The organism is Streptomyces sp. AgN23 (assembly GCF_001598115.1).
Taxonomy (GTDB): domain Bacteria; phylum Actinomycetota; class Actinomycetes; order Streptomycetales; family Streptomycetaceae; genus Streptomyces; species Streptomyces antimycoticus.
In genome coordinates, this window is sequence record NZ_CP007153.1 from 9401139 (window position 1) to 9516481 (window position 115343).

The 115343-nt window shown below is 72.1% G+C and carries 76 protein-coding genes and 3 pseudogenes (2 of these 79 cut by a window edge); 33 read left to right on the top strand and 46 right to left on the bottom strand.

What is annotated here, in order from left to right; genetic code table 11:
- Positions 1–2125, top strand: partial view of an exo-beta-D-glucosaminidase gene (locus AS97_RS40715; RefSeq protein WP_210566650.1) — the 3' portion only. It extends 641 nt beyond the left edge of the window; 2125 of the gene's 2766 nt are visible here — the last part of the coding sequence; the start codon falls outside the window, past its left edge; it ends in the stop codon at positions 2123–2125.
- Between the two features lie 391 nt (positions 2126–2516).
- Here AS97_RS40715 and AS97_RS40720 read toward each other — a convergent pair whose 3' ends face one another.
- Positions 2517–3230 (bottom strand): HdeD family acid-resistance protein, encoded by a 714-nt coding sequence (locus AS97_RS40720; protein WP_086709845.1) that lies wholly within the window; start codon positions 3228–3230, stop codon positions 2517–2519.
- Positions 3231–3397: 167 nt separating this feature from the next.
- On the opposite strand from AS97_RS40720, the gene AS97_RS40725 reads away from it, so the two are divergent.
- On the top strand, positions 3398–3775 hold the full coding sequence (locus AS97_RS40725) for a DUF2267 domain-containing protein (RefSeq protein ID WP_059144606.1): 378 nt from the start codon (positions 3398–3400) through the stop codon (positions 3773–3775).
- A gap of 21 nt (positions 3776–3796) precedes the next feature.
- Here AS97_RS40725 and AS97_RS40730 read toward each other — a convergent pair whose 3' ends face one another.
- The 7 genes from AS97_RS40730 to AS97_RS40760 all read right to left on the bottom strand — a co-directional run bounded on the left by AS97_RS40730 (position 3797) and on the right by AS97_RS40760 (position 11370).
- A complete protein-coding gene (locus tag AS97_RS40730) occupies positions 3797–4228 on the bottom strand; it encodes a TIGR03668 family PPOX class F420-dependent oxidoreductase (RefSeq protein WP_086709839.1) in 432 nt (143 codons plus the stop codon).
- Between the two features lie 16 nt (positions 4229–4244).
- The gene (locus AS97_RS40735) at positions 4245–5072 is read right to left on the bottom strand and encodes an LLM class F420-dependent oxidoreductase (protein ID WP_059144608.1); all 828 of its coding nucleotides are present in this window, start codon (positions 5070–5072) and stop codon (positions 4245–4247) included.
- Positions 5073–5205: 133 nt separating this feature from the next.
- Positions 5206–5847 (bottom strand): C39 family peptidase, encoded by a 642-nt coding sequence (locus AS97_RS40740; protein WP_059144609.1) that lies wholly within the window; start codon positions 5845–5847, stop codon positions 5206–5208.
- A gap of 46 nt (positions 5848–5893) precedes the next feature.
- Positions 5894–6733 (bottom strand): SDR family oxidoreductase, encoded by an 840-nt coding sequence (locus AS97_RS40745; RefSeq protein WP_059144610.1) that lies wholly within the window; start codon positions 6731–6733, stop codon positions 5894–5896.
- 156 nt (positions 6734–6889) lie between these two features.
- The gene (locus AS97_RS40750) at positions 6890–7687 is read right to left on the bottom strand and encodes a SigB/SigF/SigG family RNA polymerase sigma factor (protein ID WP_059144677.1); all 798 of its coding nucleotides are present in this window, start codon (positions 7685–7687) and stop codon (positions 6890–6892) included.
- 282 nt (positions 7688–7969) lie between these two features.
- On the bottom strand, positions 7970–8890 hold the full coding sequence (locus tag AS97_RS40755) for an AEC family transporter (protein WP_086709838.1): 921 nt from the start codon (positions 8888–8890) through the stop codon (positions 7970–7972).
- Between the two features lie 194 nt (positions 8891–9084).
- The gene (locus tag AS97_RS40760; RefSeq protein ID WP_210566651.1) at positions 9085–11370 is read right to left on the bottom strand and encodes a glycoside hydrolase family 3 N-terminal domain-containing protein; all 2286 of its coding nucleotides are present in this window, start codon (positions 11368–11370) and stop codon (positions 9085–9087) included.
- A 274-nt stretch (positions 11371–11644) separates the two neighbouring features.
- On the opposite strand from AS97_RS40760, the gene AS97_RS40765 reads away from it, so the two are divergent.
- Positions 11645–12322, top strand: a complete 678-nt coding sequence (locus tag AS97_RS40765) for a GntR family transcriptional regulator (protein ID WP_210566652.1) — start codon at positions 11645–11647, stop codon at positions 12320–12322.
- Positions 12323–12403: 81 nt separating this feature from the next.
- Here AS97_RS40765 and AS97_RS40770 read toward each other — a convergent pair whose 3' ends face one another.
- From AS97_RS40770 to AS97_RS40795, 6 genes are all read right to left on the bottom strand, one after another.
- Positions 12404–13084, bottom strand: a complete 681-nt coding sequence (locus AS97_RS40770) for a GntR family transcriptional regulator (RefSeq protein ID WP_059144613.1) — start codon at positions 13082–13084, stop codon at positions 12404–12406.
- A gap of 173 nt (positions 13085–13257) precedes the next feature.
- A complete protein-coding gene (locus AS97_RS40775; protein WP_210566653.1) occupies positions 13258–14745 on the bottom strand; it encodes an aldehyde dehydrogenase in 1488 nt (495 codons plus the stop codon).
- Positions 14742–15683 carry an alpha/beta fold hydrolase gene (locus tag AS97_RS40780; RefSeq protein WP_247204649.1) on the bottom strand — a complete coding sequence of 314 codons (942 nt, stop codon included), beginning with the start codon at positions 15681–15683 and terminating at the stop codon, positions 14742–14744. The genes AS97_RS40775 and AS97_RS40780 overlap by 4 nt, the downstream gene beginning before the upstream one ends.
- A gap of 5 nt (positions 15684–15688) precedes the next feature.
- Positions 15689–16240 (bottom strand): amino acid synthesis family protein, encoded by a 552-nt coding sequence (locus AS97_RS40785; RefSeq protein WP_059144615.1) that lies wholly within the window; start codon positions 16238–16240, stop codon positions 15689–15691.
- The gene (locus AS97_RS40790; protein ID WP_086708295.1) at positions 16237–16845 is read right to left on the bottom strand and encodes an amino acid synthesis family protein; all 609 of its coding nucleotides are present in this window, start codon (positions 16843–16845) and stop codon (positions 16237–16239) included. Before AS97_RS40790 ends, AS97_RS40785 begins: the two co-directional genes overlap by 4 nt.
- Positions 16838–17977, bottom strand: a complete 1140-nt coding sequence (locus AS97_RS40795; protein WP_210566654.1) for an LLM class flavin-dependent oxidoreductase — start codon at positions 17975–17977, stop codon at positions 16838–16840. The genes AS97_RS40790 and AS97_RS40795 overlap by 8 nt, the downstream gene beginning before the upstream one ends.
- A gap of 233 nt (positions 17978–18210) precedes the next feature.
- Here AS97_RS40795 and AS97_RS40800 point away from each other — a divergent pair, with 233 nt between their 5' ends.
- The 3 genes from AS97_RS40800 to AS97_RS40810 all read left to right on the top strand — a co-directional run bounded on the left by AS97_RS40800 (position 18211) and on the right by AS97_RS40810 (position 21374).
- Positions 18211–19128 (top strand): flavin reductase, encoded by a 918-nt coding sequence (locus AS97_RS40800; protein ID WP_086711111.1) that lies wholly within the window; start codon positions 18211–18213, stop codon positions 19126–19128.
- Positions 19129–19201: 73 nt separating this feature from the next.
- Complete coding sequence (locus AS97_RS40805; RefSeq protein WP_059144619.1) at positions 19202–20629, top strand: cytosine permease; 1428 nt, start codon at positions 19202–19204, stop codon at positions 20627–20629.
- Between the two features lie 142 nt (positions 20630–20771).
- The gene (locus tag AS97_RS40810) at positions 20772–21374 is read left to right on the top strand and encodes an XRE family transcriptional regulator (protein WP_059144680.1); all 603 of its coding nucleotides are present in this window, start codon (positions 20772–20774) and stop codon (positions 21372–21374) included.
- Between the two features lie 28 nt (positions 21375–21402).
- Here AS97_RS40810 and AS97_RS40815 read toward each other — a convergent pair whose 3' ends face one another.
- Entirely contained in the window at positions 21403–21897 is a 495-nt protein-coding gene (locus AS97_RS40815) for an Lrp/AsnC family transcriptional regulator (RefSeq protein WP_059144620.1), read from the bottom strand.
- 108 nt (positions 21898–22005) lie between these two features.
- Between AS97_RS40815 and AS97_RS40820 the strand changes: the two genes are divergently transcribed.
- Positions 22006–22470: a DUF2000 domain-containing protein gene (locus AS97_RS40820; RefSeq protein WP_059144621.1), complete on the top strand. Its 465-nt coding sequence runs from the start codon at positions 22006–22008 to the stop codon at positions 22468–22470.
- On the opposite strand, the gene AS97_RS40825 is transcribed toward AS97_RS40820, so the two are convergent.
- Entirely contained in the window at positions 22442–23410 is a 969-nt protein-coding gene (locus AS97_RS40825; RefSeq protein ID WP_125759076.1) for a ketopantoate reductase family protein, read from the bottom strand. The two genes, AS97_RS40820 and AS97_RS40825, sit on opposite strands and share 29 nt — an antisense overlap.
- Before the next feature lie 55 nt (positions 23411–23465).
- Here AS97_RS40825 and AS97_RS40830 point away from each other — a divergent pair, with 55 nt between their 5' ends.
- The 4 genes from AS97_RS40830 (at position 23466) to dnaK (ending at position 28382) form a co-directional block, all read left to right on the top strand.
- Positions 23466–24095 carry a CGNR zinc finger domain-containing protein gene (locus AS97_RS40830; RefSeq protein ID WP_210566655.1) on the top strand — a complete coding sequence of 210 codons (630 nt, stop codon included), beginning with the start codon at positions 23466–23468 and terminating at the stop codon, positions 24093–24095.
- Positions 24096–24166: 71 nt separating this feature from the next.
- Positions 24167–24895 (top strand): YoaK family protein, encoded by a 729-nt coding sequence (locus AS97_RS40835; protein ID WP_125759080.1) that lies wholly within the window; start codon positions 24167–24169, stop codon positions 24893–24895.
- Positions 24896–24979: 84 nt separating this feature from the next.
- Positions 24980–26383, top strand: coding sequence for a Si-specific NAD(P)(+) transhydrogenase (sthA, locus tag AS97_RS40840; protein ID WP_059144625.1), 1404 nt, complete (start codon positions 24980–24982; stop codon positions 26381–26383).
- Positions 26384–26459: 76 nt separating this feature from the next.
- Positions 26460–28382, top strand: a complete 1923-nt coding sequence (gene dnaK / locus AS97_RS40845) for a molecular chaperone DnaK (protein WP_210566656.1) — start codon at positions 26460–26462, stop codon at positions 28380–28382.
- A gap of 60 nt (positions 28383–28442) precedes the next feature.
- Here dnaK and AS97_RS40850 read toward each other — a convergent pair whose 3' ends face one another.
- From AS97_RS40850 to AS97_RS40915, 14 genes and pseudogenes are all read right to left on the bottom strand, one after another.
- Positions 28443–29924 carry a branched-chain amino acid ABC transporter substrate-binding protein gene (locus tag AS97_RS40850; protein WP_210566657.1) on the bottom strand — a complete coding sequence of 494 codons (1482 nt, stop codon included), beginning with the start codon at positions 29922–29924 and terminating at the stop codon, positions 28443–28445.
- Positions 29925–29929: 5 nt separating this feature from the next.
- Positions 29930–31807 carry a hypothetical protein gene (locus AS97_RS40855; RefSeq protein WP_236669909.1) on the bottom strand — a complete coding sequence of 626 codons (1878 nt, stop codon included), beginning with the start codon at positions 31805–31807 and terminating at the stop codon, positions 29930–29932.
- A 250-nt stretch (positions 31808–32057) separates the two neighbouring features.
- The gene (locus AS97_RS40860; protein ID WP_210566658.1) at positions 32058–33230 is read right to left on the bottom strand and encodes an anhydro-N-acetylmuramic acid kinase; all 1173 of its coding nucleotides are present in this window, start codon (positions 33228–33230) and stop codon (positions 32058–32060) included.
- Positions 33221–34617, bottom strand: a pseudogene (locus AS97_RS40865) (MFS transporter). The gene AS97_RS40860 and the pseudogene AS97_RS40865 overlap by 10 nt, the downstream one beginning before the upstream one ends.
- Positions 34618–34783: 166 nt before the next feature.
- Positions 34784–36040, bottom strand: coding sequence for a cellulase-like family protein (locus AS97_RS40870; protein WP_059144631.1), 1257 nt, complete (start codon positions 36038–36040; stop codon positions 34784–34786).
- 257 nt (positions 36041–36297) lie between these two features.
- Positions 36298–36588 (bottom strand): DUF1876 domain-containing protein, encoded by a 291-nt coding sequence (locus tag AS97_RS40875; RefSeq protein WP_059144632.1) that lies wholly within the window; start codon positions 36586–36588, stop codon positions 36298–36300.
- Positions 36589–36676: 88 nt separating this feature from the next.
- Complete coding sequence (locus tag AS97_RS40880) at positions 36677–37288, bottom strand: hypothetical protein (RefSeq protein WP_210566659.1); 612 nt, start codon at positions 37286–37288, stop codon at positions 36677–36679.
- 54 nt (positions 37289–37342) lie between these two features.
- Positions 37343–37840, bottom strand: a complete 498-nt coding sequence (locus AS97_RS40885) for a carboxymuconolactone decarboxylase family protein (protein WP_210566660.1) — start codon at positions 37838–37840, stop codon at positions 37343–37345.
- Entirely contained in the window at positions 37837–38679 is an 843-nt protein-coding gene (locus AS97_RS40890; RefSeq protein ID WP_210566661.1) for an aminotransferase class IV, read from the bottom strand. The genes AS97_RS40885 and AS97_RS40890 overlap by 4 nt, the downstream gene beginning before the upstream one ends.
- A gap of 223 nt (positions 38680–38902) precedes the next feature.
- Positions 38903–41215, bottom strand: a complete 2313-nt coding sequence (gene pabB, locus AS97_RS40895; RefSeq protein WP_210566662.1) for an aminodeoxychorismate synthase component I — start codon at positions 41213–41215, stop codon at positions 38903–38905.
- Between the two features lie 88 nt (positions 41216–41303).
- Positions 41304–41707: pseudogene (locus AS97_RS40900) on the bottom strand (hypothetical protein); the annotation flags it as partial.
- Positions 41708–42033: 326 nt separating this feature from the next.
- On the bottom strand, positions 42034–43296 hold the full coding sequence (rocD, locus tag AS97_RS40905; RefSeq protein ID WP_247204650.1) for an ornithine--oxo-acid transaminase: 1263 nt from the start codon (positions 43294–43296) through the stop codon (positions 42034–42036).
- A complete protein-coding gene (ddaH, locus tag AS97_RS40910) occupies positions 43296–44105 on the bottom strand; it encodes a dimethylargininase (RefSeq protein ID WP_059144636.1) in 810 nt (269 codons plus the stop codon). The genes rocD and ddaH overlap by 1 nt, the downstream gene beginning before the upstream one ends.
- 132 nt (positions 44106–44237) lie before the next feature.
- Positions 44238–44729: an Lrp/AsnC family transcriptional regulator gene (locus AS97_RS40915; protein WP_059144637.1), complete on the bottom strand. Its 492-nt coding sequence runs from the start codon at positions 44727–44729 to the stop codon at positions 44238–44240.
- Positions 44730–45374: 645 nt separating this feature from the next.
- On the opposite strand from AS97_RS40915, the pseudogene AS97_RS48025 reads away from it, so the two are divergent.
- A pseudogene (locus AS97_RS48025) lies at positions 45375–46661 on the top strand (polyketide synthase); the annotation flags it as partial.
- A 221-nt stretch (positions 46662–46882) separates the two neighbouring features.
- Positions 46883–50509 carry an SDR family NAD(P)-dependent oxidoreductase gene (locus AS97_RS40920; protein WP_247204651.1) on the top strand — a complete coding sequence of 1209 codons (3627 nt, stop codon included), beginning with the start codon at positions 46883–46885 and terminating at the stop codon, positions 50507–50509.
- Between the two features lie 35 nt (positions 50510–50544).
- Here AS97_RS40920 and AS97_RS40925 read toward each other — a convergent pair whose 3' ends face one another.
- Complete coding sequence (locus tag AS97_RS40925) at positions 50545–51249, bottom strand: DUF4232 domain-containing protein (RefSeq protein ID WP_059144639.1); 705 nt, start codon at positions 51247–51249, stop codon at positions 50545–50547.
- Positions 51250–51306: 57 nt separating this feature from the next.
- The gene (locus AS97_RS40930) at positions 51307–52665 is read right to left on the bottom strand and encodes a Gfo/Idh/MocA family oxidoreductase (protein ID WP_210566663.1); all 1359 of its coding nucleotides are present in this window, start codon (positions 52663–52665) and stop codon (positions 51307–51309) included.
- 195 nt (positions 52666–52860) lie between these two features.
- Here AS97_RS40930 and AS97_RS40935 point away from each other — a divergent pair, with 195 nt between their 5' ends.
- The 3 genes from AS97_RS40935 (at position 52861) to AS97_RS40945 (ending at position 58228) form a co-directional block, all read left to right on the top strand.
- Positions 52861–53235, top strand: coding sequence for a hypothetical protein (locus tag AS97_RS40935; RefSeq protein WP_059144641.1), 375 nt, complete (start codon positions 52861–52863; stop codon positions 53233–53235).
- A gap of 247 nt (positions 53236–53482) precedes the next feature.
- A complete protein-coding gene (locus AS97_RS40940; RefSeq protein ID WP_125758018.1) occupies positions 53483–56173 on the top strand; it encodes a SpoIIE family protein phosphatase/ATP-binding protein in 2691 nt (896 codons plus the stop codon).
- Between the two features lie 183 nt (positions 56174–56356).
- Positions 56357–58228, top strand: a complete 1872-nt coding sequence (locus AS97_RS40945) for a potassium transporter TrkA (RefSeq protein WP_059144643.1) — start codon at positions 56357–56359, stop codon at positions 58226–58228.
- Positions 58229–58242: 14 nt separating this feature from the next.
- On the opposite strand, the gene AS97_RS40950 is transcribed toward AS97_RS40945, so the two are convergent.
- Together AS97_RS40950 and AS97_RS40955 are read right to left on the bottom strand one after the other, a co-directional pair.
- Complete coding sequence (locus tag AS97_RS40950) at positions 58243–58986, bottom strand: helix-turn-helix transcriptional regulator (protein WP_059144644.1); 744 nt, start codon at positions 58984–58986, stop codon at positions 58243–58245.
- Positions 58987–59025: 39 nt separating this feature from the next.
- Positions 59026–59802, bottom strand: a complete 777-nt coding sequence (locus AS97_RS40955; protein ID WP_059144645.1) for an SDR family oxidoreductase — start codon at positions 59800–59802, stop codon at positions 59026–59028.
- A gap of 175 nt (positions 59803–59977) precedes the next feature.
- On the opposite strand from AS97_RS40955, the gene AS97_RS40960 reads away from it, so the two are divergent.
- Together AS97_RS40960 and AS97_RS40965 are read left to right on the top strand one after the other, a co-directional pair.
- On the top strand, positions 59978–60589 hold the full coding sequence (locus tag AS97_RS40960) for a TetR/AcrR family transcriptional regulator (protein ID WP_086710627.1): 612 nt from the start codon (positions 59978–59980) through the stop codon (positions 60587–60589).
- A 30-nt stretch (positions 60590–60619) separates the two neighbouring features.
- Positions 60620–61834, top strand: a complete 1215-nt coding sequence (locus AS97_RS40965; RefSeq protein WP_059144647.1) for a DUF4032 domain-containing protein — start codon at positions 60620–60622, stop codon at positions 61832–61834.
- Positions 61835–61857: 23 nt separating this feature from the next.
- Here the strand turns inward: AS97_RS40965 and AS97_RS40970 are convergent, their stop codons facing one another.
- The 3 genes from AS97_RS40970 to AS97_RS40980 all read right to left on the bottom strand — a co-directional run bounded on the left by AS97_RS40970 (position 61858) and on the right by AS97_RS40980 (position 64551).
- Positions 61858–62613 (bottom strand): alpha/beta fold hydrolase, encoded by a 756-nt coding sequence (locus tag AS97_RS40970; RefSeq protein WP_059144648.1) that lies wholly within the window; start codon positions 62611–62613, stop codon positions 61858–61860.
- Between the two features lie 161 nt (positions 62614–62774).
- Entirely contained in the window at positions 62775–63626 is an 852-nt protein-coding gene (locus AS97_RS40975) for an alpha-L-glutamate ligase (protein ID WP_210566664.1), read from the bottom strand.
- 22 nt (positions 63627–63648) lie between these two features.
- Positions 63649–64551: an ATP-grasp domain-containing protein gene (locus AS97_RS40980; protein ID WP_086710624.1), complete on the bottom strand. Its 903-nt coding sequence runs from the start codon at positions 64549–64551 to the stop codon at positions 63649–63651.
- Between the two features lie 165 nt (positions 64552–64716).
- On the opposite strand from AS97_RS40980, the gene AS97_RS40985 reads away from it, so the two are divergent.
- Both AS97_RS40985 and AS97_RS40990 read left to right on the top strand, forming a co-directional pair.
- On the top strand, positions 64717–65853 hold the full coding sequence (locus tag AS97_RS40985) for a PfkB family carbohydrate kinase (protein WP_210566665.1): 1137 nt from the start codon (positions 64717–64719) through the stop codon (positions 65851–65853).
- Positions 65850–66773 (top strand): pseudouridine-5'-phosphate glycosidase, encoded by a 924-nt coding sequence (locus AS97_RS40990; protein ID WP_210566666.1) that lies wholly within the window; start codon positions 65850–65852, stop codon positions 66771–66773. The genes AS97_RS40985 and AS97_RS40990 overlap by 4 nt, the downstream gene beginning before the upstream one ends.
- 45 nt (positions 66774–66818) lie before the next feature.
- On the opposite strand, the gene AS97_RS40995 is transcribed toward AS97_RS40990, so the two are convergent.
- Positions 66819–67478, bottom strand: a complete 660-nt coding sequence (locus AS97_RS40995; RefSeq protein ID WP_059144653.1) for a PhzF family phenazine biosynthesis protein — start codon at positions 67476–67478, stop codon at positions 66819–66821.
- A gap of 53 nt (positions 67479–67531) precedes the next feature.
- On the opposite strand from AS97_RS40995, the gene AS97_RS41000 reads away from it, so the two are divergent.
- The 3 genes from AS97_RS41000 (at position 67532) to AS97_RS41010 (ending at position 69012) form a co-directional block, all read left to right on the top strand.
- Positions 67532–67858 (top strand): MmcQ/YjbR family DNA-binding protein, encoded by a 327-nt coding sequence (locus AS97_RS41000; RefSeq protein WP_059144654.1) that lies wholly within the window; start codon positions 67532–67534, stop codon positions 67856–67858.
- Between the two features lie 155 nt (positions 67859–68013).
- Positions 68014–68577 carry a hypothetical protein gene (locus AS97_RS41005; RefSeq protein ID WP_059144655.1) on the top strand — a complete coding sequence of 188 codons (564 nt, stop codon included), beginning with the start codon at positions 68014–68016 and terminating at the stop codon, positions 68575–68577.
- A 111-nt stretch (positions 68578–68688) separates the two neighbouring features.
- Positions 68689–69012, top strand: a complete 324-nt coding sequence (locus tag AS97_RS41010; RefSeq protein WP_059144656.1) for a hypothetical protein — start codon at positions 68689–68691, stop codon at positions 69010–69012.
- A 44-nt stretch (positions 69013–69056) separates the two neighbouring features.
- Here the strand turns inward: AS97_RS41010 and AS97_RS41015 are convergent, their stop codons facing one another.
- Positions 69057–71471, bottom strand: a complete 2415-nt coding sequence (locus AS97_RS41015; RefSeq protein ID WP_260613175.1) for a tetratricopeptide repeat protein — start codon at positions 71469–71471, stop codon at positions 69057–69059.
- Positions 71472–71544: 73 nt separating this feature from the next.
- Here AS97_RS41015 and AS97_RS41020 point away from each other — a divergent pair, with 73 nt between their 5' ends.
- The 4 genes from AS97_RS41020 to AS97_RS41035 all read left to right on the top strand — a co-directional run bounded on the left by AS97_RS41020 (position 71545) and on the right by AS97_RS41035 (position 77215).
- On the top strand, positions 71545–72090 hold the full coding sequence (locus AS97_RS41020) for a GNAT family N-acetyltransferase (protein WP_059144658.1): 546 nt from the start codon (positions 71545–71547) through the stop codon (positions 72088–72090).
- Positions 72091–72164: 74 nt separating this feature from the next.
- Positions 72165–73751 (top strand): ABC transporter substrate-binding protein, encoded by a 1587-nt coding sequence (locus AS97_RS41025; protein WP_210566667.1) that lies wholly within the window; start codon positions 72165–72167, stop codon positions 73749–73751.
- Between the two features lie 155 nt (positions 73752–73906).
- The gene (locus AS97_RS41030; RefSeq protein ID WP_125758022.1) at positions 73907–75679 is read left to right on the top strand and encodes an ABC transporter permease subunit; all 1773 of its coding nucleotides are present in this window, start codon (positions 73907–73909) and stop codon (positions 75677–75679) included.
- Positions 75680–75754: 75 nt separating this feature from the next.
- Positions 75755–77215: an aldehyde dehydrogenase family protein gene (locus AS97_RS41035; RefSeq protein ID WP_210566668.1), complete on the top strand. Its 1461-nt coding sequence runs from the start codon at positions 75755–75757 to the stop codon at positions 77213–77215.
- Positions 77216–77303: 88 nt separating this feature from the next.
- Here the strand turns inward: AS97_RS41035 and AS97_RS41040 are convergent, their stop codons facing one another.
- Together AS97_RS41040 and sigJ are read right to left on the bottom strand one after the other, a co-directional pair.
- On the bottom strand, positions 77304–78386 hold the full coding sequence (locus tag AS97_RS41040) for an FAD-dependent oxidoreductase (protein ID WP_086710618.1): 1083 nt from the start codon (positions 78384–78386) through the stop codon (positions 77304–77306).
- A gap of 74 nt (positions 78387–78460) precedes the next feature.
- Positions 78461–79333 (bottom strand): RNA polymerase sigma factor SigJ, encoded by an 873-nt coding sequence (gene sigJ / locus AS97_RS41045; RefSeq protein WP_059144661.1) that lies wholly within the window; start codon positions 79331–79333, stop codon positions 78461–78463.
- A gap of 260 nt (positions 79334–79593) precedes the next feature.
- Here sigJ and AS97_RS41050 point away from each other — a divergent pair, with 260 nt between their 5' ends.
- On the top strand, positions 79594–80646 hold the full coding sequence (locus tag AS97_RS41050; protein ID WP_346159777.1) for a PP2C family protein-serine/threonine phosphatase: 1053 nt from the start codon (positions 79594–79596) through the stop codon (positions 80644–80646).
- Between the two features lie 127 nt (positions 80647–80773).
- On the top strand, positions 80774–83425 hold the full coding sequence (locus tag AS97_RS41055) for an ATP-dependent Clp protease ATP-binding subunit (protein ID WP_210566669.1): 2652 nt from the start codon (positions 80774–80776) through the stop codon (positions 83423–83425).
- Between the two features lie 21 nt (positions 83426–83446).
- Here AS97_RS41055 and AS97_RS41060 read toward each other — a convergent pair whose 3' ends face one another.
- Complete coding sequence (locus AS97_RS41060; RefSeq protein ID WP_086708843.1) at positions 83447–84640, bottom strand: CapA family protein; 1194 nt, start codon at positions 84638–84640, stop codon at positions 83447–83449.
- 309 nt (positions 84641–84949) lie between these two features.
- Between AS97_RS41060 and AS97_RS41065 the strand changes: the two genes are divergently transcribed.
- On the top strand, positions 84950–85801 hold the full coding sequence (locus AS97_RS41065; protein WP_059144664.1) for a class I SAM-dependent methyltransferase: 852 nt from the start codon (positions 84950–84952) through the stop codon (positions 85799–85801).
- Between the two features lie 41 nt (positions 85802–85842).
- On the opposite strand, the gene AS97_RS41070 is transcribed toward AS97_RS41065, so the two are convergent.
- The 4 genes from AS97_RS41070 to AS97_RS41085 form a co-directional block, all read right to left on the bottom strand.
- Positions 85843–87753 carry a Xaa-Pro dipeptidyl-peptidase gene (locus AS97_RS41070; protein ID WP_210566670.1) on the bottom strand — a complete coding sequence of 637 codons (1911 nt, stop codon included), beginning with the start codon at positions 87751–87753 and terminating at the stop codon, positions 85843–85845.
- Between the two features lie 86 nt (positions 87754–87839).
- Positions 87840–88070 (bottom strand): DUF5988 family protein, encoded by a 231-nt coding sequence (locus AS97_RS41075; RefSeq protein WP_059144666.1) that lies wholly within the window; start codon positions 88068–88070, stop codon positions 87840–87842.
- A gap of 26 nt (positions 88071–88096) precedes the next feature.
- Positions 88097–88867, bottom strand: coding sequence for an AfsR/SARP family transcriptional regulator (locus tag AS97_RS41080; protein ID WP_059144684.1), 771 nt, complete (start codon positions 88865–88867; stop codon positions 88097–88099).
- Positions 88868–89602: 735 nt separating this feature from the next.
- A complete protein-coding gene (locus AS97_RS41085; RefSeq protein WP_125760231.1) occupies positions 89603–90415 on the bottom strand; it encodes a methyltransferase domain-containing protein in 813 nt (270 codons plus the stop codon).
- 243 nt (positions 90416–90658) lie between these two features.
- Here AS97_RS41085 and AS97_RS41090 point away from each other — a divergent pair, with 243 nt between their 5' ends.
- The 3 genes in view from AS97_RS41090 to AS97_RS41100 are tightly spaced (at most 41 nt apart) and all read left to right on the top strand, a layout consistent with a single transcriptional unit that may run on beyond the window.
- On the top strand, positions 90659–97990 hold the full coding sequence (locus AS97_RS41090) for a type I polyketide synthase (protein WP_247204652.1): 7332 nt from the start codon (positions 90659–90661) through the stop codon (positions 97988–97990).
- Positions 97991–98031: 41 nt separating this feature from the next.
- Complete coding sequence (locus AS97_RS41095) at positions 98032–104739, top strand: type I polyketide synthase (RefSeq protein ID WP_247204653.1); 6708 nt, start codon at positions 98032–98034, stop codon at positions 104737–104739.
- A gap of 41 nt (positions 104740–104780) precedes the next feature.
- Positions 104781–115343, top strand: partial view of a type I polyketide synthase gene (locus AS97_RS41100; protein WP_210566672.1) — the 5' portion only. Its footprint extends 1581 nt past the window's final position; only the first 10563 of its 12144 coding nucleotides appear in the window; the start codon lies at positions 104781–104783; its stop codon lies off the right edge, out of view.

Below are 115343 nucleotides of genomic sequence, written 5' to 3' on the forward strand. Positions count from 1 at the left end.
CTGGATCGACTGGCTGCAGCCCCCGCCCGACGAGAACATGGGCATCGTCCGCGATGTGCTGGTCCGCCGCAGTGGCCCGGTGGCCCTGCGCGACGCGCATGTCACGACCCGGCTGGACACCGACTCCCTCGCCTCCGCCGAACTCACCGTCAAGGCCCAGGTCCGCAACGACTCCGACGCCACGGTCACCGCCACGGTCTCCGGTACGGCCGGCCCCGCGGCCATCAGCCGCACGGTGTCGCTCGCCCCGCACCAGACCAAGACCGTCATCTTCACCCCCGACGATGTTCCGGGGCTGCGGCTGGACCGGCCCAAGGTGTGGTGGCCCGCCGGGATGGGCGATCAGCCGTTGTACGACCTCGTCCTGACCGCCACCGTCTCGGGCACCCCCTCCGACACCGCTCACCACAGCTTCGGCATCCGCGATGTCAAGGCGCCGCTGAACGCCGACGGCGCCCGCCAGTACCGCATCAACGGACGCCCGCTGCTGATCAAGGCGGGCGGCTGGTCGCCCGATGTGTTTCTGCGCTGGGACGCCCGCTCGGTGGCGGACCGGCTGAAGTACACCCTCGACCTGGGGCTGAACACCGTCCGCCTCGAAGGCCATATCGAACCGGACGAGTTCTTCGACCTCACCGACCGCTACGGCATCCTGACCCTCCCCGGCTGGGAGTGCTGCGACAAGTGGGAGGGCCAGGTCAACGGCGATGAGACGGGGGATCAGTGGACCGCCGCCGACTACCCGGTGGCCAAGGACTCGATGGCCGCCGAGGCCGCGCGGCTGCGCGACCACCCCAGCGTCATCTCCTTCCTCATCGGCAGTGACTTCGCCCCCGACGCCACCATCGAGAAGAACTATCTCGACGCGCTCGACGCGGCGGACTGGCCGAACCCGGTGATCCCCGCCGCCTCCGCCAAGTCCTCCCCGAAGCTCGGCAAGTCCGGCATGAAGATGACGGGCCCCTACGACTGGGTCCCGCCGGACTACTGGTACGCCAAGCGGGAGGGCGGGGCCACCGGCTTCAACTCCGAGACCAGCGCCGGACCCGACATCCCCACCCTGGACACGCTCCGGCGCATGATGTCCCCCAGCGAACTGGAGACCCTGTGGCGGGATCCGTCGGCCAAGCAGTACCACCGGTCACCGTCGGACACCTTCGGTGACCTCAAGCTGTTCGACAACGCGCTGATCGGCCGCTATGGCCCGCCGACCGGGCTGACGGACTATGTGCGCAAGGCGCGCCTCGCGCGGTACGAGGCGGTGCGCGCCCAGTTCGAGGCGTACGCGCGCAACTTCTCCGACGCCTCCCGGCCCGCCACCGGTGTCGTCCACTGGATGCTGAACAGCGGCTGGACCTCGCTCCACTGGCAGCTCTTCGACCGCTATCTGGACCAGGGCGGGGCCTACTACGGCGCCAAGAAGGCCAATGAGCCGCTGCACATCCAGTATTCGTACGACTCCGGCTCGGTGGTCGTGGTCAACAGCCGGCACACCGCCGCCACCGGTCTCACCGCCCGGGCCAGCCTCTACACCCCCGACGGCACCCGGAAGTTCGACAAGAGCGCCACCGGCCTTCGGGTGCCGGGCGACGGCGGCAAGACCACCGCGCTCACCGTCCCGGCCCACGTGAGTGGCGTGTCCGGCACCTATCTGGCCAAGCTCCAGCTCACCGATGACGCGGGCAAGGAGATCGGCCGCAATGTGTACTGGCTCTCCACAAAGCAGGACGTGCTCGACTGGGACAACACCGACTGGTATTACACCCCCACCACCTCCTACGCGGATCTGACCGGGCTGGACGACATGGCCGAGGCGCCCGTGTCCGCCACCGCCACCACGACCGGCGGGCCGGACTCCACCGCCACCACGACCGTCACCCTGCGCAACACCGCGAGCCGTGGCGCACCGGCGCTGCTTGTGGACGCCCATCTGGTGAACGGCTCGGACACGCCCGTCCTGCCCGTGCGCTGGTCGGACAACCAGGTGAGCCTGTGGCCGGGGGAGTCGGTGACGCTCACTGCCACCTATCGCACGGCGGACCTGGGCGGTTCGGCCCCCTCGGTCCGGATCTCGGGCTGGAACACCGCCACCCGTACCATCCCCGCGGCCGCCAAATCCCGCTGATCGGCCCCGTCCTGAAATCGTGTCGAAAGGAATTTTTTCGGCGAGTCCGATGCATGGAGCAAGTTCACACTTTTGTATGCTTTCTCCAGCGCGTCGTTCCCCCGTGTCGGACAGTCACTGTCCGTACGTTCACGAAAGGGGCTCCATATGCACACCATGGAGGTTCGCCCACCGGTACCCAGCCGTTCCACCAGCAGATGGCGTCGATACGGCCGACTCGCGGCCGCCAACTTCGTCCGCGGCGCGTCATACGCCTGCGGCACCGCGGCCATCGGCCTGATGGCGTGGTGGGTGCAGACCCGCTGACCCGCCCCGCCACCCCGTCCCGAGCCGGAGCCCCTGACCGTCCCGCACCGTCGCGGCGGCCGTTGAGGCCATCGCGACGGCCCGGCTATGCCTGCGGATGCGGCTGTGAGCGGAAGCGGGGGAAGTGCAGCCCCCGGTGCTCCGCGCGCGGAGCACCGCCGCCGAGATGGGCGCGCAACTGGATGCCGTGCATGATCTCGATGATGCCCAGGGCGAGCAGCCAGATGCCGGCCACCACGGTCAGCGCCGTGATCGAGCCGAACGGGGCCACGATCAGGATGATCCCGCCCAGGATGGTGAGCACACCGAGGAACAGATGCCAGCCACGGGCGGGCATGCCCTCACCGGAGATCGCCGTGGCGGTCTGCATCACGCCCCGGAGCAGCCAGGCGAAGCCGATCCACAGCGCGAGCAGCAGAATCGACTGGGCCGGACCCCGGAAGCAGAGCAGTCCCAGCAGCACGCTCAGCGCCCCGGTGACGAAACTCAGCACCCGCAGATGCCTCGGTATATGCGCCCCGAAGGCCCCGACCAACTGGAAGATCCCGCTGATCAGCAGATAGGCGCCGAACAGGGCGCCGATCACCACCAGCGTGGCCCCCGGCCACGCCAGCACCATGATGCCCAGCGCGATCGCCACCACACCCGCGGCCACCAGGACCTGCCAGGCGGTGTCGGACAGCATGTTCTGCACCGTGGCATAGGGGGCGCCCTCGCCGAAGGGCCGCTCTCCCGGTCGGCCGGAGGGTTCCCCTCTCGGCTGCTCGGCGCCGTGCGGACTGTCGGAGGAGTAAGTCATGTCGTCCACCTCCTGGGGGAACAGGATGGCCGTGGGCCCCCACATCCATCGTCCCCCCGCGCCCGTCCCCGCGCCTGATGACATGGGGGAGTGCCTCGCGGGCGGCGGTCACGCATGGCAAGGTGGTGCATGAGGCCGTGTCCTGGGCGCGTCATAGGGAGGCTCGCATGGACGACAGGGAGTTCTTCCGGACAGTGGCGGACCGCACCCAGCTCTCACGGCAGGAAGCGGCCGATGTCACCCGCGCCACGCTCGAGACCGTGGCGGCCCGCCTCAGTGCGGGCGAGGCCCGCGATCTCGCCCAGGAACTGCCCGAACACCTCCGGGAGTCCCTCCAGCGCGGGGAGGGGGACATGGAGATCTTCGACCCAGACGAGTCGGTCCGCAGGGTGCATGAGCGCACCGGGCTGTCCGAGCCGGAGGCCGACCGAGGTGTCCGGGCGGTCCTCGCCACGCTCCGGGAGGCCGTCTCCGCCGAGGAGTACGACCACGCCATGTCCCAGTTGGGCAGCGAGTTCGCGAGGATGGCGGAGTCCGCGCGCTGACCCGGCCATGGGCGATGCCGCTCATCCGGCCCGCCAGCCGCTCCACCGCCCGACGGTGATCTCCACGACCGGCCCGCGCGGCGGCCGGTCCCGGTACTGGACTGGGTAGGTGTCCACGAGCAGCCGGACATAATCCGAGGACAGCGCCGATTCGTCCGCCGGCGGCAGGACGCGGGCCGTGCCATCGCCCCGCGCCCACCACAGGTGGTCCCAGTTCTCGTCGTAGTCGTCCACCAGGAGGCATACGGCGGGGTGGGCGCGGATGTTGTCCAGGCGCTTGAGCCGCGTCGTCCGCTTCGGCTTGTGGTCGACGGCCGTCACCACCGTGTCGCCGGTCAGCGCGAAGACCACCGGCACCAGATGCGGGCGGTCCTCGGCGCCGACGGTCGCCAGCCGGGCCAGCCTGGCCCGCGCGAAACGCTCGCGCGCCTGCGCGCTCGTCAGCTCCGGCATCGCGGCCCCCGCCGGCTCACCGGAACCGGGCGGCGATCTGGGACATCGCGTCCAGCCGTGCGAGCGTCTCCGCCTCCGGCAGGGTCGGCAGATAGAACAGCACCCGCTCCACACCGACGCGCTGATACCCCTCGATCGCCTTGGCGTCCTCCGGCACCGCGTACACCGTCACCGGCACCTCACGGCCGGCCACCTCGCGCATCCGCTTGATCTGCGGGCCCAGCTCCTCGGGGGATCCGCTGTTGGCCAGCCAGGCGTCGCCGAGGTCCGCGATCCGCCGGAACGTGGCATCGCCACCACCACCGACATAGATCGGCGGATGCGGCCGCTGGACGGGCTTGGGCCACTGGAACACGGGGTCGAAGTTCACGAACTCCCCGTGGAATTCGGCCTTCTCCTTCGTCCACAGCTCGCGCATGGCGCGCAGCCGCTCGTTCATCAGCCGACCCCGGGTGGAGGGATCCGTCCCGTGGTTCTCCATCTCCTCACGGTTCCAGCCGGCGCCGACCCCGAAGACGGCTCTTCCGTTGGAGACCAGGTCGAGGGAGGCCACCTCGTTGGCGGTGGTGATCGGATCCCGTTGCACGACCAGGAGGATCCCGGTCCCCAGCAGCAGTCGCTCGGTGACCGCGCCGATCGCGGCCAGTGTCACGAAGGGGTCGAGGGTGCGGTAGTACACCTCCGGCAGGTCTCCGCCACCCGGATAGGGGGTGCGGCGCTCGACCGGGATATGGCTGTGCTCCGCGATGAAGAGCGATTCGAAACCGCGCTCCTCCAGGGCGCGCCCCAGCGGGGCGGGCCGGATGCCCTGGTCGGTGACGAACGTGGATACGCCGATTTTCACTGCGGCTCCCTGGGAAGAGGTGCGTCGATGGTCTACGGGAACCACATGGGTACCCGGCCCGGCGGAAACCGCAACGGTGCGCACGAGTGACACGGCGTGCCCGCCACGAGGATCTCGGGGACGACGCGAGGCCCTACGACCGGCGCTCACCCGGGCCGAGCAGGACACCCCGCTCCGCGTAGAACCGCCCGAGGTCGGCCCAGGGGACCTCGGCGAAGCGCTGCGAAGCGTCCGGGAAACCCGACGGGTTGTGCACGAGGAGATGGTCCGGGGTGGCGCCGACGGCCAGCACCAGATGGCCGCCCCGGTGCGGCGGCCGCGGATCCAGGGTGCGCAGTGAGGGGTGGACGGACAGCATCGCGAGCCGCCCGGCCGCGAGATGTTCCGGCAGCTCCTCGGCCGGCAGCCGCGGCCGGGACTCGGCGAACAGCCCCCAGCGCCGCCGCGCGTAGGCGGCGAACGGAGCGTAGATGAGCCCGTCCACGCGGTCCGGATGGCGCACATAAGCCCCCGCCTCGACACACTCCTCGGCGAGCGTCACCGCGGGCGGCGCGGTGCCACACCAGTGCTCCAGGGCCATCCGCAGACACGCCATCCCGCACAGTCGCCATGACCAGAACGCGTACTCCTCCCGGCTCGCGGCCCCGGACCTCTGCCACAGCGGGTCGTCGGCCGCCGACAGGGTGCCCCCGATGATGTCGGGCACCAGGGCGGCCGACTCCCACTGGGCGTAGTAGGGGACGGGACGGGTGAGGAAAACAGGGGCGTCGGACATGTGCCCCAGTCTTCCCGACATCCGCCCGCCGCGCCGTGGCTCCCGGTCAGCCGCCGGTGGCGAAACCCGGGAAGAGGGTCATCCCGCCGTCGACGTAGATGGTGGTGCCCACCACGTAGTCGCACAGGTCGGAGGCCAGGACCACGGCGGCGTTGGCGATGTCCAGGGGGTCGCCGATCCGGCGGTACGGGATGAGCTCCAGGAGGGCGGTCCGCGCCTCGGGGGTCTGCCAGGCACTGCGGTTGATCGGGGTCTTGATGGCGCCCGGCGCGATCGCGTTCACCCTGATCTTCTGGGGCGCGAACTCCTGGGCCAGGGTCTGTGTCAGCATCGCCACGCCGCCCTTGGACGACGCGTAGTTCACATGGCCCGCCCATGGGATGATCTGGTGGACCGAGCTCATACAGATGACTTTCCCGGCCGCCCGCGACACCTCCGGGACCACACCACGCCGCAGGAACTCCTTGATCGCCTCCCTGGCGCACAGGAACTGGCCGGTGAGGTTCACGGAGATGACCTTCTCCCACTGCTCCCGTGTCATCTCCACCGTGGGGGCATCCCGCTGGAGCCCCGCGTTGGCGACGAGGATGTCGATCGTGCCCAGGCGGTCGACCATCGTGGACACCAGGTCGATGACCTGGTCCTCCTGGGACACATCCGCCTGATGGGCGTAGGAGTGCACACCGTGGCTCTGGATCTCGGTGACGACGGCCTCGGCGGCCGGCCGGTCACTGGCGTAGTTGACCACCACATCCGCGCCGGCCTGTCCCAGGGCGATTGCGGTTGCCTTTCCGATCCCCGAGTTCGCCCCGGTCACCAGCGCCTTCTGCCCCTTGAGGAGTTCCGGGACAGGGACCGGAGGAGGACGCTCGGGATTGGTGTTCACTGGCTTTCGTCTCCTTCGCTTGGGCGTCCGTCATCCGCCGCACCGACCCTCGCAGTCCGCGGGGGGAGCCGCCGCTCCCCACGGCGCCACGGTCACCCGCTAAGGCGATGCACATCGTTCCAGCGGCGCAACGCGGCCCGGCGCGGTCGGCCCCGCTCAGCGGGCCTCGGCCAGCGCCTGGTCGCGCAGTGTCGAGCAGGTGCGGTTGATCAGCCGCGAGACGTGCATCTGCGATATGCCCAGCTGCTCGGCGATCCGGCTCTGTGTCATATCGCAGAAGAAGCGCATGTAGAGGATCTGCCGCTCCCGGTCGGGGAGCCGGCTCAGACCGGGGCGCACGGCCTCGCGGTCCACCACCCGGTCGTACGCGGTCTCCTGGGCGCCGAGCGTGTCGGCCAGGGAGTAGCCGTCGTCGGAGCCGGTGAGCTGGGCGTCCAGGGAGAGCGGGGTGAAGCTGCCCATGGCCTCCATACCGGCCCGCACTTCCTTCTCGGTCAGTCCGGTGCGCTCGGCGATGTCCTGGGTCCGCGGCGGCCGGTCGTCCGCCGAATGGGACAGCTCCCGGTGGGCGGCCCGCACCCGGTTGCGCAGGTCCTGGACCCGGCGGGGGACGTGCAGCACCCACAGATGGTCCCTGAAGTGGCGCTTGATCTCGCCGACGATGGTGGGTACCGCGAACCCGGCGAAGGCGGTGCCGTGTTCCGGGTCGTAGCGCTTGACGGCCTTCACCAGACCGAGCGCGGCCACCTGCTGCAGGTCCTCCAGGGATTCGCCGCGGTTGCGGTACTGCCGGGCCAGCCGTTCGGCCATCGGCATCCACGCCTCCACTACCCGACGGCGCAACGCCTCCTTCTCCGGCCCGTCGGGAAGACGGGCCATTTCCGCGAACTCGGCGCTGGTGTCGGGCGCGTCGTCATGCGGGTGCTTCGTGGGGCCGGTCTGGGGCCGTGCCATGTCCTGAGTCGCGGTCGTCACGGAACACACCTCCTGCGATGGGCTGACGGGTCACCTGGGACCGGGGGTGCATCGCGGGAGGTTCACGGAGACGTGCTGACCGGCGCGCCGCCGCGGTGTGGAGCAATACAGACTGCTCCCGCGGTGCGTGCCTACGGTCCGAAGCACGAATATCCGCTTGCCCTGGGCCCTGGGGGGCAAACAAAGTTCTTCCGGACGGGTCCGCGCGGCGGCACACCGCGGCGAACACCCTGCCCCGAGCGGTCGCCGTGGGGCCCGGGCTCAGCCCAGCAGCGCGGCGACCGTCATCAGCACCGGTGCCGCGAGCAGCGTGGACAGCAGGATCGACTCACGGGCCAGGATGGTGGCGGTCTCATACCGTGAGGCGTAGGTGAACAGGTTCTGAGCTGCCGGTAGCGCGGAGGTGACGACGGCGGCGAAGAGCGCCGGGCCGCCCAGCCCGAACACCCCCGCCGCGATGGCCCAGGCCACCACCGGCTGGGCGAAGGACTTCAGCGCCACCGACAGCAGCACCGGCCCGCGTTCCTCGCCGCGCCCGGGGAGTTGACTGCCCGGCAGCGAGATCCCGAACGCCAGCAGCACGGCGGGCACGGCCATGCCGCCCAGCAGCGAGAGCGGTTCGGTGACGGGCCCGGGGATACGCCAGCCCGTGGCGGACACGAGGACGCCGGACAGCGAGCCGATCACGATGGGGTTGCGGAACGGCGTGGTCAGCCTGCGGATCGGCGAGGGCCGCCGGTCGGGGCGGCTGAGGTCGATGACCGTCAGGGCGATCGGGGTCATGACGAGTTGCTGGAAGAGCAGCACCGGCGCGATCAGGCTCGCGTCGCCCAGGACATACATCGCGATGGGGATGCCGAGGTTGCCCGCGTTCACATAGCTCGCGCACAGCGCGCCGATCGTCGTCCGGCCCACGCTCCACCGCCGTACGGCGCCGACGGCGACGAATGTGCCCGCCACCACGAAGGTGCTCAGGGCGGTCACCAGCAGCGGGGTGGAGATGACGGCGGAGAGGTCGGCCTTGGAGAGCGTGGTGAACAGCAGCGCGGGGGAGGCGACATCGAAGGAGAGCTTGGTGAGCACCTCCCGGCCGTGCTCGCCGAGGGAGCGGCGGCGCCCGATGACATAGCCGGCGACGATGATGGACGCGATGACGCCGAAGCCGGTGATCACACCGCCCACTGGGCCTCCACCCCACCGTGGCCGGAGCGTCCGGCGCGGTGTGCCGCGAGGTCTCGTTCGCTCGTCGTGGTGGTCGAGGGCCAGGGCGCGGCGGTCATCAAGGGCGTCTTCCGGGTGCGTAACGGTCAGCATGCACCCTACAAGTAATTCCGCCGTGGCGCTGGTGAAATCGGTTACAGACCGCTGGTCAGGGGTCAGGTGATGGTGAGGGTGCGTCCCCCCTTCGCCAGGGAGCTGTTGCCCGCGAAGACCCGGATCTCGCCCTTCTGCAGCAGGAATCTGCCGTGCGGGTCCTGGGTCCAGAAGCCCAGCTCCTCGGCGCTCAGCCGGAAGCGCACGGTGGTGGCCTTCCCGGCGCCGAGGCTCACCCGGCGGAAACCGCTGAGCCTGCGCACCGGTTGCACGATGCTCGCCACCGGATCGCGGATGTACAGCTGCACCACCTCATCGCCCTTGCGGCGCCCGGTGTTGCGCACCGCGACCGCGACCTCGACGGTGTCGCCCTTGCGCAGCGCCTCGGCCCGGACACGGCTGACGCTGAGCCGGGGTTCGCCGATGTCGAAGGTGGTGTAGCTGAGGCCGTGGCCGAAGGGGAACTGGGGCCCGTAGGCGAGGTCCAGGTACTTCGAGGTGTAGTGGTTGGCGCGGTCGTAGGGGCGTCCGGTGTTCTCGTGGTTGTAGTAGAGGGGAATCTGCCCGACCGTGCGCGGGAAGGTCACCGGGAGCTTGCCACCGGGGTTCACGGTGCCGAAAAGGACATCCGCGATGGCGTTGCCGCCCTCGAGCCCCGGATGCCATGCCTGCAGCACGGCGGGGGTGCGGTCCAGCCAGCCGCCCATCGTCAGCGGACGTCCGCTGAGCAGCACCACCACGAATGGCGCGCCGGTGTCCGCTATCGCGGTGATCAGCCGCTCCTGCCGGCCGGGCAGACCGAGGTCGCTGCGTACGGACGCCTCCCCGCTGAGCGTCGCCGCCTCCCCGACCACCACCACGGTCACATCGGTCGCCCTGGCCGCCGAGGCCGCCCGGGCGATGCCCCGGGTGCTCCGGCCGGACGCGTCCACGCCCTCGACATGGCTGACACTGGCCTTCGGCGCCGCGTCCTTGACCGCGTCCAGGACGGTGACCGGGCGGAACGCGTCGGCCCAGGTCCCGGCCCAGGAGCCGCGCAGGTCGGTGGAGTCGGCGAAGGGCCCGACGACGGCGATGGAGCCCGATCGGTCCAGGGGGAGCGTGGACTTCTCGTTCTTGAGCAGCACCATGGTGCGTCCGGCCGCCTCGCGTGCCGCCGCACGGGATGCCTTCGTGGGCCCGGCGATCGCCGTGTCCTCGTCCGCGTAGGGGTGCTCGAAGAGCCCGAGCCGGAACTTCAGGCGCAGGATGCGGGCCACCGCGTCGTCCAGCCGCTCCACGGTGATCTGCCCGCTGCGCAGCAGCCGCTTGCCGTACTCGTTGATGGTGGTGCTGGCCATCTCCATGTCGATCCCGGCGTCGAAGGCCAGCCGGGCCGCGTCGGAGCGGTCGGCGGCATAGCCGTGGACGATCATTTCCTGAACGCCGTTGTAGTCGCTGACGACAAAGCCGCGGAAGCCCCACTCCTCCTTGAGGATGTCGGTCAGCGCATGCCGGTAGCCGTGCGCGGGGACTCCGCTGACGGTGTTGAAGCTCGCCATGACGGTGGCCACCCCGGCGTCCAGGGCCGCCCTGAACGGGGGCAGGTAGAAGTTGCGCAGCCGGGCCTCGGAGACGTCCACCGTGTTGTAGTCGCGGCCGCCCTCGACGCCCCCGTAGGCGATCATGTGCTTGGCGCAGGCCGCGAGGCGGCGCCGGGAGCGGAGGTCGTCGCCCTGGTAGCCGCGGGTCTTGGCGGCCGCGAGTGCCGCCGCCAGGTAGGGATCCTCGCCGTCGCCCTCGGCGATCCGCCCCCAGCGCGGTTCATGGGTGACGTCCATCATCGGGGAGAACGCCCAGTGCACACCGTTGGAGCGGGCCTCCACCGCCGACACCTCCGCGTCCCACTCGGCCACCGCGGGGTCGAAGGCGGCGGCCTGGCCGAGGGGGATGGGGAAGGTGGTCCACATGCCGTGGATGACATCGAGGCCGAAGATCAGCGGAATGCCCAGCCGGGACTTCTCGACGGCCATCCGCTGCAGGGTGTTGGTGGTGCGGGCCCCGTAGATGTTGAGCACGGAGCCGAGCCTGCCCCTGCGGGCCGCCTTCTCCGCGGCGGTGGTCTGCCCGCCGCCGGGTCCGGTGTCGCCGGTCCAGGCGAACTGCTGCAGCTGGCCGAGCTTCTCGTCGATGGTCATCCGCGCCATCAGGGCCCGGATCCTGGTCTCGTACGGGCCGGACTCCGTCCCCGGCCGGGGCGCGTCGGAGGAGGGGGCGGGTGGGGCCTGGGCACGGGCGGTCGCGGCCTTGCCCGCGATGGCCGTCCCTCCGGCCGCGGCGAGCACCGTACGTCTGCGCACATCATTCATGGTCTTCGTCCTGGCCTTCGGCGATCTGTTGTCCCCGAGCCCGAGTTCCTCAAGACCATGCTGGTCACGACCCTGTGCGGGATGCGGGCCGCCTGCCGCGGGCGCGCGGCCCGGGCCGCCACCTTTGCCGTAGGTCTTCTGCCAACGTACGACAGGATCGGCGTCCGGGCTCCCGGTACCTCCGGTGTTCCGGGCGGGGGGCCGGAGGGCGATAATGACGTCAACGGTTAACCGTCGACCAGCGACCGGTCCATCCGCCGGAAGGAGCCCGTCGGTGCCCATCACCTCGCTGCAGCAGCAGTCCCTCGGCGATCTGGTCGCGCATGAGCTGCGTGTGCTCATCGTGTCGGGACGGCTGCGCCCCGGCACCCATCTTGTCGAAGGCGCCCTCGCCGAGCAGTACGACGTCAGCCGTGGCCCGGTCCGGGACGCGCTGCGGCGGCTGGAGGCCGAGGGGCTGGTCGAGGCGCGCCGCCGCGGGGTCTTTGTCACCGGGCTCACCGAGGAGGACGTCGGCGAGCTCTACACCCTCCGGGAGTCCCTGGAGACGCTCGCCCTCACGCTCGCCATCGGCAGGGCGGGGCCCGGCGGCTGGGAGCCCGCCGAACGCTTCGTACGGGACATGCGCGACGCCGCGGACCGCGCCGCGGGCGGTGACTTCGCCCTCGCCGACCTGGAGTTCCACTCCCAGTTCTATGTGCTCTCCGGGCATCGCAGGCTGCTGGCGGTCTGGGAGCAGTACCGTCCCACCTTCGGTGTCATGCTCGACGTCACCAACACCCAGGACGTCGATCTGCGCCCCTCCGCCGAGGCCCATGCCGACCTGCTGGCGACCGTGCGCGCCGGCGATGTCGAGCACGCCGCCACCACCCTGCGCGAACACCTCCTCGGCGCCGGGAACCGGCTCCGCTCCGCGCTGCGCTCCGCACGCGCGGCGGCCGACCAGGGGTGAACCGCCCGTCCCTGGAGGGGCATCGGAAAGGGCATCGAAGGGGCATCGCCACCGCGGCGGCCAAGGGTGCCGCGGCCCGCGTCAGGCCCGGCGCTCGTCCATGCCCGCCATCAGGGCCTGGTGGCTCATCCGCACATGCTCCCGCATCACCCGCTCCGCGCCGTCCCCGTCCTTGGCCTGGATCAGGTTGAGGACGCGATGGTGCTCACCGTCGGACTCGTCCAGCCGGCCGGGCCGGGACAGCGAGGTGCGCACCAGCCGGGCGTAGGCCAACTGGTTCATCAGGGTGCGGTAGTGCGCCTCCAGCTTGCTGTTGTCCGCGCCCACCACGATCAGATCGTGGAACTCGTGGACCAGCGACGCGTATTGCTCGGCGTCGCCGTCCTGGACCGCCGCGTCGGCCGCTTTCATATTGGCCTCCAGACGCTCCACTTCCGGTACGTTCCCGCGGAAGGCGAGCAGCCGGGCGGCGGCGCCCTCCAGCAGCTCCTTCATCTGGAACAGCTCCGTCAGCTCGCGCCGGGACGGTACGGCGACGAACGTTCCGACCCGTGGCCGCACCTCGACCAGCCCCTCGATCTGGAGCTGCTTGAGGGCCTCGCGGATGGGCGTCCGGCTGACGCCGAAGGTCTCGGACAGCGCCATCTCGGAGAGGCTGGAGCGGGGCGGCAGTTCACCACTGATGATCATCTGCCGCAGCTCTTCGGCGACCCTCGCCTGCATGCTGGTCTGCTGAAGCCGCTTTCCGGTGGGTTGTTGCATGGCACGGGACCCTAGAGGTGGCCGCCGCTCCCCGTCAACCGAGGGATCAGCGGAGAAACCAACCGGAGGCGCGCTCGGGTGTTGTGCCATACAAGAACCCTTCCTTCGGCCTGAGACCGGCCGAGACCCGCTCCAGACCGGCCGAGACCGGCCGAGACCCGCTCCAGACCCGCTCAGGACCTCAGGATGAAAGGATCCCCGGCGGGCTCCTCACTGGTGTTGATCCAGACGCTCTTCAGCCGGGTGTACTCCCGGATCACCTCCGTGCCGTGCTCGGTCCCCATCCCACTGGTCTTGAACCCGGCCCGGGGCGACATCGGCGACATCGAGCGATAGGTGTTGGTCCACACCGTCCCGGCCTCCAGCCGGGCGGCCATCCGGTGCACCCGGTTCACATCCCGGGTCCACACACCCGCCGCCAGGCCGTACGCGGAGTCGTTGGCGATGGCCAGGGCCTCCTCCTCGGAGCCGAAGGGCATGACGGTCGCGACCGGCCCGAAGATCTCCTCCTGGCAGATCCGCATCCCGTTGTCGGTCCCGGTGAAGACGGTGGGGGAGTAGAAGTACCCGTCGAGGCCGGTGTCCGGACGCCTGCCGCCGCAGACCACCTTTCCGCCCTCGGCCTGCCCCAGCTCGACATACGACTCGACCTTCTCCAGCTGCTCGGCGAGGGCCAGCGGGCCGAGCTCGGTGGTCTCCTCCAGCGGATCGCCGACGCGGATCGTGGCCGCCCGCGTCGTCACCCGCTCCAGGACCTCGTCGTACGCCTCCCGGTGCACCAGCACCCGGCTTCCCGCCACACAGGTCTGGCCCGCGGCCGCGAAGATGCCCGCGATCACCCCCATGGCGGCCGACCCCAGATCGGCGTCCGGGAAGATGATGTTGGGCGACTTCCCGCCCAGCTCCAGCGTGCAGCCGATCAACCGGTCGGCACAGGTACGGGCGATCCGGCGGCCGGTCCCACTGGAGCCGGTGAAGGTCACCTTGGCCACGGCCTCGTGCTCGGTCAGCGGCGCGCCCGCCTCCGTGCCGTACCCGGTGACCACATTGACCACTCCCGGCGGGAACCCCGCCTCCTCGAAGAGCGGTGCGAGCGCCAGCAGCGAGGCCGAGGTGTGTTCCGAGGGCTTGACCACCACCGTGTTCCCCGCGGCCAGGGCCGGGGCCAGCTTGGTGGCGGTGAGCAGCAGCGGGGAGTTCCAGGGGGTGATGGCACCGACCACGCCCACCGGTTCGCGCAGGGTGTAGTTGAGCAGCTCGCGGCTCGCCCCGGGGATCACCTCGCCCTGGATCTTGTCGGCGAGTCCGGCGTAGTAGTAGAAGTACTCGGGCAGCCCGGCGAGTTGGGCCCGCATCTCCCGCAGCAGCTTGCCGTTGTCGAGGGTCTCGGTACGCGCCAGCCGCTCCGCGTGCTCGCCGATCAGATCGCCCAGGTTCCGCAGCAGCCGCCCGCGCCGGGTCTGGCTCAGATCGCGCCAGCGCGGATCCTCGAAGGCGGTGCGGGCGGCGCGCACCGCACGGTCCACATCGGGGGCCGTGCCGCGCGCCGCCTCGTACCAGGGCTCGGCGGTGGCCGGGTTGACGCTGGTGAAGTAGCCGCCGTCGACGGGGGCGGTCCACTCGCCCGCGATGTAGTGGTCATGGCGCGGCAGAGGGTTCATGAGCGGTGGGACTCCTGTCCGGTATGGGCTCCGGTGTCGGCTCCGGTGTCGGTTCCGGTATGGGCTCCGGTGCCGGTTCCGGTGTCGGTTCCGGTAGGGCTTCCGGGGTGGGCTCCGGTGTGGGTGAGGATCACGTCGGTGAGTTCCGGGGGGCATTCCAGCGGCAGCAGATGGCGGGCGCCGGGCACGATCACCGCCCGGCCGCCGGGGATCCGCCCGGCCAGCCGGTGCGACATGGCCGGGGTCGAGCCGGGGTCCCGCTCGCCGGTCACCGCCACGGTGGGGGCGGCGATCCGGGGGAGCCACCGCCACAGCCCGGTGTCGGCCGTCGCGAAGACCCGGTAACACGCGAGGTAGGAGGCCCGGTCGTTGGCCAGCAGGGTGTCGAGCACCCGCTGCGCCAGCGCGGGGTCCTGGGCCCGCCAGGCGGGCGAGAACCAGCGGTCGACCGCCGCCCACGCGGACGCCCCGAAGTCCTCGGCGGCCAGCTTCTGGCGGCGGGCAACCGCCGCCCGCTCCTCCTCCGACCGGCCCGCGACCGAGCTGACCAGGGTGAGCGAGGCGGTGAGGTCCGGCCGGTCCAGCCCCAGCCGCTGGGCGACCAAGGCCCCGAGCGAGAAGCCGACGACATGCGTGGGGCCGCTCAGCAGCGCTCCGACGTCCGCGGCCAGCTCGGCGAGGGACACCCCGGCCGCCGCGGCCGGGGAGGCGCCATGGCCGCGCAGGTCGATCAGCGTCACGCGGTGCCGGGCGGCCAGCGCGGGCAGACAGCGGTCCCACATGCGGCGGTCGAGCCCCACGCCGTGCAGCAGCACCATGGGCGCTCCCGTGCCATGGGACTCATGGGCGAGCGCCACCGGCGGCCGGGCCCCCGCCGGAGCCGGCCCGCCGGGAGCGCCCGCCCCCAGCGCCCCGCCGGGAGCCCGCACCGCGTCCATGCCGCTCACCGCTCTGTCGACAGCGGGGCCAGCCGGGCCTGTGGGCGGCCCTGGGCGGCCGCCGCGAGCCCGATGACGATCTCGTCGGCGCGCGGTCCGTCCGCCACCCGGACCTCGATGCTCTGGTGGTGCGAGCGGATGGTGGCGTCGGTGATGTGCTTGAGCGGAATGTCGAAGACCGTCCCCGCGGCGGCCCGCTTCTCCACGGCCGGCAGCAGGGTGGTCGCGTTCGCCGCCCGGCGGAAGTGGTCGCCGAACTTGAGGGTGTGGATCAGCGCGGAGCCGTGCTCGACCTCCCCGTCGAGCCCCACGATCGCGGCCTTCCCGTACGCCTCCACCGGCGCGTCCAGCGCCTCGACCACGCGGGGCGCCAGCAACGCGCCCAGCTTCGGCGCCACCTCGTCGATCCCGGGCAGCAGATCCGCCACAAAGCCCTGACCGGCCCACGGGTTCTCGATGACGGCGAGCACCACCGCCGTACGCGCCGGCGGGTCCACCGGGCGGCCGCCCTCGCTGTGGATGTCCTCGGTGAAGGTGATGATCTTGCGGATGTTCACGTCACGGTCTCCAGATCGTCCAGATCGGCGAGGCGGATGAGGGGGTCGGTGGCGCGGTCCCCGATCCGGGCGTTCGGGCGGGGGCCGGAGGCCCCGGCCGCGATGACGACGATCTCGTCCGGGCGGGGCGCGTCGGGGATGCGGATCTGGCAGGTCTGGTAGTGCGAGCGGGTCGCGGCCGCGGTCTTGTGCCACAGCGGCACGGTCAGCGGCTCACCGGCCGGAAGCCGGTCGTCGCTGAAGACGATGATCGAGGTGCCCTCGGTCAGCTCGCGGAAGACATTGCCGAAGAAGGGGGTGTGGATCAGCGCGCCGCCGTGCTCGATCTCCCCGTCAAGGCCCACGATCGCGGCCTTCCCGAAGGACTCGATCCGGTCGACCCCGCCCAGCGCCTCGCTGATCCGGCCGGTGAGCAGCCGGGCCAGCCCCGGTGCGATCCGCTCCACCTCGGGCCCCAGATCGGCGACGAGGCCGCCACCGGCCCAGGGGTTGTGGATCACCGCGGCCGCCGCGACCCGGCGCACCGGCACCGCGACCGGGCGGCCGAGCTCCAGCAGCAGCTCATCGGCGACGGTGACGACCTTGCGCAGCAGCGCCTCAGCCATGACCGCCGCCGGTGGTGAACTGCGGCATGACCTTCTCGGCGAACAGCTCCAGGCTGCGCATCGCGTTGCGGTGCGGCAGACCGGGGTGGGTGGTCCACAGCAGCAGATGCTCCAGGCCCACCTCGTCGCGCAGCTCGGCGATCTTCTCCGAGACGTACTCGGGGGTGCCGACCAGCAGATTGCGCCGCTGGAGGAAGTCGAAGGACAGCTCATGGGCGTCGGTGAGCTCCTCGCCCGCCTCCATGAGGTTGCCCAGTCCCCGCCAGTGCATGATCCACCGGTAGGTGGTCATCAGCGCCTCTTCGAATTCGGCGCGCGCCTGCTCCATGGTGTCCGCGACATACACATCGCGCACCAGACCGATGCCCTCGCCCAGCGCGTACTCGCGCCCCGCCGCCCGGCTCGCGGTGTCCCGGTAGAGCTCGAACCGCTCCTTGAGCGCGGAGACCGGTGGCAGCCAGAAGAGTCCCTGGACGCCGTCCGCCGCGGCGGCCCTGATCGAACGGGGGCTGTCGATGACCTGCCACAGCGGAGGATGCGGCCGCTGCAGCGGAAACGGCGTGACCTGCATCTTCGTGATGACCCCGGCCTCGGTGTACTCCGGGGTGGCGGGGGAGAGGGGGTGGTTCCACTTCACCCCGGGGGCGGGGAACTCGTAGAAACGGCCCTGGTGCGAGAAGAACTCGCCGCTCCACGCCTTGCGCAGGACCTCTACCGTCTCGTCGTACAGCGCGCGGTTCTGCTCCTGGTCGCGCGGATCGGCCAGGGCGTTGAGGTTGAGCGCCTCGCGGCCGTACAGCCCCCGGCCGAGACCGACCTCGACCCGGCCCCCGGAGAGCTGGTCGAGCATCGCGATGTCCTCGGCGAGCCGCAGCGGATGCCAGAAGGTGGCGATCGAGGCCGCCTGGCCGATCCGGATATCTGTCGTGCGGGCGGCGATGTCCGCCCCCATCAGCACCGGGTTCGGGGTGATCTCGATCGCCTCGTGCCCGAAGTGGTGCTCGGTGTACCAGGTGGACCAGAAGCCCGCCCGGTCCGCGGTGACCGCGAACTCCCGGGCCTCTGCCATGACGTCGGCGTACTCGCCGAGACGGCCCGGGGCACCGAGGTTGTGGAATATCGAAAAGCGCATGCAGCGTCCGTCCTGTTCTTCTGGCTCACGCTGTGCCATGGCAGGGAGGCTAGGAGTCCGATTCCAGCCCCGTCAAGGGCCACGGCCGAGACAACAACTATTGACCTGTGTCTTTGCTGTTCGGACGGGCCTTGCCGGCTCATTTTCGCTTCATTCATCCCTAGGTGTTGACAGCGGCTGATGGCCCTTTCTACGGTCCTCTGCCATACAAGAGCTGAGTGAGGGAAGACGTCATGACGCATACTCTTGACCGCACCGCCCGCATCCGCTCCACCTGGCAGGCCGTCTGGGACCAGGGCCAGGTCGACGCGCTCGACCAGTTGCTCAGCCCCGCCTATGTGCGCCGCCGCGGCCCCGCCGCGGCACCCCAGGACCGGGAGCAGTTCAAGGAGTCCGTCCGCGCCATCCGCCGGGCCTTTCCCGATCTCCGTACCGAGATCGAGGAGATCGTCGAGGAGGGCGAATCGCTGGCCATCCGCTGGCGCAGCACCGGCAGTCACACCGGCGACTTCCTCGGAGTGCCCGCCACCGGCAGGCCGGTCGAGGTCTCCGGCGCCACCTTCACCCGCTTCGACCACGGCGTGGTCAGCGAGGAGTGGGTGACCTGGGATCCCCGCCAGCTACTGGAGGCGCTCGGGATCATCACCACCACCCAGCGAGCGGCCGTCGACGCCGATCTGGTCCGTGGGGTGCACCGTAAGTTCATCACCGGTGTCACCGTCGTGACCTGCCAGGACGACGGCAGGCCCCGGGGGCTGGCGGTGAACGCGTTCGCCAGCATCTCCCTGGATCCGCCGATGGTGCTGGTCTGCGTGCAGCGCACCTCCACGACCCACCCCGCGCTGCACCGGGCAAGCCATCTGGGGATCAACATCCTCGCCGCCGGCCAGCTCGATGTGGCCAAGACCTTCGCCTCCAAGGCGGACGACAAGTTCGCCGATCTGGCCTGGACCGCCGGTGAGTTCGGCGCCCCGCTGATCGACGGATCCTGCGCCCAGCTGGAGGTGGAGATCGGCGAGCGGCTGGAGGCCGGCAGCCACACCGTCTTCACCGGCCGGGTGGTCTCCGCCCGCCATGCGGAGCTGGCCCCGCTGGTCTACAGCGGCGGCGGTTTCTTCGACATCTCGCAGACCGCGCCGCTGCCGTGGTGAGACGCCGCCGCCCGGATCCGTACGCCCACCGGTCCCCCCTGACGTCCACTCCTCCCGTCCCAGGAGCACACCCATGACCCACGACGACACGGCGCCGGTGTACGGCAGCGCGGTCACCAAGGTGGAGCCCTTCGGGGTCGACCACATCCCCGACAACGAGCGGCACGGCAAGCCCAGTTCGCAGTTCTTCGTCTGGTTCGCCGCCGGTCTCAACTTCCCCATCATCCTGCTCGGGTTCAGCGCGGTCGGGCTCGGTCTCAGCTTCGGCGCCGCCGTCGCCGCGATCGTGGCCGGCGCGGGTCTCGGCTCGCTGCTGATGGCCGTGATGTCCCGGATGGGCGTACGGCTGGGGGTGCCCCAGCAGATCCAGGCGCGTGGCCCGCTCGGCTTCCTCGGCAATTTCCTGCCGGTGGCGTACATCAATGTGTTCGCCGGGGTCGGCTGGGCCGCCGTCACCGTGATCCTCGGCGGCAAGGCCATCGCCGAGCTGACCCATCTGCCCTTCTGGGTCTGTGGGTTGGCGCTCACCCTGGTCGAGCTGGTGGTGTCCATCTACGGCTACAACATGATCAATTTCCTGCAGCGGGTGCTGACCTATGTGCTCACCCCGCTGTTCGTCATGATCACGGTGGTGGCCCTGGTACGGGGCGCGGGCACCTTCGACGCCGATCCGAAGGCACCGGACTACGTGGGCTCCACCGGCGGCTGGATCACCTTCGGCGGCTGGTTCCTCTCCTTCCTCGTCGCCTGGGCGCCGTTCGCCTCGGACTACTCGCGCTATCTGCCCGACTCGCCCCGCGTGGTGAGCCGCACCGCCTGGTACACCGGGCTCGGCAACTTCGTCACCATCTGCTGGCTCGGCATCCTCGGCGTGCTTCTGGGCTCCAACGCCACCAGCACCGACTCCATCACCGCCCTGCACCAGCTGACCGGGCCGTTCGCCATCCCCGCCCTCGTCGCCATCGGGCTCTCGGCGCTCGCGCAGAACTTCCTCAACGTCTACGGCGGCGCGATCTCCATCCAGACGCTGAAGGTGCCGGTCACCCGGACCCAGGCCGTCACCCTCATCTGCGCGCTGGCGTACGGGATCAGCCTGTGGGGACACTCGGGGATCGAGGACAAGTTCTCGGTGTTCCTCAACCTCACCGCGTACTTCATCGCGCCGTTCGCCACCGTGCTGCTGCTCGACTACCACCTGGGCGGCCGCTCCGACCCCGGCCGGATCGCCGAGCTGTACGACCGCGGACGGGTGCTCTCCTGGGGCTTCGTCGCCTGGGCCGGCGGGGTGGTGGCCTCGGTGCCGTTCTGGCAATCCAACCTCTACACCGGGGCGTTCGCGGCGGCGTATCCGCACGCGGGCGATCTGAGCATGTTCGTCGCGGCGGCCGTCGCCGCGGTGCTCTATCTGCTGACCTACCGGCTGCGGCCGCTGTGGACGCGGGATGTCCCCGCCACGCCCGAACCGCGGCCGGAGGAGACGGCGGCGGTGGCGGGCTCCTGACCGCCCGGCAGCGAACGGCCCGGGGCGGGCGGCGTCGTGACGGCGCCGCCCGCCGCCGAGGTGGCGCCCTCATCCGGCACCAAGGTCTGTCGTCAAAGGGAGCAGGGAGTCCCCTTTGGTGACAGGCCCTAGGATGCGGTGGATGGCGGCAGACGCGGGGGACGACGACAAGGCGCTGGAGCGGATCATCGCGGTCCGGGCACGGGAGTACCGGCAGGCGGCCGGGGCGTCGCTGGGTGGGATGGCCCAGCGGGTGGGCATCTCCAAGGCCATGCTGTCCAAGATCGAGAACGCCCAGACCGCCTGCAGCCTCACCACCCTCTCCCGGCTCGCGCGCGGCCTGGGCGTGCCCGTCACCGCGCTCTTCCGCGGGATGGACGACGAGCGCGAGGCGGTCTTCGTCCCGGCCGGCCACGGCGCCCGGATCGTGCGCCGCGGCACCCGGATCGGCCATGAGTACGCCCTGCTCGGCGCCCTGCGCGGCAGCAACAAGCGGATGGAGGCGCTGGAGGTCACCCTCACCGAGTCCAGCGAGGTGTTCCCGCTCTTCCAGCACGGTGGCACCGAGCTGATCTACATGCTCGACGGCGTCATGGTCTACGGCCACGGCAAGTCCAGCTACACACTGAGGGCCGGTGACGCCCTCCAGTTCGACGGCGAGGCGCCGCACGGCCCGGAGAAGCTGATCACCCTGCCCGTACGGTTGCTGACGGTGACGGCCTTCGGCGACACCCCGCACCACTGACCCATCCCATCCCGCCCTCCCCGGCCCGCTATCGCCTCCTGCGGGAGGGCGCGGGGCGCTCGGCGGGGGCGGGGTCGATACAGCGCGACTGGGCGTGTTCGTAGACCATCGTGCTCTGTACATCCGCCACCTCACGGCGCTCGGTGAGGCGGTCGATGACGAACGCGTACAGCCCATTGGTGTCCGGCACCGCCACATGGATGAGGAAGTCATGGGCGCCGGAGGTGACGAACAGGCCGATGGTCTCCGGCAGCTGGGCGGCCCATTCCCGGAAACCCTCGATGACCGGCCGGGACGGCGGGCGGATCCGCACCGAGATCAGCGCCTGGACGGGACGGCCGACCGCCTCCAGGTCGACGGCGGCGTGATAGCCGCTGATGATGCCGCGCTCGCGCAGCGCCCGGACCCGCTCCAGGGAGGTCGACGGCGAGACCCCCGTCCGCAGGGCCAGCTCGCGATTGGTCTGGCGTGCATCGTTCTGCAACTCCCGCAGAAGAGCGCGGTCCAGTGCATCAAGTTCCACGAAAGCGCTTCCTTGCCTGACGAAATTCGGCGGGCCGTGCCGTGTCACGGATGGATGGGTACCGTCCACCTCATCCACCACATTAGCCGTCGACAAGGAGTGCCGCTCGTGTCCGTCCCCCAGCTCACCGACGAGGATGTCCGCACTGATCAGTCCACCCGGCAGGCGAAGCTGAAGTGGGTGATCGTCGTGGACGAGGAACTGCCGGCGGGCCGGGCGGTGAACGCCGCCGCCTGCATGGCCGCCGCCGTCGGCCGGGCCATGCCGGAACTGCTGGGGCCGGACGGCACGGACGGGTCCGGCGCCGGCCACCCGGGGCTGCCGTGGGCCGGCTGCTCGATCCTGGCCGCCGGCCCGGAGGCGCTGCGCGAGCTGCGCGCGAAGGCCGCCGGGAAGGACGACCTGTACCTCGTCGACATGCCCGGGCAGGCCCAGACGTCACGGGTCTACGACGAGTACCTCGACAGCCTGGCCGGCACCAAGACCGAGGACCTCGACTATCTCGCGCTCAGCATCGTCGGCCCGCGGAACAAGGTGAGCAAGCTCATCGGGAAGCTGCCCCTGCTGCGCTGACCCCCGCGCCGCCGGTCGCGGCCGGATCGCCCAGGGCGTACGGGGAGAGGATGTCGGCGATGGCCCGGTTGCGCGGGGTGGCGACGCCCAGCTCGGCGCCGAGTCCGGCCACCGCCCCGCTGAGCCAGCCGAGTTCGAGACGGTTGCCGTGCAGCAGATCGTTGTGCATGGAGGACGTCATCGCGGCGGGCAGCGTGTCGCAGAAGGCGAGCCGGTCGTCGGCGAAACCGGGGTCCAGGGCCACCCCCTTGGCCCGTCCCACGGCGACCACCTCGTGCATCACCTCACGCAGCAGGGCCCGCGACCCGGGATCCCCGCGGACCACCCCGATCGGCTGCCGCACCGCCGACGTCGTCCCGGAAAGGCCCACCAGGAAGACGAACTTCTCCCAGATGGCGCGCTCGATGTCGGCGCTGATCTCCGCGTCGATACCGGCCGCCACAGCGCGGTCGAGGAAATCGCGGGCGCGCGGCGACTCCGTATGGTCGTACTCCCCGAACACCAGCCGCTGCAGTGTGCCGTTGTGCACCACCACCCCGGGCTCCTCGATGAACGCCGAGATGTAGCCGACCCCGCCGAGGACGGACCCGGCCGGCAGATGGCGGCGCAGCACCGTGTCCTTCTGGACCCCGTTCTGGAACGACACCACGGCGGCGCCGCCTTCGGCGAGGGGCGCGAGCTGCCGGGCGACGTCCTCGGTGTCCCACAGCTTCACCGCCACCATGACGAGGTCCGGGGACTCGAGGTCGGAGATGGCCGGCACCACCGCCTCGGACGGCACCCGCAGCTCGCCCAGCGGGCTGCGAACCGTCAGCCCCTTCTCCCGGATCGCCGTGAGATGGCGGCCCCGCGCCACCAAGGTGACATCCTCACCCGCGGCGGCGAGCCGCGCGCCGAAGTATCCGCCGACGCCACCCGCGCCGATGACCGCGATCCGCATGATGTGCCCTCATCCTCAGCCGCTTGGTAACCCTTCAGGCGGTTACTATATGCGGATGGATTCCTCGACGGAGCCGGTCCCGCGGACGCGGGTGACCGCCCGGCTGCGGGCCCTGCGCTTCGACGCCGGCAGCCTCGCCCTGAATCTCGTCGCGACCCTCGGGCGGCGCAGCAGCACCCCGATCGAGCGCCTCGGCACCCTCGACCGGCTGCGGGAGTGGTGCGACGGCGTCGGGCTGCGGCTCCACGACGAGGCCGTCACCCAGGAACTCCTCACCGAGCTGTGGACGCTGCGCGAGGCGGCCTACGACGTGGTGGCGGCGGTGGTCGACGGCCGGCCCCCGCCGGATGTGTCCGTGGCGCTGCTCAACGACCGGGCGCGCCCTGCCCCGCCGCAGCCGCTGCTGATAGCCACCGGCACCGGCGTCGGGGTCGACGGCGCCGATCGCCCCCTGTCCGGGCGGGAGCTGCAGTCGGTCGTCGTCCGCGACCTCATAGCGGTGCTCGGGGACCCGGAGCGGTGCGGGGCGCTGCGGGTGTGCGACGCCTCGCTGTGCACGATGGTCTACCTCGACCACACGCCGGGCGGCAGGCGCCGGTGGTGTTCCATGCGGCTGTGCGGCAACAGCGCCAAGGCCGCGAAACACCGCGAGCGGCGGGCAGCCGCCGCCCCGGCCGGCTCCTGACGCCCGGCGCTCCCAGGACCGTTGTTTCCGGTGCGCCGCCCGGGGCACCCGAGGTGGCCGGAGGAGTGGTGATGGCCGATGAGAGCGACACCGGCCCCGCGCCGAAGCGACGGCGCCCGGGCCGGGCCGCCGGTTCCGGGGGAGTGGCGGCCGCCGTCGTGCTGACCGTGGTGACCGGGGCGATGGACGCGATCAGCTTTCTGGCGCTGGGCGGGGTCTTCACCAGCGTCATGACCGCCAACCTCTCCCTGCTCGGCATGTCGACCGCGTCCATGGACGCGACGCTGGCCCGGGACACCGCGGTCGCCATGGCCGGATACGTCGTGGGTGCGCTGCTCAGCGGCCGGATCGTCCGCGGCCCCCGGCCCGCCTGGCGCGCCCGCTGCGCGCTCACGGTGGAACTGCTCGCGCTCGGCGGGCTCTGGGCGGCGTGGGCGGCCACCGGCGGCCACCCCTCCGGCGGCCGGCAGCTGGGGCTGCTGGCGGTGGCCGCGCTCGCGATGGGCGGGCAGAGCGGCCTGGTGCGGGCCGTCGGGCCGCCCGGATTCTCCACCACCTATCTCACCGGCGTCCTGACCGGGCTGCTGGTCGACGCGGCGCGCAGCGGCACGGTGGGCCGGCTCAGCATGGCGCTGCTGGGGGCCCTGGTGGTGGGTGCCGCGGCGGGTGGGCTGCTGGTGGCCCATGCCGCCCGGGCCGCGCCCGCCCTGCCGACCGGGCTGGTCGCCCTCGTACTGCTGGCCTCCCTGACCTCGCTGGCCCGGGACGCCGAGGGCCGTCTGTGGCCGCACGCCGAGTAGGGCGCCTCAAGTCTGTTGCCGCCCGGGGCGGTTGACCGGCGATTCCTCTTCCGGCGGGGCGTCATCCGATGCCAGACTCGGTCCGTGACCGACTTTGACATGCTTGTGATTGGGTCCGGACCGGGCGGCCAGAAAGCTGCCATCGCAGCCGCCAAACTCGGTCGCCGGGTGGCCGTCGTCGACCGGAAGGAGATGGTGGGCGGGGTCTCCCTGCACACCGGAACCGTTCCGTCGAAGACCCTGCGCGAGGCGGTGCTCTATCTCACCGGACTGACCCAGCGGGATCTGTACGGCCAGAGCTACCGGCTCAAGGAGGACATCACCGTCGCCGACCTGACGGCCCGGACCCAGCATGTGGTCGGCCGCGAGATGGACGTCGTCCGCAATCAGCTCTCGCGCAACCGGGTCGCGATGTTCCCGGGCACCGGGCGGTTCGTGGACGACCACACCGTGGCCGTCACGGACGCGACCGGCCAGGAAGAGCTGCTGACCGCGCGGCATATCGTGATCGCCACCGGCACCCGCCCGGCCCGCCCCGCGAGCGTGGAGTTCGACGAGCGGACGATCATGGACTCCGACGGTGTCCTCAACATGGAGCGGGTGCCGCGCTCCATGGTCATCGTGGGCGCCGGGGTGATCGGCATCGAGTACGCCTCGATGTTCGCCGCCCTGGGCAGCAAGGTCACCGTGGTCGAGCAGCGCGAGGGGATGCTGGACTTCTGCGATGTCGAGATCGTCGAGGCGCTGAAGTACCGGCTGCGCGACCTGGCCGTCACCTTCCGCTTCGGCGAGACCGTGGCGGCCGTCGAGCGCCACGCGCGGGGCGCCCTGGCCGTTCTGGAGAGCGGTAAGAAGATCCCCGCCGACGCGGTGATGTACTCCGCGGGGCGCCAGGGGCTCACCGACGGGCTGGACCTCGGCAAGGCGGGGCTCACCGCCGACCGGCGGGGCCGGATAGCGGTGGACGAGCACTACCGCACCGCCGTATCGCACATCTACGCCGTCGGCGATGTGATCGGCTTCCCGGCGCTGGCCGCGACCTCGATGGAACAGGGGCGCAGCGCGGCGTACCACGCCTGCGAGGAGCCGGTGAACCCGATCCACCATCTGCAGCCGATCGGGATCTACAGCATCCCGGAGATCAGCTTCATAGGCCGCACCGAGGACCAGCTCACGGACGAGAAGGTGCCCTTCGAGGTCGGGGTGTCACGCTATCGCGAGCTGGCCCGGGGCCAGATCGTCGGCGATGCGCACGGCATGCTGAAGCTGCTGGTCTCCTCGGAGGACCGGCGGCTGCTCGGGGTGCACTGCTTCGGGACCGGCGCCACCGAGCTGATCCATATAGGCCAGGCCGTGATGGGCTGCGGCGGCACCGTCGACTATCTGGTGGACGCGGTGTTCAACTATCCGACCTTCGCCGAGTCGTACAAGGTCGCCGCACTCGACGCCACGAACAAGATGCGCGAGATCGACCACCTGCGGGACTGAGCCCCGTCCCGCCTCCGCACCCGCCCCGAATGTCCCTTTTTGGGATACTGGGAGGCAGATCGGGAGGAGGGCTCAGATGACCCGCGCAGTCGGTATTGACCTGGGTACGACGAACTCGGTCGTATCCGTCCTGGAGGGCGGCGAGCCGACCGTCATCACCAACACCGAGGGGACCCGGACCACCCCCTCGGTGGTGGCCTTCGCCAAGAACGGCGAAGTGCTGGTGGGCGAGGTCGCCAAGCGCCAGGCGGTGACGAACGTCGAGCGCACCGCGCGATCGGTCAAGCGCCACGTGGGCGAGGACCGCTGGCGGTTCCCGGCCACCGGCGACGTCGACGGCAAGCGCTACACCGCGCAGGAGATCTCCGCGCGGGTGCTGCAGAAGCTCAAGCGCGACGCCGAGGCGTATCTCGGTGAGGACGTCACGGACGCCGTGATCACCGTCCCCGCGTACTTCAACGACTCCCAGCGCACCGCCACCAAGGAGGCGGGCGAGATCGCCGGGCTGACAGTGCTGCGGATCATCAACGAGCCGACGGCCGCCGCCCTGGCGTACGGGCTGGACAAGGAGAACGACCAGACCATCCTGGTCTTCGACCTCGGCGGCGGCACCTTCGATGTCTCGCTGCTGGAGATCGGCGAGGGGGTGGTGGAGGTCAAGGCCACCAACGGCGACACCCACCTCGGCGGCGACGACTGGGACCAGCGGATCGTGGACCATCTGGTCTCCCGCTTCAAGGGCGGCTACGGCGTCGATCTGGCCAACGACAAGATGGCGGTCCAGCGGCTGCGCGAGGCGTCCGAGAAGGCCAAGATCGAGCTCTCCGCGGCCAGCGAGACCACGATCAACCTGCCGTACATCACCGCGTCCGACGCGGGCCCGCTGCATCTGGACGAGAAGCTCACCCGCTCGCAGTTCCAGCAGCTGACCGAGGACCTCCTGGAGCGCTGCAAGGCCCCCTTCCATCAGGCGATCAAGGATGCCGGGATCAAGACCGCCGGTATCGACCATGTGATCCTGGTCGGCGGCTCCACCCGGATGCCCGCTGTGACCACCCTGGTCAAGGAGCTGACCGGCAAGGAGCCGCACAAGGGCGTCAACCCGGACGAGGTCGTGGCCGTCGGCGCCTCGCTGCAGGCCGGTGTCCTCAAGGGGGAGGTCAAGGACGTCCTGCTGCTGGACGTCACCCCGCTGTCCCTCGGCATCGAGACCAAGGGCGGCATCATGACCAAGCTGATCGAGCGGAACACCACGATCCCGACGAAGCGCTCGGAGGTCTTCACCACGGCCGAGGACAACCAGCCGTCGGTGCAGATCCAGGTCTTCCAGGGCGAGCGCGAGATGGCCGCGTACAACAAGAAGCTCGGGATGTTCGAGCTGACCGGCCTTCCGCCGGCCCCGCGCGGGGTGCCGCAGATCGAGGTCGCCTTCGACATCGACGCCAACGGCATCATGCATGTCTCCGCCAAGGACCTCGGCACCGGCCGGGAGCAGCGGATGACCGTCACCGGCGGCTCCGCGCTGCCGAAGGACGACATCGACCGCATGATGCGGGAGGCCGAGAGCTACGCGGAGGAGGACCACAAGCGCCGCGAGGCCGCCGAGACCCGCAACCAGGCCGAGGCGCTCGTCTACCAGACCGAGAGGCTGCTGCGGGACCAGGCCGACAAGGTGCCGCGGGACGTCCGGCAGGAGGCCGAGGCGGCGGTCGCGGAGCTGAAGGGGACCCTGGAAGGCGAGGACACCAACGCGATCCGCGAGGCCACCGAGCGGACGGCCACCGTCGGGCAGAAGATCGGCACCGCCATCTACGCCCAGGCCCAGCAGTCCGCCTCGTCCGACGGCGGAGCGAGCGGCTCGGCGGCCGGCTCCTCCGGTGACGGCGGGGGCCAGGCCCACGCGTCCGACGAGGAGGTCGTGGACGCGGAGATCGTCGACGACGAGAAGACCGGGGACGAGAAGGCCGGAGGTGAGCGGCCCCAGGGAGGCGCCGGCTGACCGCCACCGCTCCTGGGGCCTGACGCTCACTGCGGCCCGAGCGTCACCGCCCCCTGACCCTCACTGCTTCCTGGGCGGCTCGCCCCGTGGCGCCGAGACCTCCACCAGCTCCGAGCGCCCCCTGGCGTTCAGGTGCAGGATGGGGATGGCCTTGTTGCGCGGATTGCCGTCGTTCTGGAACGAGATGAAGCCGCTCGCCCCCGCCACCTGCTGACGCCCGTCCATCTGGTGGAACATCCGCGCCACCGCGTCCCCCGACACCTCGCCCTGCCAGCCCGCCGCCATCTGGATGCCATGGGCGGCGGCCAGCACCGCGTCATGCCCCATGATGGCCTGGCCGTCATAGCGCGGATCGCCCGGGAACCACTTGTCCATCGACCCGCCCGGCTGGAAGTGGCCGGCCGAGGGACCGGAGACATGGAGGGGGTCCTGCCGCCACATGTCCGGGTGCGCCAGGCCCGTGTAGAGCACCCGCACCCCGCTGTCGGCGGCGTGCGCGAGCTCCTTGGCGGTGAGGTTGGAGGTGTCGTCACCGGTGATGACGGTGAACTTCCGCTCCTGGCACGGCCGGTTGGCGAGCGAGTCCAGGAACCGGGTGAGGTGTTTGCCGCGGCCGGCGAAGTAGACCACCTCCGGCTTTTGGTCGCACAGCTGCCCCGGCATGTAGCGCAGCTCGTTCTCCCAGGCACTGCGCACCGAGGAGTCATAGGTCATCCGGTCCGCCACCAGCCGATGGCCCTTGGTGTCCTGGAAGACCTCGGTGAAGGCGTCACCCAGCGTCTTGGCGTAGTAGTTGCTCCGCGCGGCGTCCTGGACCACCACGGCCGTACGGACCTTCTGCTTCTTCAGGTAGGCGGAGGCGGCGTACGCCTCGTCCACATTGGTCGGCGAGACCCGGACGAACCCCTTTATGCCCTCGATGTTGGTGGCCGTCATGGTGCTGGCCACCAGGGCGAGCCCGCGGTCCGACAGCCGCCTGAGCGCGCTCAGGCTCCGATCGGTGCTGGGGCCGAGCCCGGTGACGGCGACCAGCTTGTCGCGGTCGGAGGTCATCCGGTCGATCAGCTCGTCGACGGTGTACTCCCAGTGGGCCGCGTTGCTCCCCACATTGGCGATCAGCAGCTTGATCTTGGGGGAGGAGGAGAGATCGCCGCGGTTGTGCCGGTACTGCGCCAGATACGCGCCTTCGAGCTCATGGCGCACCGACTCCTCGGAGTTGCTGTCGTCGTCGGTCAGGGTGAAGGAGGTCATATAGGCGACGCTGACGTACGGATCCTTGCCGGTGTTCTCCTCCACCCGGTCGTTCTCCGCCTTGATCTTCTTCTCCACGGACCTCAGATGGTCCGCGAAGACGTACGAGCCGTCGGTGACACCGACGCACTCGTGGTCGTCGCCCTTCTTGACGACGCCCTCGCCGCACCGCGCCCGCTTCTCCTCGATCCAGTTCCAGGTGAGGGGGACCGCCACCGCGAGCAGCGCGACGACGATCACGCCGATCACCACCCGGCGCACGATGTGCAGCGGCCATTCCAGTCTCGGCACCGGCCTCACCCCTCGCCCGCGCGCGTCAGCGGATGGCGCCAGTGGCGGTACCGCTCCGCCTCGTTGAACAGGGCCACGATGTCGTTCCTCCGCAGTCGTGAGAGCTGGTTGAACCCGTCGGCGATCATGTCGTTCAGCCGCATCCCGGGGTCGGCCAGCGGATCGCTCCACACCCAGCGCACCGTGATCAGCTCCCGGATCACCGAGGCGGTGGTGACCGCCTCCGGGGGCTCCTCCGGGGCGAGGCCGGCGAGCAGCTCCAGCGGTCCGCCCGCCTGGCCCAGCCGGTTGGGCGCGGCCGTGATCGTGTTGAACTCGCTGATCCACTGCGCCGAGGGCACCGCCGGGAAGCGTGCCACCAGATACCCGGTCACCTCGTCGATCCGCTCCGCCGCCAGCCGGTGGTACATCTCCTGAACGGTGCGGCCCTCGGACCTGAAGTGCTCGGCCAGCAGCTCGTGCACCGCGTCCCAGTCGTCCGGACGCGCGGCCAGCCGCCACAGCAGCAGCCGCCGCGGCCAGGGGTGGAGGGCCGGGGTCACCGTGCCCGGGCTGTGCAGCAGCCAGCGGCCGCGGACCTCGCCGAACAGCGAGTCGCCCGAGCCCAGCAGCCGAGTGCCGATGGACAGATCGCGCGCCGCCGCGCACTCCTCCAGCGCCGACCGCTCCATGGGGTCGAAACCGCGCAGCAGATGGTCCAGGGCGGCCTCCACCAGGGTCCGGGTGTCCTCGCCCTCCCGCGGCGTACGGTCCGGCAGGGTGCGCAGCCAGCGGTCCTGCTCGGCGCCGTCCTCGATGGGCACGGTCGAATGCCGGAACAGCTCCAGGACCTGGCTGACCGCCCGGGGGAGCCCCGCGGTCAGCCGGTGGATGAAGGGCGCGAGCCGGGCGAACGGCGCGAGGTCGGGATGCTGGCGCAGCTCCAGCTCGATCCGGATGCGGACCTCGTCCAGATTGAGATCGCGCAGCCGCAGCGGATACCACCAGGTGTCATCGCTGTCCCGGCCCGGCCGGTGCTCCGTCCAGTCCGTGAGGGAGGCCCGGTCCGGGCCGCGCAGCCGCCAGGGCCACTGATCGCCGGTGGCCGGCCCCCAGCGGGGCAGCCACCGGTTGGAGCTGGCCACGACGGTGAGCGGATCGCAGTCGGTGCCCGCCACCACGGCGTCGTCATGGCGGGCCCGGATCAGCAGATCGAGGAAGCGACGGCCGTACTCGGTATGGGAGTTGTCGAGCAGCAGCAGATAGGAGCGGGGCATGAACGAGTGGCGCACATTGCCGCGCATGTCCTCCAGCAGGGCCGAGAACAGCACCCGGTCCAGCCGCTCCTGATCGTCCTCGTCCCCGTCGTGGCGCCACAGGTTGAGCTCGACCAGCGCCTCCCACGGATCCCGGCTCTGCAGCAGCGGATGGCCGCCGTACCAGGCGGCGCTGCTGGTGAACTTGCGGCCCGGCAGCCGCCTCCGGCCGCGCCGCAGCGCGTCCCGCAGCAGCGCGAGCGCGGCGGTGGAGGCGCCGTCGGGGGCGCCCACCGCGCCTCCGGCCACCTCGAAGAAGGCGGCGAGATAGTCGCCGTAGCGCGCCTCCGCCTGCTCCTGGAACGCGTCCAGCTCCCGCCGGATGTTGCGCCGCCCCTCCGCCAGGCTCGTCATCCGCAGCTGGTGGTCCGAGGCGAGCAGACCGAGGGTCAGCCGCGGGAAGTGGGAGCGGCGGTAGCGCGGAAGCTTGCGCTCCAGCTGGCGGGCGAGCAGCGCCAGCGCGTACCGCGGCAGCAGGGACTGCTCACCGCCGAGATTGATATACGCGAACGGCGTCTCGGGCCCGAACTTCTCCATCAGCGCGCCATGGGCCTCGCTGGCCCCGCTGCCGCGCGGCCCCAGCAGCATGATCACCGGCCGCTCGTCCGTGGGCCCCAGTCTGAGACACTCTCCGACCAGACTGATGATCCCGCTGCGGCCTCTGAAGCCCACACCCATTCCGGATTCCGCCACGTGCCCCGTCCCCCCGTCGGCCCCCCGTCGGCAACTCGGGGGGTCTTTACCCACGTTCGCCCCTTCTATGGCCGACCGTTCCCAACGTACCCCGAGTACGGCCCATGCCGACATCCCCTTTACCGGTCACGCGCCGCCGGTCCGCTCAGCGGCGGAAGATCTCCAGCCGGGTGGGCGCTGGCCGGCCCGGTGCGGGGAGGGCGAGGCCGCGGCTCCCCGGGGTGATCGACCCGAGCACGCTGGCATGGCGGGCGCCGGTGCAGCTCGGTGCCGTACCGGCCAGCCCATGGGCGGTCAGAAAGGCGAGCACGGCGAAGGCGTACGCCTCCTTCGCCGGCGCCGGAAGGCCGAGGTCATCGGAGGTCCGCAGCGCGATGGTGCCCAGCGCCCGGCGCAACGCCCCCATCAGGGTGGGGTTGCGGGTGCCGCCGCCCGAGGCGATCACCTCGGTGGCGTGCACCGACCGCACCGCGTCGGCGACGGTACGGGCCGTCAGCTCGGTGACGGTGGCGACCACGTCATCGTCCGGCACCGGGCCCGCGGCGGCCAGCGCCGCCCGCAGATAGGGCCCGTGGAACAGCTCCTTGCCGGTGGTCTTGGGCGCGGGCAGCGCATAGTACGGCTCGGCCAGCAGCCGCTCCAGCAGCGGCTCGTGGACGGTGCCGCGCGCCGCCATGGCGCCGTCCGCGTCATGGTCAAGGCGGCCGCCCGTCAGATCGCCGACCGCCGCGTCGATGAGCGCGTTCGCCGGGCCGGTGTCGAAGGCCAGCGGATCGCCGGCGCTCGATATCACCGTGATGTTGGCGATCCCGCCCAGGTTCAGGGCGGCGCACACACCGGGCCGCCCGCGCAGCCACAGGGCGTCCACCAGGCTGACCAGGGGAGCGCCCTGGCCGCCCGCGGCCACATCGCGGGTGCGCAGATCGGAGACCACCGGGCAGCCGGTGGCCTCGGCGATCCAGGCGGGCTGGCCGAGCTGCAGCGTTCCGTGCACCCGCCCGCCCTCGGCCCAGTGGTACACCGTCTGACCGTGGGAGCCGATGAGGTCCGCGCGCCCCTCACACAGCTCCCGGTCGGCGCGGGCCGCGAGCGCGGCGAACACCTGGCCGATACGGGTGTCGAGCGCGCACACCTCCTTCATGGTGGTGGCCGCCGGGGGCAGCGCGGCGCTCAGCGCCGACCGCAGCGCCTCCGGATACGCCTCGCTGACCAGCCCCAGTGGGGCCAGCACCACGGTGTCGCCGTCGAGCACCAGATCGGCTGCCGCGGCGTCGACCGCGTCATGGGACGTGCCCGACATCAGGCCGATCACGCGCATGGTGTCTCCTCCTCCGTCTCGGCGGCCTTCCCCGCCCGCGCCACCTCGGGCAGTGCGCCGCGGTGGTTCTCTCCGCGCAGGGTGAGCAGTGCGAGCACGCTGACGGCGCAGGTCACCGTCACGTAGTAGGCCGGGATGTCGACCTCGCCGGTGCGCTTGATCCCTCGGTGATGATGAGCCCCGCGCATCCGGAGAACACCGCGTTGGAGACCGCGTACGCCAGCCCAAGGCCCGTGTAGCGGACCCGGGTCGGGAACATCTCGGCGAGCATGGCCGGACCCGGCCCCGCCATCAGGCCGACCACCACGCCCGCGACGAAGACCGCCGCTCCCTGGACCCACGCCGAACTGGCCGGCTCCTGCAACACATCGAGCAGCGGGAAGGCCAGTACCGCCACCAGCGCGGCCCCGGTCAGCATCACCGGCCGCCGCCCGATCCGGTCGCTGAGCAGGCCGGCAGGGAGGATGGAGAGCGCGAAGCCCGCGTTGGCCACCACGGTGGCGACCAGCGCCTGCTGGAAGGTGGCGTTCAAGGTGGCCTGCAGATACGACGGCATGACGACCAGGAAGGTGTAACCGGCCGCCGCCCAGCCCATGATGCGCGCGGCCCCCATGACGATGGCCGCGGCCATCTCACGCGGGTCCGCCACCCGTTCCGGTGCGGCGGACGGTGCCCCGGGGCCCGGCGGGGGGCCGGTCTCCCCGTCCGCCGCCGCGCGGAAGAACGGGGTCTCCTCCAGCCTCAGCCGCAGCCACAGGGCGACCAGCCCGATCGGCAGGGTCGCCAGGAACGGCAACCGCCATCCCCAGTCGCCCAGCGACTCCTCGCTCATCACGGTGGCCAGCAGCGCCGCCACACCGGCCCCGGCCAGCAGCCCCAGCGCCACGGTGAACGACTGCCACGCCCCGTAGAGCCCGCGCCGGCCCGGAGGCGCGAACTCCGTCATGATCGACACGGCGCCGCCGAACTCCCCGCCCGCGGACAGCCCCTGGAGGATCCGCAACAGGGTGAGCAGCCAGGGCGCGGCCGCGCCCAGCGTGTCGTACGTGGGCAGCACTCCGATGAGCGTCGTGGCGCCGGTCATCAGCAACAGCACCAGGATCAGCGTGGGCCGGCGGCCGATCCGGTCGCCGACCCGGCCGAAGACGGCGGCGCCGATGGGGCGGAAGAAGAACGCGATCCCGAAGGAGGCATAGGTCTTGACCAGGCCCTCGATCTCGGTGCCGCCGTGCGGGGTGAAGAAGTTCGCCGCGATGATCGTCGCGAAGAAGCCGTAGACACCGAATTCGTACCACTCGATGAAGTTGCCGACCGAACCGGCCACCAGCGCACGGCGCGGGGCCCGCCCGGCGGCACGCTCTCGGGGATCCGCTGGGGACGTCGTCACTTTCGGGCCCTTTCGCCGTCACCGCCAAGGGGAACGTGATGTGCGTACCCCTTGGGGGCGGCGGTTACCGGTGCGAGCGCGGCTCCAGTGGCGCGCGAGGTCCTGGCGGAACGCCTGTCCTCGTGACGTGCGTTATCGCCGCCGGAGCCGCCGACGGCCGGGCGTGTCAGCCGCGCAGCATCGCGTTGCACTCCCGCTGCAGCGCGATGTCCTGCCACATCGGGTGCTGCGGCGCCGCGTTGGAGCACACCACCGCGCCCCACGCGCCCACCCGTGCCGACTCCTCGACGGCGCGGCGGCAGAACGCGGCCCCCACCGGGCCCTCCTCGAAGGTCCCGTGCAGCGGGGTGTAGCCGATCCAGCCCTCGCCGAAGACCAGCGGGACCCCGCTCCCGGCCGCCCAGTCCGCGGCCGCCTCGATCCAGGTGACCAGCCGCTGCTCCATCGCCAGACGGTGCATGGCGTACCGGTCGTACAGCCAGGCGTCCCAGCGGTCGGGGTCGCACCAGTCGTGGACGTAGATCTCCCGGGAGCCGACCGTGGTGGCCTCCAGCCGCCAGAGATCGCCGGGCGGAGGAGCCCAGTCGGCCAGATCGGGCGCGCCGGGGCGCAGCAGCTCCCGGCGGACGGGCTCCTGGGCGAAGGGGCGGCCTCGGTCGCGGATGGCGAAGGTGGCCAGAAGCTCGTCCAGCACCCCGTAGACGTAAGGGTGGAAGACCGCCACATCCACTTCCCGGGGGACCCCGCGCAGCGAACCGACCGGTACCTTGGCGTAGTTGACCGTGACGGGCCGGTTGGGGTGGCGCTCCTTGAAGCGCGCGATGCCCCGCTCCAGCCGCGGCCGCAGGGCGACGACCTTGTCCTGGCCCTCCAGCCCCTCGGTGAGCCGGCTGCCCTGGACCTCGTTGTGCAGCTCGGTGAAGGCGATCCGGTCGTCCAGACCGTGGATCACCAGGAAATCGATCAGGTCGGCCAGCGCGTCCGCGAGCGCTTCGGCGCGCCGCTCGGGATCGACGGCCATCAGCGCGTCGAACCAGGCGCGGTCCTCGCCGAACGACGGGCTCTGCTGGTACTCCCAGCTGGAGAGGATCACGAAGCAGTCATGGCGCAGGGCCGCCTCGAACAGCTCGCGCAGCCAGGCCCGTCCGTCGATCTCGCCCCCGCCGCCCACGTCGTACCAGCGCATCCGCTGCCCGTACGCGCCGCCCAGCCCCGACAGCCGCAGCTTGCCGGTGTCGAGCCGGGAGCCGAAGAGCAGGAACGGCATGGCACAGATGCGCACGGTGTTGTAGCCGCGCGCCACGGCCTCCCCGAAGGCGCGGTCGAGGTCGGCGAAGGGCTCGCCCGGGCCGGTGCGGGTGTACCAGCTGAAGTCCCACAGCGAGATGGTCAGTTTGTCCGGCAGATGCGGCGACAGCGTCACAGGGGGCTCCCCGCGGTCGGCGGCTCGGCGATGAGAGACCGGTTCATCGTCCGGGGGTGCCAAACGGACTGTCAAGATGTATTCATAAATAATGGCCAGCGCTGGTGCGGTGGAACCTCCGCCCCGTTCCTCCAGCCTTCCCACGAGGAGAACACCTCATGGCGCGCCATCCGGAACCGGGACGCGCCCGGCGCTGAGGCCGTCACCGCCCACCGGACCTCGCCCCCGAGGTCCGTACTACGGTCGTGTCCGGCTCCTCAGGCGATCCAGCCGTAGCCGGGCCGCGGCCTGCGCGAGGCCGGGGGCGCGCCCACGCTCTCCAGGTCCCGCTCGGCGGCGTGCACCAGCTGCTGCCCCAGGTCGCTGAGCGCCCGCGCGGCGGCGAGCTCATCGCCGATCACGGGCACGTCCTCGTCGTCCGGGTTGCACCGGGCCAGGCCCCGGCCGGTGAGCGCCGCGGCCCCGGTGTCCAGCTCGACGCGCGCCGTGGTCCGCCCCTCGTCCTCGGAGAGGTAGAGATGGACCCTCCACTCCACTGTGTGCGACATGGTCTCCTCCTCATCTTCCGGCGGCCGCCTCTGGTGTCTGTGGCTGCTTGCCGGCGGCCGCGCACTCCGCGCGGGCGGCCGGAGCCGCTCAGTGACGGTTCCTGCCGGACCACGCGGGTTCCACCACCTTCCACTCTGCCTCCCATCGCGCGTACCGCCTGCGGTCCAGGGCCCGCCGGACCAGGGATCGCCCCGTGAGCGCGACCGCGGCCACCGCGGCGGCGGTGACACAGCCGGTGAACCAGCCCATGGTCCGCGCGGTCGCCGGGGAGGAGGGTGCCTGCGCCAGAGCGCCCTCGCGGTTCACCCAGACCCGTACCTCGCCCCCCGAGGTGTCGCCCGACACCGTGGCGGTGCCCGTATGGCGCTCACCGTCATCGGCGACCCAGCGCACCCGCGCCTGCCGCGGCTCCCGCACATCGGTGTGGTCCGGCCCGGGCGGGGCCTCGGCGAGCCGCGCGGTGATCTGGTGCCGCGCCGAGGTCTCGGCGGCCACGACGCGCAGCTGGGAGGCGTGCGCCGCGTATCCCGCGCTGATCGAGGCGGCCGGCAGCCCGACCGCCAGGATCAGCACGAACAGCACCGTGCACCAGGTCTGGATGCGGTCCGTCCGGCGGCGCAGCGGATTGGAACCCCTGGCCGGACGCCCGGGCAGGGGCGGACGCGGCCCGAATACGCGTCGCGGTCCGTGGGTGTTCATGGTCTGGCCTCCAGCGAGTGCTGACACCGGCGCGCTCTGGCGCCGGTGTCTGGGTCAGGAGCGCGGGGCGGGCTGATGGGCGCCGGGCACCATCCGCGTGCTGATCGCCGTGCGGTTGTAGGCGTTGATCACGACGGTGGCCCAGCTCACCGCCGTCACCCGCGGTTCGTCGAGCACCTCGCGGGCCGCCGCGTAGACCTCGTCCGGCACCTGGCCGTCCTGGACGGAGGTCACCGCCTCGGCCGGCGCGAGCGCGGCCCGCTCCCGCTCGGTGAAGAACGGGGTCTCCCGCCAGGCGGCGAGGGTGTGGATCCGCTGCTCGGTCTCGCCCTGGGCGCGGGTGTCCTTGGTGTGCATGTCCAGGCAGAAGGCGCGGCCGTTGAGCTGCGAGGCGCGGATGCGCACCAGCTCCAGCAGCTCGGACCCGACCCCCGCGGCCCGGCCCGCCCGCACCGCCGCCCGGTGCGGCTCGCCCATCGCGGCGGAGACCTCGGGGGCGAGGCCCTTCAGATCCAGCCGGGCGGTGGTGCGGGCCGGGGTGGTCGTCGTCATCGGTGAACCCCGTTCGTCGAAACCAGGGGAGCGGCAGCGCTGTCGAGCCAGGACTGCCAGGAGGCGGCGCGCAGCGCCGGGCCCGCCCGCAGCGGACGGCCCAGCCACGCGGTCACGGGGCGGATTCCGTGCACCGCGTTGACCAGCCACACCTCACGGCCGTCCAGCTCCTGCACGGTGCGGTCGCGGTGTTCGGTGCGGACGCCCAGCTCCGCGGCCCGGTCCTGGATCAGCGCCGAGGTCACGCCCGCCAGCAGCGGAAGCCCCGGAGGCGGCAGACACAGGACGTCGTTCTCCCACCACAGAACGCTCGCCGTCGTCCCCTCCAGCACCAGCCCGGACGGGGTGGTGAGCATCAGCTCCTGCGCGCCCCGGGCGGCGGCCCCCTCGCGCAGATGCGCCAGCAGGGGGAGGTCGGGGCCCTTACGGTGGGGATGCGACCGCGGATCGAACTCCTCGGTCAGGCATACGGTCACCTTGACCGTCCGCGGCGGCGCCGGGCGTATCCGCAGGAACAGCCGGGCCGGCTCCGGACCGGCCAGCTCGACCCGTGGGAACCAGCGCTCGGTACGGGGCAGGGCGGCGATCACGTCGCGCCAGAAGCTCTCGATCCGGGCGGGGGAGTCGCCGGATGCCTCGACGCACGCGGCGACGAACCGGCGGCGGTGGTGGTCAAGCCCGCGCACCCGCCCGTCGTCGACCAGCCAGGAATCGGCGGCCAGCAGCGCGGCGTCCGGCACCGCCCGGGAGGGCATCAGCCCGCCGTCCTCGCGCCACATCAGCGTCCTCTGCTTCTGGTCCGACGCGTCGGCGTGACCGATGTTCTGTGCAGCGACCATGTCCGCTTCCACGTATCCGTCCCGATGGTGCCCGGAGCTGCTTCCGGTGTTTCCGGTGTCCGATGAGTGCTGTCCGGCCGGATTCCTGGCCGCGCTCGCTGGATTGCCGGTCAACAGCCGCGCGCCGGACCGGACATCGAAGCAGCGGACATCGAATCGGCGGACACCGAGAGGGCGGACATCGAAACGGCGGACACCGGAACGGCGGACACCGAGAGGGCGGTCACCGGCCGGGCTCCTTCGCCGCGGGGGCCGGTGGCGCTGTGGCGGCGGCCACGAGCAGGTCGTCGATCGCCCCGGTGGGCTCCCTGCCGGGCACGGGCTCCACGGCCTCGTAGGCACGCATGGTGGCAGCGGTCTTCAGCAGCATTTCCTCGTACTCCTCGGCCGGATCGGAATCGAGCACGATGGCGCCGCCCGCACCGATGTGCATCCGGCCGCCGGTGAACACGGCCGTGCGGATGACGATGTTGAGGTCGGCCGCGCCGTTGCAGCTCAGGTAGCCGAGCGCCCCGGAGTAGACACCGCGGGCCTCGGTCTCCAGCGAGTCGATGATCTCCAGCGTGCGCAGCCTGGGGGCGCCGGTCATGGAGCCGCCCGGGAAGCAGGCCCGGACGCAGTCGACGGCGCTCGTCTCCTGGCGCAGCCGGCCGCGCACGGTGGAGACCAGCTGGTGGACGGTGGCGTAGGTCTCGGTGTTCATCAGGCGCGGCACATACACGCTGCCCGGTGCGCACACCCGCCCCAGATCGTTGCGGAGCAGGTCCACGATCATCAGGTTCTCGGCGCGGGCCTTGGGACTGGAGGCCAGGGCGGCGAGCGACCGCGCGTCCTGCTCCGGGTCCTGGCCGCGCGGGGCGGTGCCCTTGATCGGCTTGGCCTCGGCGGTGCCGTCGGGGGTGATGCGCAGAAAGCGCTCGGGGGAGGCGCAGGCCACATCGGTGCCGCCGAACCGCAGATAGGCGGCGTACGGCGCCGGATGGAACCGCCGCAGGGCCCGGTAGAAGGCGTAGCTGTCGCTCGGGGCGGGCAGCCAGGCGGCGTTGGTCAGGCAGATCTCGTAGCTCACCCCGGCGCGCAGCTCGCGCAGACACGCCTCGATCGAGGCCAGATACCGCTCCCGGTCCCGCACCAGCCAGGGCTCCACGGCGGCCGCGGTGGTGAGGGCGGGCGGCTGCGCGGCGGTGCCGGTGAGCGTCGGCACCCCGCTGAGCACCGTCACGGTGGTGTCCAGCCAGTCCTTGGCCTCCCGGTGGCCGTCGGGGGTGTCCTCGGTGAGACAGCAGATGTAGGTGACGCCCTCCTGGTGGTCGACCGCGACGAACCGGTCGGCGAAGAGCCAGCAGGCGTCCGGGGTGGCGGACCGGTGGCGGCCCGGGGAGCCGCAGTCGGCCTTGAGCTCGTAGCCGAAGTAGCCCACATAGCCGCCGGTGAAGTCGAAGGGGAGACCGGGGGCGGTCACCCGGCGGCGGGCCAGCTCCCGTTTGAGGTAGTCGAAGACGCCGCCCTCGACCCGGACGGCGGGCCGTCCCGCCCGCTCGACCTCGCAGGCGCCTGTGTCGGTGTCGTAGCGGACGAACTCGGCGAGCGGACCGGTGCCGTCCCCGAGGAAGGAGAAGCGCGCCTCGCCGGACTCGGCGCGCGAGCTGTCGAGCCAGAACGCGTGCGGCGCCTTCGCGTACAGCCGGGTGAAGGCCGCCTCGGTGTCGGTGGCATCGGCCAGCCACCGGGCGTGCAGCCGGTAGGCGGGGCCTTCCAGGGGCGACGGCGCCGGGGCGTCCTCCTCGGGGTCGAGCCGCGCCAGTTCCGCTCTGGGGTCCGCTTCCGGGGCCTGTGGGGAGCCCGGCCCGGCGGAAGGCCCCGCGGCCGGTTCGGCGGCGGTGCGGGTGCGGCGCGGCTCCTCGGGAGACGCGGGGGCCACGGTCGAGGTCACCGACTCGCCATTGGCGTGCTCGATGGTCAGATCGCGGAAGTTGCTGAGCATGCGATGGCCGTATCCGGTCAGCACCGACTCCGGGTGGAACTGGACGCCCCACAGCGGACGGGCCCGGTGTCGCACCCCCATCAGCACACCGTCCTCGGACCAGGCGATGCCCTGCAGCCCCAGCGGCAGCGGCTCGGCCACGCACAGCGAGTGATAGCGAACGGCCGTGAAGTCCTGCGGCAGACCGCGGAACAGCCCGCGCCCGCCGTGTTTGATCCGGGACAGATGCCCGTGCTTCGGTTCGGGCGCGGGCACCACCCGCGCCTGGGCGCCGAGCGCGATCCCCTGGTACCCCAGGCACACGCCCAGCACCGGAATGGCCGACCGCTCGATCAGCCGGGCGGTGGCGCCGAAGTCGCGCGGATCGGCCGGATGCCCGGGGCCGGGGGAGAGCACGATGTTGTCGAACGCGGTCAGATCGATGTCCGCGCATTCCGGCGCGTCATGGAGAAGCACCTCCGGTTCCTCGCCGTTGACCTCGGTCAGCAGATGAAAGAGGTTGTACGTGTACGAGTCGTGATGATCGACGAGGAGTGTCCTCAGCGATTCCATCCGGATTTGCCTCCTTGCGATGAGAAAACCGGCCGGGGATCACCCGCCCCGGTCGTCGGGCCGTGGCGCGTCGCTCACCTACCGGCGAGCGCGGGCCGTCGGCCGTCATCCGCCTGTGACGTCCTCGTATCGACTGAAGCGGCGGGCAGAGCCACTTCTTCAGAATCCGTTGCGGCCGTGGCATGACCAGCCAGGTCACCATCGCGGTCACACCAAGACACAGAGCCGGGGTCCGCAGCAGGAAATGGGTGTCCTCGATGAACGGGATCACCAGCACATTGAAGATGAGGACCGGAGGGAAGACCGCGCTCAGATTCACCAGCCACAGCGCCACTTGGAGGAGGCCGAACCGGATCCCATGACCCCGCCTCCGAGATATCCCGGAAGGCTCGCCGCGGCATTGAGCATCTCGATCGCCCAGGCATGGAACTCACTTTCGCGGCCGGGGTCCACCCGGTATGCGGCAGTCACCGTGACCGGCTCGCTGTCCACTCCAGCCGCAACTCCTTTCCGCACCATGACGTTTGCCTTATCCACCGTGCCGACCTGCGTGAACTGTCAACTTCCCGTCAGGTCCACCCGGCGAGATGACACGAAGTGTTCCACACCGTGCGATCGGGAACAGTGGAATGCTCAACAACGTACATAAAAACTCGAAAAGTCAGCCGTGACCTGGGCGTTATCTGCGATCCGGCGTTCTCGCGGCATGCGACAGGGTCACGGAAAAAAGAATCTGCGCGCGGATTGAACATGACGAAGCGCCGGGCCGTATGAAACGTAATGCGGCCCGGCGCTCCTCGTTGCTTTCGGTCAATCGCTCAGCCGAGCACCTTCTCCAGCGCGGCCAGCGCCCCCTCCAGCTCCTCACGGGTGATGGTCAGCGGCGGTGCCAGCCGGATCGTCGACCCATGGGTGTCCTTGACCAGGATCCCCTCGGCCATCAGCCGCTCGCTCACCTCGCGCCCGGTACCGAGGGCGGGGTCCACGTCGACGCCCGCCCACAGCCCGCGGCAGCGATAACCCACGACGCCCTTGCCGGTCAGCGTGGCCAGCCCGGCCCGCAGCACCTCGCCCAACTCGGTGGCCCGGCGCTGGAATTCGCCGGTGCGCAGCAGATCGACCACGGCCGAGCCCACCGCCGCGGCCAGCGGATTGCCGCCGAAGGTGGAGCCGTGCTCGCCGGGGCCCAGCACGCCGAGCACCGCGCGGTCGGCCACCACCGCCGACACCGGCACGATGCCGCCGCCCAGCGCCTTGCCGAGCAGCAGGACGTCCGGCATCACCGACTCGTGCTCGACGGCCAGGGTGGTGCCGGTGCGGCCCAGGCCGGACTGGATCTCATCGGCGATGAACAGCGTCCCGGTGCGCCGGGTCAGCTCGCGCACTCCCCGCAGATAGCCGTCGTCGGGGATGACGACGCCCGCCTCGCCCTGGATCGGCTCGATGAGCACCGCCGCCGTGGTCTCGTCGATGGCGGCCTCCAGCGCCGCGAGGTCGTTGTACGGCACGACGCGGAAGCCCGGGGCGAACGGGCCGAAGCCGTCGCGGGCGACGGGGTCGCTGGAGAAGCCGACGATCGTCGTCGTACGGCCGTGGAAGTTGTCGGCCGCCACCACGATGGTGGCCTGGTCCGGGGCGACGCCCTTGACCTCGTACGCCCACTTGCGGGCGACCTTGATGCCGCTCTCCACCGCCTCCGCCCCGGTGTTCATCGGCAGCACCATGGAGAGCGCGGTGAGCTGCGCGACCCCCTCGGCGAACCCGGCCAGACGGTCGTTGTGGAAGGCCCGCGAGGTCAGCGTGAGCTGGTCGAGCTGGCGGTGGGCCGCCTCGATGAGCGCCGGGTGGCGGTGGCCGAAGTTGAGCGCCGAGTAGCCGGCCAGCATGTCCAGATAGCGGCGTCCCTCGACGTCCCAGACCCAGGTGCCCTCGGCGCGGGCGACCACCACGGGCAGCGGATGGTAGTTGTGCGCGAGCGAGGACTCCTCGGCGCGGATCAGCTCCCGCGAGGAGCGGGCGGCACGGGCACCGTCCGCCGCGGCGGCGGGGGAACCGGAGGCGGTGGGGGTGGTGGCGGTCATCAGCGGATCTCCTGGGTGCAGCACTTGATGCCCCCGCCGGCCTTGTGCAGTTCCGACAGGTCGACGGGGACGGGGACGTAACCGCGGTCGGTGAGCTGGTCGATGAGGCCGGTGGCCCGGGGGGCGACGAAGACATGGCGGCCGTCGGAGACGGAGTTGAGCCCGAAGGCCATGGCGTCGTCGCGGGTGGCGATCAGCGCGTCGGGGTAGAGCCGCTCCAGCACCTCACGGCTGCCGGGGGAGAACGCCTCCGGGTAGTAGGCGATGTTCTGGTCGTCGAGGACGAACAGCGCGGTGTCCAGGTGGTAGAAGTACGGGTTCACCAGCAGCAGGCTGATGGTCGGCACCCCGAAGAACTCCTGCACCTCCTGGTGGGCCGCCCGGGTGGTGCGAAAGCCCGTGCCCGCCAGGACGAAGGGCCCGGCCGGCACCAGGTCGCCCTCGCCCTCGCACACCGACTCCGGCGGATGGACGTCGAAACCGTTGGCCTTGAACCACCGCTCGTAGGCGAGCTGCTCCGGCCGGCGCTGCGGGGCGTGGAATCGCGAGCCGAAGACCCGGCCCTCCAGGACGAGGGCCGAGTTCGCCGCGAACACCATGTCCGGCAGCCCCGTCACCGGCTCGATGAATTCGACCCGATGGCCGTGGTCGCGGTAGGCGCCGATCAGCGTCTCCCATTGCGCCCGGGCGAGGTCGGTATCGACCTCGGTGTCCTCACGCATCCAGGGATTGATGGCATACCGCACATCGAAAAATCTGGGGGCACAGGTCAAGAAGCGCCTGGGGCGCGGCACACGCGTAAGGGACACGGAGGATTCCTCTCGCTTCCGCGGGCGACCGGGGGATGAATCAACGGTAGAAAACGGAGGAGAGGGGAGACAAGAAAGGAAAACTGCGTGTAGGCGCACCGATGCTGCGTGCTGAGGCCGTCCGGCGGCGGTTCATTGCGTCGCGGTCGCGGGAGGCGCCGAACCGGCCTCCGGACTGCCTGTGAGCAGGTGGGACAGCACCATGTAGCTGATCGTCTGGCGGACGAACGGTTCGGCCCGGATGCGCTCCAGCACCTCCTCGAAGTGCTCCACGTCGGTGGCCATGACATGCAGCAGGGCATCCGCGCCGCCGGTCACCGTCATGGCCGCGATGATCTCCGGATAGTTGCGCACGACCTCCGCGAGGCGCCGGGGTGGCGCGGCGCTGTCGCAGTACACCTCGACATACGCCTCGGTCCGCCAGCCGAGGGCGGCCGGGCGTACGGTGGTGGTGAAGCCGGTGATCACATCGGTCTCCCGCATCCGGTCGACCCGGCGTTTGACCGCCGAGGCGGAGAGCCCGATCGCGGCGCCGATCTCGGTGAAGCTGGTCCTGGCGTTTTCGACCAGCGCCGCGACGATCTTGCGATCCAGATCGTCGAACAGTGGGGACGGGTGTGTCATCTTTTGTCGTCCTTTACGGTTTTTGCCCCATAAGGGTAAAGGGCTCTTCCGTGCTTTCAAACCGCCCCACACTCATTGAATGCCTGAGGCGCCTTTTTCTGTACGCTCTTTCAGAAAGATTCCACAACAGGGGGGCGTGAACCGGGGCGCGAGCCCCTTCTTTCCAGGGGGCGCGCGGCACGGGCTCCGGGGGTACAACAGCGGTGCGCCGGACCGGCCGAATCCACCTCGGTGATGCGGATACCACCTACCGGCCCATGTCCCCGCGGGCGTACCGTCATCTATTCCACCCGTCCTTTCCGAAAGATGAGCGACTCCCGAACGGAGACGACTCACCATCCAACGGGGAAAGGCTTCGAGTACGCCCAACGCCGCGCCGTACGCGCCGAATTCGCCCGGTGAACCGATTCCGGCCCACCGACGGTGCCACCGCGCTTCGGCGACGCACCGTACCGGCGGGTCCGTACTCCGGTGTGAGCGAAAGGGACCACCGTCATGACTCTTTCCAGATTCGGCAGGGCGTCGTGAGCCCGATGCTGCTGGGCGGCCCGGACGCCACCTGAGTCCGTACGCCCCGGCGGCGATCTCCACCTCACGGCCCCCACGGCCCCCACCCCGGGCCGAGCACCACCCACGGAGACCCCGATGAGTCAGCACACCCCCGCTCCCAGCCGTTCCCCCGGCCGCATCGCCATCGTCGGCCTGGGCTGCCGGCTTCCCGGTGACATCGACTCGTCCGCCGCCCTGTGGCGGCTGCTGGCCGACGGCCGCGACGCCGTCGCCGAACCGCCCGCCGAGCGCGCCGCGCTCTGGGCGGCCGACCCCATCACGGCCGCCCGGCCCGAGTCCGCACCGCCCGTCCGCGGCGGATATCTGCGCGACGTATCCGGTTTCGACGCCGACGTCTTCGGCGTCTCCGGACGCGAGGCCGACATCCTCGACCCCCAGCACCGGTTACTGCTCGAAGTGGCCTGGGAGGCCCTGGAACACGCCGGAATGCCACCCGACCGGCTCGGCTCCACCGCCACCGGCGTCTTCGCCGGGCTCAGCTACAACGACTACATGAACCGGCTCGACCGGCACCCCCGCGAGCTGGAGGGCTCCGCCCTGGCCAACGGGCACTGCGTCGCCACCGGCCGGATCTCCTACCTCCTCGGCCTCCACCGCCCCTCCGTGGCCCTGGACACCGCGTGCTCGTCCTCCCCGGTCGCCGTCCACCTGGCGGTCCAGGCGCTGCGCGCCGGGGAATGCGATCTGGCCCTGGCCGGCGGGGTCACCCTGATGTTCGAGCCGCGGATCACCCGCTCGTTCGACCGGATGGGCATGCTCTCGCACACCGGCCACTGCCACGCCTTCGACGCCTCCGCCGACGGTTTCGTCCGCGGCGAGGGCTGCGGCCTCGTCGTCCTCAAACGCCTCACCGACGCCGTGCGCGACGGGGACCGGATCCTGGCCGTGCTGCGCGGCTCGGCCGTCAACCAGGACGGCCACTCCGACGGGCTCGCCGCGCCCTCGGCCACCGCCCAGCGCGCCCTGTACGAGGCGGCGCTCGGCCGTGCCGGGGTCGACCCCGCCGACGTCGGGATGGTCGAGGCCCACGGCACCGGCACCCCCGTCGGCGACCCGGTCGAATTCGCCGGCCTCGCCCAGGTCTACGGCACCGGCCGCGACCGCTGCGCCCTCGCCTCGGTCAAGACCAACCTGGGCCATCTGGAGCCCGCCGCCGGGGTCACCGGCCTGATCAAGGCCGTGCTGTGCCTGGGCCGTGGACTCATCCCGCCCAATCCGCACTTCACCCGGTGGAATCCCACCATCGACGCGGACGGCACCCGCTTCTTCATCCCTCGCGAGCTCACTCCCTGGCCGGTGCGCACCGGCCCGCGGCTGGCCGCCGTGTCCTCCTTCGGCTTCTCCGGGACCAACGCCCATGTGGTGCTGGAACAACCCCCCGCGGCACCCGCGCCCACCTCCCGCACGGCGCCGCGCCCCCGGCCCGCCATCCGCACCGGTCCGCAGATGTTCCTCGTCCCCGCCGGCTCCCCGGCCGCGCCCCCCGACGCCGCGCCCCCGACGCCGCGCCCCCCGATGACCCGCCTCCCGACGACCCGCCCGGCGCGAGCCCGGCCGGTGCGCTGCCCGGCGCGCACCTGGAGGTGCCCGGCGACCCCGTCCGCCACTCCTGGCGCGCCCGCACCGGTACCGCGGCCCTGCCCTGGCTCGACGACCACCGGGTGCACGACGTCCCCGTCCTGCCCGGCGCGGCCTCCTACGCCCTCGCGCTCACCGCCGCCTGCGAGGTGTTCGGCGCAGAGCCCGAGGAGGTCGAGATCACCGATCTGCACTTCCGTGAACTGCTCCGGCTCGCCGACCGTGCCGACCTCTCCACCACGGTGACCCTCGCCGCCGCCGACCGCGCCGAATGCGAGATCTTCGGACGCGGCGAGGACGGCGCCTGGGTGCGGCAGGCCACCGCGGTGCTCCGCAGACTCGCCGCGCCGCAGCGCCCGCGCGCCGCCTCCGTCCAGACCCTCGCCCTGCGCCATCCGCTGCCCGTCGAGGCCGACGCCCTCTACGCCAATCTGCGGGCCCGCGGCGTGGCACACGGACCGGCTTTCCAGGGCATCACCGAGGTGTCCGCCTCCCGCCACAACAACAGCTTCTGGGCCCGGGTACGGATCCCCGAGGCCGCCCGCGCCCCCGGACACGGTCTGCGCATTCACCCCGTCCTCGTCGACCTGTGCGCCCAACTCCTCGTCGCCGGGCTGCTCGACGAGGACGACCGGCTGCTGCTGCCCGCGCGGATGCAGAGCGTACGCGTCCTCGGCGACCCCGGGACCGCGGTGTACTGCCACGCCCGCCTCGCCGAGACCGCCCCCGGGGCCACCGTCGGGCACGTCCGCCTGCTCGACGCGGCCGGCCGGCCGGTCCTGGCCGTCGACGGACTGCGGATCGTCCACCGCGCCGCGGACCGCACGGCCGAGGCCGACCAGTGGTTCCTCGAGGTCGGCTGGCGGCGCGCCACCCGGCCTGCGGCCATCCGGCGCCCGGGACGCTGGCTGATCGTCGGAGAGGCGGACGGCACCGCCCGCCCGGTGGCCGCCGCCCTGCGCAACGCCGGCGCCACCGCCCGGGTGTGGGAGGCACCCCTGGCCGACCAGGGGCTCGACGCCTTCCGCGACGCCCTCACCAGCCGCCTCACCCGCCCCGGAGAACGCCCGCGCGCCGTGGTGCTCCAGTGCGGCCCGCGCCCCGCCGACGGCGGCGCGGAGGACGGGCTGCGCCGCACCCGCCGGCTGCTCGCCGCCGCCCAGGCGCTCACCGCCCGCTTCCCCGAGCCGCCCCGCCTCTACGCCGCCACCTGCGGCGCCCGCACCGTGACCCCCGGGGACCTGGCCGACCCCGGACAGAGCCCGCTCCGCGGACTCGTGCGGGTGCTCGCCCTGGAACACCCCGAGCTGCGGGCCACCTTGGTGGACACCGACCCGGCCACTCCCGACGAGCTCGCGGAAACCCTCGCCGCCGAACTCCTCGCCGACGCTCCCGAGGAGGAGATCGCGCTGCGCGACAGCGCCCGCTACACCGCCGAGCTGGACTACGCGCCCCTCACCGACACCGAGCGCACCACCGCCTGTGCCCGCACCGTGCGCTGCGGCACCGACGGCTTCCGGCTGCGCGCCGGCCGCCTCGGCGACCTCGGCAGTCTGGAGCTCACCACCACCCCCCGCCCCCGGCCCGGGCCCGGAGAGGTGGAGCTGCGGGTGCTCGCCGCGGGCCTGAACTTCCGCGACGTCCTCACCGCCATGGGCCAGCTCCCCGGCGACGAGAACACCCGCTACCGGCTCGGCTTCGAATGCGCGGGCGAGGTGAGCGCGGTGGGGCCCGGTGTCGACCATCTCCGCGCCGGTGACCGGGTGGTGGCGGCCGATGCGCTCGGCGGCGCCTTCGGATCGTTCACCGTCGTCCCCGCCGACCGCACCGCACCCCTCCCCGAGGGCCTCGCCCCGGACACGGCCGCCGGGTTGCCGATCGCGTTCCTCACCGCCTGGTACGCGCTGCGCCATGTCGGCCAGGTGACCGCGGGGGAGCGGGTGCTGATCCACTCGGCCACCGGCGGCACCGGGCTCGCCGCCATCGCGGTGGCCCGGCTGCTGGGGGCCGAGGTGCTGGCCACGGCGGGCAGCGAGGAGAAGCGGCGCTTCCTGCGGGCCATGGGCGTCGCTCATGTGATGGACTCCCGGTCGCTGGACTTCCGCGACGAGGTCAAGGAGGTCACCGGGGGCGAGGGCGTGGACGTCGTGCTCAACTCCCTCGCCGGATCGGCCATCCGGGCCGGGCTGGAGTGTCTGCGTCCCTTCGGCCGCTTCGTCGAACTCGGCGTCCGCGACATCCTCTCCGACGCCCCGCTCGGACTCTCCCCGCTGCGCCACAACATCACCTTCTCCACCGTGGACCTGAGGGAGCTGCAACTGGCCCGCCCGCGGGTGTACGCGGCGATGCTGCGCGAGGTGCTCGCCGCGATCGGCGAGGGCCGGCTCAAGCCGCTGCGCTGCACCACCTATCCGCTGGCGGAGGTCATCGACGCGTTCCGGCGGATGGCCGGTGCCCGCCACATCGGCAAACTGGTGCTGACCATCCCGCAGGAGGGCGAACTCGACGCCGTCCTGCCCGACGGACCGCTGACGGTACGCGAGGGCGGTACGTACATCGTCACCGGCGGCCTGCGCGGTCTCGGGGTCGCCACCGCGTGCTGGCTGGCCCGGCAGGGCGCGGGCCACCTGGTGCTGAGCGGGCGTACCGCACCGGCCGGCGCCGCCGCGCGGACGCTCGGCGAACTCTCCGCCGCCGGCACCAGGATCACCGTCGTCACCGGCGACATCAGCCTCCCGGGCACGGCCGACCGGCTCGTGGCCGCCGCCACCGCGCCCGAAGGGGCGTCGCTGAACGGTGTCGTCCACAGCGCGATGGTCCTCGACGACGCGGCCGTGGCCACCATCCGCGAGGACCAGCTCGGCCGCGTATGGGCGCCGAAGGTCACCGGGGCGTGGCGGCTGCACCGGGCCACCGAGGGACACCGGCTCGACTGGTTCGCGGTGTACTCCTCGATGGCCTCGCTGCTCGGCAACGCCGGACAGGGCGCCTACGCGGCCGCCAACGCCTGGCTGGACGGCTTCGCCGCATGGCGCTCGGCCCGCGGCCTGCCCACCCTCGCGGTCAACTGGGGTCCGTGGGGCGAGACCGGAGTGGCCACCGGCTTCGCCGACCGCGGCTGTCAGACGATCCCCACCGAGCAGGGGCTCGGCGCGCTCGGCGCCCTGCTGGCCCATCGGCGGGTGCAGACCGGTGTGATCCCCGGCGAACCGGCCACCTGGATCCCCGCCGCCGCCCGCCGGTCCGCCCTGTTCGCCCCGCTCCTCCCCGGCGACGACACTCCGGTCGCCGCCCGGGAGAGCGCCGGCGACATCCGCGCCCGGCTGGCCGCACTCCCCGCGGGGCCGGCCCGCCGCGCCGCGCTGGAGTCCTGTCTGACCGACCACATCCGTGCCGTGCTGCGGCTCAGCAGCGCCACCCTCGATCCGCGGACCCCTCTGAGGTCACTGGGGTTCGACTCGCTGCTCGCCATGAAGCTGCGGGTGCGCCTGGAGACGGGGCTGAACCTCAAGCTCGCGGGCAACTTCGTCTGGCGGCACCCGACCCTGGAGGCCCTGGCCGCCGGGCTCGCCCAGCAACTGGGGCTCGATCCGGCCGACCGGCCGGAGGAGCGGCTGGGCGCCCCGGGCTGACGGGGCCGCGGGACCTGCGGCGCCACCGGCGCGCGTCAGGAACCGGCGTCCGGACGATCCGCGCCAGGACGATTCGGGGAAGGACGATCGGAGGCGGGGCGGGCCCAGGCGCTCACGCCCAGCTTGCCGGTGGTGCCCAGGTCGACGAGGTCGGGCACGGTCTGCACATCCGCCCCGTCGCCGTTCGGCGCGATCCGCAGATAGCGTCCGTCGGCGGCGGGGCGCGTGGTGTCCGTCACCAGATTCCGCCACAGCAGACGCATCACCGCCCGCTCACCGGGCTTCAGCCGCACCGGCCCGGTGGCCGTCTCGAAGCCGTCGACGGTGGCGATGCCCGACGTCCCGTGGCCGACCGTGACCTCCAGCGGCTCCAGGTCCGCGTCGAGGACCTGGACGGACGGATGGCCGTTCACCGTATAAACGCGTCTGCCGCAGTTCACCAGCTCGATCTGCTGCTCCCGCAGCCCCATCGCCGCGTTGGCCTCCGCGGCCCGCAGCAGCACCCCCGAGTCGGGGCAGACCGCAGGGGCGGTGGGGGCGGTGGTGTCCGGCGAGACGGTGAGGCCCGACGGGCGGGAGGTGGCCTCGTCGGGCACCGCGGCGACTCCCGAGGAGGTCTGCGTACCGCATGCGCTGAGCAGACCGGCCGCCGCGAGGGAGCCGAGCAGCCGTCTTCGGCGGCGCCGGGTGGCGCTCCGGAAGAGGGGCGCCCGGGGTGTTTCGATCGCATCCGTGTCCATGCGGCTCATCCTGCCTCAACCCCGGCCGGGATGAGCCGCGTTGGATCCGGCCCCCGGTTACAGCGTCACGACATCCGCCGTGGCCACCGGCTTTCCGCTGACGAACGACTGGTTGGCCGCGAGCCCGGTGACCAGCGCCAGCGCCCCGTCCTCCTCGGTGGCCCGCCGGTGTGAGGCGTCCGAGGCGTCCGCGGCCGCCGCCCCGGCGGCCGCCGCCGGATCCACCGGGCCGTAGAGCACCTCCAGCATCCGCTCGTCCCCGCCGCCGTGTCCCGCGTGGTCGAACGCCGGCAGCTCCACCTCCCGCGGCGGCTCCCACAGTGGTCGCAGCACCAGCCGCGGACCGCCCGCGTTGGCCAGGGCCTGGTCGCCGTGGATGGTGCCGCGGCCCGAGGAGGTGCCCAGCAGCGACGGCTGCCACGCGCTCTCCTCGACCTCCAGCTCCAGCCGGCCCCGGGTGCCGTTGAACATCACCCGGTAGCCCTCCCAGGGGGAGTAGGCGGTCAGGTGGTACGTCATGGTGGCGCCGGCGTCATAGCGGACCAGCAGCGCCATGTCGTCCTCGATGGTGACGCCGTCGCCGAACACATTGCGGTCGCGGTGGTAGCCGTCCACGCCTTCGGCGTCCAGATACAGCGAGCGCAGCGCGTCGTTCGCGGCGAGGTCCAGCGCGAACGGGTCGTCCTGCGCGGCGGCGGCGCCGTGCGCCCGCTCGTACTCGCGCCGGTAGCCGCTGCGCTCGCCCGCCGCACGGCCGTAGAAGCCGAGCCGGCCATAGCCGAACACCTCGGCCGGCCGGGCCCCCAGCCACCAGTTGACCAGGTCGAAGTGGTGACTGGACTTGTGCACCATCAGCCCGCCGCTGTGTTCCTTCTCGCGGTGCCAGCGGCGGAAGTAGTCGGCCCCGTGCCGGGTGTCCAGCAGCCATTCGAAGTGCACCGACAGCACCTCGCCGATGGCGCCGCCGGACAGCTGCCGGTGGACCTCCTCGTGCACCGGGTTGAAGCGGTAGTTGAAGGCGACCGCCAGATGGTTGCCGGTCTCCTCGACCGTCTCCAGGATGCGACGGCACTTGGCCGCGTCGGTGGTCATCGGCTTCTCGGTGACCACCCGGCAGCCGGCTCGCAGCGCGGGCACGATGTACGCGTCGTGCAGCGCGTCCACGCAGGTCACCACCACCTCCTGAATGTCATCCGCGCGCAGCCGCCGCTCGAACTCCTCGGGACTCCAGGCGGCGGCCTCCGGCTCGCCCGCCTCCTTCAGCAGCCGCTGGTGGTGGGCGATGCGCACCGGGTTCGGATCGCACAGCGCGGCGACCCTCAGACGCGGGCGGCGGGCCAGCGCCTCGGTGAACATCTGGGCCCGGGAGCCGGTGCCCACCACCACGGCCCGGGACGGGGTGCTGCCGATGGTCATGCGTCCTCCAGCGGGAAGCGACGATTCAGTCCGAAGGCGATCAACGCGTGCGCAGGATAGGACGATCGGCGGTCCGCCACCACGGGGTGGGGCACGCGGTGCCGGGGATCGGGCGCGAGCGGGGGTGCGTCGGTGAGCCCTGTGCAAGGATGAAATACGTGGACTTGACCTCGGGTCCCGGGAGGGCGTCGGGCCATGATCGACATCGAGGAGTCACTGCGCGAGATGATGGAGTGCGAGGGCGCGCTGGCGGCCTCGCTCGTGGACTATCTGAGCCGGATCACCCTGGGTGCCGTCCAGACCCCGCACGGTCCGGACCTGGAGAAGGTGGCCCACGGGGACACCGATGTCCTGCGGGCCAAGCTGTCCACTCTGGAACTGCTCGGCTACGACCCGGATCGTCTCGATGACATCGTGGTCACGCTGGACACCGAGTATCACCTGATCCGTCCGCTCAGGCAGCGCGCCCGCCAGGGTGTCTTTCTTTATCTGGTGGCCGACCGGGCGCGGGTGGATCTGGACGCCGCGAGGGCGGCGATGCGGGCTGTGGCCCACCGGCTTGATGTGTGACCGTGGTGGGTGGGCCGATACGGCCCGTGGCGCTCGACGAGGAGGGCCGCGGTGAGTGCTGCGTGGCCGAGCCGTCACGCGCGGTGCCGATATGTATCGGAGGCCGGGACGGTCCCCGATCGTGCGCCAGCGGGCTTCACGATTCGAGGGTGGTAAATGGTAGGAAGGGTGCGTGGTCGGAGTTTCCGGTCGGTCCAGACCTGCCCCACACCCCCTCTCCCGGAAGCGCTTCCGTTCGTTCTTGAGCATGCGCAGCTTGAGCGTACGCAGCATCGCCGGGCAGGTTTTGGCTGTTCAAGTGCTGCTTGTCGGCCTGCTCATCGTCGCGGCCACGACGGCGCTCATCCTCCAGGCGCGTAACGACAGCGAGCAGGAGGCCGTCCGCCGCGCGACCGCCGTGGCCCAGACCTTCGCCACCTCTCCGGGGATCGTGTCCGCGATGGGCGCGGAGAATCCCACCGTCCGGCTGCAGCCGCGGGCCGAGGAGACCCGTAAGCGGGCGCATCTGGACTTCGTGGTTGTGGCGGACACCAAGGGCATCCGTTACACCCACCCCAGGCCGCAGTTCATCGGCAAGGAGCTCGTCGCCGACTGGCGGCCCGTGGTGAAGGGCAAGATCGTCACCGAGTCCGTGCAGGGGCCCCTCGGCCGGGAGGTCCAGGCCACCGTCCCGATCCCCCGGGCCAACGGCACCGTGGCCGGTGTGGTGTGCGCCGGAGTGACCGCCGCGGATGTGAGCGGCCGGGTCGAGCGCCAGCTCCCGCTGGTCTTCGGCTCCGCCGCCGGGGCGCTCGCGTTCGCCACCGGCGGGACGGCGCTGGTCGGCGGGCGGCTGCGGCGCCAGACGCGAGGGCTCGGCCCCGCCCAGATGACCCGCATGTACGAGCACCACGACGCCGTCCTGCACTCCGTGCGGGAAGGTGTGCTCATCGTCGACAGCCACGGCCGCCTCGTCCTCGCCAACGACGAGGCCGGCCGGTTGCTCGACCTGCCCCGGGACGCCGAGGGCCGCCCCATCACCGAGCTCGGCCTCGAGCCGCGCACCGCCGAGCTGCTCGCCTCGGGCCGGGTCGCCACCGACGAGGTGCATCTGGCCGGGGACCGGCTGCTCGCCATCAACCAGCGGCCCACCCGGTGGGACGGCGGGATGTCCGGAAGCGTCGCCACGCTCCGTGACTCCACCGAACTGCGCGCGTTGTCCGGCAAGGCCGAAGTGGCCGAGCGGCGGCTGAGGCTGCTCTTCGAGGCGGGCTCGAGGATCGGCACCACCCTGGACATCGTGCGGACCGCCGAGGAGCTGACCCAGTTCGGCGTCCCGTGGTTCGCCGACTTCGCCACCGTCGACCTCGTGGAGCCCGTGCTGCGCGGCGACGAGCCCACGGGCAACGCCATGCGCCGCACCGCCAGCTCCGGCATCCGGGCCGACCATCCGCTGTGGCGGGTCGGCAAGATGATCACCTACGCCGGGGGCGTGCCCCAGGCGCTGGGCTTCGGCGCGGGCCGGCCGGTGCTCGAGGCGGACCTGCGGGCGTATGAGGGATGGCAGGAGCTGGACCCGGAACAGGCGACGAAGGTCGTCACGTACGGCATCCACTCGATGATCACCATCCCGCTGCGGGCCCGGGACGTCACCCTGGGTATCGCCACCTTCTGGCGCTCCGAGCAGTCCGACCCGTTCGACGAGGACGATGTGGCGCTCACCGAGGAACTGGTCGCCCGCGCCGCGGTCGCCATCGACAACGCCCGCCGCTACACCCGCGAACACGCCATGGCGGCCACCCTCCAGCGCAGTCTGCTGCCTCAGGGCCTGCCCGACCAGGACGCCCTGGACGTGGCCCACCGCTATCTGCCCGCCCAGGCCGGAGTCGGCGGCGACTGGTTCGACGTCATCCCCCTGCCCGGCGGCCGGGTCGCCCTCGCCGTCGGCGATGTCGTCGGCCACGGACTGCACGCCGCCGCCACCATGGGCCGGCTGCGCACCGCCGTGCACAACTTCTCCGCCCTCGACCTGCCGCCCGATGAGCTCATCGCCCATCTCGACGAGCTGGCCGGCCGGTTCGACCAGGACCAGGCCGCATCGGGAGGCGACGCCCCGGGGATCAGCGGCGCCAGCTGTCTGTACGCCGTCTACGACCCGGTCTCCGGCCGCTGCACGATGGCGGGCGCCGGCCACCCGGGCCCGGCAGTGGTCCTCCCGGACTCCACCGTGACCTTCCCCGACATCCCCCTCGCCCCGCCGCTGGGCCTGGGCGGCGAACCCATCGAGACCGTCGAGCTGGAGCTGCCCGAGGGCAGCCGGCTGGCGCTGTACACCGACGGGCTGATCCGGGACGGCGGCCGGGACTTCGACGAGGGCCTCCGCGTGCTGCGCACCACCCTCGCCGGGCTGCCCGAGGGCACACCCGAGGAGACCTGCCAGGCCGTCTTCGACACCATGACCTCAGCCCACCCCGGCGACGACATCGCCCTCCTGGTCGCCCGCACCCATCTGCTGGACCCGGGGCATGTCGCCGAATGGGAGCTGCCCTCCGACCCCGCCGCGGTCGCCCGCATCCGCAACGAGGCCGCCGAGCAACTCGCCGCATGGGGGCTGGCGGACATCGCCTTCACCACCGAACTCATCCTCAGCGAGCTGATGACCAACGCCATCCGCTACGGCTGCGCCCCCAGCCGCGTCCGGTTGCTGCGCGCCCGCACCCTCATCTGCGAGGTGGCCGACGGCTCCAGCACCTCGCCGCATCTGCGGCGCGCCGCCACGACCGACGAAGGCGGCCGAGGGCTCTTCCTCGTCGCCCAGTACGCGCTGCGCTGGGGGACCCGCTACACCCCCAATGGCAAGATCATCTGGGCCGAGCAGCCCCTGACCGACCCGATGCTCCCGCTGGCCGACACCGAGGGCGAGGACCTCCTCGACCAGTGGGACGACATCCCCGGCTGACCCCGCCGCCCCGGACGGCCGCCGACGAGCTCCGCCGACGGCCCGCCGGACGGACCCTCCGCTGGTCACCGGCGGCGCCCGATTGGCGCTGAAGCGGGGTCAGACGACACCCTCATGGCGTAAAGCGCCGCTCACCACGGGCCGTTGGGCCCGGCGGCGTGATGGGCTATGGAGGAATGCGGCATGCGCAAGAGGCTGCGGGAGCGGCTGCGGTACTGGTTCGACGGGACGATGGACCGTGGCACCCCGGCGCTGATCGGCTGGCTGGGGCTGGCCTCCTTGGCGTTGATCACCCTGGTCTCCGCTGTGGTGGTCACCTTCGCCCACAAGGACACCGAGGACAACGGCGGTTGGCTCGGCGTCGTCTGGATGAGCCTGCTGCGGACCCTCGATCCGGGCACGATGGGCGGGGACACGGGCCGGCCGCTCTTCCTGGTCCTCATGCTCACGGTGACCATCGGCGGGATCTTCATCGTCAGCGCGCTGATCGGGGTGATGACCACCGGCCTGGAGGCCCGGATTCAGCAGCTGCGCAAGGGCACCTCACGGCTGATCGAGCACGGCCACACCATTGTGCTGGGCTGGTCGGAGCAGGTCTTCACGGTGATAGCGGAGCTGGCGGAGGCCAACCAGAGCGAGCGGCGCTCATGTGTGGTGATCCTCGCCGACCGGGACAAGGTCGACATGGAGGACGAGATCCGGCGCCGCATCCCGGACACCGGGAAGACCCGGGTGATCTGCCGCTCCGGCAATCCGCTCCAGCGCGGCGACCTGGAGCTGGTGAGCCCGGACAGCGCCAAGGCCATCATGGTGCTCTCACCCGTCGGGGACGACAGCGACATCGACGTCATCAAGACACTGCTGCTGCTCAACGGCCGCACCTGGGCCGGGACGCGGCCCAATGTGGTGGCCGCCGTGCAGAGTTCGGAGAATCTGGCGGCCGCCCGGCTGGCCGCGGGGGACACCGCGCTGGTGATCGACGCCGATGACATCGCGGTCGGGCTGATCGTGCAGTCCCACCGCCAGTCCGGTCTGTCCACCGTCTTCAATGAACTGCTCAGCTTCATCGGCAACGAGATCTACCCTTGGCACGCGCTCGCCCTGGCCGGCGCCACCTACGGCGAGTCGCTGAACGCCTTCGAGCTCGGTGTGCCCATCGGTGTGCAGCGCGCGGACGGCGAGGCGCTGGTCAACCCCGCCATGGACACCGTGATCGAGCGCGGGGACCGGCTGCTGATGGTCGCCGAGGACGATCTGCTCATCAAGATGGCGGCCACCCGGCCCCGGATCGAACGTTCGGCGATGGCCACGGCCGCGTTCCGGCCGCCGGTACCGGACCGGACCCTGCTGATCGGCTGGAACTCCCGCGCGGAGAAGATCATCGCGCAGCTCGACCTCCTGGTGAAACCCGGTTCGGTGGTGGACATCGCCGCCCCGCGCCCGCCCCGGGAGGAGGCGAACCGGGAGCTGAAGAACCTCACGGTCGGCTTCAAGCACTGCGAACCCACCCGCCGCCCGTCGCTGGAGGCACTCGGGCTGGACGACTACCGCCATATCGTGGTGCTCACCGACGACGGGATCGACCCCGGACGGTCCGACGACCGCACCCTGGTCACCCTGCTCCACCTGCGCGACATCGAGATCCAGCTCGGCGATCCGTACTCGATCGTCACCGAGATGCACGACGACGCCAACCGCGAGGTCGCGCAGGTCACCAAGGCCGACGACTTCATCGTCTCCACCAAGGTGATCAGCCTTCTGCTGACCCAGCTCACCGAGAACCGCCATCTGTACGCGGTCTTCGCGGACCTCTTCGACCCACAGGGGTCCGAGATCTACCTCAAGCCCGCGCCCAGCTATCTGATACCCGGCGCGGAGGCCAACTTCGCCACCGTCATCGAGGCCGCCCGCCAGCGCGGTGAGACGGCCATCGGCTACCGGCTGGCCCGGCAGAGCGATGAGCCGCCGCTCTACGGCGTCCACCTCAACCCGTCCAAGACAGCGCCGCTGACCCTGGAGGAGGGCGATACGGTCGTGGTCCTGGCCGAGGACTGAAAGAGGGGCGGACGTCAGAGCGCGCGATGGGCGCCGGGGGTGTGGCCGAAGGCCCGGCGGAAGACATCGATGAAGGCGCTGCTGGACGCCCATCCGCACCGATGGGCGACCGTCGTGACGGGGACCCCCTCGGCCAGCAGCCGCAGGGCGTGGTGCAGGCGGAGCTGGGTGCGCCACTGCGGGAAGGTCATTCCCAGCTCCGCCGCGCACAGCCGGGTCAGGGTGCGCTCGCCGACCCCGACCGCGGCCCCCAGCTGCCGCAGGGTCCGGTTGTCCGCCGGGTCGTCGTGGAGGAGGGCGCACACCGCGGAAAGGCGCGGGTCCCCGGCGGCGGGCACATGCACCGGCTGCTCGGCACAGTGGCGGAGCTGATCGAGCAGTACGGCCCGCAGCCGTCGGCGTTCGGCGCCGGTGTCCGCAGGCCGCGCGGTGTACTCGATGATCAGCTCACGCAGCAGCGGGCCGACGCCGAGGACCGCGGGCTGCTCCAGCCGCAGCGGATTGTCCGCCACCGCCAGCCCCACCAGATGGAGGTCGGTGGCGCCGTACGCGCGGTGCTCATGGACGGCCCCGGCCGGTATCCACAGCGCCCGGTTGGCGGGCGCGAGCCAGCTGCCCGCGTCGGTGGTGACGGCCAGCACCCCTCGCCCGGCGTAGACGATCTGGTGTTCGTCATGCCGATGAGCGTCGATGCCGCCACCGGCGGGCAGCGGACGCAGGCCCGTCGTCGCCTCGGGAGTGTGGCGGATTCTCGGCATCGGAGGCCATTTTATCGGCTGCCGGGCTCCGCGGGGGCGTCAGCGGACGGTCAGCCCGCCGTCCACGTTCATGATGGTGCCGGTGGTCCAGCCGGCCTGCGGGGAGGCGAGGAAGGCGGCCGCGGCGGCCACCTCGTGGGGTTCGCCGACGCGGCCCAGGGGATAGGCGTCCCGGGTGCGGCGGTCGTGGCCGTCGCGCGCCTCGGCGCTCATCGAGCCGAGGTGATCCCGTTCGTAGGTGGGGGTGCGTACGGCGCCGGGGGCGATGCCGTTGACCCGGACGCCGGAGGGGCCCAGCTCATTGGCGAGGGCCCGGGTCATCGCGTTGATGGCGCCACGGGTGGCGGAGTAGGCCGCGGACGGACGGTCGGCGACCATCTTGTGCGCCCAGTAGCTGCTGATGTTGATGATGCTGCCGCGGCCCTCGACGAGCGCGGGCAGCAGCGCCTGGGCGAGGAGGAAGGGCACCCGGACATTGAGGTGGAGCATGGCGTCGAAGGAGTCGGCCGAGGTCTGGGCGAGCGGGCTGAAGTGTGCCGTGCCCGCGTTGTTGACCAGGGTGTCCACCCGTTCGGTGAGCGCGAGCACCTGACGCGCGGCGGTGGTCACGGCGCCGGGGTCGGCCAGGTCGACGGAGAGGGTGCGTACGGTGGTGCCGTGTCCGGCCAGGGTGTGCCGGGCCCGGTCGAGCTTCTCCCGGTCACGGGCGAGCAGCACCAGGTCGGCGCCCTCGGTGGCGAAGGCGTCGGCGATGGCATAGCCGAGGCCCTCGCTGCCCCCGGTGATCACCGCGGTGGTGCCGTCGAGATGGCTCATGGCCGTGGCTCCTGTTCGGTCGTGCGGCTGTTCGGTCGTGCGGCGGGGACGTGTGGCGAGAGGCCGGTGGGGTACGCGGCCGTGGTGCCGCTCGCTAAATGGACAGATCTTGTCCGCTTAGACTTCAGCGTACGGAGGTGGACAGTTTCTGTCCACTTCTGACTAGGCTGGGGACATGACGGGCATGCCCTCCGCTCAGCGGCCCCCCAGACCGCCGCGCGCGGACGCGCGGCGCAACGCCGCCCGCGTCCTGGCCGCCGCACGCCAGGCGGTGGCCGTCCATGGCTTCGACGTCAGCTATCACGAGATCGCGCGGCTGGCCGGGGTCGGCGTCGGCACGGTCTACCGTCGCTTCCCCGAGCGGGCCCAACTGCTGGAAGCCGTCCTCCTCGATGTGCTCGGGGAACTCGCCGACAGCGCCGAACAGGCCCTGGGCGAGGACGAGTCGTGGCCGGCCTTCACCCGGTTCTTCACCGGCCTCGCCCTGCGCACGGGGGAGAACGCGGGGCTCTCGGACTCCCTCGACGATCGCGGCGGACCTCAGGTGGCCGCCGCCCGCCGCACCCTGCTCGATCGCGTACGGCGGCTGACCGAACGCGCCCAGCGGGACGGCGTGCTGCGCGCCGATCTGTCCTGGCGGGACATTCCGTTCCTGGCCAGGGCGGCCGCCGCCGAAGCCTGTGTGCTGGACCTCCCCGCCGGCCGGCTCCAGGTCCAGCGGTGTGTCATGGTCGTCCTCGACGGAATGCGCGCACCGGCGACTACCCCCCTGCCCGGCCGGCTCTGATCACACCTCCGTACCGCACACTGGGGTGTCATGGAGCTGCAGATCACCGCCACCTCGCCCGAGCATCCGGCGTCGCTGCTCGATCTGCCGTGGAACGTCCCGCTGGAGGATTGGCCGGAGGAGCACCTGGTCGCGCTGCCCAGGGGCATCTCCCGCCATGTCGTCCGCTTCGCGCGGGCGGGCGGCGAGATCGTCGCGGTCAAGGAGGTCGGCGAGTGGGCGGCGGTACGCGAGTACGGGCTGCTGCGCGACCTGGACCGGCTCGCGGTCCCCGCGGTGGACGCGCTCGCGGTGGTCACCGGGCGCACCGACGAGCACGGCGAACCGCTGGAACCGGCGCTGATCACCCGCCATCTGGTGGGGTCGCAGCCGTACCGCTCGATGTTCCAGACGACCATGCGGCCGAGTACCATCCGACGGCTGCTCGACGCGCTCGCCGTCCTGCTGGTGCGGTTGCATCTGGCCGGGTTCGCCTGGGGCGACTGCTCACTGTCCAACACCCTCTTCCGGCGCGACGCGGGCGCCTACGCCGCCTATCTGGTCGACGCCGAGACCGGGCAGATCCAGCCGAAGCTCACCAGCGGACAGCGGGATTACGACGTCGAGGTGGCGCGGGTGAACATCGCGGGCGAGCTGATGGACCTGGAGGCCGGCGGTTCCCTGCACCCCTCGGTCGACCCGGTGCTCTTCGGCGAGGCCATCGCCGAGCGCTACTGCGACCTGTGGCATGAGCTGACCCGCCAGTCGGTCTATCCGCTCGCCCAGCGCCACGCCATCGACCAGCGCGTCCGGCGCCTGAACGACCTCGGGTTCGACGTGGCGGAGATGCAGATCGAGCGCTCACCCGACGGTGACACCGTCACCTTCGTGCCCAAGGTCGTCGACGCGGGCCACCATCAGCGGCAGTTGCTGCGGCTGACCGGACTCGACGCCGAGGAGAACCAGGCCCGCAGCCTCCTGAACGACCTGGAGACCTGGATGGCCACACAGGACGACTACGCACCCGGCGATCCGCTCGGCGCGCGCCGGGAGGTGCTCGCCCACCGGTGGGTCCGCGATGTCTTCCGGCCCACCGTGCGGGCCGTGCCCGAGGAGCTGCGCGGTGTCACCGACACCGCGCAGATCTACTACGAACTGCTCGAACACCGCTGGCTGTTGTCCGAGCGGGCCCGGCGTGACGTGGGCCTGGATGTCACCGTCGAGGACTACATACGCACCGTCCTGGCGGACCGGCCGCACGGCTGAACGCCCCGCGGCCGGCCGATGGCTCAGGACTGCTCGGTCAGCACCTTCCGGATGGACGCGATGACGCGCGGGGCCTCGTCGTTGAGGTAGAAGTGGCCGCCGGAGTGGACCTGGAGGTCGAAGCCACCGGTGGTGTGCTCGCCCCAGGCGCGGGCCTCCTCGACGCTCGCCTTGGGGTCGTCGTCGCCCACATGTGCGTGAATGGGCGTCGCCAGCCGCGGGCCGGGGGCGTAGCGGTAGGTCTCGGCCGCCTTGTAGTCGCTGCGGATGGCGGGCAGCACCATCCGGAGGATCTCATCGTCGCCCAGGAGCTGGGTGTCGGTCCCGGCGAGCGCCTTCACCTCGGCGATCAGGCCGTCGTCGTCGCGGAGGTGGACGGACTCGTCACGGTGGCAGGAGGGGGCGCGCCGCCCCGAGGCGAACAGCGCCACCGGCACCACGCCCTTCTGCTCCAGGCGCAGGGCGACCTCGAAGGCGAGGGTGGCGCCCATGCTGTGGCCGAAAAGCGCCACCGGCTTGTCCGTATAGGGCAGCAGCTCCGGCACCAGCGCGTCGGCCAGCTCGGGGATGTTGTCTATGCACTTCTCGTTGCGCCGGTCCTGGCGCCCCGGGTACTGCACGGCGAGCACATCGACCGTGGGCGAGAGCGCCTTGGAGACCGGGAAGTAGTAGGAGGCGGACCCGCCGGCGTGGGGCAGGCAGATGAGTCGCGTCGCCGCGGCCGGCGCGGGGTGGAACTGCCTGATCCACAGGCTTGTGCCGGTGGGGTGTGCGGTCACGTGATGTCCTTTCGCGCCGCTCGTTCCGCGGCGGCTGTCGTGTGGCTGTCGCGCGCGTGCCTCGGGTCGCGCGGAGACCAGTAGACCACCCTGCCGCGCCGGTCTGCCCTGCGACCACCCCTATTCAGGACGGGAGTCCCCTAGTATTTCCCTCGTGTCGGTCATGGGCGGGGCGCGGTGAGTCCGCCCCGTTCGGCGGTCCGCAGTGCCAGGGCCGCCAGCGCCTCGGGGGCGCCGGCCTGACCGCGGACCCCCGGAAAGGCGTTGATGTCCACGATCAGCGGGGCGCCGCCGCCCGCGTCGATCAGATCCACGCCGTAGACCTCCAGTGAGAACACCGAACCGACATGGCGCACCGGATCCAGCCAGCCCGGGGGCAGCGCGTCCAGGGCGAGCGGCAGGCTCGGACCGCGGCCGCCGGCCGCCAGCTCCGACCGGCGCAGCGCGGCGAACACCCGGCCCGCGATGACCCACAGCTTGTGGTCCCAGCCGTCGTTCGGAGTGAAGTCCTGGACCACCACGGGCTCATCCGCCCAATCGGCGCTCAGGGCGCGCAGCCGCGCGGCGTCGTCGACGCGGGCCACCAGATCATGACGGCGGCTGTGGCGGCTCTTGACGACGATGGGGCGAGGCAGCCGCTCCGCCGTCAGCCCGGCGAGTGAGGCCACGGTACGGGTGGGGGCGAACGGCAGACCGGCGCGGAGCGCCACATCGGCCATCGCCGTCCGGTCCTGGCACAGGGCGGTGGCCGTGGCGGAGTTCACCACCGGGGCGCCGCGCCGCTCCAGGGAACGGGCGAGCGCCAGCGCACGCGGCGTCCGGGCCTTCAGCAGATAGACATCGGCGAGTTCCCCGGGGTCGGCCGCGTCTTCCGAGGGGTCGGCCGGGTCCTGTGCCCCGGCTCCGTGGCCGCCCGGGTCGAGCGCCACCACCTCATGGCGGGGCGACAGCAACCTCACCGTGTCGGCGAGGAGTTGATGGCCGGGGTCGGCGGTGATCAGACCGATCCTCATCGGCCGCCGCTCACCGTCGCGGTCATAGCCGGCCCGTGGCCACGGCCGGGACCGGCTCCGGAGCCAGCACCGGCTCGGCGAGGGCGCCGACGAACGCCGCCCCGGACCGGGCGCCGCCCCTGCGCGCCAACTCCAGTACCGCACGCCCCACCCGGGCCGCCGCGTCCGGCACCTCCTTGAAGCTGGGGAAGTCGTTCACATCGACGACCACCGGCCCGTCCGGGCCCAGCAACACATCCACCCCGTACAGATCGAGGCCGTAGACCGCACCGACCTCGGCGGCGATGGCCGCCACTTCGGCGGACAGCCGTACCCGACGGCCGCGGACGCCTCCGTCCGGGCTGAGTGGTGAGCTCCGCTCGGTCGCGTGCAACTCCCCGTCCACGCAGTACACCTTGAGGTCGATGCCCGAATTCGGCACATAGGGCTGGGCGATGAGCATGCCCTCCACGGCCAGTTCGGCGCGCAGCGCCCGAAGCCGGTCCGGCGTCGGCACCAGCCGCACGGCCCGCCCGGAGCTGCCGTCCGCGGGCTTGACCACCAGCGGGAACTCGGCCTCCGGTATCTCCTCCAGCGCCTCGGGCCGGGCCGCCGCGTAGGTGGGCGGCAACGGCAGCCCCCGGCTGCGCCCGATCGCGGCCGCCAGCGCCTTGTCCCGTACGCCGCGGATGGCGCGGGCGTCGTTGACGGTGGTCAGCCCGACCGCCGACGCGGCCTCCAGCAGCGTCAGCCCGGGTCCACCGGACACCGTCTTGAGCACCCAGGCGTCATGACTGCCCGCCCGCACCGCATCGGACATCCGCAGCAGGGAACGGCCCGGCCGGACCACGTCCACCTGGTGGCCCCAGGCGGAGAGCTGACGGATCACCTCACGGGGCATCCCGTCATGGCGATAGCGCTCCTCCACCAGAAAGCAGAGTCTCATCGGCCTTCTTCCTCGTCACCGGACAGGTTCCCGGGCCGCTGCCGAGAGTGTCCGGCGCGCCTGGCTTCCCAGGATGTCATCCGCCGTTCTCTCACGATCTCCTGGGCCAACCCATGGGTGTCAGTGGCCTGTTTATCGGGCTAAGGGTCCTTTACTCTGCTGAGCATGATGCTGACGCGCAGGGAACGGGAGATTCTCGCGCTGCTGCGGCGGGACCCCCTGGCCGGGGCCCAGTCCATCGCCGACGCCCTCGGGACCACACGGGCCGCGGTCAACGTCCATCTCTCCAACCTGGGCAAGAAGGGCGCCATCCTGGGGCGCGGCTACATCCTGCGCCGGGAACACGCGGTGGTGGTCATCGGCGGCGCCAACGTGGACATCAAGGTGCGCAGCCTGGCCCCCGTCGCGTACCGCACCAGCAATCCGGGCCGGTCCCACACCAGCCCCGGCGGGGTCGCCCGCAACGTCGCCGAGAATCTCGCCCGGCTGGGCACCCCCACCCATCTCATCGCCGCCGTGGGGCAGGACGCGGCGGGGGAGCGGCTGCTGACCGAGACCCAGGCCGCCGGGGTGCGCATCGACCATGTGCACCGCGGCCCGCATCCCACCGGCACCTATACGGCGGTGCTGGACGCCGACGGCGATCTGGTCGTGGCCATCGCCGACATGGCCGCCACCGACGCGCTGAGCCCCGAGCATCTGCACACCGCGCGGGAACTCATCGGCCACGCCGGCCTGCTGGTGCTGGACGGGAACCTCTCCCCGCGGGTGCTCTCGTACATCCTGGACATCGCCGCCGCCACCGGCGTCCAGACGCTGATCGACCCGGTGAGCGTCCCCAAGGCGGCGCTGCTCGCCCCGCTGTTCGCCACCGGGCGGCCGGTCTTCGCCGTCACACCGAACGTGGCGGAGCTGGGCGCGCTGACCGGCCGGGACCTCGGCGGGGACGCCGCCGCGGACGACCCGGAGCTGCTCGCGGCCGTGGCCCTCCTCCACGAGCGCGGTGTACGGCATGTGTGGGTGCGGCTCGGTGCGCGCGGCTCCCTGCTGAGCACCCTCGGCGAGGGCCGGGTGCCGCTGGAGGCGCCACCGGCCGAGGCACATGACGTCACCGGGGCCGGTGACGCGATGCTCGGCGCGTTCGCACACGCCCTGCTCGGTGGCGCCGACCCGGTCGACGCCGCCCGCTACGGCCACGCCGCCGCCGCGCTGACCGTGGCCACCCCCGCCACCGTACGACCTGACCTGACCGCGCGTCTGATCGAGGACGCGCTCAACGCATCGCTGCGGAGGACCACATGACCGCCCCCCACCCCCGGCTGACCCTCACCGAGGAGGTCGCGGAGGCCCTGCGCGACGGCCGTCCCGTGGTCGCGCTGGAGTCCACGATCATCAGCCACGGCATGCCGTATCCGCAGAACGTCGAGATGGCCACCGAGGTCGAGGAGATCATCCGCGCGGAGGGGGCGGTCCCCGCCACCATCGCCGTCCTCCATGGCACGCCGCGTGCCGGTCTGGACCGGGCCGCTCTCGAACTGCTCGCCACCAGCCCGGACGTCGGCAAGGTCAGCGTGCGCGACCTCGCCCATGTCATCGCGCGCGGCGGCCATGGCGCCACCACCGTGGCGTCCACCATGCGGCTCGCCGCGCTCGCCGGGATCCGGGTCTTCGTCACCGGTGGCATCGGCGGAGTGCACCGGGGAGCGGAGCACTCCTTCGACGTCAGCGCGGATCTCACCGAGCTCGCCACCACGCCGGTGGCCGTCATCAGCGCCGGGGTCAAGAGCATCCTCGACATCGGGCTGACCCTGGAGAAGCTGGAGACCCTGGGCGTTCCGGTGCTCACCTACGGCACCGACGACTTCCCCGCCTTCTACTCCCGGGTGAGCGGCTTCCGCTCCCCGCTGCGCGTCGACTCGCCCGAGGAGATCGCCGCCACCATGCGCGCCCAGTGGGAGCTGGGCATGACGGCGGGGCTGAGCATCGCCAATCCGGTGCCCGAGGCCGAGGAGATCCCCGCCGAGCGGATCGACGGCATCATCGAGCAGGCCCTCGCCGAGCTGGCGGAGGCGGGCATCGGCGGCAAGGACGCAACCCCGTATCTGCTGGGCCGGATCGTCGAGTTGACCAAGGGCGAGAGCCTGCGGACCAATATCGCCCTGGTCAAGAACAACGCACGGCTAGGGGCCCGGATCGCGATCCACTACGCCCGTACGCACTGACCGCGACCACCTGGACCACCGCCGGGGCTCGAGGCGGCTGCCGGCCTACAGCGAGCGGACCTCGGCGAGCTCGACCCGGCCACCGATCTCGATCGAGCCGTCCGGCAGGGGACCGGTGAGGATCTGCGACCCCACGCCCTGGGTGATGTTGAGGGCGCGGCCCAGCTCGCCCGAGAGAATCAGGGCGGCGGCGCCGGTGGCCTCGTCCTCCACGATCCCGTCCCCGCGGCGGGGAAACGCACGTGCCCGCACCCGGCCCGCGGCCTCGTCCTGCCACGCCCAGGCGTACAGCCAGCCCTCGCCCTCGGGAGGGGTGGGCAGCGCCTCGACCTCCTCCGGCGAGGCGTACTGCCGGGTGCGCCGCCCGGCCGCCCAGGCGGGCCGGCCGGTGATCCAGGTGAACTCGCCGTCCTGGCGGGCGGGAACCTCACCGGCGGGCGGCAGCAGCTCGGGCAGGTCCAGCAGCCAGGCGGTGCCCACCAGCGGATGGCCCGCGAAGGGCAGCCGGACGCTCGGGGTGTAGATGTCGACGACGCCGCGCTCCGGATCGTCCACGAACACGGTCTCGCTGAACCCCAGCCGGGCGGCGACCCGCTGCCGCTCCGCCTCGCCGACCACCGCGGCGCCGTCCCGCACCACGCCGAGTTCATTGCCACCGCGGCCGTAGGGCCCGCAGAACACCTTGAGCACGTCCAGATCTGTCACCTGGGCATTCAAACACGGGCATGCTTGTCGGTGGGGTGTTCTACGGTCGGGCCATGACCACCTCCGACGATGTCCGTGCCGTCGCCCTGTCGCTGCCGGAGACCACAGAGAAGATCGCCTGGTCGATGCCCACCTTCCGGGTCGCCGGGAAGATGTTCGCCACCTTGCCCGAGGACGAGACCTCGATGGCCGTCAGATGTCCCAAAGAGGAGCGGAAGGAGTTGGTGCTGGCGGAGCCGGAGAAGTTCTGGGTGGCCGCCCATGAGGCGAGTTCGGCCTGGGTGCGGGTGCGCCTCGCCGCGCTGGAGGACGTCGATGAGCTGCGGGACATCCTGCTGGACTCCTGGCGGCAGGCCGCACCGGCCACGTTGCTCGAGTGATCACACCACTGCGGCCGATGACTCCTCGAAATGCGACGATACGTGCGTTCGAGGGGATAACTGACACGGGTGAAAGTATGGACTTTTCCCGGTAATCGGAGTGCCCTCTTCCGCTGTGCGGGGTTCCCTTGAGGGGGATCAGCGAGGGAGGCCGCATGGTGCACGGCCGCAGAACGAACCGCCCCGCGGTGTGCGGCGGCCCGTGCGCGGCCGCCGTCCTTCTGCTGCTGGCGGTCACGTTGCTGCATGCCGTGCTCGCTCTGGGGGCCGTCCGGGACTCGCCGCCCACCGGGCCTGACCAGTGCGCGGCCGGGCCTCCGAGCCCGGCCCCAGCCCTGGCCACGTCCACGCCCGGTGACGCCGGTGTTCCCGCCTCGGTCCGGGGCCTCGCCGCATCCGCCCCCGCGGGCGCTCCCGTTGTCCCGGCGCCTGTTCCGCCGGGGCCGGAGACCGAGGACGAACGCTCCACCGCCTCGGCGTCGGCCAAGCTCTTCACCCGGGACGGTGCCGGGCATCCGGCCCGGCACCGTCCCGGGCAGGTGGCTCACGGCGCCTCGTGCGGCGCCCACCGGTCCCTCTCGACCTCCCTCGGCCCCTTCGTGCTCGGCGCGGTCCGCGGACGCCCCGCGGACCCGGCGCCGGGCGTCGGCGCGTTCGCCGCCGGGGGCGACCTCCCGGCCGGTCTGCTCTCCTCACGGTCCGTCGTCCTGCGCTGCTGACCGGGCCCGGGCACGTCCGCCATCCCGTTTCCGCGGCTGCCCCGCGGGTTCCGGATGCGGTCCGCCCTGCCCGCCGAGCCGTAGGACGTCCGAGACCGCAGGAGTATCCGCATGCCCATCGATGTCTATGCCGCCATGCGCGCGATGATGCGCGCAGAAGCCACCCGGCGCCCCGTCACCCCGCAGGCCAGGACCACCGATCCGTCCCCGCCCCCGGCCGATCCGGCCGCTCCCGATCCGGTGGACACCACCGCTCAGGACGTGTCCGAGGCTGTACCGGCCCCGACGTCCGCACCGGCTCCATCGGCCGCACCGCGTCCGGTCCGCCGGTCCCGCCCGGCCCGGTATCTGTCGCGCTGCCGTGCCGTGCTGCGCGCCGTACGCCACGCCGTGTCGGCCTGTTTCACCCGGCGCGTGTCACGACAGGGCCGGTGACCGGCCACGGAGGGAGAGGAGCCGGAAGCGCCGGTGCCGGCAGGTCACACCGGTCCGTCGTTCCGTCCGCCCTCCGGTGAATCCCCGCCGAGAAGCAAACGCTCGCGCTGCGCCACGGCCCAGGCGTAGCCGGGATTCAGCGCCACCGCACGGTCCAGATCCGCCAGCGCCTCCGCGGGTCTGCCCAGGGCCTCGTTGGCCATCGCGCGGCTCCCCAAAGCCCAGGCGTAGCCGGGGTCGAGGGCCAGCGCCCGGTCGTACTCCGCGATGGCCTCCTCGTAGCGGCCCGCGAAGCGGTGGATATCGCCGCGCTCGCCCAGCGTTCCCGGGACACCCGGCTCCAGCGCCTCCGCCCGGTCCAGGTCCTCCAGCGCGCCCGCCGCGTCCCCCAGCGTGCTGCGGACACGGGCCCGCCGGACCAGCGCCCAGGTGTAGTCGCCGTTCAGTTCGATGGCCCGGCCGAAGTCGGCCAGGGCCTCGTGGATCCGGCCGAGCGCCATCATGGTCTGGCCGCGGCTGCCCAGGGCCACATGGTCCGCCGGATCGGCCGCGACCACCGGGTCGAGCAGGGCCAGCGCCTCCTCGTACCGTCCCGCCCGGCGGCAGGTCTCGCCGCGCTCCCGCCGCACCCAGGTCGAGTCCGGCTCCAGCGCCGCCACGCCGTCCAGCGCGTCCATCGCCGCGGTGAAGTCCCCGGTCGCCCGGTGGACCACGGCACGCCCGAAGTGCGCGCGTACGTTCCCGGGGTCCAGCTCGATCGCCCGGCGGAAGTCCTCCAGCGCCCCGTCGAACTCCTCGACCGACCGGCGGTGCCACCCCCGTACGACGAGTGCCGCGACCCGGGCGGGGGCGTCCAGCCCGGCCCGCGTCAGCAGCAGCCCCATCGCCTCGATACCGCGCCGCCGTTCGTCCGCCAGCGCCTCCACCAGGCGCCACCCCCAGGTGCGCACCGCGTCCGAGTCGGCGTCCTCGCCCGCCTCGACCAGGGTGGACGCCCAGCGCCGGGCCACCGCGGGGCCCGCGTCGCAGGCGCCGATCCCGTCCCGCAGCGCCCCGGGCAGCGCCGCCGACGGCCGTGCGCACAGCAGGTGGTACCACTCCTCCAGCCGCGGTCCGCTCCAGGCGGCCAGCCGCCACCCGTCGCGCGCGTCGAGCCCCCCGGCGGCCGCCTCCCGCCACCCGGCGAAGGTCTCCGCCAGCCGGGTGTGCGCCGCGCTCCACCGCTGCGGTGAAGTGGTCCGCCGAAGCCGCAGCATCGGGGCGCGGACCACATCGTGGTAGCGAACCGCCCCGTTACGGTCGCCGATGAAGGGCAGCGACCGCAGCCAGCCGAACAACTCGGCTCCGTCCTCGTCCACCGCCGCCCTGAAGATGTCCTCGTTCAGCCGCCGGGGCAGCGCGCCCGCCAGGGCGGCGGAGCGGCGCACCGGATCGCGCTCCCACTTCAGGAACCGGTCGACGGCGGTGGCACTGGGGTCGTCCAGATCGCCGCTGGTTCCGGGGTTCTCGGCGAGGGTGGACACCAGCACCGGCAGCCGGCCGGAGAGCCGCAGCACCTCCCGCACCACCGGCTCATCGGTGATCCCCTTGGCGCTGAGCAGCTGCCGGGCCTCCGCGTCGGTGAACGGCTCCAGCGGCAGCTCCGCGACCACATCGGCCAGATCGCCCCAGCAGCCGGGGTCCGGGCGGGTCTGCCCGGCCAGCACCAGCACGGTGTTGGCCGGGAGGGTGCCCAGGCGTTCGCTGGTCAGCAGGGTGCGCAGCCAGGGGTCGAGCAGCGGGCCGAGGCGCTCGTAGGTGTCGAAGAACAACACCAGCCACGGCACCGCCGCTGCCGCCTCCGATAACTCCCTGACCAGCAGCGGGGTCAGCGTCTCCACCGGGTCCAGCACCAGCTGGACGTCCTTGTGGTCGCGGAACCGCGAGCTGAGCGCCGCCCGCAGCCGGTCGGTGCGCTCGGCGAGCGGCACCGGGTCGACGGCACCCGCCAGCGCCCCGACACCGGGCACCAGGCCGAGGCCGGTGAGCCCGGCTCGCGCGGCGACCATGCTGCCGGTGCTGGGTCCGGTCCGCTCGCCCTCCGCCGGTACCGACTCCGCCTCGTGGCGGCGCTGCCGGTACGTGGCGAGCCGCCGGTCCAAGGCCGTGAACTCCCGTCCCTGGCGGGCGAATTGCTCGCTGATCGCGGCCATCGCCTCGGGGACGGAGCCCGCCGCCTCGTCGACGCGGGCGGTGAGCGCGCCGTACTCCTGGCGGGCGGTCTCTTCCAGCCGGCGCATCAGCCAGGTCTTGCCCACACCCGCGTGGCCGTGCACATGGAAGACAAAGCGATGCCGCCCGTCCTCCGGCGGCAGCCCGAAGTTGTCGCGGAACGCGTGCAGTTCCCTCTGCCGCCCCACGAATCCGGCGTTCCTGCGCCGCTGGATCAGCTCCTGCATCGACGGCCGTCCCCGCCCCATCGGCCCCCTCCTCCGGTCCGGACCCAGTCTGCCAGCACGGTCGGCGCGCAGGCTTATTGCGTACGATGCGCAGGTGCCCAGCTATCGCATCAGAACCGCGACCCCCGATGACCTCGACGCCGCCCGCAGCGTGATGCTCGACATCGTCTACCGCGACTTCGCGACCGGCTATGTGCCACGCTGGCACGCCGACATCATCGATCCCGCCGCCGCGTATCTGACCGGCGCGCGCCACACCCTGCTGGTGGCGGTGGACGAGAGCGACGGGGCGGTCGTGGCGACCGCCGCGCTCGACTCCCGGGGCCCGGCCCATCCGCCCAACCCGCCGTGGCTGGCCGCGCGTTACCCATCGGGGGAGACCGCCCAGCTGCGCCGGGTCTATGTGCGGTCCGAGCATCGGCGCAACGGGCTGGCCCGGCGGCTGGTGCATGCGCTGCTCGACTTCGCCGTGGCGGACGGCGGCTATCGCGCGGTCTATCTGCACACCGATCCGGGGGTGGTGGGGGCCGAGCCGTTCTGGCGGTCGCTGGGGAAGGTCATCTGCGATGAGCGGGAGGCGCCCGGGGGCGGTCAGGGAATCGTCCACTTCGAGGTCCCGATGGGGCCCGGGGCACCCTGACCTTTATGGAAATGATTATCATCATCTAGTGTTGGTGTTCGCCGTTCCCGCGCCGCCCCTGGAGAACCACGCCCATGCACTCTGTCCGCCGCCGGTGGGCCGCCGCGCTGCTGCTCGTCCCGCTGCTCACCGGCTGTTTCGCGGCCCGCGACGGTTCGCCGTACGACGCCGGGGCCGGCGCGGGCGGTGGACGCCTCCGGGTCGCGATGGCCTTCCCGCCCGCCGAGCGCTTCTCCCCGTACGGCGCCGACGCCACCTTGCTCAGCCGGCTCGGGGTCACCGAGGGGCTGACCCGGCTGGACGGCAACGGCGGCGCGGTGCCCGCCCTCGCCGAGTCCTGGACCCGGGAGAGTGGCGGTGGCTGGGTGTTCACCCTGCGCGAGGCGCGGTTCCAGGACGGCACCGAGGTCACCCCGGCGGCGGTGGCGGGTGCCCTCACCCATGCCACCCACGCCGATCCCGCGCCCGCCGCGCTCACCGGGGTCAGGCTCACCGCCGAGGCGGTGGGGGAGCGGCGGGTCCGCGTCACCACCGGCACCGCCGACTCCGCCTTGCCCCTGCGACTGTCCAGCCCGAGCCTGGCCGTCCTCTCGCCCAAGGCGTATCGCACGAAGGCCGGTGCGGATAAGTCAGGCGCGGATACGTCCGGTACGGATACGTCCGGTACGGCCCAGGCGCGTTCGGGCGCGGCGAATGGGAAAGCGGCGGTCGATCCGGCCGGCACCGCCACCGGTCCCTTCACCCTGGCCAGGACGAGCGGCGCCACCCGTGCCACGCTCCACCGCTTCGCCGACTACTGGGGCGGCCTCGCCCACGCCTCCGGTCTCGATGTCCGCTTCATCGTCGATGGCACGGCCCGCACCAACGCGCTGCGCAGCGGCGAGGTGGACATAGCCGAGGCGGTCCCGGTCTCCCAGGCGGCCACCCTCGACCAGCCGACCGTCCGTGAGGTGCCCACCACTCGCACCACCGCCCTCTTCCTCAATACTCGCTCCGGCCCCTTCGCCGATCCCGCCGTCCGCGCCGCCGCCCGCGAGGCCGTCGACGCCTCCGCCCTCGCCGAGGACGTGTACGAGGGGCATGCCGACATCGGCCGCGGCCTGTTCGGCCCGGCCCTCACCTGGGCCGGGGGCGAGCGCCCCCGGCCGACCGGCCGCCCCGCCGCCAAGCGCGCCGGGAACCCCGCGCTCACCCTCGCCACCTACGACAACCGGCCCGAGCTGCCCGAGGTGGCCCAAGTGCTGCAACAGCAGCTGCGCAAGGCCGGGTTCGGTGTGAAGCTGGAGGTGCGCGAGTACTCCCGGCTCGAAGGCGACGCCCTGGCCGGGAAGTTCGACGCCGTGGTGGCCGCCCGGAACACCATGCTCGACACCGGCGACCCGGTCTCCTATCTTGCCGACGACTTCACCTGCGACGGCGGCTACAACCTGGCCCGGGTGTGCGACAAGGCCGTGGACCGCGCGGTCGCCGAGGCCGGGGCCCGCGCCGACGACGCGGCGCGCCATCGGGCCGCCCTGGCCGCGCAGACCGCCGTGCTGCGCACGGACGGGGTCGTCCCGCTGGTCCATCAGCGGATCATCCACGGCGTCGGCGCCTCGGTGCGGGGTGTGATCCTCGATCCGTACGAGCGCACGCTTGTCGGCACCGGTACGCGGCGTTGAGCGGCGCGCGGACCGGGGCGCGGTCCACCGGGCCTGGGGCGGGGCGGTCGACCGGGCCGAGCACGCGCGGGCGGTCCACCGGGCTGGGCGCCGGGCGGAACACCGGGCCGAGCGCGGCGCGGTTCCCCCGCCCGGGCGGCGGGTGGTCCACCGGCCTGAGCGGGGCGCGGTCCACCGGTCTGAGCGCGCTGTGGCGCCTCGCGCTCGCCGGGGCGTTGCTGTGCGGCATCGGGCTGCTGCCCTGGCTGTCCCGCACCGACCCCGCCCGCACCGTCCTCAAGGCGCGCGAGGCCGACCGCGAGCCCAGCCCCGAGCTCCTGGAGTCCCTGCGCTCCCAACTCGGCCTCGACGCCGGGCCGTTGCGGCTGCTCGGCCGGTGGCTCGCCGGACTGCCCCACGGCGACGCGGGCCGGTCCTGGATCTCGGGGACCGCCGTGACCCCCTCGGTCGCCGAGGCCCTCGGCGTCTCGCTGCTGCTCATGGGCGGGGCGCTGGTGGTCGCGGCGGTCACCGCGGGCGCGGTGTGCGGGCGCACGCTGTGGCTCGGGCCGCGGCGGCGGGCCGCCCGGCGCGGGGCCGGTGCGGGAAGCGGCGGCGCGCTGTTCGCCGCGCTGCCGGAGTTCCTGCTGGCATCCGTGCTGGCCGCCGTGGTCGGGGTGCGGCTCGGCTGGCTGCCCGCGGCCGGCTGGTACGGGCCGCGGTGGATGGTGCTGCCCTCGCTCGCCCTCGGCCTGCCCGCGGGCGCCCTGCTGGGCCGGGTCCTGGACGACGCCCTGCCCGGCGCGTTCGCGGAGCCGTGGGCCCGGGCCGCCGCCGCACGCGGGCTGCCCGCCCGGCGGATCGCCCGCCACGCGCTGCGGCGTGCCGTGCCCGGAGTGCTGCCGAACATCGGGTTGTTCGTGGTCGGGCTCACCGGTGGGGCGGTCGCCGTCGAGCAGGTCTTCGACATCCCCGGGCTCGGCCGGCTCACCCTGCAGGCGGCCATCGCCCAGGACCTGCCGATGCTTCAGGCGGGCACCCTCGTCCTCGTCCTGCTCGCGGCCGCCGCCGGAGGTCTCGCCCGGCTCGCGGCCCGGCTGTTGCTCGGGCCCGCGCTGCGCGACGGGGCGCTCCCCTCGCTCCACCGGCCGTCCGGGCCGTCCGCCCGCTCCGTTCCGCTGCTCTACGGCGCGCTCCTGCTCGCCGTCGTGGTGCTCGGTGCCCTCCGGGACCCGCTGGTCGTGGACACCGCCGCCCGGCTCACCTCCCCGTCCTGGACACATCCGTTCGGCACCGACGCGCTGGGCCGTGATCTGCTGGCCCGGGTGGGGCACGGCGCGCTGTCCACGCTCGCGCTCGCGGTGGCGGTGAGCACCGCCGCGCTGGTGGCGGGGGTGCTGCTCGGCCTGGTGCCCCGGCTGTCCGGCGGACTCGTCGAGACCGTGAACGCGGTGCCGCCCGTGCTCGCCGGGCTCCTGGTCGCCGGGGCGGCCGGACGCGGTCCGTACACCCCCGCGCTCGCCGTGGCCGCCGTCGCCTGGGCGCCGCTGGCCGCGCACACCTCCGCCCTGCTGTGGCAACAGCGCGCCGCCGCACATCTCGCCGCCACCCGCGCACTGGGCGCCTCCCGCCGCCATCTGCTGCGCCGCCACATCCTGCCCGCGGTTCTGCCCCCGGTCGTCAGGCACGCCCTGCTGCGTCTGCCGGCCGCGGCGCTCGCCCTGGCCTCACTGGGCTTCCTCGGCCTGGGCGCGCAGCCGCCGTCCCCGGAGTGGGGCCGGCTGCTGGCCGAGAACCATCCCTACGCCGAGCGCGCCCCGTGGACGGTCCTCGCCCCCGCCGCCGCACTGGCCCTCCTGGGCGTCCTGGCGGTGACGGCGTCCGGCGGGGTGTGGTGGCGCCGTCGGCGGCTGCGCATTGACGACGGCCCCGGGCGCGGCGGAGACTGACGTCCACGTCATAGTGAACTGAAGTTCATTCCGCGAACGCGCCCTTGGGGCGAGGGACCGCAAAGGACATCCGATATGACCCTTCACCGCGACCTGTTGATCGATGGCAAGGACACCCCGGCCGCCTCGGGGCGCACCGCCGAGGACCTCAACCCCTACACCGGTGAGGTGTTCGCCACCGTCGCGGCCGCCGGGGCCGAGGACGTGGCGCGTGCGGTGGCCGCCGCCGACGCCGCCTTCCCGGCCTGGGCGGAGCTGGCCCCGTTCGAGCGCCGTAGGATCTTCCTGACCGCGGCGGATCTGCTGGAGTCGCGCGCCGACCGGGCCGCCGCGATCATGGCCCAGGAGGCCGGAGGCACCGCGCCCTGGGCGCACTTCAACGTGGGCCTGGCCGCGAACATCCTCCGCGAGGCCGCCGCCGCGATCACCGCCCCGCGCGGTGAGGTGCTCAGCGCCCAGGAGGCGGGCGCGCTCGGCCTCGCCGTCCGCGAACCGGCCGGTGTCGTTGCCGCCTTCGCCCCCTGGAACGCGCCGATCATCCTCGGGGTCCGTTCCGTCGCGGCGCCCCTGGCGGCCGGCAATACGGTCGTGATGAAGCCCAGCGAGGACGCCCCGCTCGCCTGCGGGCTCTTCGTCGCCGATGTGCTGTGCGACGCCGGGCTGCCCGACGGCGTGCTCAATGTGGTCACCAACGCCCGTGAGGACGCCGCCGAGGTGGCCGAGGCCCTCATCGCCGATCCGCGCGTACGCGTCGTCAACTTCACCGGCTCCACCGGAGTCGGCAGGACCATCGGTTCACTCGCCGCGCAGCACCTCAAGCCGGCCGTGCTGGAGCTGGGTGGCAAGAACGCCATCATCGTCCTGGACGACGCCGATGTGGACCACGCGGTGAACGCCGCCGCCTTCGGCGTGTTCATGAACTCCGGTCAGATCTGCATGTCCGGCGACCGGATACTCGTCCACGAGAGCCTCGCCGAGGAGTTCACCGCGAAGTTCACCGCCAAGGTGGCCGCCCTGCCGTGCGGCGACCCGGCCGACCCGTCCACCGTGGTCGGCCCGCTGGTCGCGGCCGCCTCGGCACGCCGGGTGGCGGCCCTGGTGAAGGACGCGGTGGACAAGGGTGCCACGGTGCTGACCGGCGGTGGCGAACCGGACGGCGCGGTCCACCCGGCGACGGTGCTGACCGGTGTCACCCCGGACATGGACATCCACCACGCCGAGGCGTTCGGGCCGGTGTGCGTGGTCGACACCTTCGCCGACGACGATCGGGCCGTGGCCCTGGCCAACGCCACCGACCACGGCCTGACCTGCGGCATCATCACCGAGAACGGGACCCATGGGCTCAAGGTCGCCCGCCGTATCCGGACCGGCATCGTGCACATCAACGACCAGTCGGTGGCGGACGAGCCACAGGCCCCGTTCGGTGGCATCAAGCACTCGGGGTACGGGCGGTTCGGCGGCCGCTGGGGCATCGAGGCGTTCAGCGACACCCGGTGGATCACCCTCGCCACCCAGCACGCGCACTACCCCTTCTAGCGGCTGCGCGGCGCCCTCGGCCCATCGCCGGGATTCAGCTCGTCCCCGGGACGCACCTCATCCCGGGGACGCACCTCATCCCGGAGATTCAGCTCATCCCGGGGATGAGGGGCACGGCCCCGGGGCGGCGCGCCGCCAGCCGCAGCATGCTGACCGTGGAGCGCACGACCCGCTCCTTGGCGCGTGCGGCCAGGCCACCGCGCAGCACCCGCTCGCGCGGGGAGTCGTCCGCCCGCACCAACTGGATCAGCCCGTCCCGGCGGCCCAGGCTCACGCACTGCACCACAAAGCGGAAGCGCAGCGGCTCCGGCTGCCGCCCGCGTGTCTCGGCGAGGATCGAGGAGGCGGCGTGCGAACCGGCCGGGAGCGCGGTGGCACAGGCCATGCGCAGGTGACCTGCGGCCGGGGTGGTCATGGCCGCGGCGTCGCCCACCGCGTAGATCTCCGGATGGGACACCGAGCGCAGGGCGCCGTCGACGCTGATGCCGCCGCTGGGATCGAGGGTGATCCCGGCGGCCTCGGCCAGGGCGGCGTTCGCGGTCATCGCGGTGGCCCACACCACCGCGTCGGTGTCGATGTCCTCGGGGCAAGCCACCCGGCGGCCCTCCTCGATCCGGACACCGAGCCCGGTGAGCGTTGAACGGACATGGGCGCGGCCCTTCGCCGACAGCCCCGTGCCGACCTCGTCGCCCGTGATCAGCCGGACCTTCCAGGCGGGCTGGGACTCGGCGATCTCGGCCGCGAGCTCGATGCCGGTGAGTCCCCCGCCGACCACCGTCAGCTCGCCCGGGCCGTCCAGCAGCCGCTTGTGCAGTTCGGCCGCCGTCTCCGGGGTGTAGGCGCGCTCACCGGGGTCGGGGGTGCGGCTGCCGAGCGCGTACACCAGCCGGTCGTACGGCAGCTGGCGGCCGTCGTCGGTGGTGACCTGCCGGGCGGCCGGGTCGATCCGGGTGGCGCGGGCGGCCACGTGGGCGATGCCGGCCCGCCGCGCCAGCGCGTCGAGCGGATGTGTGATGTCGGGCCGTCCGGCGGCCCGCTCGTGCAGCCGGATCCGTTCGGTGAAAGCGGTGCTCGGATCGACCAGGGTGACGCGGGTGTGCGGGGCCAGCCGCAGGGCGGCCATCAGCCCCGCATAGCCCGCGCCGAGTACCAGGACCTGCTGCTTCTCCATACCGGCGGCCTCCTTCTCGGGTGGTGTTCACGAGGAGGACGACATGGCGGCCCCAGATGTGACGGTGATGCCGGTCACAGGCTCGGCAGGTCGAGGTGGCGGAGCTTGTCGGGGTTGACGATCACGTCGATCTCGGTGATCAGACCCTGGTGCACGGAGAAGGCGAAAACCACGGCCTGGCCGTCCGTGCGGTCGGCGATGACCAGGCCCGGGGCATCGTTGACCGCGCAACGGTGCACCACCATCGTGGCCGGGTCGAAGCCCCGGCCGAGACGCTGGGCGAAGCGGGCCACCTTCTCGTTGCCCACCACCGGGACCCGGGCCGCCGCCACCTTGCCGCCACCGTCCGAACGCCAGACGACCTCCGGATCCAGGATCTCCAGCAGCGCCTCCATGTCACCGCCCAGCACCGCCTGGAGAAACGCGTCCACGGCGCGCCGGTGCTCCCCCCGGTCCACCGAGCGCCGCGGCGCCTCCTCCCGGACCCGCTTGCGCGCCCGGGAGGCCAGTTGCCGTACGGAATCCGAACTACGGCCCACGACCTCGGCGATCTCGGGGAACGGCACCGAGAAGACATCGTGCAGGATGAAGGCGGTCCGCTCCGCCGGGGTCAGCCGCTCCAGCACGGTGAGCAGCGCCAGCCCCACCGACTCGTCGAGCGTCACCCGGTCCTCCGGACCGCCGGCCGCCACCACCGGCTCGGGCAGCCAGGGACCGACGTACGCCTCGCGCCGCATCCGCGCCGACCCCAGCAGGTCGTAGCAGATCCGGCTGATGACGGTGGTCAGGTACGCGCGGGGGTCGGCGACCTCGTCGGCGGGCAGCGCCTGCCAGCGCAGCCAGGTCTCCTGCACCGCGTCATCGGCGTCGGCGACCGAGCCGGTGATGCGATAGGCGACGGCCCACAGCCGGTCGCGCTGCTGTTCGAAGTCGGTCAGCTCTGCCATGTCCTGATCCTCTCGTCGGCCCGAGAGGGAGGACGAGACGGCGGCCGGAAGTGTGACAGCCGCCTCCCGGGCGGGGTGGCGGCCTCCCCGGCGACGCCGTGGTCTCGTGGGAGGTCCGGGCCTTTCCGGCGGAGCGTTGTGCCCTGCCGGGCGGGGCGGGGCTGGCGCGGGGGCAAGGGCAGGCGTAAGCAGTAGATGTGCATATGTGGCAGGGTCATTCGGATCTGCGCCGGCCAAGGTGGCGTACCCGCGTCTTGGTCGTGATCCCCCTGCTGGTCATCGGGCTGATCACGCTCGGCGATGTGCTGGCCCCGGCGAGCGTGAGGCTCAGCCCGCTGCTGATCGCGGCCCCGGCCATGACCGCCTCGTTCGCCGGCCCCCTGCTCACCGCGTGTATCGGGCTCCTGGCCGTCGGCGCCCAGATCGTGGCGAACGCCTATGAGGGCTTCCTCGGCCTCCCCGGGCGCCTGACCGAGGTGATCACCCTGGCCCTGGTCTCGGCGATGATCGTGCTGTTCCGCGCGGTCCTCGACCGGCATATGCGCGAGCTGAACCGGGTGCGGGCGGTGGCCGATGTGGCGCAGCGGGTCCTGCTGCGCCCGCTTCCCGTCCGGGTCGGCCCGCTGCTGATCGCCTCCGTCTACCTCGCGGCCGAGCCGGGGGCGGAGATCGGTGGCGATCTGTATGCGGCGGCGCGTACCTCGAACACCACCCGCCTGATCATCGGCGATGTCCGGGGCAGCGGGCTGACCGCCGTCGCGGACGCCTCCCTGGTGCTCGGTGCCTTCCGTGCGATGGCCCACTGGCCCGTACCCCTGACCGATCTGGCGGCCCACTTGGACACCGCACTGTCCGCCGAGCGGACCGAACCCCCCGACAAGGCGCCCGGGGCGGGGGAGTCGTTTGTCACCGCCGCCGTGCTGGAGATCCCCGACGACCAGCCGGTGGTCCGCCTCGTCAACTGCGGACATCCGCCGCCGATCGCGCTGCGCGACTCGGGCGTGAAGACTCTGGAGGGCTATGCGCCCGCACTGCCGCTGGGCCTCGGCCATCTGGCGGCCGACGGGTACCACAGCGAGGTCTTCCCCTTCGACGAGGGCGATCAGCTGCTGCTCTACACCGACGGGGTCATCGAGGCGCGGAACAGCGAGGGCACCTTCTATCCGCTCGTCGAACGGCTCCCCGGATGGAACGGCGACGGCCCCCAGCACCTCGTCGACCGACTGCACCGCGATCTGGTCTCCCACACGGGCGGCCACCAGAGCGATGACGCCGCCCTGGTCGTCCTCGAACGCCACGGGGTGGATCGCTGACGCCACCGGGCGGCGAGCCGAGGGGGTCCGGGCGGAGGCTGGGGCGGAGCCCGGCTCCCCGATGCCCGCACCCTCGCGAAACCGCCCACGAACGGACATCGGTATCAATCGCCCTTAAACTGGTCACATGGGCAGCGGGAACGAGGGCCCGAACCAGGGCCCCGAGGACTTCGGGCCGGATCCACTCGGCGACTTCCTCGCACGCTTCCTCGGGACCGGGCCGGCCGGGCAGCGGCCCGATTCACGGCATGTCGACTTCGGCCGGCTGATGAGTGAGAACGCGCGGCATCTCGTCTCGGCCGCCGCCTCCTACGCCGCCGAACACGGCAGCACCGATCTCGACACCGAACATCTGCTGCGGGCGGCGCTCTTCTCCGAGCCCACCCGGACCATGGTCTCGCGCGCCGGAGCCGACCCCGACCGGATCGCCGCGGATATCGACCGGGAAGCGGGCGCCGGCCCGCCGCGCAACTCGGTCGCCGTCACCCCGGCCGTCAAGCGGGCGTTGCTCGACGCTCATGAGATAGCCCGCTCACGCGGCTCCTCGTACATCGGTCCCGAGCACGTACTGATCGCGCTCGCCGCCAACCGCGAGTCCACCGCCGGGCAGATCCTGGGCGCCGCCCGCTTCGAGCCCCGGGCCCCCGGTCCGCCCCAGACCGGTGGCCTCACGCCGAGCGCCCCCACGACCGACCAGCGGCCCGTCGTGGACCAGCGGAAGACCCCGAACCTCGACCGGTTCGGCCGCGATCTGACCGAACTGGCCCGCGAGGGGCGGATCGACCCGGTGATCGGCCGCGAGGAGGAGATCGAGCAGAGCATCGAGGTGCTCGCCCGGCGCGGCAAGAACAACCCCGTCCTCATCGGCGAGGCCGGAGTCGGCAAGACGGCCGTCGTCGAAGGGCTCGCCCAGCGGATCACCGACGCCGATGTGCCGGACATCCTGCTCGGCCGCCGGGTCGTCCAACTCGACATCGCGAGCGTCGTGGCCGGCACCCGCTTCCGTGGCGACTTCGAGCAGCGGGTCACCGGCATCGTCGATGAGATCCGCGCCAACTCCGACGAGTTGATCATCTTCATCGATGAGCTGCACACGGTCGTCGGCGCCGGCGGCGGTGGCTCCGAGGGCGGCCAGATGGACGCGAGCAATCTCCTCAAGCCCGCGCTGGCCCGCGGCGAACTGCATGTGATGGGCGCGTCCACGCTCCGGGAGTACCGCCAGTACATCGAGAAGGACGCCGCGCTCGCCCGCCGCTTCCAGCCCATCATGGTCCCCGAGCCCACCCCCACGGACGCTGTCGCCATCCTGCACGGCCTCCGGGACCGCTACGAAGCCCATCACCAGGTCCGCTACACCGACGAGGCGCTGCTCGCCGCCGTCGAGCTCTCCGACCGCTATCTGACCGACCGTTTCCTGCCGGACAAGGCCATCGACCTCATGGACCAGGCCGGCGCCCGGGTCCGGCTGCGCTCCAGCGGCCGCGGCACCGATCTGCGCGCCCTGGAACGGGAGGTCGAGCAGCTCACCCGGGACAAGGACCAGGCCGTCGCGTCCGAGAGCTACGAACACGCCACCTCCCTGCGGGACCGCATCGCCGAACTGAACACCCGGATCGCGGAGGCATCCGGTACGCAGTACCATGGCGGGCGCGTCGCCGAGGTGACCGTCGAGGACATCGCCGAAATCGTCTCCCGGCAGACCGGAATCCCCGTCGCCAGCCTCACCCAGGAGGAGCGCCAGCGCCTGCTGGGCCTGGAGGAACACCTCCATCGACGGGTCGTCGGGCAGGAGGAGGCCGTGGCCGCCGTGGCCGACGCGGTCCTGCGCGCCCGCGCCGGACTCGCCGACCCCAACCGCCCGAGCGGCAGCTTCCTCTTCCTCGGCCCCACCGGCGTCGGCAAGACCGAACTGGCCCGCGCACTGGCCGAGGCGCTCTTCGGCAGCGAGGACCGCATGGTCCGCCTCGACATGAGCGAGTACCAGGAGAAGCACACCGTCAGCCGGCTGGTCGGCGCGCCCCCCGGATACGTCGGGCACGAGGAGGCCGGGCAGCTCACCGAGGCGGTGCGGCGCCAGCCCTACTCCCTGCTGCTCCTGGACGAGGTGGAGAAGGGGCACCCCGATGTCTTCAACATCCTGCTCCAGGTGCTCGAGGACGGCAGGCTGACAGACGCCCAGGGCCGGACCATCGACTTCAAGAACACCGTCATCGTGATGACCAGCAACCTCGGCTCGGAAGCCATCACCGGACGCGGTGGCCCCCTGGGCTTCGGCGGCGGTGGCGACGAGGCCGACGAGGCGGCGCGCCGGGAGCGGGTGCTGCGCCCGCTGCGCGAGCACTTCCGGCCGGAGTTCCTCAACCGCATCGACGAGGTCGTCATCTTCCGCCGGCTCGCCGACGACCAGCTCCGGCAGATCGCCGATGTGCTGCTGGAGGAGACCCGGCGCCGGCTGCACGCCCAGGACGTCAGCGTGGAGTTCACCCCGCCCGCCGTCGAGTGGCTGGCCCAGCACGGACACCAGCCGGAGTACGGCGCCCGGCCGCTGCGCCGCACCATCCAGCGCGAGGTCGACAATCCGCTCTCCCGGATGCTGCTCGGCGGCACGCTGCCGGCCCACAGCCATGTCCGGGTCGATGTGGAGAACGAAAACCTGGTCTTCCGCACACAGGAGGCGGACCGGGCGGGGCAGCCCGGCCCGCCGGATCAGGCGGAGGAGCCGGGAGGTCAGGCGGAGCAGCCGGACGAGCCGGGCGGGCCGGATCAGCCCGAGTGGTAGTGCCACGGGGAGCGGGCCGGGTCAACGGCCCATCGTCAGACCGTCCTTCTTGGCGCCCCGGCTGAGCACCGCCTCCTGGATGGTGCTCAGCGCGCTGGTGTAGCCCGGGTTACCGGGGCTCTTCTCCAGGGCCCGGGGAAGGTTCACCAGGGAGATCGGATCGTTGTCCACGGCGTGCGGGATGTACTCCGCCTTCTTCACCTCCCACGCCCTGCCCTCCGCGGTGGGCGGGGTGAAGGTGAAGCGGGCCGCCGAGCCCATCTGACCGCGCTTGTCGGGCATGATCCCCGCGATCTGGTCGCCCATGCCGTAGACCACCCAGGTGCCGTTGACCTTCTCGTACGCCTGGGGGACATGGGCGTGGGTGCCGATGATCAGGTCGATGTCGCGGCGGCCCCCGTCCTTGGAGGCGGTCAGCTTCTTGGCGAGCGCGAGCTGGAGCTTGTCCGGCGCCTGCTGCCATTCGGTGCCCCAGTGCATGCTGACGACGACCACATCGGCCCCGGCGCGCCGGGCGGCCCGGGCGTCCTTGATGATCCGCGCCGGGTTGATGAGGTTGACCAGCCACGCCTTGCCCTTGGGGACCGGGATGCCGTTGGTGCCGTAGGCGTAGGCGAGCTGGGCGACCTTGGTGCCACCGGCCCTCATCATCGTGGGACGGGTGCTCTCCGTGGCGGAACGGGCCGATCCGGCGTGCTTGAGCCCGGCCTTGTCCATGGCGTCGAGAGTGCGGACCACCCCCTCGGGACCGGCGTCGAGGGTGTGGTTGGAGGCGGTGGAGCAGGAGTCGTAGCCGAGGCTCTTCACGGCCGAGGCGAGCTGCGGAGGCGTCTTGAAGGTCGGATAGCCGGTGAACGGTCCGTGGGCGGCCCCGTAGACGGTCTCCATATGGCAGATGGCCAGGTCGGCCTGGGCGATGACGGGCGTCGCCGCCCGGATCATGCGCTGGAAGTCATAGCCGTCACCGCCCGCGTCCGCCTGTGCCTGCCGGATGACCGAGGCGTGCACCAGCAGATCGCCGGTGGCCACCAGGGTGAAGCCCTTCGTGGCCCCGCTCCTGGCCGGCGCGGTTCTCGACGGCTTTTCCTCGGCCTTGGGGGCGGCCGGTGTCCCGCTGCCGCACGCGGTGACGGCGCCGAGCAGGGCGACGGCGAGAAGCGCCGTCCGATGGCGTGGGTGATGGGACACGGTGCACTCCGCACTGGTCCGATCCATGCCGGACCTTTTTGTTCTGATTGTCGGATTGTCATATTTATATGCACGACATCCCGAGGGGTTGCGGAGTGGTGGGGAGCTTCACCGGTTCGGCCGATCGGATGTACCCGATGGGCCCGGCTGCCTCTTGTGCGGCGTCCATCGATGGGACAATGCGCCGGGCCGCGGCCCGAGCGGTTCTCCAGGCCGCCGTCCCTCGCGTAACTCCCTTGTGAACATGGGCGGTTAGCGATGCGCACGGGGTGCGGCGCTGCCACCATGGGGTGTGTCGCCCGCGATATACGGCGGGACCTCGGGGGAGGACGCTCCATGCAGATCGGCCGGCCCAGCGTCACCGCCCGCGGCGCGGCCGCGTTCCGCGCGGCCCACCAGGCGCTGGAGGGCGGCCGGGTGTTTCACGATCCGCTGGCGGCCCGTATCCTCGCCGCCGACGCGGACGATCCCCTCCTCGAGGCGGCCTTCCGGCCCGAGCGCGAGGATGTGCGGCTGTCCGTGGCCGCCCGCGCGCGGTTCGCCGAGGACGCCGTAGCGGCCGCCGTGACGCGCGGGGTGCGGCAGGCGGTGGCGCTGGGGGCAGGGCTGGACACCTTCGGCTGCCGCAATCCGTACGAGGCGGAGGGCCTGCGGGTATTCGAGGTGGACCACCCCACGACCCAGGAGTGGAAGCGCGGCCGGCTGGCCGCCGCGGAGATCCCCGTACCACCCTCGCTGACCTTCGCACCGGTCGACTTCGAGCGGCAGAGCCTGGCCGACGGGCTGACGGCGGCGGGCTTCGACCCGGCCCGCCCGGCGTTCTTCATCTGGCTCGGGGTGGTGCCGTATCTGACGCACACCGCCGTACTGGACACGCTCGGCTTCATCGCCGACCTGCCCGGCGGCTCCGGAGTCGTCTTCGACTACGGCGAGCCACCGGACACGCTGCCACCGGAGCACCGCGCCGTGTACGAGGCCCGCGCGGCATGGGCCGCCGAGGCCGGGGAGCCCTTCCTCAGCTTTTTCACCCCGGAGGAACTCGCCGGTGACCTCCACCGGCTGGGCTTCTCCGCCCGGGAGGACATCCGCTACCGCGACCTCACGGCCCGGTACGAGAGCGGACACCGCATGGCCGACGGGTACGCGGACCTCGGCGCCCACGTGATCCACACCTGGCTCCAGGGCTGAGCCCGGACCGCCGGTGGGCGGCCCGGGCTTCGTCAACTCCCTTACGAGTCAAGAGCCTTGGTGAGTCCACCGGCAGCGGTCACCGGTACGGTGACACGGCTGCCGCCCAGGTCCACCGCCACCTTCGCCCCGGTCGCTTCCTCGAAGTAGAGGAAGTCGGCGTCAGTGCCGCCGAGGACCAGCCCCAGCCGATGGCCCGGCTTGATCTCGTAGTCGTTCGGCAGTGTCTTCCAGGTGATCCGGTAGGACCGACCGGGGGTCAGCGGCTCGGGGGTGGTGACCGAGTGGCGGTTCTGGGCATCCATCCAGCCGCGGGCGATGACCTCGGAGGATTCGCGTGCCGTCACATTGGCGGTCTTCTGGTAGCAGGCGTCGTCCTGGGCGGTGCTCTCCCCGTGGCAGGAGTCCTCGTCCAGCCCCCGCAGACCGTCATGGATCCTGTTCTGCGGCTCGTTGCGGTTCCAGTCGATCCGTTCGTCCTCGCCGTAGTCCACGAGCAGCGCGGTGAGGTTCGACGTCGGTTTGTCGAGCGTGACCCGCAGATCCACGGTGGGCGTGCCGGAGAGCCGCACCCCGGTGCGCAGCGGCGGGGTGCGGAACGCCAGCCGGCCCGGATGGCTCGCCGCCGGGTCGGCGGTGAGATCCGCCTCGCCCAGCTTGGTGTCGGTGAAGGTCCCGGTGCCGCTCGCGGGGCTCAGCGCCAGGGAGCCGTCGGGCCCGGGGTGCAGGGGCACCGAGGAGGTGCCGGCGGGCCAGTCGGCCTGGGTTGTCCAGGTGGTCGGTCCGGTCTGCAGATCGACCCGGGGCTCGTCCATGATCCCGTTCCGCACGCCGTACAGCCAGTGGTCGAACCATCGGTGCACGGTGTCGACCCACTGCGCGCGCCGGCCGGGCCAGTCGAACGGATCGGTGTGCCCGTAGCGGCCCAGCCACAGCTTGCGCGGCACATCGCGCTCGGCCAGCGGGGCCCACCAGTTCGCGAACTGGTCGATTCGGACGTTGTAGTCGCTGAGGCCATGTGCCGCGAGGACGCTCGCGCGCACCTTGTTCACCTCGGGCGCCGGCTGCGCGATGTAATTGCGCTCATGCCAGTGGGCGTTGTAGTTGCCGGTGGCGTCGTCCTCGCCGGCCTGCAGCCGGTCGCGCACCGCCTGGCACTTCTGGGGTGGGTCGGCGTCCAGCGCCGTCGTCAGATAGGAGGCGAAACCATTCCAGTGCTTGGCGCCGTTGGTGCGGGCGAAGTTGTACCAGGAGCTCATCCCGGAGATCGGGACGATGGTCTCCAGCCCCTCCACACCGGTGCCGGCCACGGCGTTGGCCAGCATGCCCTCGTACGAGTGGCCGATCATGCCCACCTCGCCGGTGGACCAGGAGGCTCTCACTTGGCTGCCGTCGGCCGCGTATGCCGTGGCCCGGCCGCCCAGCCAGTCGATCGTCGCCTTCGCTGCCGCCACGTCGGAGGCGCCGCCGATCGTGAGACAGCCGTCGGATCTGCCGGTTCCGGTCACATCCACATCGACCACGGCGTACCCGCGCGGCACGAAGTAATTGTCGTAGAAGAGCGGGACCTTGGCCGGGGCGCCCTGGGCGTCGTAGCTCTTCCGCTCCGACTCGAATCCGCGGCCCACCGTGTCGTTGTAGGGGCTGGCCGACATGATGACCGGCACCTTGAGTCCCTGCTGGGTCTCCTTGGGCCGGATGATGTCGACCGCGACCCGGTCCTTGTGCCCATCGCCGTCACTGTCGACGGGTGTCTGGACCATGAGGTGCTCGCGCACGGCATCCGGATACGAGAACACCGGCTGGGTGCGGCCGCCCACCACCTGGGCACCGGGCGGGTCGAGGGGCGGAGAGGATGGGCGGGCCGACGCGGGCCCGGCGGGCAGTGCGGCAAGGGCTGTCGATATCGCGACCGCGGCGATCACGGCGCCGCGCCATCGTGAGGTGAGCATACGGACCTCCTGGCCACGGCCCCCGCCCCGGGATCAGGAGTCGGCGGTGACCGGTCGGCGATCCCGGGGTTCCGGGGCCATGGAGGCTACTCGGCGATTTTCGTACGCATGGTCCAGCGAAAGATCGCTGTGGTGATGTCAGCGGAATCGCTGACGAGTTCGAAGTGCTCGTATCCATCGCGATGCTGGATTTTGAGCTTCTTGCTGGTGAGGGTCGACCGTCCGGTCCGGAATGCCCGGGGCAGATCGTCAGGTCCGCCTTCGAGGACGACCTCGATCGGGCTGCCGTCGGACAGGTAACTGACGTGATCGCTCATATGTCCACCTCCTTACGCGGTCTTCCTCATGCGGGAACATGCAGTTCCAGCCGGTCATCCGAGGTGAGGATGGCCCGCTGCATGTCCTGCAGGGCCCGGCACGGTTCGAGCCCGAGTTCCTCATTGAGCGTCTTGCGCGCCGCTTGATACACATGCAATGCGTCCGCCCGGCGGCCACAGCGGTAGAGCGCCAGCATCAACTGACGGTGGAGCGCCTCCCGCAAAGGATGCTCGGTGGTCAACTGGTACAGATCGCTCACCAGTTCGCGATGGCGGCCGAGCATGAGCCGGGAATCCGTCAGCATCTCGATACATTCCAGCCGGGCCTCCTTCAGCCAGGTCTGAAAACCTTCGAGGATCGGCCCATGGCATACATCATCCAGCAATGGATCGCGCCAGAGGTCGAGTGCGCTTTCGAAAGTGGCCGTGGCCTGCTGGTAGCGCCGCTCCCTGAGATGATCCCGGCCCTCGCACACCAGTCGTTCGAAGCAGTGGAAGTCGAGGCGATCGGGACCCAGCCGCAGGACATATCCCGGGGGGCGGGTGAGAACGGGGCTTTCGCTCTGGTTGGGCCGGCGCAGGAACTTACGGATCTGGGAGACATACACATGGAGCCCGGCGATCGCCCGGCGCGGCGGATACTCCCCCCAGATCTCCGCGATGAGCTGGTCGATGGGGACCACCTGATCGGCGCGGACGAGAAGAACGGTCAACAGGACCTCGATCTTCCGCGCCCTGATGGTTAATTTCCGCTCTCCTTCTACCACCCGGAGAGGTCCCATGATCTCATATCGCACGATGTGCCCCATCCGAGTCGCCGACGAGTGCGGTCATGGGACAGTCGGCGCCTTTGCCGGAAGTGCCCGCGGTGTTTTCTGGGTGTTTCCTCGATTTCGAGGACGATGTCCGTCTGCTTCCGGAGGCGAACGCATGTGCGGAATAGGCTCTGGTAGTCCGCGCGGCTCGCCGTCCCCGGCCGACCGGGTGGCGCGCGGAAATTGCCACGTCCCCGGAGTCCGGCGACTCCGGAAGGGATGGGAAGTGGGCGCTTGCTGAGCCGCTTGCGTGTGGAAAGTGATCCGGTCGCGCCCCTCTGCGCGGGGACGGGCGCTGCCGCCGGATCCACTGACGCACGCCGTTCGCGACTGCCATTACTCACCCCTCTTTTATCGCGGGCCCTGCCGAGGAATCAGAGAACTGACAAGATCGGACGCCTTCGGCGGGTGCCCCACATCGTAAGCAAGTCCTATGACTACCCACCTCACCTAGAATCCGGATATACACGCCCTCGAGGCGGCGTCCTCGACGGTGCGGAGCGGGTATTCGCAATACGTCCGGAAGATCGGAATCCGGATATCCCGCACTTGAGGTGTTGCAGTCCGCGAATGAGAATACGCGGATCGCATCGGCCGGGACAAGCGAATCTTGCGAGATCATGGGCCCCTTGGTACCGCTTTGATGAGGAGCGGGGAATTCCGGCTCCGCGGGACCCATGAAGGGGATGTCGAATAACCGTCAGGTTTGTTGGTGATTCAGGGCTTGTGGGCCACCACGATCGCGCAGCCGGCGCTCGGCACGGTGGGGAGCGCCGACTTGGCGGCGTCCAGCACCTCCTGGACGCTGACCCCGTGCTGCGCCTCGAACTCCCGGCGGCAGCGCAGGATGCCGTCGATCATCCGGTTGGCGGTGTCCTTCGTGTTCTCGGTGACGTCGGTCAGCTCGTCGAGCACCAGTCCCGCGTCACCGATCAGACCGGGCCAGTCCTCCAGCCGGGTCAGCGAGGTGACCACATCGGGATCGCCGTCCGGCTGGTAACTGCCGTCGCTCGGCGGGGTGACATCCGTGAGCACCAGCCGGCCCCCGGAACCCAGCACACGGGCCATTTCCCGCAGCGCCGTCGGGCGGTCCATGTGATTGATCGATTCGAATGCGAGTACGGCATTGAAACCCGCGTCCTCGAAAGGCATGGTCATGGCGTCGGCGTATTGGAATGCCACCTGGTGGGACAGATCGGCCAGCCGGGCGGATTCGGTCGCCTGTTTGACCTGGACCTCGCTGATGGTGATGCCCAGGACATGGGCACCGGTGGCGGTCGCCACGCGCATCGCGGGTTTCCCGATACCGCAGCCGACATCCAGCACCCGGTCTCCCGCCCCCACCCGCAGCCGTTCGATCAGCAGATCCGTGAAGCGATCCGTGGCCTCCTGGACCGAACGGGTATCGGACGGGCCGTCCCAGTAGCCGAAGTGGAAGTTGTCGTCCCACGCCATCTGCAGAAGCGGTCCCAGCGAGCTGTAGTAGTCCGACACCGTGCCGCCTGGCGGCACGGCCGATGGAGATGTCATGACACTCCTCCTGTGTGCTCGGAGATCGGGTCGGCCAAGGGCACATAAAGGGCTCACCCGCTCAGCGATGGTCATGGGTTCCGATAACGCGTCTCTAAAGTCACCGGCCGCGGCCTATTTGGTCTTGCTTTAGAGCCGCGCCCCACGATGGGCCACGTGCTCGCACCGATCATCAATCCGGAGCGGGAGTGCCGCCCATGACTCAGAACACGCAGATGTTCTCCCAGCGCCATATGGGGTGCGATGGATAGCGCCGCGCCCAACCGGACACCTCAGCATGCGGAGCCCATCGCCGTGGTGGGAATGGCCTGCCGCCTGCCGCACGCACCCAGTCCGCCAGCCTTCTGGCGGCTGCTGCGGCAGGGCGGGAACGCCGTCACCACCATGCCGGAGGACCGCCGCCGGACCGGCACTGCCGCCACCGACGGCCCCGCCACTGGCACTGCCGCCACCGACGGCCCCGCCACTGGCACTGCCGCCACCGACGGCCCCGCCACTGGCACTGCCGCCACTGACGGCCCCGACGCCGACGGCCTCAACCGGTCTGCCCCGACCTGGTACGGCGGCTTCCTGGACCGCGTCGACACCTTCGACGCCTCCTTCTTCGGCATCTCGCCCCGCGAGGCGACGGCCATGGACCCCCAGCAGCGGCTGATGCTCGAACTCGCCTGGGAGTCGTTCGAGGACGCGGGAATCCGCCCCGGAACACTGAAGGACACCCCGACCGGTGTGTTCGTCGGCGCCATTTGGGACGAATACGCCACCCTGCTGCGCCGGGACACCACCGCGGCCACCCGGCACGCCATGACCGGTGTCCACCGCAGCATCATCGCCAACCGGGTCTCCTACGGATACGGTCTGCGCGGCCCGAGCCTCACCGTCGACACCGCACAGTCGTCCTCGCTGGTGGCCGTCCACACGGCCTGCGAGAGCCTGCGGCGCGGGGAGTGCACCCTGGCGCTGGCCGGCGGTGTGAACCTGATTCTCACCGAGGACAGCATGTCGGCCGCCGCCGCCCAGTTCGGCGGGCTCTCCCCGGACGGGCGCTGCCACACCTTCGACGCCCGCGCCAACGGCTTCGTCCGTGGTGAGGGCGGCGCGGCGGTCCTCCTCAAACCCCTTGCCGCGGCCGTACGCGACGGTGACCCGGTGTACTGCGTCATCCACGCCGGAGCCGTCAACAACGACGGCGCCACCGACGGACTGACGGCCCCCAGCCCGGCGGCCCAGGAGGACGTGGTGCGCACCGCCCACCGGCGGGCCGGAGTCGCACCCGACGAGGTCCAGTACGTCGAGCTGCACGGCACCGGAACGCCCGTCGGCGACCCCGTCGAAGCGGCGGCGCTCGGCGCCGCGCTCGGCACCGCCCGGACGGACGGCACCCCCCTGCTCGTCGGCTCCGCCAAGACCAACGTGGGCCACCTCGAGGGCGCCGCGGGCATCGTCGGCCTCCTCAAGACCGCCCTCGGCATCAAGCACCGCCTGCTCCCCGCCAGCCTCCACTTCACCAGCCCGAACCCACGGATCCCGCTGACCGAGCTCGGGCTGCGGGTCCAGGACCGGCTCGGCGACTGGCCCCGCCCGGACCGGCCACTGCTCGCCGGGGTCAGCTCCTTCGGCATGGGCGGCACCAACTGCCATCTCGTCGTCGGCGAGGCGCCCGCGTCCGTGCCCGCGCCCGCGTCCGTGCCCGCACCGGCCGACACCCCCGCGCCCCCTGTGGTGGCCTGGCCGATCTCCGCGAAGACCCCCGCGGCGCTGCGCGCCCAGGCCGGGCGGCTGCGGGACCATCTGGCGGACCATCCCGACCTCTCCCCGGCCGATATCGCACACTCCCTGGCCACCACCCGCACCGCCTTCGACCACCGTGCCGTGCTCCTCGGCGAGGACACCGACGAGCTGCGGAGCGGGCTGGACGCGCTGGCGGAGGGCGCGGAGACCGCCGGAATGGTGCGGGGCAGGGCCGTAAACGGCGGCCTCGCCTTCCTCTTCAGCGGCCAGGGCAGCCAGCGAGCGGCCATGGGACGTGAGCTGTATGCCGCCTGTCCGGTCTTCGCTTCGGCGCTGGACGAGGTGTGCGACTGTCTGGACGCACGCCTGGCGGAGCCGCTGCACGGGGTGCTGTCCGCCCAAGCCCCTTCGCCGAGGGCGGAGTTGCTCGACCGGACCTCGTACACCCAGCCCGCGCTGTTCGCCATCGAGGTGGCCCTGTACCGGCTGGCCGAGTCCTGGGGGCTCACCCCCGGCCATGTGATGGGCCACTCGGTCGGCGAGATCGCCGCGGCCCATGTGGCCGGTGTGCTCACCCTGCCCGACGCCTGCGCTCTGGTGGCCGCCCGCGGCCGGCTGATGCAGTCGGTCTCGGCGAAGGGGGCCATGGCCGCGCTGCAGGCCGACGCGGACGAGGCCGCCGGACTGCTGGCCGGACGGGAGGACCGGCTGGACATCGCCGCCGTCAACGGGCGGTGTTCGGTAGTGATTTCGGGCGACCACGACGCCGTCCACGCGGCCGCCGCCGTCTGGCGCGAGCGCGGCCGCAAGGCCCGGCTGCTGAAGGTCAGCCACGCCTTCCACTCGCCGCACATGGACGGCATCCTCGACGAACTGCGCGCCGTCGCCTCGGAGCTGACCTTCTCCGCACCGGCCATCCCCCTCGTCTCCAATGTGACGGGACGGCTCGCCACCGCCTCCCAACTCGCCTCACCCGACTACTGGGCCCGGCACGCCCGCCACGCGGTGCGCTTCATGGACGGTGTGCATACCCTCCTGGACGTCGGTGTCACCACCTTCCTCGAACTGGGACCGGACGCCCCGCTCACCGCCATGACCCGCGAATGCCTCAGCGCACGGCCGGGACCGGCCTCCGGGCGGCCGCGCCCGGCCGCCGTGGCGGCGCTGCGCCGCGACCGTCCCGAGGCGCGGACCTTCGCCACCGCCATGGCCCAGGCGTATGTCCGCGGCGCCGAAGTGGCCTGGGACCGGGCCTGCGCCGGGCAGCCCCGGCAGCGGATCGCCCTGCCGACGTACGCCTTCCAGCGGGACCGATACTGGCCCGGCACCACACTCGAATCCACCGCACCGGCCACCCACACCACCGGGACGGACGGCGCCACGGACTCGGCGCCGCCCACGGCAGAGACGGCCGAGCCCGCCGCCGCGGCGTGGCACCGCGATCCGCTGGACACCGTGCGGACGCATGTGGCCCTCGTCCTCGGGCACTCCGAGCCGGGTGCCATCGATGCCGGCCTCACCTTCAAGGAGTTGGGCTTCGACTCGCTCGCGGCGACCGAACTCAGCGAGCGGCTCGGTGCGGCCACCGGGCTGCCCCTGACCGCCACGCTCACCTTCGACCACCCCACGCCACTGGCCGTGGCCGACCATCTGCGCGCCCACACCACCCCCGCCACCGGCCCCTCCACCGCCTCCACGGCCATCACACCGCGCGACGCCGGGGAACCGATCGCGGTGGTCGCCATGGGCTGCCGCTTCCCGGGCGGGGTCGACTCGCCCGAGGCGCTGTGGCGGCTGGTGGCCGAGGGCGCCGACGCGATCGGGGAGTTCCCCCGGGATCGCGGCTGGGACCTGGCCGGACTCTTCGACCCCGACCAGGACCGCCCCGGCACCAGCTACGCCCACGAGGGCGGCTTCCTCTACGACGCACCGGAATTCGACGCGGAGTTCTTCGGCATCAGCCCCCGCGAGGCGCTGGCCACCGACCCCCAGCAGCGGCTGCTGCTGGAGACCGCGTGGGAGACCTTTGAACGGGCGGGCATCCGCTCCACCGCCCTCCGGTCCAGCCCGACCGGGGTGTTCGTCGGCGTGACGGCCCAGGACTACGGCCCCCGGCTGCACGAGGCGCCCAAGGGGCTCGACGGCCATCTGCTGACCGGCGGCACCCCGAGCGTGGTGTCCGGGCGGGTGGCGTTCACCTTCGGCCTGGAGGGGCCCGCGGTGTCGGTGGACACAGCGTGTTCGTCCTCGCTCGTGGCCGTCCATCTGGCGGTACGTGCACTGCGGCAGGGCGAGTGTGCGCTGGCCCTGGCCGGAGGGGTGACGGTGATGGCCGCACCCGGCATGTTCACCGGCTTCTCCCGGCAGCGGGGGCTGGCCCCCGACGGGCGGTGCAAGCCGTTCGCGGCGGCCGCCGACGGCACCGGATGGGGCGAGGGCGTCGGCCTCCTGCTCCTGGAACGGCTCTCCGACGCCCGGCGGGAGGGCCACCGGGTACTGGCCGTGGTCCGGGGGTCGGCCATCAACCAGGACGGCGCCTCCAACGGCCTGACCGCGCCCCATGGACCCTCCCAGCAGCGGGTGATCCGCCAAGCCCTCGCCGACGCCCGGCTGTCGCCGTCCGAGGTGGACGCCGTCGAGGCACATGGCACCGGAACCACTCTCGGCGACCCGATCGAGGCCCAGGCCCTGCTCGCCACCTACGGGCAGGAGCGGACCGGAGAGCGGCCCCTGTGGCTGGGCTCGCTGAAGTCCAACATCGGCCACACCCAGGCCGCCGCCGGCGTGGCGGGCGTCATCAAGATGGTGATGGCCATGCGGCACGCAATGCTGCCCGCCACCTTGCACCTCGACGCGCCCAGCCCGCACGTCAACTGGGACAGCGGCGCGGTGCGCCTGCTGACCGGGCCGATGGAGTGGCCGCGCGACGAACGCCCCCGCCGCGCGGGCGTGTCCTCCTTCGGCATCAGCGGCACCAACGCACACCTCATCGTGGAACAGGCCCCCGAGCCGGAACCCGCACCCGCCGAGGCGCGGACGGACGAGACCGGCCGACCGGTGCCCTGGGTGCTCTCCGCCCGGAGCGCCGAGGCCCTCCGGGGACAGGCCCGAGAGCTGGCCGCCCGCATGGCCGCCGACAACACGCCGTCACCCCGGGATGTGGGCTGGTCACTGATCACCACCCGGACGCCGTTCGAGCACCGCGCGGTGGTGGTCGGCGACGACCGCGATGCACTCACCTCCGCCCTCCAGTCGTTGGCGACCGAGGGCACCCACCCGGGTGTGGTGCACCCGGGCACGGCCGCTACCACGGGCGGTGCGGGTCCGGTGCTGGTGTTTCCCGGGCAGGGCTCGCAGTGGGCCGGGATGGGTGCCGGACTGCTGGACGCCTCCCCGGTGTTCGCCGCCCGGGTGGCGGAGTGCGAACGAGCGCTCGCACCCCACGTCGACTGGTCGCTCACCGATGTGCTGCGCGGCGTGGACGGCGCGGGCGATCTGAGCCGGGTGGATGTGGTGCAGCCGGTGCTCTGGGCGGCGATGGTGTCCCTGGCCGCCGTTTGGACCGAGTACGGTGTGCGGCCCGCCGCCGTGGTGGGCCACAGCCAGGGCGAGATCGCTGCGGCCGTGGTGGCGGGAGCGCTGTCCCTGGAGGACGGCGCCAAGGTCGTGGCGCTGCGCAGCCGCGCCCTGCGGCGGCTCGCCGGAGGCGGGGCCATGGCTTCCCTCGGCGTGGGCCACGAGCACGCCGAGGAGTTGCTGACCGGGCTCGGCGATCGGGCCGCCGGCGTGGTCGTGGCCGCCGTGAACGGCCCCGTCTCCACTGTGGTGTCCGGGCCGCCGGAGCAGGTGGCCGCCGCCGTGACCGCGTGCCAGGAGGCGGGCGAGCGGGCGCGGATGATCGAGGTGGACTACGCCTCGCACAGTCCCCAGGTCGACGAGATCGCCGAAGAACTCACCGAACTACTCAGGGGGGTTGAGCCGGTCGGCGCGTCCGGGTCCGGGGTGGTCTTCTACTCCACCGTGACCGGTGGCCGGGCCGATCCCTCCGTGCTGGACACGGGCTATTGGGTGCGGAATCTGCGGGAGCGGGTGCGGTTCGCGGAGGCGGTCCAGGCGCTGCTGGCCGATGGCCACCGGGTGTTCATCGAGGCCAGCACCCACCCCGTCCTCACCATGGCGATGCGGGAGAGCTTCGAGCACGCGGAGAGCGGCGCCACCGCGGTACCCACCCTGCGCCGGGACCACGGGGACCTGGCCCAGCTCACGAAGTCGGTCGCGCTGGCGTTCGTCGCCGGGGCCGAGGTGGACTGGTCGGCTGCCTTCCCGACCGACCCCGCGCCTCGTACGGTCGATCTGCCCACGTACGCCTTCCAGCGTCGCCGCTACTGGCTGAACGCCTCCGGCGGGTCCGGCGGGGACCCCGGCGCCCTCGGCCTGGTCGCCGCGGACCATCCGCTGTTGGGCGCCGCGGTGCGGCTCGCCGACGGCAGCGGCCATGTGCTGACCGGACGGCTCTCCCCGCAGACGCACGGCTGGCTCGCCGACCATGTGGTGGCGGGCGTCGCTCTGGTCCCCGGGACCGTGCTGATGGAGTGGGCGCTGCGGGCGGCCGACGAGGCCGGCTGCGGTGCGGTGGAGGAGCTCGCGCTGCGGCTGCCGCTGGCGATGCCCGCGACGGGCGGCCGGTGTGTCCAGGTGGTGGTGGGCCCGTCCACCGACGACGGACGCCGCGAGATCGCGGTCTACTCCCTCCCCGACGACGCCCTTCGCACGGGCGGGGACACCGACTGGATGTGCCATGCCCTGGGCGTCCTCGGCCCCGCCGTACCGGAGAGCCGAGCGGGGGAGCTGCCCGGGACATGGCCGCCGCCCGGAGCGCGGCCGGTGGACACCGACGGGTGCTACGAACGGATCGCCGCATCCGGATACGCCTACGGAGCCGCGTTCCAGGGATTGCGCGCTGTATGGCGGGACGGCGCCGAGCTGCTGGCCGATGTGGAACTGCCCAAGGCCGCGGGAGAGCCCCATGGGTTCGGTATCCACCCCGCCCTGCTGGACGCGGTGCTCCATCCGACGCTGCTGACCGGCCACCCCGATGCCGGGCCGGAGCCGGACGGGGGGCGGATGTGGCTGCCGTTCACGGTGAGCGGCGTGTCCCTGTGGGCGACCGAGGCCACCGCCGTACGGGTCAGACTCACCCGCCGTCCGCAGACCGCCGAGGACGAGCGGGAACTACGGGTGGTCGTCGCCGACGCCGTGGGCGCCCCGGTGCTGACGATCGACGCGCTGCTGCTGCGCCCCGCCGAGGCCGATCAGCTGCGCTCCCTGAACACCGGCCGGGTGGCCACCGATGGCGGCGGTGGCGGAAGCGTACGGCGGCGCACCGCTGCCGCTGCCGAAGTGCCGTCCGTCGACTGGGGCGCCCGGCTGGCGCGGCTGTCGGCCGTCGACCGGTATCGTACGCTCCTCGGCCTGGTGCGCGACCACGCCGCCACCGTGCTGGGCCACACCGATGCCGAGGCGGTGCGCGCCGACGCCAGCTTCAAGGAGCTGGGCTTCGAGTCGCTGACCGCTGTCGAGCTGCGCGATCGTCTCGCGGCCGCCACGGGTCTACGGCTGCCCGCAGCCCTGATCTTCCGGCATCCCACCCCGGAAGGCATCGCCCACCACCTTGTGGGACGGCTGTCCTCCGACGGCGCCGCCGCCGCCCCTACGGCGATCGTCCCGCCGGGCACGCAGGTGCCACGGCAGCCGACGGGTGAAATGAGCGCCGCCCAAAGGCTGGAGTCCGCCTCGGCGGATCAGGTCCTTGAGTTTATTGACAACGAGCTTGGTGTGTCCTGAATGTGCCGGGCGCGACGATCGCTGAAGGCCGGGTGACCCTCATGGCGAACGAAGAGAAGCTGGTCGAGTATCTCAAGCGCGTTTCCGCCGATCTGCACGATACGCGTCTGCGTTTGCGCGAGGTGGAGGAGCGTTCCCACGAGCCGGTGGCCGTGGTCGGCATGGCCTGCCGCTTTCCTGGCGGGGTCACCTCCCCGGAGGAGCTGTGGGAACTGCTCGTCTCGGGTGTCGACGCGATCGGGGACTTCCCGACGGACCGCGGCTGGGACCTTGAGAACCTCTACCACCCCGATCCGGAGCACTACGGCACCAGCTGTGTCCGGCAGGGCGGATTCGTCGAGGCGGACCGGTTCGACGCGGCGTTCTTCGGCATCAGCCCCAGGGAAGCGCTCGCCATGGACCCGCAGCAGCGGCTCGTGCTGGAGACGGCCTGGGAATCTCTGGAGCGGGCCGGTATCGATCCGGTGTCGCTCAAGGGGACCCGCACCGGTGTCTACGCCGGTGTGTCCAGCCAGGACTATCTGTCCCGGGCCCCGCGCATCCCGGAGGGATTCGAGGGCTATGCCACCACGGGCGGACTCACCAGTGTGATCTCGGGCCGGGTGGCCTACACCCTCGGTCTGGAGGGGCCGGCGGTGACCGTGGACACCGCCTGCTCGGCCTCGCTGGTGGCCATGCATCTGGCGGTGCAGGCACTGCGGCAGGGGGAGTGCGCCCTGGCCCTGGCGGGCGGTGTCACCTCGCTCGCCACCCCCATCATGTTCACCGAGTTCTCCCGGCAGCGCGCACTGGCCCCGGACGGCCGGTGCAAGTCGTTCGCCGCCGACGCGGACGGCACCGGCTTCTCCGAAGGCGTCGGCCTGGTGGTGCTGGAGCGGCTCTCGGAGGCGCGGCGCAACGGCCATCGGGTGCTGGCGGTGATCCGCGGCTCGGCGATCAACCAGGACGGCGCCAGCAACGGCCTCACCGCGCCCAACGACGTGGCCCAGGAACGCGTCATCGGCCAGGCTCTCGCCAACGCCCAGCTGACGTCCGCCGATGTGGACGCCCTCGAGGCACACGGCACCGGCACCAAACTCGGCGACCCGATCGAGGCCGAGGCCCTGACCGCCACGTACGGCCAGCACCGCCCCGCCGACCGGCCACTGCTGTTGGGCTCGCTGAAGTCCAACATCGGCCATACGCATGCGGCGGCCGGTGTTGCAGGCGTGATCAAAATGGTGATGGCGCTCCGGCACCCACAACTGCCCGCGAATCTGCACCTTGACGTCCCCACCCCGCATGTGGACTGGGAGGACAGCGGGCTGCGGCTGCTGAACGAACCGGTGGAGTGGCCCCGCCTGGAACGACCCCGCCGTGCGGCGGTCTCCTCGTTCGGCATCTCCGGTACGAACGCCCATCTGATCCTGGAGCAGGCGCCTGAGGACGATGCGCCCCTGGACCCGGTCTGCTCGGACATGAACGCGGTTCCGTGGGTGCTCTCGGGGCGGAGTGCGGAGGCGTTGCGGGGGCAGGCGGCGGCGTTGGCTGAGTGGGTGGGTGGTGTGGCGGAGCTGTCGTCTGTGGATGTGGGGTGGTCGTTGGTCACCACGCGGACGGTGTTCGAGCATCGGGCGGTGGTGGTGGGTGATGACCGCGCCGGGCTGTTGGCCGCCGTGGAGGCGTTGGCGGGCGGTGTGTCGCATCCGGGTGTGGTGCAGTCGGGTGCGGCGGCGTTGGCGGGTGATGTGGGTCCGGTGCTGGTGTTTCCGGGGCAGGGTTCGCAGTGGGCCGGTATGGGCGCCGAGTTGCTGGAGGCGTCGCCGGTGTTCGCGGCGCGGGTGGGGGAGTGTGAGCGGGCGCTTTCGCCGTATGTGGAGTGGTCGCTGGTGGATGTGTTGCGTGGTGTGGAGGGTGCGGCGGATCTGGGGCGGGTGGATGTGGTCCAGCCCGTTCTGTGGGCGGTGATGGTGTCGCTGGCCGCGGTGTGGGCCGGACACGGCGTGCGTCCTGGGGCGGTGGTGGGTCATAGTCAGGGCGAGATCGCGGCGGCTGTCGTCGCGGGAGCGCTGTCCCTGGAAGACGGTGCCAAGGTGGTGGCGCTGCGGAGTAGGGCGTTGCGGCGGTTGGCCGGTGGTGGGGCGATGGCGTCGCTGGGTGTGGGTGAGGAGCGGGCGGGCCAGTTGCTGTCGGGTCTTGGCGATCAGGCCGCTGGTGTAGGGGTGGCGGCTGTCAATGGGCCCTTTTCCACGGTGGTTTCGGGTCCGCCGGAGCAGGTGGCCGCTGTCGTAGCCGCGTGTCTGGAGGTGGGGGAGCGGGCGCGGTTGATCGAGGTGGATTATGCCTCGCACGGTCCTCAGGTGGAGGAGATCCGTGGGGAGTTGAATGAGGTTCTTGCCGGTGTTCGTCCGGTTGGTGGTGGGGCGGATGGGGTGGCGTTCTATTCGACGGTGACTGGTGAGCGGGTGGACGCCTCCGTGCTGGACACGGGCTATTGGGTGTCGAATCTGCGGGAGCGGGTGCGGTTCGCCGATGCCGTGGAAGCGTTGCTGGCGGACGGGTATCGGGCGTTTATCGAGGCCAGCGGTCACCCCGTGTTGACTCTTGGTCTGCAGGAGACGTTCGAGCAGGTGGGTGTGGACGCGGTTGCCGTGCCCACGCTGCGTCGCGATCACGGCGGGCAGGCCCAGCTCCTCCATTCGCTCGCCCAGGCGTTCACCGCCGGGGCCGAGGTGGACTGGCGGGTCGCGTTCCCGGCCGGCCCCACGCCTCGTACGGTCGATCTGCCCACGTACGCCTTCCAGCACCAGCGCTATTGGCTCGACGGCCTCAGCAGCGGCCGGGGTGCCGATCCCACCGACCTCGGTTTGGTCGCCGCGGGGCATCCGCTGCTGGGCGCTGCCGTGGAGCTCGCCGACGGCCAGGGCCATCTGCTGACGGGACGGCTCTCGGCACAGTCCCATGGCTGGCTCGCCGACCATGTGGTGGCGGGCGCGGCCCTGGTGCCCGGGACGGCCCTGGTGGAGTGGGCGCTGCGGGCCGCCGATGAGGTCGGCTGCGGGGGTGTGGAGGAGCTGGCGCTCCAGGTACCGCTCGTGTTGCCGCCCCACGGTGGGGTCCGTCTGCAAGTGGTCGTCGGCGGGCCCGGCGCCGATGGCCGGCGCGATGTGCGGATGTACTCGCGTCCCGACGACGGTGCCGACGCGGCGGCCGGATGGGTGTGCCATGCGGAGGGTGTGCTGAGCCCGCCTCCCGAGGGCCCCGGACCGGTGGCGGAGCTGGGCGGGCCGTGGCCACCGGCGGGTGCGAAGCCGATGCACCCAGTCGACTTCTACGAGCACATCGCGGCGTCGGGGTATGCGTACGGCCCGGCCTTCCAGGGGCTGCGCGCCGTGTGGCGGGACGGTGCGGACCTGCTGGCCGAGGTGGCGCTGCCCGAAGCGGCGGGGGAGCGGACGGGGTTCGGCATCCACCCGGCGCTGCTCGACGCCGCGCTGCATCCCGTTCTGCTGACCGAGGGGTCCACGAGCGACGACGCCGAGTCGGCCGATGGCCGGGTGTGGCTGCCGTTCACCTGGAACGGGGTGTCGCTGTGGGCGGCCGGGGCGACCACGGTACGGGTGCGGATCTCGCCGTACGAGCCGAGCGCGGAGGGCGAGCGTACGCTGCGGGTGACCGTGGCGGACGCTCTGGGTGCCCCGGTGCTGAGCGCCGACGCGGTGGTGTTGCGATCGGCCGACGCCGATCAGCTGCGTACGGCCCAACGCCCGGGCGCTGATGGGCTGTTCGCCATGGACTGGGTTCCCCTGCCCGTTCCCGCGCTGCCCAACGGCGCCGGGCAGTCCACGGAACACACGGCCGATGACGACGGCTGGGCGATCCTGGGGCCCGGGGACAGGGCTCCGGCCGGGGCCACCGCCGTATGCCATCCGGATCCGCAGGCGTTGATCGGCGCGCTCGACGCGGGCGCGCCCGCCCCCGCCGTCGTACTGGCACTTGAGCCCGCCAGGCCGGTTGATGTGCGGGGTGGCGGGATCGCGGCCGACGGTCTGGCCTCGGCGGAACGGGTCCTGGCGCTGCTGCAGGACTGGCTGGCCGAACCACGCCTGGCCGAGGCCCGGTTGGTGGTGACGACGCGTGGCGCCGTCGCGACCGGGGACCCGGATGGCGTTGATCCCACGGCCGAGGGCGTGGACGCGGCGGGGGCCGCGGTCTGGGGTCTGGTGCGCAGCGCGCAGGCCGAGAACCCCGGCCGTTTCCTGCTGCTCGATCTCGACCCTCACACCGAGGTGTCCGCCCGTCTCGTGGCCGACGCCGTGGCGCGTGCCATGGAGATGGACGAGTCGCAGCTGGCGCTGCGCGCCGGGCGGGCGCTGATGCCCCGGCTGGCGCGTGCCGCGCGGAGCGGGGGCCTGGCGGCCCCGGTGGGGCCGTCCGCGTGGCGGCTCGGACTCGAGGGCGCGGGGACAGTGGACTGCGTGCGGCCGGTGGCCTGCCCGGAGGTGCTGGAACCTCTGCGGGCGGGCCAGGTGCGGATCGACGTCCACGCGGCGGGCGTCAACTTCCGCGATGTGCTGATCGTGTTGGGGATGTACCCCGGGGACGCGGTGTTCGGCGGCAGCGAGGGCGCCGGTGTGGTGCTGGAGATCGGCCCGGAGGTGACTGGGCTCGCGGTGGGCGACCGGGTCATGGGCCTGTTCGAGGGCGCGTTCGGCCCGCAGGCCGTGGCGGACGCCCGTACGGTCGTACCCATCCCCGACGGCTGGACCTTTCGGCAGGCGGCCGCGGCCCCCGTCGTGTTCCTCACCGCCTGGTACGGGCTCGTGGAGCTGGGCGGGCTCCAGGCGGGTGAACGGGTGCTGATCCATGCCGCGACCGGTGGTGTGGGGACGGCCGCGGTGGGGATCGCGCGCCATCTGGGCGCGGAGGTCTACGCCACGGCGAGCCCGGGGAAGCATGCGGTGCTGGACGCGATGGGCATCGATGAGGCGCACCGGGCCTCCTCACGGGATCTGGACTTTGAAGCGACGCTCCGGGAGGCCACGGGTGGCCGAGGCGTGGATGTGGTGCTCAACAGTCTCGCCGGGCCCTTCGTGGACGCCTCGCTCCGTCTCCTCCGCGAAGGCGGCCGGTTGCTGGAGATGGGCAAGACGGATGTCCGCGCCCCGGAGCGGATCGCGGCGGAGTATCCCGGGGTCCGCTATCACGCGTACGACCTGATCGCCGATGCCGGTCCGGAGCGTATGGGCGAGATGTTGCATGCGCTGGGTGAGCTGTTCGCCTCCGGTGCGCTTGAGCCGCCTCCGGTACGGGCGTGGCCGCTGAGCCGGGCGCGTGAGGCGTTGCGGTACCTGAGTCAGGCCAAGCACACCGGCAAGCTGGTCCTGGACGTCCCCGCCCCCGTGGACCGTGAGGGCACCGTGCTCATCACCGGTGGCACCGGCACCCTCGGCCGACACGTGGCCGAACACCTCGTCCGGGCCTGGAACATCCGCCACCTGCTGCTGGTGAGCCGCAGCGGTATGGACGCCCCCGGTGCGCCGGAGCTGCTGGCCCACCTCACCGGCCTGGGGGCCGATGTACGTATCGCCGCCTGCGACATCGGCGACGCCGCCCAAGTGGCCGAAGTCCTCACGGGCGTCGACCCGGCACACCCCCTGACCGGTGTCGTGCACGCGGCGGGGGCGCTGGACGACGCGATGCTGCCCTCGCAGGATCCGAAGCGGCTGGCGCGGGCCTGGGCGGCGAAGGCCGCGGCGGCGGCCCAGCTGCACACCGCCACCGCGCATCTGCGGCTGGGCATGTTCGTCCTGTTCTCCTCCTTCGCTTCCGATCTCGGCACCCCCGGCCAGGCCAACTACGCCGCCGCCAACGCCTTCTGCGACGCCCTGGCCACCCGCCGCCAGGCGGCCGGGCTCCCCGGGCTGTCGGTGGCATGGGGACTCTGGGCGGCCACCAGCAACCTCACCGCACGGCTGGCCGACGCCGATCTGGCCCGGATCGGCCGTCTGGGCATCAAGGCCAACAGCACCGAGGAGGGGCTGGCGCTGCTCGACGCGGCCTGCCGGCACGGCCATCCGCATCTGCTGGCGCTCCACCTGGACACCGGATCCCTCGCCGCGCAGCCCCCCGGCGCACTCCCAGCACCCCTGCGGGCACTCGCCACCGTCGGCGGCGGCGGCCGGGCCCGGCCCACGGCGGCCGCCGGTGGACAGAACACCGACTGGGCCGGCCGGCTCAGGGGGCTGCCGTCCACCGAACAGCACCGGCTGCTGCTCAACCTGGTGCGTGCCCAGGCGGCCATGGTGCTCGGCCACGCCGATCCGGGTGTGGTGCAGCCGGACGCGTCGTTCAAGGACCTCGGCTTCGACTCGCTGACCGCCGTGGAGCTGCGCAACCGGCTGGCCGCGGCCACCGGACTACGGCTGCCCGCGGCCCTCGTCTTCGACCACCCGGAGGCGGCGGTGCTGGCCGAGCATCTGCGCCAGGAGCTCTCGCCGGACGGTGAGCCGGGCGCCCTGGGCCCCGGCGTATCCCAGCCCCATCCCGTCCTCAACGAGCTGGTCAGGCTGGAGAACAGCCTGTCGGCCGTCGTCGTCGAGGACGTGGACTCCGGCGCGGTCACCGCCCGGCTGGAGACCCTGCTGTCCCAGTGGAAGGCGATGTGCTCGCCGGCGGAGGCGGACGACGGCAATGCCGTGGAGCGGTTGCAGGTGGCGACCGCCGATCAGGTTCTGGAATTCATCGACAACGAACTTGGCCTGTCATGAACAACGTGGCGCGCCCTTCGCTGAAGGCCGGGTGACCCTCTGTGACGCACGCTAATGAAGAGAAGCTGGTCGACTATCTGAGGCGAGTGGCAGGCGATCTGCACGAAACCCGTCAGCGGCTGCGCGAGTTGGAGGACCGTTCCCAGGAACCGGTGGCCGTGGTCGGCATGGCCTGCCGCTACCCGGGCGGGGCCGACTCGCCCGAGAAGCTGTGGCGGCTCCTCGCCTCCGGCGCACACGCCATGGGGGAGTTTCCGGCCGACCGCGGCTGGGACCTGGAGGAACTGTTCCACCCGGACCCGGACCACCCAGGCACCAGCCATGCCCGCGAGGGCGGTTTCCTCTACGACGCCGACCGATTCGACCCCGAATTCTTCGGGATCAGCCCGCGCGAGGCGCTGGCCATCGACCCGCAACAGCGGCTGCTGCTGGAGGTCGCCTGGGAGCTGCTCGAACGCGCCGGAATCGACCCGCTCTCGCTGAAGGGCACCTCGACGGGTGTGTACGCCGGGACCGCGCTTCCCGGCTTCGGCACCCCGCACATCGAGAAGAGCGCCGAGGGCTACCTGGTCACGGGCAACGCGCCCAGTGTGCTCTCCGGCCGGGTGGCGTACACCCTCGGCCTGGAGGGACCCGCGGTCACGGTGGACACCGCGTGCTCGTCCTCGCTCGTGTCGATGCATCTGGCGGCGCAGGCGTTGCGGCAGGGCGAGTGCACCCTGGCCCTGGCCGGTGGGGTGACGGTGATGGCGATCCCGAACGTCTTCACCGAGTTCTCCCGGCAGCGCGGGCTGGCTCCCGACGGCCGGTGCAAGGCGTTCTCCGCCGACGCGGATGGCACCGCGTTCTCCGAGGGCGTCGGCCTGGTGCTGCTGGAGCGGCAGTCCGAGGCACGCCGCAACGGCCATCAGGTGCTCGCCGTGATCCGGGGCTCGGCCATCAACCAGGACGGCGCCTCCAACGGCCTGACCGCGCCCAACGGCCCCTCCCAACAGCGCGTCATCCTCCAGGCGTTGGCGAACGCACGGCTGTCCCCGGCCGAAGTGGACGTGGTGGAGGCACATGGCACCGGAACCCGCCTCGGCGATCCCATCGAAGCCCACGCGCTGCTCACCACCTACGGCCGGGACCGGTCCGAGGGCCGGCCGCTGTGGCTGGGATCGGTCAAGTCCAACCTCGGGCACACCCAGGGCGCCGCGGGCGTGGCCGGCGTCATCAAGATGATCATGGCGATGCGGCGGGAGACGCTGCCCGCCACGTTGCATGTCGACCAGCCCACGCCCCATGTCGCATGGGACACCGGCGCCGTGCGCCTGCTCACCGAATCCGTCGCCTGGCCCCGTGGCGAGCGGCCCCGCCGGGCGGCGGTATCCTCCTTCGGCATCTCCGGGACCAACGCCCATCTGCTGCTCGAACAGCCCCCCGCCGACGAGCCCTCCGTCCCGGACCGGACCCCCGGCCCGACCGCCCCGGACACCGCGCCGCAGATCGGCCGCGTAGTGCCCTGGGTGGTGTCCGCCCGCACCGACCAGGCGCTACGGGATCAGGCCGAGGCACTCGCCGCACATCTCACCGCCTCCCCCGGGCTGCCGGCGGCCGATGTGGCCTGGTCGCTCGCCCGGACCCGCTCGGCTTTCGAACACCGGGCCGTGGCCATCGGCGAGGACCACGACGAACTGCTCGCAGCCGTGCGGGCCCTGGCCGAGGGCCGGAGCCACCCCGGGCTGACCCGGGCCACGGTGGCGGCCCGCTCCGGCGGCACCGCCTTCATGTTCACCGGGCAGGGCAGCCAGCGGCCCGGCATGGGCCGCGAGCTGTACCGGACCTTCGCTGTGTTCGCCGCCGCCCTCGACGACGCCTGCGCCCATCTGGACCCGCTGCTCGGCCACTCGCTGCGCGACTCCCTCTTCGCGGCCGAGGACACCGACCAGGCGCGGGCCCTGCACGGCACCGGTGTGACCCAGGCGGCCCTCTTCGCCCTGGAGACCGCGCTCTTCCGGCTCGTCGAGTCGTTCGGCCTCACCCCGTCGTTCCTCACCGGCCACTCCGTCGGTGAGCTGGTGGCCGCGCATGTGGCGGGTGTGCTGTCCCTTCCCGACGCCTGCACCCTGGTGGCTGCCCGCGGCCGACTGATGCAGGCGCTGCCCTCCGGTGGCGCCATGGTCGCCGTCGAAGCCACCGAGGAACAGGTCCTCCCCCTGCTCACCGATCGTGCGGACCGCGTTGCGCTCGCCGCGGTCAACGGCCCCACCTCGGTGGTCGTATCCGGAGCCACGGAAGACATCGACGAGATCGCCCGCACCCTGAAGGCGCAGGGGCACCGCACCAAGCGGCTCCGCGTCAGCCACGCCTTCCACTCGCCCCTGCTCCATCCCATGCTCGACGACTTCCGCGACGTGGCGCGGCGGCTCACCTACCACGCCCCGCGCATCCCGGTGATCTCCAACGTCACCGGCCGGCCGGCCGACCCCGAGCAGCTCCGCGACCCCGAGTATTGGGTACGCCACGTCAGCGCGCCCGTACGGTTCCACGACGGTCTGCGCACCCTGAACGGCGAAGGCGTGACGCGCTACCTCGAACTCGGCCCGGACGCCGTCCTCACCACGATGGCCCAGGACGCCCTGGCCGCCGCGACATCCACCGCCGATGCCTCCGACGCGCCCGACACTCCTGACAGCGCGCCCGTGTTCGCCACCGCCCTGCGCCCGGGCCGCGACGAGCCCCGTACGCTGCTGACCGCGCTCGCCCTGACGCACATCGACGGCGCCGCGGTCGACTTCGCCGCCGCCCTCCCCGAGGACGCGAGCCGTGTCGACCTGCCCACCTACCGGTTCCAGCGGCAGCGATACTGGCGGCCCGTCCCGAACGCCACGGCCGACGTACGCGCCGTCGGCCTCGGCCCGACCGGTCACCCCCTGCTCCAGGCCGCCGTGGAGACACCCGACGGCGGGCTGCTGCTCACCGGCCGGCTGTCCCCGCACACCCACGCCTGGCTCGCCGACCACACCATCGCGGACAGCGTGCCCCTGCCCGGTACGGCCCTGCTGGAGCTGGCCCTCCTCGCCGCCGCGCACACCGGCTGCCGGCTGCTCGACGACCTCACCCTGGAGACGCCGCTGATCCTGCCCGCCTCCGGCGCGGTACGGATCCAGCTCGCCGTCACCGCGCCCGACGAGACCGGACGACGGACCGTCACCCTCGCCTCCCGCGCCGCCGACGAGGGGGGCGAGGCCCTGGACGCCCCGGCCGCCTGGCGCCACCATGCCACCGGCGTACTGGCCGACGCGGTCACGCCACCGCCCGACGACGAACCGCGGGCCACGGCCTGGCCACCCGCCGGGGCCACCCCGGTCGACGTGGCGGACCTGTACGAGCGGCTGTCCGCGCAGGGCTACACCTACGGGCCCGCCTTCCGCGGCCTGCACACCGCATGGCGACTCGGCGAGGAGATGTTCGCCGAGGTACGCCTGGCCCCGGAACAGCGCGGCGAGGCCGACGGCTACGGACTGCACCCCGCACTGCTCGACAGCGCCCTGCACCCGGTGGAAGAACTCTTCGGCGGCGACCACGCGCCCGACGGCGCCGAGGGGACCGTCCGACTGCCGTTCTCCTTCAGCGGGGTGCGGCTCCTCGCCACCGGCGCCACCCGGCTGCGCGTACGCATCACCCCCACCGCCCCGGACACCATCACGCTGCGGCTGACCGACGACCACGGCGCGCCCGTGGCCACCATCGACGCCCTCGAGCTGCGGGCGGTCTCCGCCGACCGCTGGCGCTCCGCCCGCGCCGCCCCGGCCGACGCCCCGCTGTACCGCCTGGACTGGCAGCCATATCCGGTCTCCGCCGACACGCCCCCGCACACAGTGAGTTGGGCCATCGTCGGATCCCACCATCCGGAGGACCCGGACCTCCCGGCCTGTCCGGACCTGGCCGCACTGCGGGCCGCCCTGGACGACGGACAGCCCGCTCCCGACGTCGTCGTCCTCGCATGCCCCGACGCACCGGACACCGCAACACACCCGGACGAGACGCCCGCCCGTGTCCGCGCGGCAGTCCACCACGTCCTCGGCGCGCTGCGCACCTGGCTCACCGACGAGCGGTTCAGCGGGGCCCGGCTGGTCATCGCCACCCGCGGCGCGGTCGCCACCGGCCCCGGGGACCGCCCCGCCGACCTGGCCACCGCGCCCGTATGGGGCCTGGTCCGTGCCGCCCAGGCCGAACACCCGGAGCGCATCCTGCTGCTCGACCTGGACGAGGACACCGCGTCGCGCGATGTCCTGCGCACCGTCCTTCCGGCCGCCGTCGCCGGTGCCGAATCCGAGGTGGCGGTACGGGCCGGAACGGCCCATGTGCCCCGTCTGGTCAAAATCCGTCCCCACCAGGACACCCCGCCCCGCGCCCCCCATCAGGACACCCTGCCCCGCGCCCTCGACCCGGACGGCACGGCACTGATCACCGGTGGCACCGGAGCGCTGGGCCGGCTGGTCGCCCGGCATCTGGTCACCGCCCACGGTGTCCGCCACCTGCTGCTGGTCAGCCGGCGCGGGGGCATCACGGAGGACATCGACGCCTTCGCGGACGATCTGACCGCGCTGGGCGCGGCGGACGTACGCATCGCCGCATGTGACGCCGCCGACCCCGAGGCGCTGGCCGCGCTGCTCGCCACCCTCCCCGCGGCGCATCCCCTGACGGCCGTCATCCACGCCGCGGGGGTGCTCGACGACGGTGTGGTCACCGCCATGACCCCCGGGCAACTCGACACCGTACTGGCCCCGAAGCTGGACGCGGCATGGCATCTGCACCGGCTGACCCGGGACATGGACCCGGCCGCGTTCGTGATGTTCTCCTCCGCCGCCTCCATCATGGGCAACGGCGGCCAGGCCAACTACGCCGCGGCCAACATGTTCCTCAACGCCCTCGCCGAGCACCGCCGCGCCGAGGGGCGGACGGCCCACACGCTGGCCTGGGGGCTGCTCGCGTCCGCCGGTGGCATGACCGGCCACCTGGACGACGCCGACCTCGCCCGGATGGCCCGCTCCGGGATCGCCCCCGTCTCCAACGAGCAGGCGCTCACGCTGCTCGACACGGCGCTCACCACCGACCACCCCACCCTCGTCCCCGCGCGCTTCGACCTCGCGGCGCTGCGCACCCGGGCCGCCGCCGGGCCACTTCCGCCCGTACTGCGGCGGCTGGTGCACCTCCCCACGAAGGCCGCGCGCAACACCGGGACGAGCTCCTTGTCCGGGCGGCTCGCCGGGCTGTCCACCGAAGAGCAGGACCGGCTCATCGGAGAGCTGGTACGCGACCAGGTCGCCACCGTGCTGGCCCACCCCGCGCCGGAGGCCATCGAACTGGGCAGGGCGTTCCAAGACCTCGGCTTCGACTCGCTGACGGCGCTGGACCTGCGCAACCGGCTCAACGCGGCCACCGGCACCCGGATCCCGGCCACCGTCATCTTCGACTATCCGACCCCCGACGCCCTGGTGCGCTTCCTGCGCGAGCGGCTGGCCGGGAGCGCGGCCGGGACACCTCTCCCGCCGACGGCCACCCCCGTGGCGGCCGACGACGACCCGATCGCCATCGTCGGCATGGCCTGCCGCTATCCGGGCGGTGTCGGCTCACCCGAGGAGCTGTGGCGGCTGGTGGCCGAGGGTGTGGACGCGATCGGGGAGTTCCCCGCGGACCGCGGCTGGGACCTCGCCGGCCTCTTCGACCCCGACCCGGACCACACCGGCACCAGCTACACCCGCGAGGGCGGATTCCTCCACGAGGCCCCGCGGTTCGACGCCGAGTTCTTCGGGATCTCCCCGCGCGAGGCGCTGGCCACCGACCCCCAACAGCGGCTGCTCCTGGAGACCGCGTGGCAGGCGTTCGAGAGCGCGGGCATCGACCCGGTGACCCTGCGGGGCAGCCGGAGCGCGGTGATCACCGGGGTCATGTACGACGACTACGGCAGCCGTTTCCTGGGCCGCACCCCGGAGGGCGTCGAGGGTCGTCTGATGACCGGCAGCACACCGAGCATCGCCTCCGGCCGGGTGGCGTTCACCCTCGGCCTTGAGGGGCCCGCGGTGACGGTGGACACGGCGTGTTCGTCCTCGCTGGTGGCGATGCATCTGGCGGCCCAGGCACTGCGGCAGGGGGAGTGCACCCTGGCCCTGGCCGGCGGGGTGACCGTGATGGCCACACCGAACACCTTCGTGGAGTTCTCGCGGCAGCGCGGACTGGCCCCGGACGGCCGCTGCAAGCCGTTCGCCGCGACGGCCGACGGCACCGGCTGGGGCGAGGGCATCGGCCTGCTCGTCCTGGAGCGGCTGTCGGACGCGCGCCGCAACGGCCGCGAGGTGCTGGCCGTGATCCGGGGGTCGGCCATCAACCAGGACGGCGCCTCCAACGGCCTGACCGCCCCGAACGGGCCCTCCCAGCAGCGGGTGATCCGCCAGGCCCTGGCCACCGCACGCCTCTCCCCGGCGGACGTCGACGTGGTGGAGGCCCATGGCACGGGCACCACGCTCGGCGACCCCATCGAGGCCCAGGCACTGCTGGCCGCCTACGGGCAGGAGCGGCCGGAGGGACGGCCGCTGTGGCTCGGCTCCATCAAGTCCAACATCGGGCATACGCAGGCCGCCGCGGGCGTGGCGGGTGTGATCAAGATGGTCATGGCGATGCGCCACGGCCTGTTGCCCGCCTCCCTCCACATCAACGCACCCAGCCCGCATGTGGAATGGGACGACGACGGAGTGCGGCTGCTTACCGAGGCGGTCGAATGGCCACGGGCCGAGCGGCCCCGGCGCGCGGGTGTCTCCTCCTTCGGCATCAGCGGCACCAACGCCCATGTGATCCTCGAACAGGCCCCCGAACAGGCCCAACACACCGCGCGCGAGCCCGATCCCGAGGACTTTCGGGTGGTGCCCTGGGTGCTGTCCGCGCGGGGCACCGAGGCGCTTCGGGACCAGGCGCGGGCGCTGGCCGCGCGGCTGGCCACCGGACCCACGGCCTCGCCCGTCGAGGTGGGCTGGTCCCTCATTCGCTCCCGCACCCTCTTCGACCACCGCGCCGTGGTGGTCGGCGAGAGCCGCGGCGAACTGATGGCGGCTGTCGAGGCGTTGGCGGCCGACGAGACCCACCCGGGTGTGGTGCACCCGGGCGCGGCCGCCACCACGGGCGGTGCGGGTCCGGTGCTGGTCTTCCCCGGCCAGGGCTCGCAGTGGATCGGGATGGGTGCCGGACTGCTGGACGCCTCCCCGGTGTTCGCCGCCCGGGTGGCGGAGTGCGAACGAGCGCTCGCACCCCACGTCGACTGGTCGCTCACCGATGTGCTGCGCGGCGTGGACGGCGCGGGCGATCTGAGCCGGGTGGATGTGGTGCAGCCCGTCCTGTGGGCGGTGATGGTGTCCCTGGCCGCCGTATGGGCGGGCCACGGTGTGCGGCCCGCCGCCGTCGTGGGCCACAGCCAGGGCGAGATCGCCGCCGCCTGCGTGGCCGGGGCGCTCACCGTGGCGGACGGCGCCCGGATCGTGGCCTTTCGCAGCCGCGCGCTGCGCCAACTGGCCGGCGGCGGGGCCATGGCCTCCCTCGGCGTAGGTGAGGAACAGGCCACGGAGCTGCTGTCCGGGCTCGGCGACCGCGCCGCCGCCGTGGTCGTGGCCGCCGTGAACGGCCCCGCCTCCACTGTGGTGTCCGGGCCGCCGGAGCAGGTGGCCGCCGCCGTGGCCGCCTGCCGTGACATCGGGGAACGCGCCCGGACGATCGAGGTGGACTACGCCTCGCACAGTCCCCAGGTCGACGAGATCGCCGAAGAACTCACTGAACTACTCAGGGGGGTTGAGCCGGTCGGCGCGTCCGGGTCCGGGGTGGTCTTCTACTCCACCGTGACCGGTGGCCGGGCCGATCCCTCCGTGCTGGACACGGGCTATTGGGTGCGGAATCTGCGGGAGCGGGTGCGGTTCGCGGAGGCGGTCCAGGCGCTGCTGGCCGATGGCCACCGGGTGTTCATCGAGGCCAGCACCCACCCCGTCCTCACGGTCGGCATGCAGGAGAGCTTCGAGGAGGCGGGCGTTCCCGCCGCCACCGTACCGACCCTGCGCCGGGACCACGGCGATCTCGCCCAACTGGTGCGGTCGCTGGCCCAGGCGTTCACCGCGGGAGCCGAGGTCGACTGGACCACCCTCTTCCCCACCGACCCCGCGCCCCGCACGGTGCCGCTGCCCACCTACGCCTTCCAGCGTGAGCGCTACTGGCTCGAAGGTACCGCCGGCCAGGGTGGCGACCCCACCGACCTGGGCCTGGTCTCCGCGGATCACCCGCTGCTCGGCGCGGCCGTGGAGCTCGCCGACGGCAGCACCCATTTGCTCACCGGACGGCTGAGCGCCGGTGGCGGCGAGGGCTGGCTCGGCGAACACGTGGTGGCGGGCGCCCGGCTGGTGCCGGGCGCGGCCCAGGTCGAATGGGCGCTTCGGGCCGCCGACGAGGCGGGCTGCGGTACGGTCGAGGAACTCGCCCTGCAGGTCCCGCTCGTCCTCCCCGACACCGGCGGGCTGCGCGTCCAGGTGGTGGTGGGCGAGGCCGCCGACGACGGCCGCCGCGACGTACGGGTGTACTCCCGGCCCGACCGCGACGCCGAGACCACTACGGACCCGGTCTGGGTGTGCCATGCGGTCGGCGTACTCGGCCCCCACGGCGAACCGGCACCCCAGCCTGCCGGAGCCTGGCCCCCGGCGGGCGCGGAGCCGGTGGACACGGATGGCTTCTACGAGCGCGCGGCGGCCGCCGGATACGGATACGGGCCCGCGTTCCAGGGCGTCCGGAAGCTGTGGCGCGACGGCGCTGATGTGCTGGCCGAGGTGGCGCTGCCCGAAGCGGCGGGCGACCGGGCCGGATTCGGCATCCACCCGGCGCTGTTGGACGCCGCCCTGCACCCGGCGGGCATGCTCACCGCCGGGACCGAGCAGGAGCGCGACACCGGCCAGGTGTGGCTGCCGTTCACCTGGAACGGGGTGTCGCTGTGGGCCGCCGGAGCGACCACCGTACGCGTCCGGCTGTCCCCGCGTGAGCAGGGCGCGGACGGCGAGCGGGCGCTGCGGCTGACCGTGGCCGACGCCGTCGGCGACCCGGTCCTGACGGTCGACTCGCTGGTGCTGCGCCCCGCCCGTACGGATCAGCTGCGAACCGCCGGCCGAGGCACCGTGGACGGACTGTTCACCCTCGCCTGGATCCCGCTCCCCGAGACGGCGCCCGGCGTTGACACGCGGCTGCCCGAGCCAGTGGCCGGGGACGGTGGCTGGGTGGCGCTGGGCCCCGAGACCGTGGAATGGACCCCACCGGGCGTGGTCCGCCACCCGGACCTGGAGTCGCTGGTCGCGGCGCTCGACACCGGAACACCCGCGCCCTCGGTGGCGCTGACCGCCGTACCGGCCTCGACGACGGCCATGGACATCGGGGCCACCGAAGCCGATGCCCTGACGGCCGTGCGGCGGACCCTGGACCTGCTGCGGGGCTGGCTGGCCGAACCCCGGCTGGCCGAGAGCCGTTTGGTGGTGGTCACACACGGCGCGGTCGCGGCCGGCGGCCCGGTGGCGGAGGACCCCGACGCCGGAGTCGTGGACGCGGCCGGTGCCGCGGTGTGGGGGCTGCTGCGCAGCGCGCAGGCGGAGAACCCGGAGCGGTTCGTCCTGCTCGACCGCGATCCGCACGGCGCGCCCGGCACCGACGAGATCGGCGCGGCGGTGCTGGACGGTGTACTGAGGGCCGTCGCCCTGGACGAACCGCAGGTGGCGGTGGGCTCCGGCCGGGTGTGGGCGCCCCGTCTGATCCGCGCGGGCGGCCCCGGCAGCGGCGGCCTGGTGGGCCCGGTGGGAGAGCCCGCGTGGCGACTCGCCGTGCGGGGCGCGTCCACCGTGGACAATGTGACGCCGGTGCCGTGTCCCGGGGCGCTGGCGCCGCTGGGGCCGGGAGAGGTCCGGATCGCGGTGCACGCGGCGGGCATGAACTTCCGCGATGCGCTGATCGTCGTCGGGATGTACCCCGGAGGCGGGGTATTCCGCGGCAGCGAGGGCGCGGGCATCGTCGTGGACATCGGCCCGGAGGTGACCGGGCTCGCGGTGGGCGACCGGGTCATGGGCCTGTTCGAGGGCGCGTTCGGCCCCTGGGCGGTGGCGGACGCGCGCATGGTCGTGCCGATCCCCGACGGCTGGAGCTTCCGGCAGGCGGCCGCCGTACCGGTGGTGTTCCTCACCGCCTGGTACGGGCTGGTGGACCTGGCCGGGCTGCGGGACGGCGAATCGGTGTTGATCCACGCCGCGACCGGCGGTGTCGGCATGGCGGCGGTGCAGATCGCCCGCCACTTGGGCGCCGAGGTCTATGCCACGGCCGGCCCGGGCAAGCACGGGGTGCTCGAGGACATGGGCATCGACCAGGCACATCGCGCCTCCTCACGCGACCTGGACTTCGAGGAAGTGTTCCGCGAGGCCACCGGCGGACGTGGCGTCGATGTGGTACTCAACAGCCTCGCCGGGCCGTACGTCGACGCCTCCCTGCGGCTGCTGGCCGACGGCGGACGGTTCTCCGAGATGGGCAAGACCGACATCCGCGCTCCCGAGCACCTCGCG

Excerpts from the sequence above, each read along its gene's own strand:
- AS97_RS40720 (WP_086709845.1), bottom strand. The coding sequence starts at position 3,230 with ATGACTTACTCCTCCGACAGTCCGCACGGCGCCGAGCAGCCGAGAGGG.
- AS97_RS40725 (WP_059144606.1), top strand. The coding sequence starts at position 3,398 with ATGGACGACAGGGAGTTCTTCCGGACAGTGGCGGACCGCACCCAGCTC.
- AS97_RS40730 (WP_086709839.1), bottom strand. The coding sequence starts at position 4,228 with ATGCCGGAGCTGACGAGCGCGCAGGCGCGCGAGCGTTTCGCGCGGGCC.
- AS97_RS40740 (WP_059144609.1), bottom strand. The coding sequence starts at position 5,847 with ATGTCCGACGCCCCTGTTTTCCTCACCCGTCCCGTCCCCTACTACGCC.
- AS97_RS40750 (WP_059144677.1), bottom strand. The coding sequence starts at position 7,687 with ATGGCACGGCCCCAGACCGGCCCCACGAAGCACCCGCATGACGACGCG.
- AS97_RS40760 (WP_210566651.1), bottom strand. The coding sequence starts at position 11,370 with ATGAATGATGTGCGCAGACGTACGGTGCTCGCCGCGGCCGGAGGGACG.
- AS97_RS40770 (WP_059144613.1), bottom strand. The coding sequence starts at position 13,084 with ATGCAACAACCCACCGGAAAGCGGCTTCAGCAGACCAGCATGCAGGCG.
- AS97_RS40775 (WP_210566653.1), bottom strand. The coding sequence starts at position 14,745 with ATGAACCCTCTGCCGCGCCATGACCACTACATCGCGGGCGAGTGGACC.
- AS97_RS40780 (WP_247204649.1), bottom strand. The coding sequence starts at position 15,683 with ATGGACGCGGTGCGGGCTCCCGGCGGGGCGCTGGGGGCGGGCGCTCCC.
- AS97_RS40790 (WP_086708295.1), bottom strand. The coding sequence starts at position 16,845 with ATGGCTGAGGCGCTGCTGCGCAAGGTCGTCACCGTCGCCGATGAGCTG.
- AS97_RS40795 (WP_210566654.1), bottom strand. The coding sequence starts at position 17,977 with ATGCGCTTTTCGATATTCCACAACCTCGGTGCCCCGGGCCGTCTCGGC.
- AS97_RS40800 (WP_086711111.1), top strand. The coding sequence starts at position 18,211 with ATGACGCATACTCTTGACCGCACCGCCCGCATCCGCTCCACCTGGCAG.
- AS97_RS40805 (WP_059144619.1), top strand. The coding sequence starts at position 19,202 with ATGACCCACGACGACACGGCGCCGGTGTACGGCAGCGCGGTCACCAAG.
- AS97_RS40810 (WP_059144680.1), top strand. The coding sequence starts at position 20,772 with ATGGCGGCAGACGCGGGGGACGACGACAAGGCGCTGGAGCGGATCATC.
- AS97_RS40825 (WP_125759076.1), bottom strand. The coding sequence starts at position 23,410 with ATGCGGATCGCGGTCATCGGCGCGGGTGGCGTCGGCGGATACTTCGGC.
- AS97_RS40830 (WP_210566655.1), top strand. The coding sequence starts at position 23,466 with ATGGATTCCTCGACGGAGCCGGTCCCGCGGACGCGGGTGACCGCCCGG.
- AS97_RS40835 (WP_125759080.1), top strand. The coding sequence starts at position 24,167 with ATGGCCGATGAGAGCGACACCGGCCCCGCGCCGAAGCGACGGCGCCCG.
- dnaK (WP_210566656.1), top strand. The coding sequence starts at position 26,460 with ATGACCCGCGCAGTCGGTATTGACCTGGGTACGACGAACTCGGTCGTA.
- AS97_RS40855 (WP_236669909.1), bottom strand. The coding sequence starts at position 31,807 with ATGCTGCTGGGGCCGCGCGGCAGCGGGGCCAGCGAGGCCCATGGCGCG.
- AS97_RS40860 (WP_210566658.1), bottom strand. The coding sequence starts at position 33,230 with ATGCGCGTGATCGGCCTGATGTCGGGCACGTCCCATGACGCGGTCGAC.
- AS97_RS40875 (WP_059144632.1), bottom strand. The coding sequence starts at position 36,588 with ATGTCGCACACAGTGGAGTGGAGGGTCCATCTCTACCTCTCCGAGGAC.
- AS97_RS40880 (WP_210566659.1), bottom strand. The coding sequence starts at position 37,288 with ATGAACACCCACGGACCGCGACGCGTATTCGGGCCGCGTCCGCCCCTG.
- AS97_RS40885 (WP_210566660.1), bottom strand. The coding sequence starts at position 37,840 with ATGACGACGACCACCCCGGCCCGCACCACCGCCCGGCTGGATCTGAAG.
- AS97_RS40890 (WP_210566661.1), bottom strand. The coding sequence starts at position 38,679 with ATGGTCGCTGCACAGAACATCGGTCACGCCGACGCGTCGGACCAGAAG.
- pabB (WP_210566662.1), bottom strand. The coding sequence starts at position 41,215 with ATGGAATCGCTGAGGACACTCCTCGTCGATCATCACGACTCGTACACG.
- rocD (WP_247204650.1), bottom strand. The coding sequence starts at position 43,296 with ATGACCGCCACCACCCCCACCGCCTCCGGTTCCCCCGCCGCCGCGGCG.
- AS97_RS40915 (WP_059144637.1), bottom strand. The coding sequence starts at position 44,729 with ATGACACACCCGTCCCCACTGTTCGACGATCTGGATCGCAAGATCGTC.
- AS97_RS40925 (WP_059144639.1), bottom strand. The coding sequence starts at position 51,249 with ATGGACACGGATGCGATCGAAACACCCCGGGCGCCCCTCTTCCGGAGC.
- AS97_RS40930 (WP_210566663.1), bottom strand. The coding sequence starts at position 52,665 with ATGACCATCGGCAGCACCCCGTCCCGGGCCGTGGTGGTGGGCACCGGC.
- AS97_RS40935 (WP_059144641.1), top strand. The coding sequence starts at position 52,861 with ATGATCGACATCGAGGAGTCACTGCGCGAGATGATGGAGTGCGAGGGC.
- AS97_RS40940 (WP_125758018.1), top strand. The coding sequence starts at position 53,483 with ATGCGCAGCTTGAGCGTACGCAGCATCGCCGGGCAGGTTTTGGCTGTT.
- AS97_RS40945 (WP_059144643.1), top strand. The coding sequence starts at position 56,357 with ATGCGCAAGAGGCTGCGGGAGCGGCTGCGGTACTGGTTCGACGGGACG.
- AS97_RS40950 (WP_059144644.1), bottom strand. The coding sequence starts at position 58,986 with ATGCCGAGAATCCGCCACACTCCCGAGGCGACGACGGGCCTGCGTCCG.
- AS97_RS40955 (WP_059144645.1), bottom strand. The coding sequence starts at position 59,802 with ATGAGCCATCTCGACGGCACCACCGCGGTGATCACCGGGGGCAGCGAG.
- AS97_RS40960 (WP_086710627.1), top strand. The coding sequence starts at position 59,978 with ATGACGGGCATGCCCTCCGCTCAGCGGCCCCCCAGACCGCCGCGCGCG.
- AS97_RS40965 (WP_059144647.1), top strand. The coding sequence starts at position 60,620 with ATGGAGCTGCAGATCACCGCCACCTCGCCCGAGCATCCGGCGTCGCTG.
- AS97_RS40975 (WP_210566664.1), bottom strand. The coding sequence starts at position 63,626 with ATGAGGATCGGTCTGATCACCGCCGACCCCGGCCATCAACTCCTCGCC.
- AS97_RS40980 (WP_086710624.1), bottom strand. The coding sequence starts at position 64,551 with ATGAGACTCTGCTTTCTGGTGGAGGAGCGCTATCGCCATGACGGGATG.
- AS97_RS40985 (WP_210566665.1), top strand. The coding sequence starts at position 64,717 with ATGATGCTGACGCGCAGGGAACGGGAGATTCTCGCGCTGCTGCGGCGG.
- AS97_RS40990 (WP_210566666.1), top strand. The coding sequence starts at position 65,850 with ATGACCGCCCCCCACCCCCGGCTGACCCTCACCGAGGAGGTCGCGGAG.
- AS97_RS41000 (WP_059144654.1), top strand. The coding sequence starts at position 67,532 with ATGACCACCTCCGACGATGTCCGTGCCGTCGCCCTGTCGCTGCCGGAG.
- AS97_RS41005 (WP_059144655.1), top strand. The coding sequence starts at position 68,014 with ATGGTGCACGGCCGCAGAACGAACCGCCCCGCGGTGTGCGGCGGCCCG.
- AS97_RS41010 (WP_059144656.1), top strand. The coding sequence starts at position 68,689 with ATGCCCATCGATGTCTATGCCGCCATGCGCGCGATGATGCGCGCAGAA.
- AS97_RS41015 (WP_260613175.1), bottom strand. The coding sequence starts at position 71,471 with ATGGGGCGGGGACGGCCGTCGATGCAGGAGCTGATCCAGCGGCGCAGG.
- AS97_RS41025 (WP_210566667.1), top strand. The coding sequence starts at position 72,165 with ATGCACTCTGTCCGCCGCCGGTGGGCCGCCGCGCTGCTGCTCGTCCCG.
- AS97_RS41035 (WP_210566668.1), top strand. The coding sequence starts at position 75,755 with ATGACCCTTCACCGCGACCTGTTGATCGATGGCAAGGACACCCCGGCC.
- AS97_RS41040 (WP_086710618.1), bottom strand. The coding sequence starts at position 78,386 with ATGGAGAAGCAGCAGGTCCTGGTACTCGGCGCGGGCTATGCGGGGCTG.
- sigJ (WP_059144661.1), bottom strand. The coding sequence starts at position 79,333 with ATGGCAGAGCTGACCGACTTCGAACAGCAGCGCGACCGGCTGTGGGCC.
- AS97_RS41055 (WP_210566669.1), top strand. The coding sequence starts at position 80,774 with ATGGGCAGCGGGAACGAGGGCCCGAACCAGGGCCCCGAGGACTTCGGG.
- AS97_RS41060 (WP_086708843.1), bottom strand. The coding sequence starts at position 84,640 with ATGGATCGGACCAGTGCGGAGTGCACCGTGTCCCATCACCCACGCCAT.
- AS97_RS41065 (WP_059144664.1), top strand. The coding sequence starts at position 84,950 with ATGCAGATCGGCCGGCCCAGCGTCACCGCCCGCGGCGCGGCCGCGTTC.
- AS97_RS41070 (WP_210566670.1), bottom strand. The coding sequence starts at position 87,753 with ATGCTCACCTCACGATGGCGCGGCGCCGTGATCGCCGCGGTCGCGATA.
- AS97_RS41075 (WP_059144666.1), bottom strand. The coding sequence starts at position 88,070 with ATGAGCGATCACGTCAGTTACCTGTCCGACGGCAGCCCGATCGAGGTC.
- AS97_RS41085 (WP_125760231.1), bottom strand. The coding sequence starts at position 90,415 with ATGACATCTCCATCGGCCGTGCCGCCAGGCGGCACGGTGTCGGACTAC.
- AS97_RS41090 (WP_247204652.1), top strand. The coding sequence starts at position 90,659 with ATGGATAGCGCCGCGCCCAACCGGACACCTCAGCATGCGGAGCCCATC.
- AS97_RS41095 (WP_247204653.1), top strand. The coding sequence starts at position 98,032 with ATGGCGAACGAAGAGAAGCTGGTCGAGTATCTCAAGCGCGTTTCCGCC.